We start from the raw sequence: 101,829 nt of genomic DNA on the forward strand, positions 1-101,829 counted from the left end.
GCTCGGCTCGACAAGGTCGCCGCCCTGGCCGTCGGGACCTGGCTGCAACAGATCTCAGAGCGCGGCGCGACGATGCACCAGGCGGCCACGCTGTTCAAGGAGGTGCAGGACTCGCTCGACGGGGTCGTGCCCTCCGCCGTCGGCAACCCGTACCTCGTCGCCGCCGTGGACGAACTGAAGACCAGGATCGTCGACGTCATGAACGACGACAGGAACCCCACGCACGCCGCCGTCAACACCGCGTTCGCGCGTCTGTTCGGGTCCACCTCGTCGGTGGCCAAGGCGCGTTTCGCGCAGACGGTCACGGCCCTGCAGGCAGTGCTCAAGCGCACCGACGGCCGACGGTCGGGATTCGTGTGCAACCTGTCGTTGCCCGACGGCATGGGCGCACTGGCCAGCGGTCAGGGTGACACCGCGATCATCAACGTGGGTCGCTCCGCGCTCGACGGGACGATGCACCTGTGGGAGCTCGCCGCCACGCTCGCTCACGAGGGCACGCACATCCTGGCGGACAATCCGACGGTCGACATCGTCTACCGCCACCGCAACGCCGCCTACCACCTGCAGGGCCAGATCGCCCTGCAGAACGCCGCCAACTTCGAGCAGACCGTCTGCGAGGCGTTGGGCCAGGGTGGCCCGTTCCCCACCGACGAGCAGGTGGCCGCCATGCGGGGACGCACCGCGCCGCGGATGGACTCGCTGCACACCGTGCTCGCCTCCCGCATCACCCGCGCGTGGGTGCGCACCTACGACTTCACCCGCCTCGACTTCACCAGGGCCGACCTGCCCAAGCCGGTCGCCCTCGTGCTCACCGACCTGCCGCAGGACCGGGCGTACGCGCCGTTGATCGGGGCGTACATGGAGGCGCTGCACGCGGCGATGTTTGCGCTGATGCGGGCGGAGGGGCGGCTGGTGGTGCGGGTCGAGCCGAAGATGCTGAACCACTCGACGGTCATCAACTCGGACGGCACCATCCGGTTCACCATCAACTCCGACCTCGCCGCCCGGACGCCCGTCGCCCAGCTCCTGCACTGGATGCTCGACGAACTCGTCGCCGAGGCGAAGTGCCAGATCCCCAAGGACACGGCGCAACTGCTCGCCCTGATCCTGGGCATCGAGAAGTTCGACCGGGACAACGTGCACGACGTGCTGAACGACTTCTACGACTCCTTCCACTGAGCGGCGGCTGCCGAGCGGTACGCCGACGCCGCCCCCGTGGCGCCGGGGGCGTACCCATCGACCACAATCGGGGGCCGTCATCATCCACAGTCGAAGGGACACGAGTGAAACGCCGCCTACTGCACGTCCTGACAGTCGCGACCGTCGTCTTCTCCGGTACGGCTGTGGTGGCCGCGCCGGCCTCGGCGAGCGACGCGTGGGGCATCGTCTGCAACCTCCGGGAGAACACCTGGCTGCGCGCCGCGCCGCACGGCCACGTGCTGCTCACCCTGACTGCCGGCCGCGGGTTCCGCTGGCACGGTCAGGTCTCGGCGGTCGACGACGACACCTGGATCTACGGCCACGGCGCTGAGCACCCGTCCGTGGACGGCTGGGTCCCGGCCCGCAACACCACCTGCTGAACCGGCAGTCCGCCGGGACGGCCGCCGACCGCTGCCGTCCCGGCGCATTGTGGCGGCCGAAAGCCGCTGACCGTGCCGATCCCCGGTCGTCCGTGCCAGCCGACCCGGCGCCGGCGCCGCCATCCCGCCGGGCGCTCTGCTCCTGCTCGCCCTCTCGGGGTGGCTACCGGGGCGTCAGCACGCAGAACTCGTTGCCGTCGGGGTCGGCCATGACCACCCAGCTGACCTCGCCCTGGCCGATGTCGATCCGGGTGGCCCCGAGGGAGAGCAGCCGGTCGACCTCCGTCTGCTGGTCGCCGTCCGCAGGCGGAGCGAGGTCGAAGTGCAGTCGTTGCTTGCCTGTCCTCGGATTCAGGGGTGGACCACCCCACGTGATCTTCGGGCCGCCGAGCGGTGAACGGATCGCGGTCTCCTGGTCCTGGTCCCAGACCAGCGGCCAGCCCAGCGCCTCGCTCCAGAAGTAGCCGACCTCCTGCGAGCCGTCGCAGGCCAGCGCCCCGACGAATCCGCAGTCGGCGAGGAAGTCGTTGCCCGGCGCGATGACGCAGAACTCGTTGCCGTCGGGATCGGCGAGCACGACGTGACCCTCTTCGGGACGTTGGCCGATGTCGATGTGCTCCGCGCCGAGTTCCAGCGCCCGGGCCACCGTCTGCCGCTGGTCTTCGAGGGACGTGCTCGTCAGGTCGAAGTGCATCGGGTTCGGGCCGACCTTCGGCCTCCCGGTCGGAAGGAAACGGATTCGGAAGCCGGTGTCGTCACTGGGCAGCAGCGCGACACCGTCGCGGGGGTCGTCGGCCAGGTCCCAGCCCAGGACCCCGGACCAGAACCGGGCGAGCCGCAGGGGTTGGTTCGCATCGAAGCTGAGCGCGAACAGTCGACTCGTCATCTCCTGCGCATCTCCGATCGGCGGTGTGACCGCTGTCGACAGCACGCCTTGCCGGCGCGTAGCTCGGGAGCCTAGGGGTGAGCCGCGTCGTGCGCAGCCGAGTATTCGACGGCCGCCGGGCCGCCGGTCACCTCGCCGCCGGCGGCGAGGTGACTCCGTTCGTCGCGGCTACGAGACGTGCTGCCAGAGCGGGGAGATCCGGGCCCGCGCGAAGCGCCAGCCGGTCGGCGTACGCGTGGCGGTGTAGCGGGCCCGGACGCCGGCGGCCCGGTGCGGCGCCTCGCCCCGGCGGAAGAAGTACACGAGCTGATGGGTGCCGACCTCGGCGTGGTCGCCGTCGAGATCCACCACCACGTCCGTGTTGAGGTGCTGGGTCGACTCCTCCTCAGGGCTGGTCCGCCGTACGACGTCGACGATGTCGTCGATGCCGTGCAGGGCCCCGCGCGGGCTGCTGGTCTCGGCGTCCGGGGTGTAGACGCCCCGCAGGTCCTCGAAGCGCCGCTCGTCCAGTGCCTGGGCGAGCCGGGCGACGAGTTCGGCGATCTCGGCGCGGTCGGTTGCGGGTGACATCTCGATCCTCCATATCGTTGGCGTCACCAACGATATGGCAGATCGTTGGCGCTGCCAACGGCCTGTTACCGTGGTCACCCGTGGAACCGACACCGGATCGTCTCGCGACGAAGGCGAGCTGGCTGATCACGCAGACCGCGGTGCACGCGCGGCGGCTCGTCTCCCAGGGTTTCGCCACCGTGGGCGCGCGTGGCTACCACTATCGGGTGCTCGCGGCGCTGCGGGAGTTCGGTCCGGCGAGTCAGGCGGAGCTGGGGCGGCGCTGCCGCATGGACCGCAGCGACGTCGTCGCGGCCGTGACCGAGCTGGAGGGGGCGGGCTTCGTCGCGCGCAGCGCCGACCCGGCGGACCGCCGACGCAACATCGTCACCAGCGCCGAGGCGGGCGCGCGGCAGCTGCGGCGGCTGGACCGCGCGCTCGACGACGTGCAGGACGAGCTGCTCGCCCCGCTGTCGGCCACCGAACGGCAGGCCCTCGTCGCGTTGCTCGGCAAGGTGCTCGACCACCACGGCGGCGCGCCGACACCGTGATCCGGCCTGAGCGCCGCCAGGCCGCACCCGCCGGCCGCCACCGGTCGCGCTCCCGATCCGGCCGACGTGTCGACGCGGAACACCAACCGCCGGCCGGCTGGTGTGACCTAGATCATCAACCTGTCTCCCGTGGGGGCCGTTACTGACCGGTCGCGGCGTGCCCGGACCGGCCGGACCTGCGGCTTCCGCGAATCGCGTCCGCTCGTCCCGCTGACCCCGCCTCGGCTGCTCGGCCGATGGGTCGCTGTCGTGTCGGTCACTACTGTTAGCGTGCCCTCGTTGTCGATCACGGCCGATTCCTCACGAAATCTGGCTGTTCTGCCACTGCGGAGGGTATTCCTGATGGCCTGGCTACCGGTGGGAGACTCGTACGAGATCTCCCTCGTGGACGGAAAGGTGGCGGCCCGGTCCACCGGCCCGCGTGCCGGTGGCCGTCCCCTGAAGACGCTGCCGAAGGCGCTGCGCGACGACCCCGAGGTGGACCGGCTGCGCCAGCTCGCCCAGTGGCTGGACCGGCATGCCGCCGAATGCCTGGCCCGGGTCGACGCCTGGGTGGTGTCCTCGCTGCCGGTGCCGACGGGGCTGCTGGCCCGGGTCTGGCCGGACCCGGCCTGGCAGGACGCGCTGCGCGACCTCGTGGTCCTCGGGGACGACCCGGCCGAGCCGGGCTTCCTGCGCGACGTCACCGACACCGGCGACCTCCGCGTGGTCAACCTCGACGGGGACACCGTCCGGCTCTCGCCGGCGACCGCCACGCTGCCGCACCCGGTGCGCCTGCCCGACCTGACCGACCTGCGCGAGTTCGCCGACGAACTGGACGTCACCCAGCGGATCGAGCAACTGCACCGGGGCACCTGGGGCAAGCCCGACGAGGTGAAGCAGCGCGACACGGCCATCACCGACTTCCGCGGCACCACGGTCCCCAACCGGCTCGCCGCCCGGGCCGCCACGCTCGGTTTCCGGGTCTCCGGCTCGCAGATCAGGTGCCGGGTCTGGGAGGCCGGCCGCGCGGTCGAGGCCGCCATGCGGTTCGACGAGGACTACTGGGACTCCGAGGCGACCCTGGGCAACCTCTCCTGGTCGGCGGTGGACGGCCCGACGTTGCGGTTGACCGAGGTCGGGCCGGTGGCCTGGTCGGAAGGAATGCGGATGGCGACGGCCCTGTCCGGTGCCGTGACCGGAACGGGGAAGAAGGCGTGACCGGGATGACGACGACCGCTGGCGACGACTCGGTCGAGAGCCTGCTGACCGCCGGCGCGGTGCTGCCGGCCGACACCGCCGGGGCCGGCGACCGGGCGGTGCCCCTCACCGCCCGCACCTACCGGCACCCGGCCCTCGACGACCGACCGGTGGTCCGCCTGGTCGACGCCGCCCTCGGCGAGGGCGAGGACATCGCCGTCGAGTTCCTCGGCCTGACGCCGGGCGCCGAGCCGGTCGTCGTCGGGCTGGGCCCCCGCCGGCCGCTGGCGTTCCCGGAGTGGGTGCTGGTGCACCACCCGGCGGACGGCCGGCACGCGTTGGCGGTGGTGCCGGAGTTGCAGAAGCTGGCCAAGCAGGTGCGCTCGCGGCCCAAGGCCGCCCTGGACGGGCACCAGAGCATCGCCGACCGGCTCGCCCGTACGCTGCCGCACTTCCTGCCGACGTTCTTCGAGCAGGCGGCGCGGGTGTTCCTGGCCGCCGGGCAGGACGCGTACGCGACGCAGCTGTTCAACAAGGCGCGCAAGGCGGAGGCGCAGCACGGTTTGCCGGTCGACCTGAACCGGCTGGACGAGGTCTACGTGGAGTTCGCCTCGGCCAAGGTCGTGTCCGCGACCGCGTTGGCGGGCTACGCCAAGGAGCTGTCCGCCCAGTTGCCGGCAGGCGAGGCGCTGGAGCGGTTCTGCCGGCTGGCGCTGCGGGCCGCGACCGCCGGCGTCGTTCCGTCCACCCAGTCGGCCGGGGTGGTGAACCGCCTGGTCCGGGCCGCCACCAAGGCCGCCGGTAAGGCCGGCGCGGCCGCCGTCGCCGAGCGCGAGGCCGCCTACCTGACCGAGCTGCTCCGGTTGCCGGTGGCCGCCGAGGCGCCGGCCGGCTGGTGGAAGGCACACCTGCCGGCGGTGACGGCGCTGGCCGGGCGCGACCCGGCGATCCGCGGCAGCCTGCTCGACCTGATGCCCGCCGACCGGGACGACCTGGTCACGTGGCTGGCCCTGCTGACCGACACCGGTGCGCTCGCCGGGCTGTCCGACCCGGACGTGCCGGAACCGGCCCGCCCGCAGGACGGCTCCGTCGGCTGGCTGCGCCGCTTCGTGGCCCGGGTCAACTCCGGCCACCGCCGCCGTCGGCTGCCGCAGCTGTACCCGCTCGTCGAGCGGATGGCCGACCGGCTGCGCGTCGAGCTGGCCGACAGCGGCGAGACCCTCGGCGCGGACGGGGACCTGGAACTGCTCGACCTGCTGCTCGCCCTCGACCTTCCGGTGCCCGCGCCGAAGGAGCACGAGGCCCTGGACCTGGCGAACTGGGTCACGCGCGGGGGAGAGCGCGACCTGCTCGCCGTGGCGGGCGACGCCCGGTTCACCGCTGCCCTGCGCCGGGGCCTCGACCAGCTCGACGACCAGCAGGCCGCCCTGCGCCGGATGGTCGAGACGCCGGGCGTCCGGCCGATGCTGATCGACTGGCTGCGGGCCCGGATCCGTGACCGGTTCGCCGCCGGGCTGCCGTACCTGCCGGCGTCCGTGGACTGGCTGGGCCGGCTCCCGGTCGAGGCGCTGCGCCTGGTCTCCGACGAGCTCGACGGACCGGGCGAGCCCGGCCATGGCGGCGACCTCGGGCAGGCCCTCGGCGTCGACCTCGCCGAGCGCGTCGCCCGCAGCCTGCGCGGCGGGCTCCTCGACGAGCTGGGCTGGCCGGACTGGGAGCTGGCCTGGCAGGAGGTGACCGGCGGCGACCGGCAGGTCGAGGTGATCCGGCAGGAGGCCTGGCCGTACGCGATCCTGGGCGGGCCGACCACGGTGCGCGTGATCGGCGCCGAGGGCATCGTGCTCCGCCACGACCTGCGCATCCCGGCCGGCGACATGTGGGGCCAGCCCGGCTACCACTTCGTCGACGGCCAACTGCTGGTCTACTGGCGTTCCAAGGCGCTCAACTACGACCTGCGCGGCTACTGGCACTCGTCGCCCGGCGAACCGCAGCTCATCCAGGGCCGCCACCACGGCAGCCAGCCGCGCGGGAAGCAGATCACCCTGCCGCTGCCCGGCGGCGGCCGGACCACCGGCGACGGCGTGCTGCACGCCGGTGACACCGCTGTCCCGTCCGAGCTGCCGGTCATCACCGACGGCACCTCGCACTGGGTGTACCGGCACGGCGAGGACGACGACACCCACGGCTGGCGCGAGTACGACCCCGTCGCCAACACCCACGGCCGGCGCGGCCTGCCCGGGTTCCTGGCCGACCTCCCGGCCGACGGGAGCCGCCTCCAGGAGCCGGCCAGCTGGCTGCGGCCGGCCCTGTCCGACCGGGCCACCCCGGCCGCCGTCCCCGTGGACGGGCTGCTCGGCTGGCGGGTGGTCACGCTGCCGGACGGCTCGGTACGCGGTACGGACCTGGCCGGTCGTACCGTCACCGTCGCCGCGGGCCAGGAGCCGATCGCGGCGCTGGTGCTGCCCGGCGACGACCGGCCCCGGGCCGTGCTCAAGGGTCTCGTCCTGGTCGACCCGGACGGGGTGGCGTCGGCCGCCGCCGGACCGCCGTCCAGCCGGGACTTCAGCCCCGGCGCGGTCCCGCTGCCGGCCCGGCAGTTCCTCGGCAACCTGCTGCCCCGCGACCCGGCCGGCTCCACCGCCCTGCGCCGGATGGACCGGGAGACCGCCGCCGCACTGCTGAAGGTCGCCCTCGACGAGCGCCGCGCCGTCCTGGCCGAAGAGGCGGCACGGGCCGCGGCCCGCGCGGCGGCGCGGTCCGGGTTGGCCGTGGCCAGCCAGGCCGTCACCGGCCTTCCCGTCGCCGTTCCCGCGTCCACGGCCGGCGCCGGCCACGCCCCCGCCACCACCGGCGCGACCGCCGACGAGGACGGCACGGACGCGCTGGTCGAGCTGGTCCGCTCGACGGTGCCGGCGCTCAGCCACGACGCCCTGCTGGCCGGGGTGGTCGGGGCGCTGCGGCTGGCCGCCCGGGTACGCACCGACCTGGACGCGGTGACCGAGCGGCTCACCAGGTCGCTGTCCGCCCCGGTCGCGGCGGTGCCGACGGCCACCGTGACCGGACCCACCGACCGGCAGCTCAGCGTGGCGCTGGACGGCCTGCGCGGCTCGGCCCACGGGGCGGGCACCGCGACCTGCGTCTTCACCCAGTTCCAGGCGTTCGCCATCCGGCGCTCCGCCACCGGCGGCAACAACTCCGCCGTGCGGCTGCACCTCGACGGGCCGTCGCTGCCGTCCACGCTGGACTGGTGGTCCCTGCTCGGGGGCGTTGCCGCCGTCGCCTACCGGGCCGTCGCGGCAGTCACCCCGGACGAGCACCGGGAGACGCTGCGGGCCCTGCTCACGGAGCTGGACGGGCTCGACCTGAGCACGGCGGCGGAGCCGGGGCGGTGGCGCCGGTGCAGGCTGCACCTGCGCGACGACGACCTGAAGAACCCGGACGGCTCACGCCGCTACCCCAGGCCCGGCATCCTGCCGTTGCCCGACGGGGCGTTCGTCGCCGTCCTCAACTCCAGCGGTACGGCCACCGGCTACTTCTTCGACGCGCTGCACCACGACCCGGCCGGTGTGTTCGCCGTGCCCGAGCCGTACACGGTGCACTCCTCGGAACCGGTCGGTGACGGCCGGCCGGCAGGCTGGCTGGCCGGTTTCCTCGCCGAGTCGGCCGCGCGCGGCCCGCTGCCCTGGCGGCCGGAGGCGGCCGAACAGTTCGCCGAGCTGACCGGCGTCACCCCCACCGCCGCGAAGCTGGTCCTGGCCGGCCTGCCGTACGCGGACTCGGCGAACACGATGCCGGCCGAGCTGCGCAAGGCGCTCGGGATCAGGCAGGTCGGGGAGGTCAAGCTGGCGTTCGGGGTGCTGCGGGAGGCCAGGGCGACGCTGCGGCGGGCCGTGGTCTCGGCGCTGCTGCCGGAGGAACCGGCCCGGCTGTGGACCGACGGCCCGGACGTGGCCGCCGCCGCGGCGGTGTGGAACGCCGCCCTGGGGCGCCGGGTGGTGGTGCCCGAACACCTGCTCGCCGAGGCGACGCGCGCGGTCCGCACCGGCTGGGCACCGGCAAAGGCGTTGCCGGCGCTGCTCGACCCGGCCCGTTCGGCCGAGCTGAGCACCGACCTGGCCTTCGAGTTCAGGGGCGACCGGGCCCGGCCGGTGGACGCAAAGGCAGCGGGCTTCACCGGTCACGTGCTGCGCTCCACGGTCGCCCTGGCGGCCTGGGTCGCCCACCACACGCCGGCCGGCGACGCATGCCGGGCCGCGCTGCCCGCCGCGCTGGCCGCGATCCGGGACCGGCTGGCCAACCCCGGCCTGCTGCTCGACCTCGACCAGTACGTCTCCCTGCCCGCGTTCCGGCAGGTGGCGGGCACCCCGTCGGAGACCGGCCCCGGCTGGGAACGCTACGGCGCCATCGTCCTGTCCACCTACGACAGCCAGCCGTCGCCCGCGCTGCGGCCGGACCTGCTCGACGCCGACGGGACGGACCCGTACCTGCCGGCGCTGCGCGGGGACGCCGCCAAGCCGTACCCGGTCGAGGTGGCGCTGCGCCTGGTCCGTGACCCCCGTTTCGTGGCGCTGCTCGGCGACCCGGGGGAACCGGCCGGCGGCGCGCGGGCGGCGGACGGCACCTGGTGGCCGCAGGACCCGACCCGGTCGGTGCCGGACCTGGTCGCCGAGGTGGCCGGGGCACACGGCCTGGGCGCCGACGCGGCGGCGGTGTACCTGATGCTGCTGGCCATGCCGGACCCGACCGACCGCAACACGGCGAAGTGGACCGGCTGGAAGCCGGCGCGGCTGAAGGCGGCCCGCGCCGAACTGGCCGGCACCGACCTGGTCGTCGAGGCCAGCCGGTCCCGGGCCGGCCGGTCGCTGTTCCTGCCCGGCCCGTGGCTGGAGCGCGGCAGCGGGCAGGCACCGATCGAGGGCTGGAAGGCCGCCCTGTTCGACCTCGCACCCGACGGCACGGCGGCGCTCGGCGTGACGGTGCCGTTCGCCCCGGCCGCCGAGCTCCACCGGCGCGCCTGGCAACGCCTGCGCGACGGTGACCGGCCCCGCTTCGACCACCTGCCCACCTCCCGCTGACCCACCCCTGACCACCCCCATCCGAACCGAAAGAGATCGAGGAACGCCCGTGACCGTGACGGAACACGTCCGCCCCACCGTGGTGCCGGAGACCGCCGCCCAGGTCCTCTCCGCCGAGCAGCGGTACGCCGACGAGCTGGCCTTCCTGGCCGCGTACGACGACGGGGCCCGGCCGCCGGGCTGGGCGCTGACCCCGCGCGCCGTGGTCACCTTCATCCAGGGCAGCGACGGCGAGGCGTTGAAGCTGCCCGCCGAGCGGCGCACCGGCCCGGACGGCACCGACCTGCCGGCCAGCATGACCATCCCGGCGAAGTTCGTCGGCGAGCGGAGCCTGGTCGAGCGGTGCGTGGTCACCCTGGCCGGCGAACGGGGCCTGCTGCTGGTCGGCGAGCCCGGCACCGCCAAGTCCATGCTGTCCGAGCTGCTGGCCGCCGCTGTCTGCGGCACCAGCGCGCTGACCGTGCAGGGCACCGCCGGCACCACCGAGGACGCCTTCCGGTACGGCTGGAACTACGCCCTGCTGCTCGCCCAGGGCCCGACCCCGCAGGCGCTTGTCGACTCGCCGGTGCTGACCGCGATGCGTACCGGCCGGGTGGTCCGGATCGAGGAGGTCACCCGCTGCCTGCCCGAGGTGCAGGACGCGCTGGTGTCCATCCTGTCCGACCGGCGGATGAACGTGCCGGAGCTGTCCGGCACCGAGGACGGGCTGATCCGCGCCACGCCCGGGTTCACCGTGATCGCCACCGCCAACCTGCGGGACCGGGGCGTGTCGGAGATGTCCTCGGCCCTCAAGCGCCGGTTCAACTTCGAGACCATCCACCCGATCTCGGACGCGGACGTCGAGACCGACCTGGTCCGCCAGCAGGCCACCGCCGCCGTGCAGCGCGCCGGTGCGGCGTACACGGTGGACGACGCGGTGCTGGACGCCCTGGTCACCGTGTTCCGCGACCTGCGTTCCGGCCGGTCGGGCGAGGGCTGGGACGTGGAACGGCCCGGCACGGTGATGTCCACCGCCGAGGCGGTGCAGGTGGCGGTGTCGCTCGGCCTGGCCGCCGCGTACCTGCCCGGCGGGGACGCGCTCGACCTGGTGCCCGGGCACCTGCTCGGCGTGGTCCGCAAGGACGACCAGAACGACCACGCCCGGCTGCTCGGCTACTGGGACGGCCCGGTCCGTCGCCGCGCCGAGGACGGCTCGGCGATGTGGCGCCGGCTCTGGGACCTGCGGGAGAGCCTGCGGTGACGACCCTCTCCAGCACGACGCCCGGTGCGGCCCCGCCGGCCGCCGACCCGGTGAGTGCCGACCCGGTGAGTGCCGACCCGGTGAGTGCCGATGCGACGTCGGCCGATCCGCGCGCCGTGGTCGACGCGCTCGCCGGTTCGGTGCGGCCGTACCTGATCGGGGTGCGGCACCACAGCCCGGCGCTCGCGGCGGTGGTGCCGGCCCTGCTGGACGCCGCCGGGGCCGAGGTGGTCTGCATCGAGCTGCCGGCCGACTTCCAGCGCTGGCTGCCGTACCTGTCCGATCCGGCCGCCCGGGCCCCGCTGGCCCTGGTCGGCAGCCACGGCGCGGACGGGCCGATGGGCTTCTACCCGTTCGCCGACTTCTCGCCGGAACTGGCCGCGATCCGCTGGGCCCGGCGGCACGGCGTGGAGGTGGTCTGCTGCGACCTGCCGCTGGCCGACCCCGGCTGGAGCGCCGCCGCCGCCGACCCCGACCCGACCGCCGGTGCCGAGCCGGCGGCCGGTGGCGAGCCCGCACCGGACGCGGGTGAGCCGGTGCCCGGCCTGCGCCGGTCCTACGCCGCCGCGCTCAGCGCCAGCGGCACCGGCCGCGACGGCGACGACCTGTGGGACCGGGTGGTCGAGGTGCGGGCCCCGGGCTGCCCGCCCGAGGCGGTCCGTCGGGCCGCGCTCGGCGTCGGCTGGGCGATGCGTACCGACAGCGCCCACCGCGCCGGCGTACCGGCCCGGGACCTGGCCCGCGAGCGGCACATGCGCCGGGTGCTGGCCGAGGCCGGCGTCGACGGCCGGCGGGTCGCCGCCGTCGTCGGCGCCTTCCACGCCCCGGCCCTGGTCGCCGCCCCGTCGACCGCCGACGCCGTCGCGTCCACCCGGCCCGGCGCCGTCCCGGCCGATCCGGTCCGGTCCGTGACGACCCCGCCCGGACCGGCCGCCACCGACGGCGGCGGCACGGCGGTCACCTCGCTGGTGCCGTACGCGTTCGACCTGCTCGACTCCCGCTCCGGCTACCCGGCCGGGATCCGCGACCCGCGCTGGCAGCAGTCCGTCCTCACCGCCGCCGGCGACCCGGAACGGATCCGGGCCGCCGCCGCCCGGGCGGTCACCGACGTGTGCCGGGACCTCCGCGCGGCCGGTCACACCGCCGGCACCGGCGAGGCCACCGAGACGGTACGGCTCGCCGACGACCTGGCCCGGCTGCGGAACCTGCCCGCCCCCGGCCGGGGCGAGGTGCTGGAGGCGGTGACCACCGTGCTCGGCCAGGGTGAACTGCTCGGCCGCGGCCGGGCGCTGGCCAAGGCCTTGGAGAACGTGCTGGTCGGCGCCGAACGGGGCCGCATCGCCCCCGGCACGCCGCGCTCCGGGCTCGGCCCGGCGGTCGAGGCGGAACTCGCCACACTTCGGCTGCCCGACCCGGGCAGCCCCAAGGCCCGCGAGGTGCGGCTGGACCCGCTGCGCACCGAGCTGGACGGGCGGCGGGAGATCCTGCTGCAACGCCTCCAGGTCTGCGGAGTCGGCTACGGCGAGCCCGTCGCGGTCTCCGGCACCGGCGACGGCGCCGCCCTGACCACCCGCTGGCAGTTGGCCTGGACGCCGTCCGTGGCGGCCCGGCTGGACCTGGTCGGCGTACGCGGGGTGACCGCCGCGCTGGCCGCGGCCGGCACCCTGCGGGAGCGGTTCCGCCGGGAGGCCGCCGACGGTGGCCCCACCGCCGCGCAGCTGCTCACCGGGCTGCGCGACGCCGCCCGGTGCGACCTGCCGGAGCTGGTCACCGACCGGCTCGACCTGGCCGCCACGGTGCTGCCGGGCACCGGCACGCTGCCCGAGCTGCTGGCCGCACTGGACCTGCTGGAGGCGCTACGCCGCGAGCACCTGCCCGGCACCACCGCCGACGGCCGGGCCCGGGCGGCCGAGCTGGCCGTCGTGCTGCTGGACGCGGCGGTGCGCGGGCTGCCCGGCCTGGCCGGCAGCGACACCCCGGCCGACGCCGCCGCGCTGGTCGACCTCGCGGTACGGGCCGGCGAGGACCGCATCGGGCTGCGCCTGGACGAGGCCCTCGACCACCTGGCCCGCGCCGGTTCGCCGCTGATCCAGGGCGCCGCCCTGGCCGCCCGGGTGCTGCTCGACCTGACCGACCTGGAGACCCTGGGCACCCGGGTGGCCGGCTGGATCGACGCGGCGACCGGACCGGACACCCGACGGCACCTGCACCGGCTGCTCGGCGGCCTGCTCACCGGGGCGCACCCGCTGTTGCAGTCCGCCCCGGCCGCGCTGGACCCGCTGCTGGAACGGATCGAGCGGCTCCCCGACGCCGACTTCCTGGACCGGCTGCCCGCGCTGCGCGGCGGATTCGACGTGCTCACCCCGGCGGCCCGGGACCGGCTGCTGCACACCGTCACCGAACGGCTGGGTGACCGGCTCGACCTGAGCCTGTCCGCCCCGCCGGAGCTGCTGGCCCGCTGGGCCGCCGCCGACGCGGCCGGGCGGGCCGTCCTGCTCGCCCGCCACCTCCCCGTCCCGGGCACGCCGCCCGGCCCCACCGAGGTCGACGCCGGTGCCGACGCCACGCCCGGGCCGGACACCCCGGACGCCCGGCTCACCGCCAGCGACCGGTGGCGGCTGCTGCTCGGCCGCCAGCCCGACCGGTTGCCGGCCGACGCCCGCCGCTACGCCCGCGCCCTCGACGAGCTGTACGGGGCGGGCCAGGGCGAGGGTGCCACCGACCTCGGTCAGGCGGCCGGCGGCGGCCAGGAGGCGTCCTTCCCGACCGCCCGCGAGTGGGCCGACGAACTCGAGGCGCTGTTCGGCACCGCCGTACGCGAGGAGGTCATCGCCCGGGCGGCCGAGAGCGGCCGTACCGACGTGCTCACCGAGCTCGACCCGGCCGCCGTACGCCCCTCGATGGAGCTGCTGACCTCGGTGCTGTCGCTGGCCGGTGGCCTGCCCGAGGGGCAGCTGGCCAAGCTGCGGCCACTGGTGCGGCGACTGGTCGAGGAGCTGACCAGGCAACTGGCCACCCAGGTGCGTCCGGCGCTGACCGGGCTGACCAACCCGCGTCCGACCAGCCGTCCCGGTGGCCGGATCAACCTGGCCCGTACGCTGCGGGCGAACCTGGCGCACACCCAGCGGCTCAGCGACGGCCGGACGGTGGCGGTGCCGCAACGCCCCGTCTTCAACAGCCGCACCCGCAAGGAGGCCGACTGGCGGCTGGTGCTGGTGGTCGACGTGTCCGGCTCGATGGAGGCGTCGGTGGTGTGGTCGGCGTTGACCGCCGCCGTACTGGCCGGGGTGCCCACCCTGTCCACCCACTTCCTCGCCTTCTCCACCGAGGTGGTCGACCTGACCGACCGGGTCGACGACCCGCTGTCGCTGCTGCTGGAGGTGCGCGTCGGCGGCGGTACGCACATCGCCGCCGGGCTGGCCGCCGCCCGCTCGCTGGTGACCGTGCCGAGCCGCACCATCGTCGCGGTGGTCAGCGACTTCGAGGAGGGTTATCCGCTCGCCGGGCTGCTCGGCGAGGTCCGCACGCTGGTCGGTTCCGGCGTGCACCTGCTCGGCTGCGCCGCGCTGAACGACAGGGGAGTGCCCTGCTACTCGGTGCCGGTCGCCGAGCAGATCGTCGCGGCCGGGATGCCGGTCGCCGCTCTCAGCCCGCTCGAACTCGCCCGCTGGGTGGGCGACCGCATCCGCGGAGGATCACGTTGACGGACCGCACAGCCACCGCCGTGGACACCGACCGGTTGCCGCCGGTGCTGCCAGCGGTCGCCGCCGCGGCGGTGGCGGCCCTGCCACCCCGCCTGCACAGGCGGCTGGACGCCGCCGTCGAACGGCTGGCCGGCGTACCGGTCGGCCCGGTCGACGGCGGCGTGTCGGTCGACTGCGGCCCGGAGTCGCTGGTCACCCTGACGCCAGGAGCGACGGGCGCGGTCACCGACCCGGACCAGGCGCGGTGCAGCTGCCTGCTGGCGCCCCGCTGCCTGCACCGCACCGCCGTCCTGCTCGCCTGCCCGGTCGCCGACCCGGCCGCCCACCCCGATCCGGCGTCCACCGCCGCGGCGTCGTCGACGCCGGACAGCGCCGGCACGGCGTCCGGCAAGACCGGCCGCACCGCGCGTACCAGGAAGTCGGCTGGCGCGGCGCCGACGAAGGCGCAGCGGGCCGCGGCCGGCGCGCTGTGGCGGGCGGCCGCCGCGGTGCTCGCGGCCGGCGTGCCGGCGGCCGGGGCGGTGCCCCAGGCCGAACTGCTGCGGGCCGCCCACGGGGCCCGGCTGGCCGGCCTGCCGCGGGCCGAGAGCGCCGCGCTGCGCACGGTGCGTGGGCTGCGCGCACACCGGGGACGGCAGAACGGCCACCGGTTGGCCGAGCTGGTCGAGGTGCTGCACGACCTGCTGTACGTCACCGGCCGGCTGGCCGCCGGCGACGCCGACCCGGCGCTGGTCGGCGTCCTGCGGCGGGCCTACCAGCCGGACGGCACCCTGGAGGTGCACGGCGTCTGCCGGGAGCCGGTGATCAGCGCGACCGGCTACGCCGGGGTGGTCACCCATCTGGTCGCCGCCGACGGGCGCCAGCTCTCCTTCGGCGACGTGAGACCGGGCGGTCCGGACCGGGCCCGGGACTGCGCCCGGGCGGTCACCGAGATGGGCGCGGTAGCGGTCAACCACGCGGTGCTGGCCCGTGGCGGCCTGCGGATCACCGGCACCACCGTCTCCCCGGACGGCCGGCTCGGCGCCGGTAAGGGGGTCCGGGCCACCCCGCTCACCGGGACCGACTGGTCCACCGGGCCGCTGGCGCGACTGTTCGCCCGCCCGCTCGCCGAGGTGGTGACCGCGCAACTCGCCACCGACGACCCGGAGGACCCGGCCCGGGCGGGGACTGCGCTGTTCGGCGGTGACCTGATGGTGGTGGGTGCCGTCGGTGACCAGGTGCTGGCCCGCGAGCTGGCCCCCGCCACCGACGCAGGAGGCGAGCGGGCGCCGGTGCCGGACGGGCCGCTGATCCGGCTGGTGCCGGTCGACTCCCACCCGATGCTGGCCCACGTGGCCAACCTGCGGCGGCTCGCCTCCCGGCCCGGCCTGCGGGTCCGGGTGGTCGGCCGGCTGGACCCGGACCGGGCCAGCACGCTGCGACCGCTCGCGGTCGGCCCGGTGCCCGGTGCCGCCGCCACATTGCGGCTGCCGCCGGACTGGCACGGCCGGGCGGACCTCGGCTACGACGAGCTCCAGGGCGGCCACCTGCCGCCGCGCGACCCGGCGGAGACGACCGGACCCGTCCTGGCCGTCGGCGCCGACGCGGTGGCGGAGTCCCCGCTGTGGCGGGTCCGCCGGCTGGTGGAGTTGGCCGTCTCGGGCGGTCGCCGCGCCGTCGCCGAGGCGGCCCGCGGCGACGGCACCGGCCTGGCCGGCCCGCTGCGCCGCGCCGGCTTCACCACCGCCGCCGCGCTCACCACCGCGTTGGCCGACGAGTCCGACAGGCGTGGCCGGGACGCGTTCGGCCGGCGTACCGATCCCGACCCGGACCGGTACGCGTGGGCCTGGCTCGCCGCGACCGCCCACCTCGCCGCCGCCGAGCGGGAGCTGATCCGGTCCTCCTGGACCGCCCCGCCGCTCGGCTGACCTGCGGGAACCCGGGCCGGTGGCGGATCGCCACCGACGCCCCACCGCCGAGGCCCCGGCACCCGTCCGAACCCGGGCGGGTGCCGGGCCCTCGTCTCCCGTCAGGTGACCGAGCCGGGCGGCGCGACCAGGGCCCGCCGGAGCGTGTGCTAATTCGTATTAGCATCTTGACGCCGCCGAGACGGCGCGCGCAGACTCATCGACCAACGAACCCGTTCCGCGCCGAGCGTCCACACCGTCCGGTCGCTCAGTGCGGGGTCGAGTGACGCCTGCCCGCACCCCTGCCCCCGTCGGCGCGCCCCACGAACGGAGGGAACGCGATGACGCGTACCCCGGAAGGCTCCTTCTCCCGACGCACGCTGCTGCGCGGCGCGGCGGCCGCCGGTGTCGCGACCGCGACCACCGGCGCCGGCCTTGCCGCGGCCTCCACGCCGGCGCTCGCCGCACCGGCCGGCTTCCCCAACTACCGGTACGTGCGCGACGCGTTCGACAGGCCGTTGCGTTACAACCCGACCGGCGAGTTCATCTTCCCGTGCGTGCGTGGGGTCTACGACAAGATCAGCGGCGCTCTGGGCCGCTACTACCTCTACTACGCGCCGCACGACGCGCCCGGCGGGATCTGCCTCGCCTACGCCAACCGGCTCGAGGGCCCCTACACCGAGTACGCCAACAATCCCGTCGTCGACCGGGTGCTGCCGTCCACGACGGTGAGCCACGTGTCGTCGCCGCACGTGGTGTGGGACGCGCCGACCCGGCAGTTCTACCTGTACTTCCACGGCGAGAACCACACGACCCGCGTCGCCCGCTCGAGCGACGGCGTCCGGTTCACCGACGAGACGCCGATCCTGTCGACGAACCTGGTGCCCAACACGACCGAGACCTCGTACGCGCGGGTCTTCGAGCACTCCGTGGCCGGCAAGGGAAACCGCTACGTGATGGTGTTCATGGGCGCACACACGATCCGGCCGGGCACCCGGAAGATCTTCTGGGGCTGGTCGCCGAACGGGTGGAGCGGCTGGCAGTTCTCGCCGAACCCGCTGGTGTCGCCGTCGGGCGACGGGCTCACCGACATCTCCGCTCCGCACCTGTTGAAGCGCAACGGCACCGCGTACGTCGCGTACCACGGCAGCAGCGGCAACATGTACCTGACCGAGGTCGGCAACAACTTCGACCGGGAGGTCCACCTCGGCGTGTTCCACCGGCCGATCGCGTCGGACAACGGCCGGGTGGCGTCGCCGACGTTCGGCACCGACGGCGGCGTGGAGTACATGCTCTACGAGGCCGGGCCCCGCCTCGACGCCAGGATCTGCGTGGCCCGCGCGGTCTAGGGCCACATCAGGCGGCGTCGCCCGGTCGGTCGGTGGTCGCGGCTCCGGCCACCGGCCGGGACGGCCCGGCCCGGCCGTCCCCATCCGGGCGGGGTGGGTCCGGCTGCGGTTCGGGCGCGGCGAAGGTGACCGGAGCGTCGAACGCGGCCCGCCGTGCGGCGCGGCGCAGCGCGGCGAGCACCGCGGGGCCGGCGAGGACGATCGCCACGGCGGTGGTGATCGCGCGTCCGGTGTCCCAGCCGAAGGTGGAGGTGACCGCCGTGAAGACGGCGAAGCGGTGCAGGTTCTCCAGCAGTGGCGCTCCGGCGACGTAGGAGAGCTGGGTGTCCGCGCCGATGCTGAACGGCCAGAACCACAGGTTCATCAGCAGTCCGTAGCCGTAGGCCGCGAGTACGCCGTAGCCGGCCAGGGCAGCGATCTCCGCCCGGCCCCGCAGCCTCGCCGGTAGCAGGCCGGCGCCGAGACCGATCCAGGACGCGGCCAGCATCTGGAACGGCAGCCACGGCCCGACCCCTGCGGTGAGCAGCGCGGAGGCGAACAGCGACGTCGAGCCGAGCAGGAAGCCGAATCCGGGCCCGAACACCCGGCCGGCGAGTACGAGAAGGAAGAACACCGTCTCGATGCCTGCGGTGCCGGCCCCGAGCGGGCGCAGCGCGGCGTTGACGGCCGCGAGCACCCCGAGCATCGCCAACGCCTTGCTGTCGATGCCGCCGGAGCTGAGTTCGGCCAGCACCAGCGCCACGAGCACCGGCAGCACCACGAGGAACACCAGCGGCGCCTCGCCCGTGCGGGCGGTGCTCTCCGGATGGGCGGGGACGAAGAACGGCCAGGTGAAGGTCGCCAGTGCGGCGGCCGAGGCCAGCACCAGCACGACGGCGGTACGCGGGGCGACCCGCAGCACGCTCACCCCGGCTCCCCGGTCGTGGCCAGTGCGGCCGCGACCTGCTCCACGGTCAGCCACGGCGCGGGGGCGAGGACCTTGGCCACCTGCGGGGCGAACGCCGGCGAGGCGAGCATGACCTCCGCCGTGGTGCCGGCGGCGACGATCTCCCCCTCGGCCATCACCACGACCTGGTCGGCGAGGGCCGCGACGAGCTCGACGTCGTGCGTCGCGATCAGCACCGCCCGGCCGTCGGCGGCCAGCCGTCGGACGACGGCGGTGAACTGCCGCTTGGCGCGGTAGTCCAGGCCGCGGGTCGGCTCGTCGAGCAGGACCACCGGCGGGGCGGCGGTGAGCTGGACGGCGAGCGCGAGCGCGAGCCGCTGCCCCTCGGAGAGGTCACGGGGGTGCCGGTCGGCGGGCAGCCCGGGGGTGAGCTGGTCGAGCATCGCCCGACAGGTGCCGGCCGGCGCTCCGGTCTCCCGGTCGGCCTGGTCGCACTCGGCCTCCACCGTCTCCAGGTACAGCAGGTCACCGGGAGTCTGCGGGACCAGACCGACATGCCGGCGGGCCCGGCCCGGCGGCAGGGCCTTCGGGTCGACGGTGCCCTGCGCGACGGCGACGGCGACGGTCCCGCCCTGGCGGGGGCCGCTGCCCTGCACCGCCCAGAGCAGGCTCGACTTGCCGGAGCCGTTGCGCCCCATCAACGCCACGATCCGCCCGGGAGACAGCTCCATGTCGACGCCGGCCACGGCGACCGTCCCCGGGTAGCGCACGACGACGTCGCGGGCCGTCAGGACGGGGGGCGTGTCCGGGACCGTCGTCGCGGCCGGCACGGCGGCGTCGGTGAGCCGGTGGCGCAGGGCGGCCGCCCGCCGGCGGGCATCGCGTACGGACAGCGGCAGCGGCGTCCAGCCGGCGAGACGGCCTAGCTCGACCAGCGGTGGTGCGATGTCGACGTCGGCGAGCACGGCGGCCGGTTCCCCGTCCACCACCCGACCGTCGCCGGGCAGGTAGAGCAGCCGGTCGGCGTACTGCACGACCCGTTCCAGCCGGTGCTCGGCCAGCACCACCGTCACGCCGAGGTCGTGCACCAGCCGGGTCACCACGGCGAGCACGTCCTCCGCCGCGGTGGGGTCCAGCGCGGAGGTGGGCTCGTCGAGCACCAGCACCCGCGGGTGGGCGGTGAGGACCGACCCGATGGCGACGCGCTGCTGCTGCCCGCCGGACAGCGTCCGCAGCGGCCGGTCGCGAAGCTCGGCGATGCCCAGCAGGTCGAGGGTCTCCTCGACCCGTTTGCGCATCACCGGCGCCGGCAGGGCGAGCTGCTCCATCCCGTAGGCGAGCTCCTCCTCGACGGTGTCGGTGACGAATCCGGACAGCGGATCCTGCCCGACCACGCCGACGACGTCGGCGAGGTCCCGCGGCGGATGACGGCGGGTGTCCCGGCCGTCGACCGTCACGCTGCCGTGCAGGGTGCCGCCGGTGAAGTGCGGCACCAGCCCGTTGATCGCCCGCAGCAGCGTGGACTTGCCCGTGCCGGTGCGACCGACGACCAGGCAGAGTTCGCCCTCGTCGATGCGCAGCGTCACGTCCCGCAGGGTCGGGCGGTCGCTCTCGGCGTAACGGACGGTCACCCGGTCGAAGCCGATCACGAAGGGCCTCCCTGCGTGGGGGACGACGACGCCAGCCGACCCGCTCCGTCCGCCGGCGTGGCGTCGACCGGACCGCGGGGTGCGGTCGCCGGGCCGGCGTCGCGCGCGGCGGACGTCCGTGCGAGCACGGGAGGCGGCGCCAGCCAGGCCGGTGCCGCCGCGACCACGACGGCGAGCAGCGTCAGCGGCGTCAGCTCGGGCCAGGTGAGGGGGCTCACCGGTGGATAGAGAAGCTCCGGATCGACCGAACCGGCCAGGACCGTCAGCGCGGCGGCGCCCACCCCGCAGCCGGCCACGAGCAGTTCCGCGCCCCGCCAGTGGTCCGGCCGGTAGCGGCTGCGCCGCACCCGCCGGCCGGCCAGCAGCATGCCGGCCACGGCGGTCGACAGGCCGACGAGGAGCATCGGCAGACCCAGGTAAGCGGGGCCGGTGGCGTCGAGCAGCCCGTACGTGCCGGCGCAGACGCCGACCAGCCCGCCGAGCACCAGCGCACCGGTGACGGCGCGTTGCCCGGCCGGCACCGCCGGGGTGCGGCCGTAACCCCGGGAGTCCATCGCCGCGGCCAGTGCCAGCGACCGGTCCAGCGCGTCGGCCAGCACCGGCAGCGCGATGCCCCGCAACGCCCGTACGCCCCGGCCGGAGGCACCCCGCAGCCGCCGCGCCCGCCGGACCCGCAGCACGCTCTCGACCAGTTGCGGGGCGACCGACAGGGCCACCACCACGGCCGTGCCCACCGCGTACAGGGCCCCGGGCACGGCTTTGAGCAGCCGCTTCGGGTTGGCCAGGGCGTTCGCCGCGCCGAGGCAGACCAGCATCGTGGCCAGCCGCAGCCCGTCGTAGAACCCGCCGAGGAGTTGCTCGGCGGCGACCGGCCCGAACAGGCGGATTCCCGCCGCCCACGCGGGTAGGGGGATTTCGGGGAGCCGGACGAGCACGTGGTCGCCCTGCCCGCCGCCGAACACGATCCGGAACAGCACCCGCATCGCCACGATCACCGCGCCGAGCACCAGGTACATCCGGAACGCCAGCGCCCACGGCGCGTCTCCCCGCCGCCGGACGACCACCAGCGCGGCGACGGCGACGAGCAGGCCCAGCGGCAACGGATTGGTGGTGTGGCTGGCCGCGGTGGCCAGGCCGAGCGCCCACAGCCACCACGCGCCGGGGTGCAGCGCCCGGGGCAGGCGTGTCGCCCCGCCCACCGGCCCTGCCCGGTCCGCTCCGACGGGCCTCTCCACCCGGCGGGTGCTCCGGTCAGTCATCCGGCTCGACGGTCCGCCGCCGCCGTGCGGCCAGCAGGCCGCCCACGCCGAGCGCGACCAGCAGCAGCACGCCGGCCGCCGTACCCAGCGGGATCCCGCGAGCGTCACGGGGCGCGGCGATCTCGGTCACCACCGGCTGGTCGGCGGAACTGCCCGCCGGTGGGCTGACGGCAGCGCTCGCAGGTGGCGCCGCGACGCCCGCGCCCGGTGTCGGGACCGGGCCGCCGGCCGTCGGCGTACCGGTGGGAAGCGGCGCGGGCCCGGCGGAGCCCGGCATCGGTCCTGCCGCACCAGGCCGGCCCGCGGTGGCAGGTGGTGGCGCGACCGGTCGACCGTCTCCTGCCGGCGGTGGGGCGACCGGGCCGCCCCGGGTGGGCGGTGCCGGGAGCGGAGGGCTCGGTGGTGGTGGCGGTGGCGCGGGACGCCTCGGCGTGGTGCTCGGCCGGGGCGCGTCGTTGGCGTTGCGGTTGAGGGAGAACGACCAGCCCTCGAAGCTGCCGGCCGGCGGCTTGCGGTTGAGCACACCCTTGTCGCTGTACGTCCAACTGCCACCGTTGGTCGCGTGCCAGTACGACCAGTAGGCGCTGGCGGGAGGCGTGTCGACGCACTTCTCGGACGCCGTCGACGGCCTGCCCTCGATCCGGCAGACGAACCCCTCGCCCCAGCGCAGCGTGCCGGTGATCTGGAACCCGGCGTTCTTGAGCGCCGCCAGCCCGGTGGACTGCTCGCCCCGGGCGCACCGCACCACGGTTCCGCCGCCGAGTTCGTTGAAGTCGACCACCACGGTCACCCCGGAGGCGTCCGGGCAGTAGCCGGCCGATCCGGCGGCCCTCGCGGGGGTGCCCGATCCGATCATCGTGCCGGCGGCGGTGAGGGCGACGACCAGACCGGCGCGGGCGACCCGGACGGTCACGCCGCCCGCCGACGGCCGATGACGACGAGCAGCACCCCGCCGCCGACCAGCAGGAACGCGATCAGCACGTAGCTGGTGATCGCCGCGCCGGTCGTCGGCAGCCCGCCCAGGCCCGGGGTGGTCGGGGTCGCGCCCGGGGCGACGGTCGTCGACGCCGTGGCGGACGGGGTCGACGGCACGGTGGTCGCGGACGGGCTCGGTGTCGGCACGGCCGTCCCGGTGGGCGTCGGTGACCCGGTGGGCGTGGGGGAGGTGGTGGCGCTGGGGGAGGCGGTGGGCGCGGCCGTGCCGGTCGGGGTCGGCCCGGGCGACGACGGCGGCGGGTCGAGGCCGATGCCTCCCAGCGGCACCTGGACGAGGCCGAGCATGGCCTGTGCGGTGCCTCGACGCCACTGGTCCCGGTCGGTGTCGGTGATCCCGGACGCGACGGCCGTCGTCAGGCTGTCGGTGTTGTAGGCGACGGCGCCCGCGTCGGCGGCGGCCGCGCCGCCGTTTGCCGCGGTGAGCTGTAGTGCGGCCAACGCGCCGGCGGCCCGCGCGGCCTCGGCGTCGTGGCCGCCGGCGGCGGCGAGGGCCTGCCCGGCCAGGCCGGTGCTGTTGGAGTTCGCGCCGGTCGTCGGGCCGGAGCCGCCGAACGAACCGTCGGCGCGCTGCTGATCCACCAGCCAGGCGGCGCCCTTGGCGGCCGCCGCGGTGGCGCCGGTGGCGCCGTCGGCAGCGGCGGCGAGCAGCGCCTGCACGGCCATCGCGGTCGAGTCGACGTCGAGGGTGGCGCCGGCCTGCTCGTCGCAGGACGGGGACGGGCCGTCGGCGGTGTCGGGGTAGAGCCGGAATCCACCGGCCGCGCACTGCTGGCGGATGAGGAAGTCGACGGTGTCCTGCGGTACGTCGCCGCTGCGAGCCAGGCCCAGCACGGCGAAGGACTGGTCGAAGGCGTTGCTGGCGTCCGGACCGGTGTCGGCGGTGGTGCGGCTGGTGATCCGCCCCCGCTGGTGTCCGGCATCCGCCCCGGCGACCAGCGACAGGGTCTCCGTCCGCAGGTCGAAGCCGCCGAAGTCGGTGGGATCGGCTCCGACGGCGGAGGCGGCGTACAGCAGCTTCGCGGTCGACCCGCCGTCGGTGAAGCCGGGGATGCCCCAGTCGTCGAGGCTGTTGTAGGACCGCACATGCGCCGCGACCTGCGCCGTCGCGGCCTGACGGATTGGCGCGTCCACCCCGGTGGCGGACAGGGCGAGGAGCCCGTCGATGGTCAGACCCCAGTCCGGACCGCCGAACGGGCCGGGCAGCGCCCCGTCGGCGAACTCGCCGGCCAGCCAGGAGGCGGCGTCGCGCGCGGCGGCGGCGTGGGTCGGGGCGGGCGCGGCCACGACGGTCAGGGGTACGGCGGTGAGCGCGGCGATCGTCGCCGCCGTGGCGGCGACGACGCCGGCGCCGAGACGCCTTGAACGGGACCGGGACATGAGGGGTGCCTTTCGCAGAGCGGTCGGTGGAAGCTCCGGAAAGCACCCGGGGACAGCGACACCCCGCTCGCGTGATGCGATGAGCGGGGTGGAACGGACCTCGGTGGCCCGGACTTCACCCTGTAAACCTCGACAGTGGAAGCCGCTCGTCCCGGGCGAGGCATTCCGGCTCGCGAGGCCGGGGCCTCGCTCACGGTTGCGGGTCAGCGCCGGCTTCGAACCGGCTTCCCCCCACTCGGGACGTATGCAGTTGTGGACCGGCGTGCACCGGGTGCCGACACCGTACCGCCCGCACGTCGCGCGACGCCAGGGGAGGTGGCCGGCACCCGGTGCACCACTACGGTGACACCCCGTGTGCGGCTACGGTCAGGGCGCGGCGATGCTCGGCGGGGCGCCCGCGCCGAACGACCAGCCCTCGACGGTGCCCGGGGCCGGGTTGTAGCTGCTCGCGCCGGACGTGCTGTAGGACCAGGCGCCGCCGCTGGGGGCATGCCAGTACGACCAGTACGCCGTGGCGGGCGGGGTGTTGACGCACGGATCGGCCGCGGCGGTCGGCTTGCCGTTGATCCGGCAGACGAACGCCAGCCCCCAGCGCTGGGTGCCGGTCACCGTGAAGCCGGCGCCCTGGAGGGCGGCCAGCCCGGAGGCCGGGTCGCCCGGAGCACAGGCGACCTGGACGCCACCGCCGAGCGCGGCGAAGTCGACCACGACGGTGACACCGGAGGTGCCGGTGCAGGCCGCGGCGTACCCGGCCCGGGGGGCGGGTTCGACGGCGGTGAGGGCGACGGCGGCGACGGCGGCTGCCAACAGGCCGGCGAGCCGGGTGCGGACGGTGGATCGGTGACGGAACACGGTTCCTCCTGGGATCGGTGGAGCGACGGGACTGGTCACGGGCAGGCGGGGACCGGTGCGCCCGGGGTGGCGCCGGACGCGGACAGCCGGGCGTACCCGGTGCCGGTCAGGCCGAGGACAGCCTGGCCGGTGGCCCGGGCGGCGGTGCCGGGGTCGAAGGCACCGCCGTCGAAGTCGACCGCGCCCCGGTCGGCCGGCGCCCCGGCGCAACCGACCTGTAGTCCGGCGAGGAACACCCGCGCGCGGGCCCAGGCCAGCGGCCGGTTGCCGTCGCGGAGCGCCTGCGCGGCGAGGCCGGTGCTGTTGGCGTTCGGGATGCCGGCGGCGTTGGCGAAACCGCCGTCGGCGCGCTGCACGGACAGCAGCCAGCGCAGCCCGGCGGCGGCGTCGGTCGGGCGGCCGGTGACCCGCAACGCCTGCACCGCGAGCGCGGTGGCGTCCACGTCGGAGGTGCAGACCGGTTGCGCGGGCAGCAGCGGGTAGCCGCCGTCCGGGCAGCGGGTGGCGGCCAGCCAGGCGGCGGCCGCCGGGGGCGCGCCCTGCGGGGTGCGGTCCAGCGCGAGGAGGGCGAAGGACTGGCTGAAGGTGTTGCTGTAGTCCCCGTACGCCGACCGGTCGGTGAACCGGCCGCCGGGGGCCTGTAGCGAGCGCAGCCGGGCGACCAGGTCCACGCCGCCGACGTCGGTGGGGTCGCCGCCGCGTACCTGGACGGCGAGGGCGAGCTTGGCGGTCGCGCCCGCGTACGCCTCGGTCGCGCCGTCGCCGAGGTAGGCGTCGCGGATGTCCGGCCGGGTGACCCAGGCCAGCGCCCGGGCCCCCGAGTCGTCGGCGACGCCGGCGGCGGCGAAGGCGAACACCGCGTCGAGGGTGAGGCCCTGGTCGGGGTAGGTGACGCCGTCGAAGACGACCTCGAGGCGTTCGCCGGCGACGAGCTGCCGGGCCAGCCAGCCGGCCGCGGCCTCCGACCGGCCGACCCCGGCAGGCGAGGTGGGGGAGGCGTGGGCGGATGCCGGTGCGGCGAGGGTGAGGGTGGCGAGGGTGAGGGCGGCGAGCACACCGCGGAACAGGGTGAGCAGGCGGTGCCGGCTCAGGCGGACGACCATCGGAAGCGCCTTTCCGGCCCGGCGGTCGTCAGAAGCCCGGCCACCCGCCGCAGCGCGGGGGTCGACCGGGACTCCGACCCGTGGGCCACGACGGGTGGGGAGCGGATTCTGCGCGTACGTCGGGTATTCGGGCTCGCCGTCGGAGATGCATCTCGACGGCCTACCGTTGCGGGCCAGCGCCGGACTTCGACCGGACTTCCCCCGCACGCACGCGCGTTGGTTGAGTTGTGGCGCCAGTCTGGAGTGGAGGGACGCCCGATGTCAATGTGTGATCGGCCGCGCGCGTCCGGTCGTCGCCCCGTGGCCGGTCAGGGCAGGATCTCGACGTACCCGTCGGTCGCGTGCACGCGGATCCGCTGTCCGTCCCGGATCAGCCGGGTCGCCCGCTCCACCCCGACGAGGGCGGGCAGGCCGTACTCCCGGGCGACCACCGCCCCGTGGGTCATGAGGCCGCCCACCTCCGTCACCAGTCCCGCGATCGCGACGAACAGGGGTGACCAGCTCGGGTCGGTGTAGGCGGTGACCAGGATGTCGCCCGGTTCGAGGTCGGCCTCGGCCAGGTCCAGGACGACGCGGGCCCGCCCCTCGACGGTCCCGCCGGAAACCGGGAGGCCGACCAGCGCGCCGGTCGGCACATCCTCGCGCCGGTACGCGCCGGCGATGCCCTCGCCCTCCGACGTGAGCACCCGGGGCGGGGTGAGCGTCCGGTACGACCTGAACGCGTCCTTGCGCCGCTGGATGAGCTGGTCGTCCACCTCGTGCGTACGCACGACGTCGTGGAGCTCCTGGAACGTCAGGTAGAAGATGTCCTCCGGCTCCGGGAGCACGTGGGCCCGCACGAGGCGCTCGGCCTCTGACAGCAGGGCCTGCTTGTAGCTGAGGTAGCGGCTGACGATGACGTACTTCGGATACTCCCGGTACCCGATGAAGGTCCGGACCTGGTCGATCATCCGCTTCGCCTCCGCCGCCTTGCGCTCCCCGTCCGGCAGGGCCCGCAGGCGCTCCAGAACCTCCTGTTCCTTCCGCGCCGCCCGCTGGCGCCCCTGCTCGAAGCGCCGCGTGCGGGCGCCCGGCTCGAGGTTCCTGACGTTGTCGAGGATGAGGGGCACGAGCGTGGTGGGGCGTTCGCTCCAGCGTGGCCTCGTGATGTCGATCTCGCCCGCGCAGCGCATGCCGTACCTGTCGAGGTAGGCCCGGATGGCGTCTCGCGCTTCCCGGCCGCCCGGGAGCCGGGGCAGTTCGTCCATGAAGTCCTCGTCCTCGACCTCCCGCAGGAAGGCCACCACCTCCGAATGCGGGCGGATGACGTCAGCCACGTCCAGCAGCGCCAGTCCCATCTCCGACGTGACGTTGTCGGGCGCGGACAGCGTGAGCGTGTCGGCGGCGTTCTTCTCGCCCAGCCACGCGTACAGCCTGTCGTTGAGCCACCACGTGGCCTCCATCCCGGCCATGATCGCCTGCATGCTCAGCGGATCGCCGAGGTCCCGCTTGTGCTCCTGGAAGGCCTCCAACAGGAAGTCGAACAGCGCCGGCCCGGACTTCGTCCGGATGTCGCGCCGCAGGGTGGCGAGGGCCGCCTGGCTGCGTTCGACCAGCTCGGTGACGATGGCCGGATCGGTCTCGACCGGGGCGGGCGCGCCGACGGCGGGCGGCCCTGCCGGACCCTGGTCGGGAAGCGACGGGATGAAGTCGCCGCGGCCGAGGACGGTCTCCAGCGCGTCCCTGATCAACGGATCGGACCGCCCCACCATCTCCAGGAGGCCGGCGCGGCTCGCGGGCGCGGCGAGGCGCCCGGTGACGTCGACGAACAGCCTCCCGCCGGCCTCGTGCATCGGCGCCATGGCCGTCAGCTGCCACATGGAGATCCCCAAGGGCTTCATGGGGTCCGTCATCATCTGCTGGTGACCGACGGAGACGTAGACGTGGTTCGCGCCGTCGCCGGCCTCGGGGATGGGGAACAGCGTGGTGATCGGCCGGCTCTGGACGATCTGGAAGTCGTCGTCGACCAGGCACCATTCGATGTCCTGGGGGTGGCCGAAGTGGGCTTCGATCCGTCGGCCGAGCCGCACCAGCCGCACGACCTGCGCATCCGTCAGGGCCGGCTGCTCCTGCAGCGCCAAGTCGATCGCCTGTTTCCTCGTCCCGCCGGCCGGCAGGGCGTGGATGGCAAGTCGTTTGGCGGCGATCGCCTTGGCGATGATCTGACCGTCCCGCACCCGGTAGGCGTCGGCGTTCACCAACCCCGAGACCAGAGCCTCGCCGAGGCCGAAGCTCGCCTCCACGACAGCGACCTTCCGGTTGTGCGTGACGGGGTCGGCCGTGAACAGGACGCCGGCCGCCTGCGGGAAGAGCATCTTCTGCACCATCACGGCCATCTGGACCGTGCGGTGGTCGATGCCGTTGCGTCGCCGGTAGGTCACGGCCCGCTCGGTGAAGAGCGAGGCCCAGCACCGGCTGACGTGCTGGAGGACCGCCTCCTGCCCCACCACGTTCAGGTACGTGTCCTGCTGGCCCGCGAAGGAGGCCGTCGGCAGGTCCTCCGCCGTCGCGCTGGACCGGACGGCACAGGCAGCACTCTCGCCGAGCCGGGCGAGGGCCCGGATGATCGCCGCTGCCACGTCGTCGGGGAGGACGACCGCTTCGATGGTCCGGCGGATCTCCGCACTGAGCGCGCCGATCGTCTCCCGGTCGTCCGGGTCCAGGCGCGACAGCCGGTCGAGCCGATCGTCGATCGACGGCGCTTCGGCCATGATCCGCCGGAAGGCGTCCGTCGTCACGCAGAAGCCAGCCGGCACGCGGATGCCGTCGATCCGCGACGAAGCCCCCAGGTGCGCGCCCTTGCCGCCGACGGTCGCGACCTGCGCGTCGCCGACCTCGTGGAGGTCGCACACGTACTGCTCGATCATCGCGACACCTCCGAGGCAGCCGGCATCTGTCGCGACAACGACACTCGCACGTCGTGCGCCGCTTCTTCGCCGGTTTCCGGTTCGGCGGACGATTCTGCGGCAGGACCCGGGTCTTGCGGCAAGCCCTCCAGCCCGATATACGTTGAAGCGGGACAGTTCTCTTCGTGGTTGTCCGCTACGACGAAGTGACGCCATCACCGACAGGCGCGAAGCGGCGCGATCACGAACAGGGGGTCGCCGCGATCGTCGCCGCGATGTCCTCAGGCCAGCAGTTGCTCGCGCATCCTCGCGCCCGGGTTGAACCCGCCCACCACCCGAGGGCTGGCCGGATCGTGCACGTCGAGGGTGTTGTTGCGGCGCATGAGCTCACGCACCGGAGGTGGCAGCCGGGGCGGGTCGTCCATGGCAGCGAGGATCTGTCCGGCGCCCGTGATCAGTCCGTCGGCGAGGGCGGCGGCGTCGGTGTCCACCCGCACCCGGCCGTACTCCCAGCCGGCGGTGGTGAGGTCGAGCACCTCGAACACGTGGGTCACGAGAGGATTCGGGTCGGTCACCCGGTCGAGCCGGTCCGCCTGGCCGCCGAGCACCGCGACGGCGGCGGCCACCTGCGCGTACGGGTGCAAGCCGCTCGGCAACGTGAACAGCGGCCAGCGCAGGGCTCGGCCCGCCTCCATCCACAGCGGCCGGTAGTTGCGGCGGTGCACCAGGAGCCGCCGGCCCGTTCGTCGGTGGACGTCCTGGGCCTGGGCCTGGAGGTCCACGTAGGCCTCGTCGGCGACCTGGCTCACGATCCGGGCCGCCACCACCACGCCGTCGTCGTCGCCGTTGAGCATCCCGGCGACGGCCTGGACCTGCTCGGGGAACCGGAGCTGCGCGTGGGCGCCGTACCGGTGCTGGACGTCGCGGAGCAGAGCCTGCTGCCGTTCCGGATCGAGTTGGACCCGCCCGCCGCCCAGCAGTCGCTGGAGCCAACGCATTTCGCCTCGTTTCAGCAGAGCCGTCCCGGACTGCGGCAATGCTAGTGCGTCGGACCTTCCCGCGCGCGGAAGGGGGTGGCCGAGCCGCCGCCGCGTTGCGCCCGACGGCCTGCGGCAACAAAGGACGTCGATATTGACGTGCGACGACGGCGCGGACAGAATCACGGCACCCACCATGATCCCCGCTGGGAGATGCCATGACCCGTCCCCGCCTGCCGTTCCTCCGGGCCGCCAGCCGGCTGGCCGCGTTCGCCGCGGCCACCGCCGGTGTGCTGCTCACCCTCGCCGCACCGGCCAACGCCGCCGCACCCACCGGGCGCTACGTCGCCCTGGGTGACTCGTACACCTCCGGCCCGCTGATCCCCACCCAGGTCGACCTGAACTGCCTGCGCTCCAACCGCAACTACCCGTCGCTGGTCGCCGCCTCCGTCGGCTCGTCGGCGCTCGCCGACGTGAGCTGCTCCGGCGCCACCACCGAGGACATCCTCGTCGGCGGCAGCGGCGCACTGGGCATCTCGTTGCCGCCGCAGCTCAGCGCGGTCACCCCGGACACGACGCTGGTCACCGTGCAGATCGGCGGCAACGACATCGGCTTCTCCGGCATCATCACCGACTGCGCCGAGGCGAGCCTGAGCAGCCCCCTCGGGTCTCCGTGCAAGAACCGGTACACCGCCGGTGGCGTCGACCAGTTGCAGGCCAGGATCGCCGCCACGGCGCCGAAGGTGACCGCCGTGCTGCAGGCCGTCCACCGCGCCGCGCCGGGCGCCCGGGTCGTGGTGCTCGGCTACCCGGCGATCGTGCCGGACAGCGGCTACGGCTGCTGGCCGGTGGTCCCGATCGCCTACCAGGACGTGCCGTACCTGCGCAGCGTCCACAAGTCCCTGAACGGGATGCTCGCCAGCACCGCCGCCGCGAACAACGCCACCTACGCCGACGTCTACACCCCGTCGGTCGGCCGCGACACGTGCAAGAGCAGCGGCACCCGCTGGGTCGAAGGGCTGGTTCCGCAGAACGCCGCCGCCCCCTTCCACCCCAACGCCAGGGGCGAGCAGGGCATGGCGAACGCGCTGCTGGCCAGGCTGAACAGCTGACCGACGGTTCCCACCACCGGCGCGACCTGACCTGACGAGCACCGGTCACCCGCCCCGCCGCCCATCCGGCGGCGGCACGGGGTGGCCGGTGCCGGGCGGATCAGCCGACGGCAGGGCCTCCGGCTCCCGCCGTCGGCACCACCAGGTCGGGCAGGTCGCCCAGGGCCCGGACCGCGGTGACGGCGGCGTAGCCCTCGGCGAGCCAGGCCAGGTCGGTGCCGGGAACGCGGCGGGCGCCGTTCTCTTCGAATGCGGTACGGACGTAGCCGTGGCCCCTCTCGGCGACGGCCACCTGCACCTGACCGAACGGGGCGAGGGCGGCCTGGCGCAGTCCGGCGACCCGGTCGGCCGGCAGGTCGGGCACGTTCAGGTTCAGCACCGTTCCGGCGTCCGCGTCGCGCAGCCAGGGCAGCAGGCGCCCGGCCAGGTCGGCGGCGGTGGACCAGTGCCGGGCCTCGTCGTCGACGGTGTCGAGCACGTCGATCGCCGCACCACCGCTGCCCGCGCTCGCCGCCGCCGGTGACAGCACGTCCAGCGAGACGGCCAACGCCCGGGCACCGCTGTTGCCGGCGGTCAGCGCCGCGCCGACCGTGCCCGAGTGCAGGATCGCGTGTCCCGCGTTCGCGCCCCGGTTGATGCCCGACAGCACCAGCTCCGGAGGCGGCCCGAACACACCGAGCCCGGCCAGGATGGCGATGTAGCCGGGCGTGGCCGCGACCCCGTACGCCGGCACCTCGGGCAGCCCGACCAGCTCCGTCTGCGTGAACATCACCCGCCCGTCGTCGGTGACCGCGGACAGGGCCGCGCTCATCCCGCTCGCCTCGGAGCGCGGCGCGGCGACCACCACGTCGAGGCCGCGTTCGTACGCGGCGCGGGCGAGCCAGCGGATGCCGGGCGCGAGCACGCCGTCGTCGTTGGTCACCAGCACACGCGCAGGCCGGTCACCGGTCATCGGAGTCTGCCCGCGTGTCCTCGAGCGGGGACAGCCGCACCCGGGCGGCGAGTTCCCGTACGGCCTCCGCCCGGCCGGTGCCCAGCCCGTGCCGGGTGACGTTGAGCGCTCCGGCCGCGGCGCCGATGCGGACGGCCTCCCGCATGTCGCCGCCCCTGGCGAGTACCGCGGCGACACCGGCGGTCATCGAGTCGCCGGCGCCCCGATGGTCGGCCAGCTCCAGCGGCGGGGCGTGCACCCGCAGCGCCGTACCGTCGTCGAGCAGGGCCAGGGCCGGCTCTCCGGCGCGGCTGATCAGCACCGATCCCGCGCCCCGCTGTTGCAGGCGCCGGCCGGCGTCGGACAGCGCCTCGACGCTGTCGTCGTCCGCGAGGCCGTCGTCCATCAGCTCCTCGTGGCTGACCTTGAGCACGGCGACCCCGCCCTCCAGCACCGCCGCCAGGTAGGCGCCGGACAGGTCCGCGACGACGGTGCCGCCGTTGGCGGTCAGGTCGGCGGCCAGGCGCCGGTAGATGTCCGGGTCCACCACGTCCGGGGCGGCGGGGCCGCTGAGGACGCTGACCGGTGCGCGCAGCCCCTCGGTCAGCGTCACCGTGTACAGCTCGTCGATGTCGTGGCGGACCATCGGCGCACCCGGGTCCTCGGCTATCTCCGCCCGCGAGCCGTCGCGCCGGTCGTGCACGTACCAGCCGGTCCCCGACTGCCGGTCGACCACCCGCACCGTCACGTCCTCCTCGACGAGAAGCTTGCGCAGCGCGTCACCGACCTCGCCGCCGAGGGCCACGCACAGGGTGACCGGCGTGCCGAGGGCCGCGATCATGCGGGTCTGCCACACCCCCTGGCCGCCGGGGTGCAGGTGCAGCTCGACCGCGTCGGCCTGCTGCTCGATGGTCACGGTCAACAGCGGTGCCGGGGCGAACACCATCACCTGTTCATCCATCGCCACCTACTGCCCCGCGACGGCCCCGCCAATCGGGCGAGGGGCCGCGATCTGGGGGCGGGTCGGCGGCGGTCAGTCGGCGACGACGAGCGCCTGGGGCGCGGCGGCCTTCATCCGGGTGCGCAGCCACTTGAGCTGGATGGCCGTCTCACCCTCGCACCGGCCACTCCTGCCCCGGCCCGTACGGGGTCCGTTCACCCCACGGGTCGGCGATCCGGTCCACCACGACGCGCTCCCTCCGAATCCCGGTCGTCACACCTGTCCCCGCCGTCACCGCGGGTCGTCGCCTCGACTCGACCCTCCCAGCATGTGGCGATACCCCGGACCGCCACGCCGAAGCGGACCGACAGCACCGGTTCGGGTGTCCGTACCGGCCGCCTCGGTCGGTCGTCCCCGCAGTCGGCGCTCATGGCCGCACGGTGAACCGACGCGAGGAGGGCACCAGCGCCGCGGCGGCGGGCGCGGCGAAGCACACCACGGCACACCCGGCGAGGACGCCGGCCGCGCCGAAACGATCGATCGCGGGAGCGACGAGCGCCAGACCGACAGGCGCGAGTCCGTAGGACAGGAGGAAGTCCAGCGAGGACACCCGGGCGAGCTTCGTCGGCTCGACCTCGCGCTGCGTGGCGGTGAACCACGGGACGTTGAACAGCTCGATGCCGAGTCCGGCGAGCACGTAGGCGGAGACGACCAGCACAGGATGCACCGGCAGGAGCAGGCTGAGCGGTACGAGCCCGTACAGGGCGAGCCCGGCCAGGGCGGTCCAGCCCTGTGCCGGCGGGCGCCACCGCCCGATCACCACGGCGCCGGCGAGCGCGCCGAGGGTGTACGCGGTCATGGCGGCGGCAAGCACGGCCTCGGTGCCGTAGCGGTCACGGCTGACCAGTGGAAGGACCACCCCGGTGGCCGAGTATCCGGTGGCGATGACCGCGGTCAGCGCGGCCAGGCCCGCGAGGAACCAGGGATGACGGCGTGCCTCGCGCACGCCGTCGGCGAACTCGGCCAGGATTCCGGGCCTGGCGCCGGGCCTGTCGGTTCGGCCGGTCCCGGCGGGTGGGATCAGGGCGGCCGCCAGCCACAGGCCACCGACGCCGAGCAGGAGCATCGGAACGGAGACGACCAGGGCCAGCAGCGCGGTCAGGCTCGGGGCGACGAGGGTCGTGACCCGCACGGCGAGGGTGATCGCGGCGTTGGCCTGCTGCCGTTGTGGCTCGGCGACCACCTCGGCGGTCAGCGCCTGGAAGGCGGGCCGGCACGCGCCCTGTCCCGCGCCCATGACGGTCGCCGCCACGGCCGTCAGGGCGAGCGACCGGCCCATGCCGAACGCCATCACCGGGGCGGCGAGGGCGCCCAGCAGGCCCGACCACAGCACCACCCGCCGACGCGAGTGCCGGTCGGCGAGCACTCCGCCGATCGGGACGGCGACGAGGAAACCCACGGTCCGTACGGCCAGCAGCACCCCCAGTTCGATGGCGGTCAGCGACCGGTCGAGCACCGCCAACCCGAGGATGAACGGCAGGGCCCACGTGGCCATGCCCGAGGCCGTCGTACCCGTCCACAGCCGGACGAAGGACGTGCTCCGCAGCATCGAGTTCGGCTCCGGGCGGGTCTGGACGGTGTCGTCAAGCATGCGCATCGATTCCTCGGCCTTGACCTGACAATGATTGTCATTATAGTAACGGTCGCGGTTCGTCTCGTCCCGGCGGTCGACAGCTGCCGCCGCCGACCGGCGTTCTCCAGCGCGCCGCACCGACCGCAGCCCGCCCGCTGACCCGAGGGAGGACCATGAACATCAGCCTGGCCGACCTGCCACCGGCACTGCCCGCCGACCACGTCGTCGCCATCAACCAGCCCGGAGCCGACCTGCACACCCACCGCGACTACGCCTGGCACGGCATGGCGTTCGACCTGCCGCCCGGCGTGTTCCACCCCGGCGAGACCAGCCGAATGCTGCACCAGCGGCTCCTCGACGGCGACATCGAGACCCGTGGCCGCGGCTACGCTGCGATGGGCGTCGGCGCCGGCGTAGAGGCCGTAGCGGCCGGGCTGCGGGGCGCGCACACCGCCTACGCGCTCGACGTGCACCCCGCCAGCGTGCGGGCCACCGCCCGGCACTACCGCACCCACGTCGGCGAACGATCCGACACCCGCTTCGTCCCGCTGGTGTCCGACCTGTTCGACGCGCTGCCCGACGGCACCCGGCTCGACGTCGTGACCTTCAACCCGCCCGCCGTCAGTCAGCCGGTCAGCGACGACCCCGACGTCGTACGCAACGTCTGCGTCGGCGCGCCCCTGGTCACCAGATTCCTCGACCAGCTCGTCGACCGCGATCTGCTGGCCGGACACGGCGAGGTGTTCCTGATCCTGTCCAACACCGCCGACCTGCACACCATCGTCGGCCATGCCATCCGGGGCGGCTTCGCCACGACGATCCACCACCGCCACGACTGGCACGACGGCGTCGTCACGTTCCTGTTCCGACTCACCCGCGACCAGCGATGACGGCCCTGACCGGCCTGGTGACGGCGGTCCTCGACGGCCAGCACGGCCCCGACCCCGCATCCCTCGTAGCCACCAGCGTCTTCTGGGTGCACCACGGCACCCGCCTCGACGGCGGGACCACCACCTACCGCAACCAGTACGTGCTCGCCCGCGTCGGCACCGCCCTCGGCGCGTGCGCCTTCGCCGCCGGCGACGTGGACCCGACCGTGTGTCTGGAGTACTCCGGCGCGCCCGTCGCCCACCTGCTCACCGACGCACCGCCCGCGGTGCGGGTGGCGGCTCTCGACGCGTACCTGGCCCACGTCCGTCCCCACCGGGACTCCGACGCCGAGCCCGTCGTGCTGCCCGCCGGCACCCCGGAGATGCGGGCGCGGGCGCGCGACGCCGCGGTCGCCGGACTCCTCGACGTCACGCCCGGCGCGAAGGTCGCGCTGATCGGCGTGGTCAACCCGCTCGTGGCCGCCATCCGTGAACGCGGCGCCGAGTGCCTGCCCTGCGACCTCACCCTGCGCACCACCCAGTGGGGTGACCCCGTCACCCCCGACATGCGCGACGTTCTCCACGTCGCCGACGCCGTCGTCGCCACCGGTATGACCATCGGCAACGGCACCTTCGACGAGATCCTGCGCACCTGTCACGACCGGGACGTCCCGCTGATCGTCTACGCCCAGACCGCCAGCGCGGTGGCCCGACACTTCCTCGGCGCAGGCGTCACCGCCCTGTCGGCGGAGCCGTTCCCGTTCTCACAGTTCAGCGCCGATCGGACCGTGCTGTACCGGTACCACGCCCAGTCCTGACCATTCCGAGGGGAAAGACGTGGACGAGCACATCAGCGAGACACTCAGCAGGCCGGCCCTGATCCGCCTGGACGACCGCACCACCTGCGTGCGCTTCGAAACCATGAAGATGGCGTCCGCCCTCGCCGCGGTACGCCATCTGCTGCACCGGGGAGTGATCACACCCGGGGACACCCTCGTCGACAGCTCCAGCGGCATCTACGCCCACGCGCTGGCGCTGGCCTGTCACCGCCACGGGCTGCGATGCCACATCGTCGCCTCCACCACCGTCGACATCACGCTGCGCACCCAGCTGGAGATCCTCGGCGCCACGGTGGAACCCATGCCACCGACCGCCAACCTGAAGCTGGACCAGGACCGCCGGGTCGCGCGGGTCCAGGAGATCCTGCGCGCGAAGCCGCGCCACCACTGGATGCGGCAGTACCACGACGACATCCACTACCTGGGCTACCGCCCGATCGCCACACTGATCCGACGGGAACTCGACGGGCAGCCCCTGACGATCGTCGGTGGCGTCGGCACCGGGGCCTCGACCGGTGCCCTGGCCACCTACCTGCGCGATGCCACCCTCGAGGTGTCCCTCGTCGGCGTCCAGCCGTTCGACAGCGTCACCTTCGGCAGCGACCACGTCCGCGACCCCGAGATCATCATCGCGGGCATCGGCAGTGCCATCCCCTTCGCCAACGTCCGCCACACCCTCTACGACACCCTGCACTGGATCGGCTTCGACGCCGCACTGGCCGGCAGTATCGCCCTGCTACGCGACCACGCCGTCTTCGCCGGCCTGTCGACGGGCGCCGCCTACCTGGCCGCACGCTTCGAGCGACGTGCGGACTCCCGGCGGCACGTCGTACTACTGGCCCCCGACACCGGCCACCGCTACGTCGACGCCGCCTACACCCGACACGCCCAGGCCCTCACCGCACACGACCTGCAACCCCACCAGATCACCGAACTGGCCGAGATGAAGCTGCCGTGGTCGCGCATGAACTGGAACGCCGCCCCGGCCCCCACGGCCGCAGCAACCGACGCGGCCCTGCAATCCGCATCCTGAGGGGCGCACGCCACGGGACCGGGCGGCGCCGTGGGGCCGGACGGCTCGTGGGTGCCGGCCCGCCTGGCCAGCGAGCAACGCTCGATCGGCCGGACGGCCGAGGAACTCACGTGCGGGCCGGCCGTGGCGGGGGAGACAGGTGCGCCTGACATCATCCAGCCGCGCGCCCGAGCACGAGAGCCTGGCCTGCGGAGACCAGGCCAAGCTCTCGCTCGGTCAGCCATCGTGGATTCGGCTGCTCGGCCCGGACGATGGCGGCGCCGGAGGGAGGCCCCCGCCGGTCGGCGAGGGCCTCCACCGCCTTTCGCCGGATCGCGAGCCGGTCCGCGTCACGTGCGCTGATCTGCGGGATCCACGGTCAGGACCGCAGGTCCCGCAGGTACGCGGCGAACTTCTCCAGCCCGTCCACGTTGCGGGGGCTGCTGATGCCCTCGTTGTAGTCGAGGATGAAGAAGCGGTCGTTGACCACCGCTGGCAGATTCTTAGTCTTAGGTGAGGTCTTGAGGAACTTGATCTTCTGCGTGGCCGGTTGATCCTGGTAGTCGAGAATGATGATCACCTCCGGTCGGGCCTGGACGACCGCTTCCCAGCCGACCTGCGTCCAACGGCCGTCGAGGTCGGCGAAGATGTTCCGGCCACCCGCGAAGGAGATGATGTCGTTCGGCGGCACCTGCCTGCCGGCCGTGAACGGCTGGTCGGTGCCCGAGTCGTAGAGGAACACCGGGGTCCGGGTGCTCGGCGCCTGAGCCCTGACCGCCTCGACCCGCCGCTTCATGTCGGCCACCACGGTGGCGGCCCGCTGTTGCACACCGAAAATCTGGCCGAGTCGCTCCAGGTCGGTGTAGAGGCCGTCGAACGGGGCGTGCCGCTCGGGGTGGTTCGGATAGTTGAAACAGGACTCGGCGTGCATGAAGCTCTGGACGCCCAGCCCGTCGAGGATCTCCGGAGAGGTGCCGCGCTTGTCGCTGAGCCCGGAGTTCCAGCCGGCGACGACGAAGTCGGCCTTGGCCTCCACCAGGAGTTCCCGGTTGAGCAGGTCATCGCTGAGGAACTTGACCTTGGCGTACTCGGCGGCCCACGGGGACTCGGTCACGGGCGGATTGGCCGGTGGCATCACGTATCCGTGGACGTGCTCGGTGAGGCCGAGGGCGAACATCTTGTCGGCGCTGCCGCCCTCGTAGACGACGGCGCGTCGCGGGGTGGTGTATTCCACCGGTTCGCCGCACCGGTTGACGGTGACCTTCCGCACCCCGCTCCCGCTCGGTTCGACCTCGGCACCACAACCGGCGAGCAGCGCCGTGGCGGTCAACGACGCCAACGCGGTACGGACTGCGGTTCGCCGTCGGGAGACGGTCTCGTTCATGTGCGGATTCCTTTCGAAGATCTTGCTGAGTCCAGGGAATGGAGCAGTTGTGGATCACCGGTCAGCGGGTGTGTCACGACGCTGACCACGACGCCGAAGACCTCGCGGATCAGCTCGGCGGTCAGGACCTCGGCGGGAGTTCCGGTGGCGACGAGCCGGCCTCCGGACAGCACGCCGAGCCGGTCGCAGGCCGCTGCGGCGAGGTTCAGGTCGTGCAGCACGACGAGGACGGTGAGCCCTGAGCCGCGCAGCAGGGACAGCAGCTCGATCTGGTGCCGGACGTCCAAGTGGTTGGTCGGCTCGTCGAGCACCAGGACCTGCGGCTCCTGCACGAGGGCGCGGGCGACGAACACCCGTTGCCGCTCACCGCCCGACAGCGCGAGCATCCCCCGGTCGGCCAGGTGCAGCACGTCGAGCTGTGCCATGGCCCATCGACACAGGCCCCGCTCCCGCTCGCTGAGGGGCTGGTTGCCGCGCAGGTGCGGGGCACGACCGAGTGCCACCGTCTCGGCGACGGTGAAGTCGAGGTCCGTGCCGCCGTCCTGGGTGAGCGCGGCGACCGACCGCGCGCTGCGGCGCAGCTTCAGGGTGGACAGGTCGTCGGAGCCGAGCCACACCACGCCGTGGCTCGGCCGCAGCGCCCGGTAGACGCAGCGCAACGCAGTCGACTTGCCGGATCCGTTCGGCCCGATCAGTCCGACGATCCGTCCGTCCGGCACGTCGAGCGACAAATCCTGGACGATGACCTTCCCGTCGATCTCCACTGTGACGCCGTCGAGTCGAAGCTCCATCACCGGCCGCCGAACAGGTAGCCACGGCGGCGCATCAGCGCGAGGAACACCGGTACGCCGATCAGAGCGGTGATCACGCCCAGTGGCAGCTCCCGGGGAGCCACCAGGGTGCGGGAGACCAGGTCGACCCAGACCATGAACACGGCACCGGCCAGCGGCGCGACGACCAGCACCCGGTGGTGCGAGGCGCCGACCACGATCCGGACCAGGTGCGGCAACACCAGGCCGACGAACGCGACCGCTCCGCTGACCGCCACCATCGCGCCGGTGACCAGTGAGGTGATGACGAACAGTCGCCGACGTACCCGGGTCGTGTCGACGCCCAGGCTGAGGGACGCCTCGTCGCCGAAGGTCAGCACGTCGAGGGTGCGGCTGTGCCGGTGCAGGACGACCCCTCCGACGAGGACGGTGGCCGCGGCCACCGGCAGGCCGCCCCAGGTCGCGGCGCCGAAGCTGCCCATGGACCAGAACAGCATGGTGGCGGTCGCCTCGCTGTCCGGTGTGAAATAGATGATCACCGCCATCAGTGCCTGGAAGCCGAACGACATGACCACGCCGGTCAGCACGAGGCGCAGGGGCGTGATGCCGGTGCGGCTGTACGCGGCCAGGTAGACCAGCGCCGCGGCGGCCATCGCGCCGAGGAAGGCGCCGGCGGAGACCGCGTAGATGCCGAGCGCGCCGAGTCCGCCGGCGACCGTGACCGAGACGGCGCCGACCGAGGCGCCGGAGGAGACCCCGAGCACGTACGGATCGGCCAGGGCGTTGCGCACCAGGGACTGGATCGCCACACCGACCGCGGACAGGCCCGCCCCGACGATCGCCGCGAGCAGCACCCGTGGCGTGCGGATCTGCCAGATGATCTGGTACGTGGTCACCTCGTCGGCGTGGATGCGGCCGCCGGTGAGCGCGGCCCAGAGGTACCGGGCCGTCTCGCCGGGCGGGATGGCGACCGGTCCGAGGCCGATCACCACCACGAGCGAGACGGCCAGCAGGACCAGCAGGGTGGCCACGGTGCCACCCGTTCGCAGTGACGGACGAGGGGCGCTCGCGGCAGGGGCGTCCGGGTCGACCACGAGGTCGACGGCCGTGGAGGGCGTCACGTCGAATCACTCTCCCGGTAACGAAATCCATTGTCAAATGCGTATCGTGGCACGTGACCCGGGCGATGAAGCCGTACCGCCCGGTCGTGTCTCGACGGCTCGGTACCGGGGGTGGATTCCGGGCTTCATGCGAGTCGTGCTCCTTCGGTGTCCGTGTCGGTCAGCTCCGCCACGCCGAGGGGGAAACAGCCGGCGAACGGGTCGTGGTAGGTCCGCCAGACCTCCTCGCCGTCGGCGAGTTCGGCGTCGGTCAGCAGGCAGTCGGCGAGGGTGCGGTGCAGCTCGACGGGATCGACGTCGAGGCCGATGAAGACCAGGTGCTGGTGCCGGTCGCCGTAGTAGGGGTCCCACTCCAGGGCGGCGGCGAGCCGGCGCTGATCGCAGACGTGCTCCCAGTCGGGTTCGGGCAGGCTCACCAGCCAGTGACCGAGGGATCCCATCGTCAGGCCGCCGCCGGCGAACTCCCAGGCCACGACGGTGTCGGGTTGGCTGGCCAGCCAGAGGTGGCCCCGGGAGCGGATCACGTCGGCGTTGACGTCCTCCAGGACGTCGTGCAGCCGCCGCGGGTGGAACGGGCGGCGGGCGCGGAAGACGGCGGAGACGACCCCGCAGTCGGCCTCCGGCTCGTGCGTGCCCAGCGCGAAGCCCTGTAGGCCCCGGGCGAGGACGCCGGGGGTCTCCGGCCGGTGCCGGTGGGTGTGGCGCAGGTGGCGGGTGAGCGCGTCGGCGTCGACGAGATCGCCGTCGACCCGGAAGTGCGCCGCCCATGGCGCCATCCGCTGGAGCAGGACCGCGATCCTGCCGGTGTCGAACTCTCCCTCCCGGGACCGTCCCCAGAGCACCAGGGTGTCGGCGTACTCGATCTGCCGGACCACGACGTCGGCGAGACCGCGGTGGTCGTCCTCGGCGGCCTGAATGCCGAGCGTGGCGAGGTCGTCGGTGCTGGCCACGCCGTCGAGCAGGTGCTCGGCGTCGAGGACGGTGACGTAGGAGTCGACGTGGATGAGGTCGGTGAGCGGTGTGCCGTCGACGAGGTGGTGGGCGCAGGCGGCGGCGACCGCCTCGGGTTCCACCACCTCGGGCAGCATCAGCACCAGGTCGTGGCCGGGGTTGTCCCGGGCGAGCCGGACGAGGGTGGGCAGCACGTCCTCCCGCAGCGTGCAGGAGGCGCAGCCGTGCGCCAGGGCGATCCGCTCGTCCTCGACGATGCCGGTGCCGGTGCGGACCACCCGGCGGACGACGCCGTCGCGGATGCCGGCGAGGTCGTGTCGCACCAGCAGCAGCGACGGGTCGGCGGCGAGCAGCGTACGGGCGACGGCGAAGGTCGCCGCCGGCCAGAACCCGGACAGCACGGTCAGCGACGGGCGGGTACCGGCGTCGGCTGTCTCGACGCGGATCGGGGCCTGCGGGGACGACGTCATCATGTTCCTCTCGGCTTACTGAAAACGATTGTCATTCTAAGCAGGTGGCGGCTGCTGGCGCGAGTCGCGCCCCCCGGTCCGGGTTGATCGTGCGGCTGCCGGGTGTCGGTGGCCTTTGCGCGGTGCCGGTCGCCGCGTCGGGCCTCGCCCTTGCGACCCGGCGTGGATCCGCCCGGGCGGATAATGTAGAAATGAAAACCGTTGTCATTGCTTTGTGCCACCTGAGCAAGGAGCGATCACTGTGTCCAGACGTTGTGACGTCACCGGCGCGCGGCCGAGTTTCGGCAACGCCGTGTCCCACTCCCACCGGCGCACCCGCCGCCGCTGGAACCCGAACCTGCAGAACCACCGCTACTGGCTGCCGTCGGAGCGACGGTGGGTCGGCCTGACCCTGACGGCCAAGGCACTGAAGACCGTCGACCGCAAGGGCATCGAGCGCGTGGTCGCCGAACTGCGCGGCAGGGGAGTGCGGCTCTGATGGCCCGACAGACCGACGTACGCCCGATCGTCCGGCTGCGCAGCACCGCCGGCACCGGCTACACGTACGTGACCCGCAAGAACCGTCGCAACGACCCGGACCGGCTGGTGCTGCGCAAGTACGACCCGGTCGTACGCCGGCACGTCGAGTTCCGCGAGGCGCGCTGATGGCCCGCAAGAGTCTCGGCCGTCGGCAGGCGCGCCGCGAGACCCTCGTCGCCCGGCACGCCGAGGCGCGGGACGAGCTGAAGCGGGCGGTCAGCCACCCGGACACCGACCTCGACGTACGAGCCGACGCGGCACGCCGGCTCAGCCGCCTGCCCCGGGACTCCAGCCCCGTACGACTGCGCTCCCGCGACCAGATCGACGGCCGCCCGCGCGGCGTGCTGTCCCGGTTCGGACTGTCCCGGGTACGGTTCCGCGAGCTGGCCCTGCGCGGTGAGCTGCCCGGGGTGCGCAAGGCGTCGTGGTGACGTCGCCGCGCCCCGCCCGCGACGCGGGAGGCCACCGCGCGGATCACCGCCACCTGCACCACCGCGCGCAGGGGCGCATCGTCCTGGTCGCCACCGCCGTCTTTCTCCCGGCCCGGCTGATCGCCCCACGCACGGCCTGCTGACCAGGCGGCGGCGCCGGTCTTCACTCCTCGCCGGTCCTGCGGGAAGCTTGACCGGCGCCGCCAGGATTGCGCCAGACACGAGGCGGAGGTGCGCGTGCGGTTCGAGGTACTGGGCCCGGTGCGGGTGTGCACGCCGGACGGCGAGGCGACCCTGGCGCCGACACCACGGGCACTGCTCGCCGTGCTGCTCGCCGCGCGTGGCCGGCCGGTCACGAGCGAGCGACTGCTGGCCGAGCTGTGGCCGGCGGGCGTCCCGTCGACGGCGATGGCGACGTTGCAGATGCACGCCTCGGCGCTTCGCAAGGTGGTGGGCGACCGGTTGCGCACCGCCTCCGGCGGCTACCGGCTCGACCTGACCGACGCCACCCTCGACGCCGCCGAGTTCGAGCGGACGGGGGCGCTCGGGCTGTGGCGTGGCGACGCGTACGACGGGGTGCGGGCCGGGCCCTCCGTGGCAGCGGCGGCCGCCCGGCTCGCTGAGCTGCGGCTCTCGGCCCGGCTCGACTGGGCGCGGCGGGCACTGGCGGAAGGTCGGCACGTCACGGCGGCCACCGAGCTGGCCGGTTGGGTCGCCGAACGGCCCACCGCCGAGGGGCTCGTCCGGCAGCTGATGCTCGCGCTGTACCGGTGCGGCCGGGCCGGCGACGCGCTGACCGCGTACGACGATGTCACCGCCGCCCTCGGCGAGCTGGGCGCCCGCCCCGGCCCGGAACTCGGTGCGCTGGCCGCCGCCGTACGCCGGCGGGACCGCACCCTCGACCGGCCGGCGCCCGGCGTGCCCGCGCGGCGCAACCGGTTCGTCGGCCGCCACTTCGAGCTGGACAGGGCGATCGACCTGCTCGGCGCCGCCCGGCTGCTCACCGTCGTCGGACCGGGCGGCGCCGGCAAGACCCGGCTCAGCCTGGAGCTGGCCCGCAGGTGGCCGAGGACCACGACGCGTGCGGGACGAGGACGGCCTGCACGATCGCGGTCGCCCGGCGTCCGGGCGGCCTCGTCCCGCAGCAGTGGTGGTCCGACTAGACGAGCGGTGGGCGCGTGCCGGCCGCGTCGCGGGCGGGCCCGGGGCCGGACCACGGCCGGCAGGTGGCGACCCGCTGTCACAATCGGACACACGTTCCGCTCGGCCATCGTCGATGCCCGGCTCGGTCGGGCACCTGGGCTGTGAGGTCATCGCATGGGGAGACTCGTACTGCCGGTCGTCGTGACACTGCTGGCGCTGTCCGCGGTGCGATGGGCCGATCCGGACGCCCTGCGGGTTGACGGGTTCTGGCCGCTGGCGGCGGTCGCGCTGGTCACCTCCGTCGGAGCGGCGGTGACCCTGCGGCTGCTCCGCCTCGTCCTGACGCACGTGCCGCCGTGGATCAGTGGCCTCCTCGCCACCGTCGTCGCCTTCGCCCTGCTGACGTCCTTCACTGACGGCCCCGGCCTGGCGGCGGTCGTCGGGGGGATCGTCATGGCGTTGGTGCTGCTCGTCTCCCTGCTGCGCGGCGGCGGACGCGCCCTGCGGGCGGAGCCGTTCCCGCCGGACGTCCTCGGCGTGGCGCGGCTCGCGGCCCGGTTCGCGGTGCCGCTGCTCTGGTACCTCGCCGCCGTCGAGCTGGTGCCGGGCGTGCAGTCGGCGCAGCGGTGGCCGGGCGCGCTGCTGGGCGGCCTGGTCGCGGGCGGCACGCTGGTCATGGGCACGGCTCTGGCGTGGACCAGGCCGTGGCACGCCAGCGTGACGCCGGTGCCCGTGGACGGCCACCTCCAGGTCGCGTACGGCGGGATCGGCCACCTCGTCGGGGTCGGCGACCCGCGCGCCGGCAGGGAGCTGCGGGTGATGGGCTCCGCCGGCGTGCTGGTCGAGCTGGCGGGTCTGTTGCCGAGCCCGATCCCGGACCGCATCCTGCCGTACCTCGACCGCCTCACGCCCGGCCTGGTGCGGGCGGTCTGCGTGGTCGAGACCCCGCAGCGCGTGCTGCTCGCCTCCGCCGGCTACGGCGAGGCCGTGCACCTGTGGGACCCCGCGACCGGTGAGGCGGTGCACGCCCTCGCCGGCCACCGGGGGCCGGTGAACGCCCTGTGCGCCGTGCCGGCCGGCGACACCGTCCTGCTCGCTTCCGGCGGGGACGACCGGGGGATACGGCTCTGGGAGCCCGAGACCGGCCGTCAGCTCCGGGCCGTCGGCCGTGAGGTGCGCGCGTCCGTCCGGGCGCTGTGCACCCTGTCGGTGGACGGTCAGCTCCTGCTCGCGGCCGGTTACGCGGACGGCGTCGTCCGGCTGTGGGACCCGGTGCGGCTGCGGCTCGTCGGTCAACTGGGCGTCCAGCGGGGCGGCGTCAACGCCCTCTGCGCGGTCACCGTCGACGGCGCGGTCCGGCTCGCCTCGGCCGCCGGCGACGGCACCGTGGTCCTGTGGGACCCGGCCACGGGTGAGGGCCTCGGCTCGTACGACGACGGGGCCCCCCGGTACGCGCTCTGCGCGGTGGAGATGGACGGCGAGGTGCTCCTGGCCGCCGCTGGGGACGGCGTCGGCGTCACGCTGTGGGACCCGGCGAGGATGGCGCGCCGGGGCTCGCTGGGCACCGGCTCGGTGATCAGCATGTTGCTCGACTCGACGGGTTGGATCCGGTCGATGTGCCAGCTCGGCACCGGCGACGACGCGTTCCTGATGCTCGCGGGGTACGACCGGGCGGTCCAGCAGATCCGGCTCCGGCCGGCGCTGCGGTCCCTCGCCGAGACCGAGAAGAACTCCTGATGGGGTTCGCTGGGCAGCGGCTCCGGTCGGGAGCCCCTGCTGCTTCGGGCGCGACGATCAGCGGGGGCGGGCATGGGTGACGCGGGCCGCACCGCCGACGCCGGAGACGCCCGGTCCGGTTCCCGCGGCGGTCACCCGGGCGGCCGGCCCGTCCGGCCGGTCGCCGCTGTGCTGACCGCGGTCCTCCTCGGGCTGGCCTCGACGGCCACCTGGTACATCGAGCGGCGGTCCGATTCGCTGGAGCAGCAGCAGCGTGAGGAGGAGCGGGCCCTGTTCGAACGGGCGTGCAACGACCCGGTCTCCGCCGCGGCCATGGTGATCAACATGCCGTCCTTCGCCAGCCGTTGCCCGGTGGGGCTGCGGCACCTGCTGTCGATACCGGCCGACGAGGTCCGCCCGGGTCCGGCGTTGGTCGACGCCTACCTGGACCGGCTGTTCGTCCTGCTCGGCGCCCAGGTCCCCGGCGGGGACGTCGGGCCGTACCTCAGCGCGCTGCACCGCGACGACGACCACGCCGCCGCCCTCCGCGTGGCGAACCGGGCCGTCCGGTCCTGCCGGGCGGTGCTGCCGACCGGCCCGCCCACGCCCACGCCTTCCCCGGACGCTTCCGGGTCACCGGCGGGCTTCTGGGACCACCCGCAGCGCATCGAGGTGCGCCCGCAGCGCTCGACGGTGCGGGTGAGCGCCGCGCCGGGCGGTGTCACGGTGATCGACGTCCGGGTGGTCGAGACGACCCCGTCCTGTCTGACCCGGCCACCGGAGGAGGTGCCGGTGCCGCGGTACATCGGCACCACCGCCCTGAGCCTGTCCTTCAGCACCGGCACCGGTCCGAGCGGGCAGCGGGTGTGGCTGCTCGACCGTATCGACGCCTGCCCCGTGCACCCGGACCCGCTGGCCTCGGCCCCGGTCCTCGACACCGACTCGATGTTTCGGCACAGATCGATCCGGGCGAGTGCGACCGACTCCCTCTTCGCCTACGCCGGGAGCACTTGCCCGTCGCCGCCCAGCCCGGGGTGAGCCGCCTCCGGGTTCGTGAAGGCGCCGGGCGCCGCCACGAGTGCGAGTGTCGGTCGCGGCTGAACCCGCCGGGGGCCGTCGCCGGGTGGGCGTTGGGTGCATGGTGACGTGGTGATCACGTCATGCAACGCCTTCTTCGCACGGCACGTCGCAAATAAGGCACGGGCCGCGGGCCACGGGACGTCGCAAGAAAGAGCCTGAACACATGATGATGGATGAAACGCCGAACGGCGGCCCGCTGAACCAGTCAGGCCGCCGTGGCAAAGCGTGGATCAGAGGGAGCGGATATCCGACGCCTGCGGGCCCTTCGGGCCCTGGGTGATGTCGAACTCCACCCGCTGGTTCTCCTCGAGGCTGCGGAAGCCGCTCGCCGAGATCGCCGAGAAATGGGCGAAAACGTCGGCACCGCCGCCGTCCTGGCTGATGAAGCCGAAACCCTTGTCGCCGTTGAACCATTTCACGGTACCAGTAGCCATGTCTGCTCCTTCGCAGGCTGTTGGAGACCGCACTGTGCGGACTCGCGCGCCACCGCGTTGATCACCCGCGCCGGGAATGACACGAAAACGAAAAAGCGCCTGGATGGGTTTTAGATAACCCATCAGGCGCCGAAGCGTCTACGGAAATCAAAACTGCAACTGGGCCAGGTTAGCACAGAATCCGTCGCCCGCCGCCAGCCCCATGCCTGCGCCCTCCGTCACAGCACCGCACCGCGGGGCGCAACTTCGATCGCTGCGACGCCTCGGCCGTAGAGTACGACGAGCCGATCACCGTGTTTGGTGCGCAGCACTCCCGAATCCTGCGCCAGTGTCGAGATCGCGTGGTCCACAAGCTCGTCCTCGTCGGAGACGTCCGGTTTGTCGTACGTGATGTCCATGCGGTCGCCGCCGATGAGCCGGACGCGTAGCACCGTAGTTGCCATGTCGTAGAGGCTAGTCGAGTGGGATGCCAGGTGCAGTGGCGCTGTCGCGGGCTCCTCAGGCGACTCGCGCAGCCATATGTGCCACCGTGCAACCGCTGCTGTAGGTCGCAGATCGCCGACACAGGCGGAGCTCGGACGATGGACCACACCCGGGCGAGCGTGACAATGGACCCGAGACGAGGTGGTGTCGATCCTCGCCGAGAGGGAGCCACATTCATCGCTGGAGTCAGTTCCCTGGGCTGGCAGCGGCACCGCTGCGTGTCGTGGGCGTAGAGTGGGTGGTGGATCAGTTCGTCAACATCGTTGGCGGGCCAGCGCCTACCGGGCGCGCTGCCCAGATCTCGGCAGTGTCCAGAGGGCAACCTCCAGAAACGTCTGCCCCAGGCACAACGACCCGCATCCCGACAGAGATCTTGCCCGGATCATCAGCCGCTACTTCGCTGGCAGTAACCCGTGACTTGCCCCCCAGCGCGGTGGTGCGACGAGGGCCGTCGCGGCACGGCTGCGGCAGGTGGGCCTCAATCAGACTGGCTCGAGCGAGCAAGACCACCGACACCCCAGGAGAAGGACATTGACTTTCGTGTTAGCCCCGCCCTCGGTCTCTCCGCCACCGCTGCGCGAGCCCGCCAAGACCCTCCGCGAAAGAGGGGCAAACAGTTTCCACGCCGCGCTCGCCGCAGTCTTGACCACCGGGTTGGAGGATGCGCTTGCAGCGGGTGACCACCCGAGAGCGATCAGCTTCATCAACCGCGGCTTCGCAGAAGGAAGCCCACAGTTGGGCTGCGACCTCCTCTGCCGGGCAATTGCGGCCGTCGGGACAGCCCGGACGTGGACCGTGCAGCTCGCGCCCCTGCGATCACCGTAACTCCTTGGAATGACGCAGCCGGCCGCGCTGGGAATCGCTTGAGAACCCCGTTCGTACTCGCCGAGCCCGATCGCGTCGAAGTCACGGCTCCGGTGATCAGCCCGGCGGACGGCTTCGGCACAGGTGCCGGAACGGTCCCGGCAGATCACCTCAACACCCGGGTGCTATCGAAGCCACCAGCGTTACGGTCGGGCGGCACGTCCACCCGCCGCCGTGTTTGAGCATCGATCAGCACGGTCGCGTAGCGGCTGCGTCGCCGCAGCGCGAAATCATCCACGCCCAGCATCCGTGGAACCACAGGTGCGGCATACGGTATCCGCAGCAGCGCCCGGCCGGGGGAATGCCGCGACAGCGGCCACCGCCAGCGCCGACAGCAACCGGGCCCCGCCATGCCCGGCGCCGTGGTGCTCGTGTGCACGAACACCGCGAGGAGTAGCGGGCCGCCTCAGGTCACCAGGCCCCGGCGGTACGCGTACACCACGGCCTGCACCCGGTCGCGCAGGTCGAGCTTGGTGAGGATGCGGGACACGTACGTCTTGACCGTCTCCTGGCTGATCACCAGGGCCGCGGCGATCTCGCTGTTGGATAGGCCCTCCGCGATGAGCCGGAGCACCTCCAGCTCGCGCGGGGTCAGCGCGCCGCGGTTCGGGTCGCCCTCGGCCGGGCGGATGCGGGCCGCGTACCTGCCCACCAGCTGCCGGGTCACCTCCGGGGCCAGCAGCGCGGCGCCCGTCGCCACCGTGCGGATGCCGTGGAGCAGCTGCGCCGGTGGTGCGTCCTTGAGCAGGAAGCCGCTGGCGCCCGCACGCAGTGCCTCGTAGACGTACTCGTCGAGGTTGAACGTCGTCACCACGAGAACCTTCACCGGCTCGGGGACCCCGGCACCGGCCAGCAGGCGGGTCGCCTCGATGCCGTCGAGCACCGGCATCCGGACGTCCATCACCACCACGTCCGGCCGGAGCCGAACGGCCAGGTCGACCGCCGCGCGCCCGTCGCCGCACTCGCCGACGATCTCCATGTCGGGCTGGGCGTCGATGATCGTCGCGAATCCAGCGCGGATCAGCTGCTGGTCGTCGCAGACCAGCACCCGGACCGGCGCGGTCACGACGGGTCTCCAGCCGGGATCCGGGCCCGCACGAGGAAGCCGCCACCGGTCTGCGCGCCCGCGCTGAAGTCGCCACCAAGGGCGGTGACCCGCTCGCGGAGCCCGGTGAGGCCGCGCCCGCTGCCGCCCGGTGACGCGCTGCCGGATCCGGAGCCGTCGGTGCTGATCTCCACGGTCGTCTCTCCCTCCCCGTGCTGGACGCGAACCCTGGTCCGGCTGCCGTGCGCGTACTTCAGCGCGTTCGTCAGCGCCTCCTGCACCACCCGGTACGCCGCCTCCTCGGCGCTGCGGGTGGCCGCCACCGACGTGCCCTCCCGGACGAACTCGACCGGCTGCCCGGCCTGCCGGGAATGGTCGACGAGGGCGTCCAGGTCGCCGACGGACGGCGTACGGGGATCGCCTGTGCGGTGATCCGGGTTGAGCAGGTCGAGCAGCTGCCGCAGGTCGCCGACGGCCCGGCGGCCGGTGCCGGTGATCGCGGTCAAGGCCTGGTCCAGCTTGTCCGGGGCGCCCGTCAGGTAGCGCGCCGCCTCGGCCTGCACGACCATCGCCGTCACGTGGTGGGTGACGACGTCGTGCAACTCCCGGGCGATGCGCGTGCGCTCCGCGGTACGGGTGGCCTCCTCGACATGGCGGCGGCGTTCCGCTTCGGCGGACCGGTTCTGGCGCAGCCACGCCCCGATGCCCCACGCGAGCGCCAGCAACAGGTAGAAGGTGGTGAACCCCGCGACGCCCTCATCCGATCCGAGCCGGTCGAGGGAGATCGCCAGGGGCACGTACGCCGCCGAGGCGAGACCCGCGACGACCCGGCGGCGCCGTTCCAGGTGGGCGCCGGCGCTGATGAGCGCGATGGCCAGTCCCGTACCCGCGACGGTGTGGTAACCGCGGAGCTGGTCGAGCGCGAAGCCGAGCGACACCAGCGCGAGGCAGACGGCCGGCCACCGACGGCGTACGGCCAGCGGCAGGCACTCCAGGGCGACGACACCAACGGTCAGCGCGTCGTACGGGCGGTCCGGGAGGTCGCCGAGCTGCGTACCCTGCCGCTCCAGGGCCGGGACCACCGCCGCGAGGGCGAGGGCTAGGGCGAACGGGAGGTCCCGGACCGTGACCGGCCACTGCTGCCACAGATCCGGGAGCCTCCGGAGCCTGATCACGGGGTGACTGTAGCGGTTGCCGGGGCCTGCGCTGTGCGGTGGCGGCGCGGGACGATGTGCCCGCGGCGCTTGGCCAGCCACAGGAACACCACCGTCAACACCGCACCGGCCAGCACCGCATACAGGCTGCCCTCCGGCCCGAAAGCGCCGCCGCTGAGCGCGACCGGCCCCGACGTCGAGGCCTCGAGCAGCCCCTTCGACTCGCCGTTGCCCGAGACCACGACGCTGAAGATGCCGCCGGCGGCGAAGTTCCAGCCGAAGTGCAGGCCGATCGGGACCCACAGGTTCCGGGTGGCGGCGTAACAGGCGGCCAGCATGAACCCGGCCTCGATGGCGATGGCGGTCGCCCCCCACAGGGTGGCGTCCGGGTTCACCAGGTGGAACGCGCCGAACACCACGCCGGTCAGGACGAGAGCGATCCAGGTGCCCGTACGCTCCTCGATGATGCGGAACAGCACCCCCCGGAACAGCAGCTCCTCCGTGATCGCTATGGCCGCCATGAGCCCGAGCAGACCCAGCGCTCGCGTCGGCGAACCCCAGCCCTCGACGTGGTAACCGCCGAGGAACGCGATGTTGGCGATGACGGCCGCGAACATGGCGAGGCCGATGAACGTCCCGCGGCCCAGCTTCCCGCCCCAACCGTCCTGGCCGAGCTCGGTCGGCTCACGGCGCTCGGTGCGCCGCACGACCCACCGGTAGACGACCACGCCCAGCACCGCCGTCACAGCGCCGATCACCAAGGTGAGGAGGAAGCTGCCCTCGACGGCGGCGACGCTCTGCCCGCCGACGAGGGCGACGGCGGCGACGGCGACGGCGAGAAGCTGTTTGACGAAGCGCATGGTGACTCCTTCGCAGACCGCGACCGGAGCGCCGCGGACACGAAGAAACCTATGGAGTTCCGTCGCCACAATCGTCCCCGTGCGGTGGACACTTGCGGGTAGCTCGCACGGGGGACAAGACCCCCTCCGGAGCCCGGCCACCCGGTCGGACATGGCAGATCCGCCGCTCGCCGCGCCCCGTTCGGCCGTGGGACCTAGGGCCTTTTCAGAAGTACGCAGGCGCCGCCGTTCCGCGACATCTTCGCCTCGCTGCTGCACTCGGTGGCGGTCCCCGAACCCGCCGGCTCCCGCATGGCGTGGTTCCAGCGCGTCCACGCCGACGTGCCCCGGCTCGACGGCGAGGAACCGGCCGAGGTGGGCGCGGCACGGCGGCAGGTGCTCCGCGTCCTCTGGGGCGACACGATCGGCTACCTGGCGGCGGTGCGCGCGGACCACGCGTTGGGCTACGACCGGATGTTCCCGGACCGGATCCGCCTGACGCGATCCGGCTGCGGCGCCGATGACGGGCACCCCGTCCCGACCACCGCCGACGGTGCCGAAGTCGATCCCAACCCGGTCAGGTCGGCGCGCCCCGGGACCGGGCTACGAGGATGGCTAGCATCTGCGCATGACGTTCTGGGTGCACTACGTGGTCCCACCCGGGGTGGCCGCCGGGGGCATGCTCGTGCCCCCGGGCGACGACGTCCTCGTCTTCGCCCAAACGGTCGAGGTGGGCGGGCGGGACCGGACCGTCGAGTTCTCCGTCCTCGCCGCCGGCGACGGGATCCAGGTCGCCACGGACATCGACTGCACCGCGTTGCTGCGGGGACGGGCCGAGGAGGTGGCCGTCGTCCGCGCCGTGGACGGCCTGGTGCTCGAACACGCCGCACAGGCTGTCCGGATCCACGAGCTGCTGCTGCACAGGTGGTACGAGGTCAGTTCGGCGTCCCACCGGGCGTCGCTGGAAGCGCTCCGGCGATGGCTCACGGCTCACGACCGAGCGGGCGACTACTGGCAACTGCTCGTACGGCCAGGTGACCGGGCAGCGGGTGACCCCGCCTGAGTGCCGGCGACGCCCGCTCGGGTGACGATCAGCGGGAGCCGCCCGGAGGCTGGACCGGATCCGTGGCCGGTGCGGCGGTGCCGGGGGCGCTCGGCCCGTCGTCGGGCGGGACCGGTCGGCAGCCGAGATAGGCGTCCAGGGCGGCGGCGCCGGTCAGCATGGCGCGGCTCCTGGCGGCGAGGCGGGCGCGCCAGTCGCGCAGCATCGACCCGAGCGGCGCGACGCCTCCGGCGGAGCGGACCTGGGCGATCAGCGGGGCGATCTGCGCCAGCAGGTAGCCGCCCCGTCTGAGCTGGTGGGCCAGCCGGGCGTCGCGCACGTCGGCGGCGCTGTAGACCCGGTAGCCCGTCTGCGGGTCGCGGCGCGGCTGGAGCACGCCCGCGCGTTCCCACTTCCGCAGGGTGGCCGGGCGGACGCCGAGCCTTCTCGACAGGGGGCCGACGAACGTGGTGCTCCGTCCCTGCGGCACCGGATCGAGGTCACCGACAGCGGCTTCGGCGGCCTGGAGGGTGCGGCGGTCGTCGAGGAGCTGCGCGTGACTCTCGTCGACGAGCCGGAGGGCGTCCTCGGTCGCGCCCCGGTTGACCGCCTGCATGATCGCCGTGGCCGTCGCATGCCCGTGTGCGGGCACGAGGGCGAGGAACGCGCGCAGTGCCTGCGCGTGCAGCGCCGTGTAGGTGCGGTAGCCGTGCGGGGTGCGGTCCGCAGCCGGAAGGATGCCGGCCGCCTCGTAGTTCCTGACCGCCTGCGTCGACAGCCCGTGCGCGCGCGCCAGGTCGACCGGCCTGAGCCTGCCACTGCTTTGAGGGTTTGGCGTCATCACTCTGCTGACATCGAGGAGAAGTTTGCACGGTCGGTTCAACGATACCGTTGAGGGCATGACTGCTGGTATCGCAGACGCCACCCGTGCCGTCGACCCCGCTGCCGTCATGGGATTGCTCCCGGGCAGGCCGCGACTGCTCGCCCTGGGCGAGCCCACCCACGGCGAGGACGCCCTGCTCGACCTGCGCAACGAGCTCTTCCGGCAACTCGTCGAGCGGGAGCGTTACCGGACGATCGCGATCGAGAGCGACTGCGTGACGGGGCTGGTCGTGGACGACCACGTCACCTCGGGCACCGGCAACCTCGACGACGTCATGGAGCGCGGGTTCAGCCACGGGTGGGGCGCCTTCGCCGCCAACCGCGAGCTGGTGCGCTGGATGCGCGCGTACAACGACGGGCGGCCCCCGGCGGAGCAGGTGCGGTTCGCCGGGTTCGACGGCCCGCTGGAGATCACCGGTGCCGCGAGCCCCCGGCAGGCCCTCGCCGCGCTCCACGCCTACCTCGCCGCCCGGGTCGACGCCGACCTGCTTCCCTGCGCGGCGGAGACGCTCGACCGCCTGCTCGGCGCCGACGACCGGTGGACCGATCCCGCCGCGATGACGGACCCGTCCCGGTCCGTGGGGCGGACGCCCGACGCCGGCCGGCTGCGGCTGCTCGCCGACGAGCTGGTGGCCCTGCTCGACGCGCAGACGCCACACCTGATCGCGGCGTCCACCCGGGAGGACTGGCACCGGGCACGCCTGTACGGGCGTACCGCCGTCGGCCTGCTGCGCTACCACCACGCGATGGCCGACCCGTCACCGAGCCGCATGGCGCGGCTGCTCGGCGTACGGGACTCGATGATGGCCGCCAACCTGCTCGCCATCGCCGCACGAGGGCCGGCACTGGTGAACGCCCACAACGGCCACCTCCAGCGCAACAGGAGCAGCATGCGGATGGGCGGCGTGCCGGTGGAGTGGTGGAGCGCCGGCGCGATCGTCGACGCGCACCTGGGCGAGGAGTACGCCTTCCTCGCCACCGCCATCGGCACGATCCGCCACCAGGGGGTCGACACCCCGCCGCCGGACACCGTCGAAGGGCTGCTGTACGCGCTGCCCGGGGAGCGTCACCTCGTCGACGCCCGCCGACTGGCCACCGCCCTCGCCGACAGGACGCCCGTCGCCCGGGTGTCGTCCTGGTTCGGATACTCCCCGCTCGACCCGGCCCACGTGGCCGGCACCGACGGGATCCTGTTCGTCAGGGACGCCCGGCGGGGCCAGGCTCCTCGCAACGGTGCGCTGGACGGGTGACGACGGCCATCGGCCTCACCCGGACATCGCCAGCATGTCGAGAGCGGCGAAGAAGGCCATCGGCCGGCCGGGGCGGACGACCTGTTCGAGGAGCACGACCCCGATCCGGTCCGCGACGTCGCACTCCGCTTCGAGGGTGGTGCGGACGGGGCCGTACCGGCGGGAGGAGGAACGCGCTGAGGCGAGGAGCACCCCGTCCCGGCGGAGCTGCGCCCGGCGTGAGCTCGTGTGGACGACCTCGTACCGGCGTCCCCGGAGCGTCCACGTGGTGCCGGCATTGCGTCGGCGGCAGGGCGCGCTCCTGCCGTTGACGAACTCGAACCGTTCACCGGTGGTGAGCGTGACCGCGACGGTGTCGGCCTGGAAGGCCGACATTCGTGACCGGGGCGGCCACGCCGCCTTCTCCGCGCCGCGGCGAGGCTCCACGATCGTGAGCTCGGCACCGCGCTCATCGAGCAACCGCAGCCGGCGCGCGTCCCCCACGTCGAACGAGTATCCAAAGCTCAGGGGCTGCACCACGTGCGAGTCAGTCACGCACTCATTCAAGCAGCCCGGGTGGGAGGTCACGTCCGCGCTGGTGCGCGCACGGCCGATCCCCTTCGCGCTGGGGCCGCCCGGAGCCGGCACTTGTCAGCGGTACGGGAGGCCGCAGGCCAGCAGTGCGCAGCCGAGCCAGCCGGTGAACGCCGCCAGGGTGCCCGTGACCGTCGCCGACCTGATCCGGCCGACGAGGAACCGGTGCGCCAGCAGCGAGATCGCCAGGCTGCCCATGAGCGGCAGTGCGCCGAGCCGCAACAGGTCCCACACGTCGGGACCGGGCCCATAGCAGGCCAGCGTCTTCTCCGTGCACAGCTTCACCGGGCCGGTCCGTTCCGGATCCGACCCCACGAACTCCGGGCCGAGAACCCAGGTCGCCGCCGCCACGGGTGCGAGCACGGCGAACGCGTACCAGCCGGCCAGCACGGCAAGGCTCCGTCGGGCCACCGTCCATCGCATCGCGGGAGGATGACAACGGGGGCCCCGCAATCGCCGTACGTCACGCGCCGGCTCCTGCGGTCCGGGGCGGCGCCGGCGCCGGCGCCGCCCCGGGCCGGTTCAGGCGATCGTGCAGGTGGCGCCGTTGAGGGTGAACGAGGCGGGCCGTCCCGTGTCGCCGGTGTGGGTGGCCTGGAAGCCGACGCTGACCGACGTGCCGGGCGCGATGGTGGCGTTGTAGGAGACGTTGCGGGCGGTCACCGCGCCGCTGGTCGGGGCGTACGTCGCGTTCCAGCCGCCGCTGATGCTCTGGCCGGCGGGCAGCGTGAAGGCCAGCGACCAGCCGTTCACCGTCGTGGTGCCGGTGTTGGTGACGGTGACCGAGGCGGTCAGGCCGGCGTTCCAGGCGTTGACGGTGTAGCCCACCCGGCAGGCGCCCGGCGAGGGCGGGGGAGTGGACGGTGGCGGGGTCGTCGGCGGCGCCGTCGTGGGAGGCGGGGTGGTAGGAGGCGCGGTGGTCGGAGGCGGGGTGGTGGGCGGCGCGGTGGTGTCGAGCCCGAAGAAGCGGATCGCCTGCGCGGCGTCGACCGGCAGGTTGTGCGACACCCCCTGCATGCTGATCGCCTCGACCGGCGCCCGGTCGCCGCTGCCGCCGTAGCGGGTGCGGGTGTAGCCGGCCTGCGGGCTGTCGGTGTACGTCGGCGTCTGGCTCAGCCCGTGCACGTCGGTCCACTGCTTGATCTGCTCGCCGAAGTTCGGGTAGCGCAGCACCTCGTCGTTGGTCCCGTGCCACGTCTGCATCCGGGGCCGGCGCCCGGTGTAGCCCGGATAGGCGTTGCGGACCAGGTTTCCCCACTCCTGCGCGGTCCTGGTGACCTGGCCGTTGGCGCACTCGCTGTTCCACTCGGAGCCGTTGGTGGTGGCGAAGCAGCCGAAGGGGACCCCGGAGAACGCCGCCCCGGCGCTGAACACGTCGGGATAGAGCCCGAGCAGGACGTTGGTCATCATGGCGCCGGACGAGATGCCGGTGGCGAAGATCCGGTCGGGGTCGACGGCGTAGCGCTGCCGGACGTGGTCGACCATCGACCTGATGCCCACCGGGTCGCTGCCGCCGTCGCGGCGCAGCGCCTGCGGGGAGGAGACGTCGAAGCACTGGCTGCTGCGGGTCACCGACGGGTAGACGACGATGTAGCCGTACCGGTCGGCGAGCGCCGCGTACTGGGTGTTGGAATACATCGCGGGGCCGGTGCCGGTGCAGTAGTGCACCGCGACCAGCAGCCCCGGCCGGGGCGCGACGGAGTCCGGCACGTACAGGTACATGCGCAGGTTGCTCGGGTTGGGGCCGAAGCTCGTCACCTCGGTCAGGGTCGCGGCGGACGCCGGCGGGGCGACCGCCACCGCCGCCAGCGCGGTCAGCGCGGCGGCGGCCAGGGCGGCGCCCAGCACTCGGAGTCTGGTCCTCATGGATGGTTCCTCTTCCACAGACGGTGGACAGGGCGGGGTTCCGATCGAGGGCTGCCCGGCTGCCCGATCACGTCCGGCTCAGGAACATCGACAAGTATCTATTAATGCGGAGGGTCCGGCAAGTGCCGGCCGCGCGGGACCGACCGCTCCGCCGCTCGCGCCGTCACCGGGTCAGGCGCTTCTCGAACCAGTGGTGGGCGTACGGCTCGGCGTTGTACGCCTCGATCTCGCGGTAGCCGGCCGCCCGGTACATCGCGATCGCCTCGGTGAGGTTGCGGTTCGTGTCCAGCCGGACGGCGCTCCACCCCCGCTCGGCGGCGTGGCGTTCCAGCTCGCTCAGCATCCGCCGCCCGAGCCCGAGCCCGCGTACGGAGTCCGCCACCCAGACCCGCTTGATCTCGGCGGGCGCGCCCTGGTGGAGCTTCACCGCGCCGCAGCCGACCGGCTCGGTGTTGAGGCTGGCGAGCAGGAACACGCCGGCCGGGGGGACGAGTTCCTCGTCGTGGACCGGGTTGCTGCGGGCCGGGTCGAACCCGCCGTCGAAGCGCCGCGCCACCTCCCGGGCGTAGGCCCGTACGCAGGCGCGGGCCCGCGGGTCGCCGGGCGGGCAGGGCTCGATCAGCACCATCGACGCGACGAGCAGCCGTTCCACCTCGGCCATCGCCGCGACGAGCCGCTCGCGGCGTCGCCCGGTCAGCGGGGCGAGGATCGACCGGGCGAAGTCGTCGGAGCGCTCGTCGAGCTCGGTCCACTCGGCGCGGCCGGCGGCGGTGAGCGTGGCGACCCGGACCCGCCCGTCCCCGCCCACCTGGTCGGACGGCCCGACGGTGACGAGCCCGTCGCCCTCCAGGGCGCGCAGGAGGCGGCTGAGGTGCCCCGAGTCCAGCCCGAGCCGGGACCGGAGCGCCGCGACCTCGGCGCCGCCGGGACCGATCTCCCACAGCAGGCGGGCCTGGGCGAGGGGACGGGCGCGCGCCATGTACTCGTCGTCGAGCGCCCCCACCCGCTGGGTCACCGTCCGGTTGAACCGCCGCACGGCGGCGATGAGCTCCGTCTCCATGAAACCTGACCTTAGTCAGCTATGCCCGGTCCGCGCCAGCGCCGCCCCCGGCGGCGGGGTGCGGTCGCGTCCCGCGTACCGCCGGCGACCCGGCGCGGGCCGTCACCCGGCGGCCCCGGGGCGGCGCGGTGGGCGCCGTCCCCGGGGCCGTCCGGTCGCCCGACGGTCAGGAGGCGGTGCAGGAGCGCACCTGTGGGCGCGTCCAGTTGCCGTTGGCCATCGTGGTGAACCCGAAGACGTTGCCGCTGCCGTTGGAGCGCATCGTCATGACGTTTCCGCTGCCGTCCCAGCTCGGGGTGCCGTTCCAGGTGGCGGAGACCTTCTGCGGCGGCGTCACCGCGACGACGACGGTCCAGTTGGTGGCGCCGCTGACCGTGACGTCGCTGTTGAACCGGTCGCCCCACCGGGTGCCGTCGCGCAGGGTGGCGGTGCAGCTGCCGCCCGGCGGCGGGGTGGTCGGGCCGGTCGTCGGCGGCGGCGAGGTCGGCGGGGGTGTGCCGTTGTTGAGGGCGGCGAGGACCGCGTCGTACGCGGGCTTGCGGTTCCCGCCGTTGTCGAACAGCAGCGGGGTGTCGGAGGCCCGCCAGGAGTCGCTGTCCCGGATGCCCCAGACGGTGATGCCCGTGCACCGGGCCACCGCGAGGCAGTCGTTGACCACGTTGCGGTACGTGGTGGCCGAGGCCCCCGCGATGTCCAGTTCGGTGATCTGCACGTCGACGCCGAGCGCGGCGAAGCTGGACAGGGTCGTGCGGTAGTTGCCCGGGTAGGGCGAGCCGCTGTTGAAGTGCGACTGGAGGCCCACGCAGTCGATCGGCACGCCGCGCTGCTTGAAGTCGCGGACCATCGCGTAGACGGCCTGGGTCTTCGCGTGGCTCCAGTCGTCGGTGTTGTAGTCGTTGTAGCAGAGCTTGGCGCCGGGGTCGGCGGCCCGGGCGGCCCGGAACGCCGCCTCGATCCAGTCGTTGCCGGTGCGCTGGAGGTTCGAGTCGCGCCGGGCCCCGCTGCCGCCGTCGGCGAACGCCTCGTTGACCACGTCCCACGCCACGACCTGACCACGGAAGTGGGTGGCCACCTGGGTGACGTGGTTGAGCATCGCCTGGCGCAGCGCGCTGCCGCTCATGTTCTGCATCCAGCCGGGCTGCTGCGAGTGCCAGGCCAGGGTGTGGCCCCGCACGCTCATGCCCCGGCTGCGGGCGTGGCTGACGATCCGGTCCGCGTTGCCGAAGGTGAACTGCCCCTGCTGCGGCTCGGTGGCGTCGATCTTCATCTCGTTCTCGGGCGTCACCGAGTTGAACTCGCGGTTAAGGATCGTGACGTAGGTGTTGTCGCTGAGCTTGTTGGCGGCGACGGCGGCGCCGAAGTACCGACCGCGCTCCGCCGCCGACGCGCCCAGCGTGGTCCCGGCGCTCGCCGCGCCGGGCAGGACCGTGGCGCCGGTCGCCGCGAGCAGTCCCACGGCGGCGACGACGATGGCCGCGCGCGCCCGCGAACGCGATCTCGACCGGGTGTCCCGGGGGTGCCTCTCGGTCATTCCTGCTCCTTCCGGGGCCGGTCCGCACCGTCGGAGGGCGGACCGGTGTGGTGGGGGTGTGCCGGATCAGGGCCGCCCGGCGGGCTGCGGCGCACGGGCCGCGGACCCGCCGTCATCGACCCTGATGGATGTGGAGTATGGCAGCGCGGCGCGCGGCCGAGCAAGAATTTCCGGAAAAGTTTCGGTAGCCGATGGGTCCGCCGAATCGGCTCGATCGCACCAGAAGGCAGGTCAGCGAGCGACCAAAGAGGACGGCGGGCGCCCGTGCTGATCTTCGTACGATCAGGATGAGTGCCCGCCGGCCGGATTTTCCGGGATGCTTCCGTAACGCGTCAGGGGTCGCGCCTGGCCAGGCCGCCCATTTTGACCGCCGTGAACACCGCCGCGGCCAGCGCGACGTCGGAGAGCAGCATCAGACCGATCGCGTACGACCCCTGCACGCCGTACACCCAGCCCATCACCAGCGGCGGGACGAAGCCGCCGAGCCCGCCGGCGGCGCCGACCAGCCCGGTGACCGCGCCCACCTGGTCGGCGGGGGCGACCCTGCCCACGAGGGCGAACACGGCCCCGCTGGACGCGCCGAGCAGCACCGCCATCCCGAGCAGCGCGACGGTCGCCACGGGCAGCAGGGCGGGCTCGAAGGCCTGCACGACCGCGAAGGCGGCCACCCCGGCGAAGCACCACACCAGCACCGGCACCGGGTGCAGCCGGTCGGAGAGCCAGCCGCCCAGCGGGCGGGCCAGGACGGCGAGGACCACGAACCCGGCGGTACGCAACGCGCCGTCGGCGGCGTCCAGGCCGTAGGCGGTGCCCAGGTACGCGGGCAGGTACACGCTGAAGGCCACGAACCCGCCGAAGCCGACCGCGTACAGGAAACACAACTGCCACGTCACGGTCAGCCGGCCCACCGTGGCCAGACGCGCCCACGCCGACCCGGTCGGCCGGACGCGCTCCGGTGCGTCGCGCAGCAGCAGGAACGCCAGCACCGCGTAGCCGGCGAGGATCGCGGCCACCAGCAGGAACGGCGCCCGGTCGCCGTAGGCGTCGGCGAGCCGGACGGTGGTGAAGTTGGCGATCGCCGTGCCGCCCATGCCGATGCCGAACACGCCGATCGCGAAGCCGCGCCGCGCGGGCGGATACCAGCCGGAGACCAGCGGCACGCCGACGGCGAAGGCGGTGCCGCCGATGCCGAGGAAGAAGCCCGTCACGATCAGCGCCGGGTAGGAGGAGACCACGCTCAGGGTCAGCACCGGCACGATCGTGGCGAGCGTGACCAGCGGGAAGACCACCCGGGCGCCGTAGCGGTCGGTGAGGGCGCCGACCGGGATGCGGCCCAGCGACCCGACCACCACCGGTACGGCCACCAGCAGCGACTGCGCGGTGAAGCTGAGGTCGAGGCGCTCCTTGATGCCCGGTCCCAGCGGCCCCAGCAGCGCCCAGCCCCAGAAGTTCACCAGGAAGCCGAGGGTGGCCAGGACGAGCTGGGTCGTGGCGCCGGACCTGCCCGGCGTCGACGCCCCCGGCGCGGCCGTACCCGGGGTCGGGGCGGTGCCGGTCGGCCGTTCGTCACGGGCGGTGCTCATCGCTGCCCTCCTCGAATCGTCCTGCTGTCGGCGCGTTCATCGGCCCGAGCGGTCGCGGCGCCCGCCCGGGGTGGGCAGCTTCGGCGGGCCCTCCCAGCCGGGGCGGACCGGCCGCAACCCGGGCCGGTCGTCCCGACTGCGGTAGACGACGTACGGGCGGGTGGCGTAGCCGACCGGCGCGCTGAACGCGTGCACCAGCCGGGTGAACGGCCAGAACGCGAAGAGGGCGAACGCCGCCAGGATGTGGATCTGGAAGGCCACCGGCACGCCGGCCATGATCTCCGGGTCCGGGCTGAGGTAGAACAGCGACCGGAACCACGGGGAGATCGTCTCGCGGTAGTTGTAGCCGGGCCCCGACACGTTCGCCCGCACGGTGGCCCACAGGCCGAGCACGATCACGCCGGCGAGCACCACGTACATCGCCTTGTCGTTGCGGGTGGTGGCGGCGAAGACCGGGCCGGTGAGCCGCCGGCGGGCGATGAGGATGCCCAGGCCGATCAGGGTGCAGAAGCCGGCCACCGTGCCGATGAACACGGCCGTCAGGTGGTAGCCGTGCTCGGTGATCCCGACCGCCTCGGTCCACGACTCGGGGATCAGCAGGCCGCCCACGTGTCCGATCAGGACCATGAGCACCCCGAAGTGGAACAGCGGGCTGCCCCACCGCAGGATCGTGCTCTCGTAGAGCTGCGAGGAGCGCGTGGTCCAGCCGAACTTGTCGTACCGGTGGCGCCAGATCAGCCCACCGACCAGGACCACCAGGGACAGGTACGGGTACACGACCCACAGCAGCGTGTTCATCGGTCTCGCCCTCCGTTCGCGACTGCGGTGCTCCGCCGCGCTGCGTTCCTCGCGCTCACCGGCGGCCGCCCAGGCTGGTCGTGGTGTCGACGAGCCCGAACGGCTCCAGGCCGACCTGCTCCACCGGCGGGCCGCTGCGGGCCAGCCGGGCGGCGGCGGCGAGGTCCGCCGGGCCGGCGGGCGGCAGCATCTCCCGTACGGCCGCGACCGCCTGCCGGTACACCGACGTCTCCCGTCCCAGCGCCTCCACCAGCAGGTCGAGGCCGACCCGGTTGTCGCGCAGCAGCCGCCACCCGCCGTCGTCGGCGGCGGACAGGTCGAGCACCGCGGGCAGGAAGTCGGGCAGCTCGCCGTCGACCACCTCCAGGCCGGCGCTCTTGTACGCGGCGGTGAAGCCGACGAGGGCCTCGCCGCGCTTGCGGGTGTCCCCGCAGGTGTAGTACGTCAGGTGCAGGCAGCAGCGGCGGCGGAAGTCGAACAGCTCGACGTACGTCGACCGGAGCTGGCCGGGATCGGTGCCCTCGCGGTACGCGACCACCTCGCGCAGCGGGTCGGCGACCGCCGCCGGCAGCTCGTCGAGGGCGGCGCGCAGCACCGGCAGCGCCGCCATGACCTCGCCGTCGGGGTAGCGCAGCAGCAGCGAGGCGGCCCGCGCCGCGACCGCCCGCCAGGTGGGTGCGCTCATCGTCCCTCCCCCTCCTGCCCGGCGTCGTCACGGCGGGGCGGGAAGAGCCCTCTCGGGGTGCCCTTGCCGTCCCAGTTGAGCAGGTTCACCCGGCGCGGCTCGTCGCCGGGATCGGTGAACCCGTCCGCGGTCTGCCGGTCACGCAGCATGTGGAAGGTCTCCACCTGCACGGGCACCGGCGTGCCCGACGACTCCCCGAAGGGCCCCTGCCCGTACGGGCCGCCGCCGCCCATGCCCGGACCGCCCTCGTAGTCGAGGCTGCACTCGGTGGCGATCTTCTCCAGCCGGTGCGCGTCCTCGGCGTGCGCCGCCGGGATGACGTAGCGCTGCTCGTACTTGGCGATGGCCAGCAGCCGGTACATCTCGTCGACCTGCTCGCCGGTCATGCCCACGGCGACGGCGATCGACTCGTCGGGCTCCTCGCCGAGGTTGATCCGGCGCTGGTACGACCGCATGGCCGCCAGCCGGTTGAGTACCTTGCGCACCGGGGCGGGGTCGCCGGCGCTGAAGAGTTCGGCCAGGTACTCCACCGGGATGCGCAGCGCGTCGATCGCGCCGAAGAGGTTGCCCGCGTCCTCCGCGTCGTGGCCGGTCTCGCGCAGCACGTCGGCCACCGGCGACAGCGGCGGGATGTACCAGACCATCGGCATGGTCCGGTACTCCGGGTGCAGCGGCAACGCCACCTCGTACTTCATGATCAGGTCCCAGATCGGGGAGCGCCGGGCGGCGTCGATCCAGTCGTCGGGGATGCCGGCGGCCCGCGCGGCCTCGACCACGGCCGGGTCGTGCGGGTCGAGGAACACCGAGCGCTGGGCGGCGTACAGGTCCTCCTCGTCCTTGACGGCCGCGGCCTCGGCGACCCGGTCGACGTCGTAGAGCATCAGCCCCAGGTAGCGCAGCCGGCCCACGCACGTCTCGGAGCAGATGGTCGGCTGGCCGATCTCGATGCGCGGGAAGCAGAACGTGCACTTCTCGGCCTTGCCGGTGCGGTGGTTGAAGTAGACCTTCTTGTACGGGCAGCCGGTCACGCACATCCGCCAGCCGCGGCAGCGGTCCTGGTCGACCAGCACGATGCCGTCCTCGGCCCGCTTGTAGATCGCCCCCGACGGGCAGGACGCCGCGCAGGACGGGTTGAGGCAGTGCTCGCAGATGCGCGGCAGGAAGAACATGAACGTCTTCTCGAACTCCTGCTTCACCTGGCCGGAGACCTTCGCCAGCACCGGGTCGCCGGCGGCGATCTCATTGCCGCCGGCGAGCGAGTCGTCCCAGTTGGCGCTCCAGGTGATCTTCGTGTCCTGGCCGGTGAGCAGGGACTTCGGCCGGGCCACGGGCGTGTCGTCACCCGCCGGCGCGGTCAGCAGGTGCTCGTAGTCGTACGTCCACGGCTCGTAGTAGTCCTGCATCGACGGCAGCTTCGGGTTGGCGAAGATGCCGAACATCTTCTTCACCCGCCCGCCGGAGCGCGGCTTCAGCTTCCCCGAGCGGGTCCGCACCCAGCCGCCCTGCCACCGCTGCTGGTCCTCGTACGTGCGCGGGTAGCCCTGGCCGGGCCGGGTCTCGACGTTGTTGAACCAGACGTACTCGACCCCGGACCGGTTGGTCCACGCCTGCTTGCACGTCACTGAGCAGGTGTGGCAGCCGATGCACTTGTCGAGGTTCATCACCATCGCCATCTGGGCCATCACGCGCATCAGTACTGCACCTCCTGCGAACGGCGGCGGATCACGGTGACCTCGTCGCGCTGGTTGCCGGTGGGCCCGAGATAGTTGAACGCGAACGACAACTGGGCGTACCCGCCGATGAGGTGCGTGGGCTTGACCAGCAGCCGGGTCAGCGAGTTGTGGATGCCGCCGCGCCGGCCGTTGACCTCGGCCTTCGGCACGTCGATCACCCGTTCCTGGGCGTGGTACATGTAGACCGTCCCCTCGGGCATCTTGTGGCTGACCACGGCCCGGCAGACCACGACGCCGTTGCGGTTGACCGCCTCGATCCACTCGTTGTCCCGTACGCCGATCTTCGCGGCGTCGGCCTCGCTCATCCACATCGTCGGCCCGCCTCGCGACAGCGTCAGCATCAGCAGGTTGTCCTGGTACTCGGAGTGGATCGACCACTTCGAGTGCGGCGTGAGGTACCGGACGGTGATCTCCAGCTCCCCGTTGCGGCCGAGCCTCGGCTCGCCGAAGAGACGGTGCATGTCCAGCGGCGGGCGGAAGATCGGCAGCGCCTCGCCCGCCTCGTGCATCCAGTCGTGGTCGAGGAAGAAGTGCTGCCGCCCGGTGAGCGTGTGCCACGGCTTGAGCCGCTCGGTGTTGATGGTGAACGGCGAGTAGCGCCGGCCGCCGTGCTCGCTGCCCGACCACTCCGGGCTCGTGATCACCGACACCGGGCGGGACTGGGTGTCGGCGAAGGTGATCTGCTTGCCCTCGTGCTCGGCGGCCAGGTCCGCCAGGCGTACGCCCGTGCGCTTCTCCACGTCCCGGAAGCCGGCGGTGGCGACGCGGCCGTTGGTGGTGCCGGAGAGGGCGAGGATCGCCTCGCAGGCGTGCACGTCCGTCGCCAGCGACGGCCGCCCGTCCGCCGCGCCGCCGCGCACCTCGCCGTTCTTGCGGCGCAGGTACGCCACCTCCGGCCGCACGTCCACGGAGACGCCCTTGCCGGACGTGCCGAGGGTGTCCATCAGCGGGCCGAGCGCGGCCAGCTGGTCGGCGACCGCGCCGTAGTCGCGCTCGACCACCAGCAGCTTCGGCATCGTGCGGCCGGGCACCGGCGTCTCGCCCTCGGCCGCCCAGTCGCGCACCCGGCCGTGCGGGGTCGCCATCGCGTCCGGGGTGTCGTGCAGCAGCGGCGCCGCGACGAGATCCTTGCGTACGCCGAGGTGCTCCGCCGCCAGCGTCGAGAACGCGCGGGCGATGCCGTGGAAGGCGTCGAAGTCGGTGCGGGTCTGCCACGGCGGGTTGATCGCCGGGGTGAACGCGTGCACGAAGGGGTGCATGTCGGTGCTGCTCAGGTCGTGCTTCTCGTACCAGGTGGCGGCCGGCAGCACGATGTCGGAGAAGAGCGTCGTGGAGGTCATCCGGAAGTCCAGCGACAGCAGCAGGTCGAGCTTGCCCTCCGGCGCCTCCCTGCGCCAGGTCACGTCCGTCGGCCGCAGCTCCGGCGGCGCCTCGTCGGCGCGCAGGTTGGCGTCGGTGCCGAGCAGGTGCCGCAGGAAGTACTCGTTGCCCTTCGCCGACGAGCCGAGCAGGTTGGCCCGCCACACGGTCAGCACCCGCGGCCAGTTCTCCGGCGCGTCCGGGTCGGTGCAGGCGAAGCGCAACCGTCCCGCGCCGAGCTGCTCGGCCACCCAGCCGCCCGGGTCGTCGGGGCGGGCGGCCAGGGCCTCGTCGGCCAGGTCGAGGGGGCTGCGGTCGAACGTCGGCATCGACGGCATCCAGCCCAGGCGCGCCGACTGGGCCAGCAGGTCCATGGTGTGCTTGCCGGCGAAGGCGCCCGTGCCGGTGGGGGAGGAGACCACGTCGGCCGAGTAGGTGTCGTAGCGCCACTGGTCGGTGTGCACGTACCAGAAGGCGGTGCCGATCATCTGCCGTGGCGGGCGGACCCAGTCCAGGCCGAACGCGAGCTGCGCCCAGCCGGTCGCCGGGCGGCACTTCTCCTGCCCGACGTAGTGCGCCCAGCCGCCGCCGTTGACGCCCTGGCAGCCGGTGAGGGTGACCAGCGCCAGGATCGCCCGGTAGGTGGCGTCGGAGTGGAACCAGTGGTTCGTGCCCGCGCCCAGCAGGATCATCGACCGGCCGCCGGAGCGTTCCGCGTTGTCGGCGAACTCGCGCGCCACCCGGGCCACCTGTGCCGCCGGCACCCCGGTGATCGGCTCCTGCCACGCCGGCGTGTACGGCGACGCGGCGTCGTCGTAGCCCGCCGGCCACTGCCCCGGCAGCCCGTCGCGGGCCACCCCGTACTGGGCCAGCAGCAGGTCGAACACGCTGGTCACGAGATGACCGTGCACGGTCCGGGTCGGCACGCCGCGGCGCAGCACCTGCGGGGTGTCGGTGTCGAAGCGGGGCAGCTCCACCTCGACCGCGTCGCTGGCGCCGAGGCAGGTCAGGGCCGGTTCGAGGTCGCCCAGGTCGAGGTTCCACTGGCCGTCCTGCTCGCCCCAGCGGTGCCCGAGGCTGCCGCGCGGCACGGCGGGCGCGTCGGTCGCCGAGTCCCAGAGCACCGTCCGGAAGGCCGCCTCCTTCCCGGCCTCGCCCAGGTCCTCGGCGGTGAGGAACCTGCCCGGCCGGTACGCGCCGTCGGCGCCCGGCTCCAGCGTCACCAGGAACGGCAGGTCGGTGAAGCGGCGCACGTAGTCGACGAAGCGCGGGGTGCGCCGGTCGACGAAGAACTCCTTGAGGATCACGTGCCCCATCGCCATCGCCAGGGCGCCGTCGGTGCCCGGCTGGGCGGGCATCCACTCGTCGGCGAACTTGACGTTGTCGGCGAAGTCGGGGCTGACCACCACGACCTTCTGGCCCCGGTAGCGCGCCTCCGCCATCCAGTGCGCGTCCGGGGTGCGGGTCACCGGCACGTTGGAGCCCCACATGACGAAGTAGGAGGCGTCCCACCAGTCGCCGGACTCGGGCACGTCGGTCTGGTCGCCGAACACCTGCGGGGAGGCCACCGGCAGGTCGGCGTACCAGTCGTAGAAGGAGAGCATCGACCCGCCGAGCAGCGACACGAAGCGGGCGCCGACAGCGTGCGACACCATCGACATCGCCGGGATCGGGGAGAAGCCGGCGACGCGGTCCGGGCCGTACTCGGCGATCGTGTGCACGTGGGCGGCGGCGATCATCTCCTGCGCCTCGTCCCAGCCGATCCGCACCAGGCCGCCCTTGCCGCGCGCCTTCTGGTAGCGGCGGCGGCGCTCCGGGTCGGCCTGGATGTCCGCCCACGCGGCCACCGGGTCGCCGAGGCGGCCCTTGGCCTCCCGGTACATCTCGACCAGCACACCCCGGGCGTACGGGTACCGCACCCGGGTGGGGGAGTAGGTGTACCAGGAGAAGGCGGCGCCCCGGGGGCAGCCGCGCGGCTCGTACTCCGGCCGGTCGGGACCGACGCTGGGGTAGTCGGTCTGCTGCTGCTCCCAGGTGATGATGCCGTCCTTGACGTACACCTTCCATGAGCACGAGCCGGTGCAGTTGACCCCGTGCGTGGACCGCACCACCTTGTCGTAGGACGAGCGGTCCCGGTAGAAGGCGTCCGCCTCCCGCCCGCCGATCTGGTGCAGCGTCCGGCCGTCGGCGGACACCTCCGCCCGGCGCACCAGACCGCCCACGGCCAGCAGCGCCCGTCCGGCTCCCTCGGTAGCTCGTGACATAAGGCCCATCCCTCCGGTAGATCACCGTGAGCCCCACATTCGCGGCGAATGCGCCGGAGCGCAACCGAAGGCGGGGCCCGGAGCCATCGTCGCGATCCCCCGCCCCGGGCGACCGGGCCGAAGGTCCCGAGATCATCGGGCCATCCGGCGGCGCCCGGTCCCGCGCGCCGGACCGGCCGGCGTCCCCGTCGCGCGCAGCGGCGGTGACGGCCCCGGTGCGTCCTACCGCGCGGCACCGGCCGCCGGGGTGATCCGGTCCCAGGCCGGGATGGGCAGCGCGATCACCGCGGCCGGGAAGAGACCGTGCTCCTCGTTGTCGATGTGCCGGTGGAGCCGGTCCAGGGCGGCCAGCACCGCCGGCCAGTCGGGCGCCGTGCGGTCGACGGCGCCGAGCACGCCGTGGATGTCCTCGTGCTCGGCGCAGAGCTTCGCCACCGCGTCGGCCAGGCTGCCCTCCGCCCGCAACTCGACGAAGAGCCCCTCCTCCTCGGTGGCGGTGTGCGGGATCAGCAGGGCCAGCAGCGCGTCGAGCGCCGCCGGCGCCTCCGCGCCGTCGGCCCGCACCGCGTCCCGCAGCCGGCCCGCCGCGTTGGCGATGGCCTCATGCTCGGCGGAGAGCCGACCGATCAGGGGGAAGTCCCGGCAGCCGCAGTAGTTGCACATGCTGATCATCTCCAGGATCACGACGAGGTCGACCTCATCCTCGGCGCGGCGCCGGCCCGGCCGGCAGGGCCGATCGGCCCGCCGCGCCGGGCCATCGGGGCCCCGACCGCCCGCACCCGGGCGGAGACCCCCACCAGGTCCGTACGGCGCCCGGCTATGGTTAGGACATGCAGGATCGGCACGGCCTCCGCCGCGCCGGCAAGCGGGTCTCGCTGCCGGCGCTGCTGATGCTGACCGTGCTGCTCATGGTGCTCTCCGCGGCCCGGTCCGTCGGGCTGTGCATCGTCTTCCGGAGCACGCGGCGGGCCATTCCCGGCTGCGTGCCCGCCTGGTCGGCCGACCGCGCTCCGCCCGGGCTGACGTTCGCCGTCTGAAGCCCGTCCGCCTGCCCGCGTCCCGCGACGCGGGCCCGTGGCTTGGAGCACCATGCCGACCCTGCATCACGATCGATCCACCCTGCCCCGGTCCGTCGGCGACGGACCCCGGGTCACGCCCGCCCCACGACGGGGGTGGTGAGCATGCTGGCCCCCGGCGCGTACGCCCGCCTCGGCCTGCGGCATCCCGTCGCCCTGGACCTGGGCACCTCCACGGTACGGCTGTGGACGCCGGTCTCCGGCACGGTGGTCACCGAGCCCGCCGTCGTCGCGTGCACGTCGTCCGGCGCCCAGGCCGTCGGACGTGCCGCCATCGCCCTGCGGGACACCGGTGACGCGAAGCTGCTGTGGCCGGTACGCCACGGCGTGGTGGCCGACTTCTTCGGCTGCGTACACCTGTTGCGGGTGCTGGCCGCGGCGAGCGGGCGGCCGGGTGACGACGTCTCCCCGGTCGTGGTCGGCGTGCCGGCCACCGCCACCCTGCGGCAGAAGGACCTCCTGGTCGCGGCGGTCCGCCACGCGTTCGGCGGACGGGTCGCCACGGTGGAGGAGCCGCTGGCCGCCGCCCTGGCCTGCCGGGCCGACCTCGACCGCGACGACGTGGTCGCCGTCGACATCGGACACGGCCGGACCGAGATCGCGCACATCGCCGATCGCGCGGTCGAGGCGGTCGAGCGCGTCGACGCGCCCGACCCCCTCGACCGGGTGCCGCTGATCGCCGCCGCGGTCCGACGCCTGGGCGCCCGGCCGGCGTTCCCGGGGCGACGTCGGCTGCTGATCACCGGCGGCGGAGCGGTGCACCCCGAACTCGGGGCCCGGCTGGCCGCGCTGACCGGCCGGGTCGTCACGATGCCCGTCGATCCGCACCTGGCCACCCTCGCCGGCCTGCGCCTGCTGCTCACCGGCTGACCCACATGCGGTGCCGCACGGCGTCGTCACGACGCCGTGCGGCCGTCCGCCGCCACCCACCGGCCGCCCGTCGGGCCGGGACCGACCTTCCCGCACACCTGGAGCCTTCGATGGACGTCGAGCTGACCCCCCTGCCCGGTATCGGGCTGCGCCGCATGTTCACCACCGACGCGGGAGTGCGCGTCGGGGTGGTCACCCACCACGTCGGCGGCCGGCGCGAGCTGGTCTACCCCGACGGCGACGACCCCGACGCCACCCGCAGCATCACCCTCACCCACGATGAGGCCGTCGTGCTCGCCGGACTGCTGGGCCTGCTCGACGTCCTCGACGTCACCGGGCCCGGCGCGCTCACGACTACCCCACCCGGCGGCGGGTAAGCCGCCTGAGCGGACGCGGGGGGAGGGGACGTGGGACGAGAGTTCGTGAACTGGTCCGGCAGCCTGTCGTTCACCCCCGCCGAGTACGCCGAGCCCGCCGACGAGGACGAGGTGCGGGCGCTGGTGCGGCGGGCCCGCGAAACCGGCACGACGCTGCGGCCGGTGGGCTCCGGGCACTCGTCCAGCCCGCTGGTGCGTACCGACGGGATCCTCGCCAGCCTCGACCGGCTCGCCGGGGTGATCGCCGACGACGACGGGCTCGCCACCGTCCGCGCCGGCACCAAACTCAAGGCCCTCGGGGAGGGCCTGTACGACGCGGGGCTGGCGATGGACAACCTCGGGGACGTGGACTACCAGTCGATCGCCGGCGCGACCGCCACCGGCACCCACGGCACCGGCCTGGGCTTCGGCAACCTCTCCACCCAGGTCGCCGGCGTCCGGCTGGTCACCGGAACCGGCGACACGGTGGACGTCAGCGCGGACCACCACCCGGAGCTCCTGCCAGCGGCCCGGCTCTCCCTGGGCGCCCTCGGCGTGCTCACCCGGGTCACGCTGGCCGTGCAACCCCGCTACCAGTTGCACCGCCGGTCCTGGTGCGCGCCCGTCGCCTGGACCCTGGACCACCTGGCCGAGTTGCAGCACACCAACCGCAACATGGACTTCTACTGGTATCCCCGCAACGACCTGACCCAGGTCCGGGTCATGAACCGGGTCGACCAGACGCCGGACGAGCGGGTGTGGCACGCGCCGCGGGTACCGGGCTCGGCGGCCGTGGACGAGCCCCGCGAGGTCCACGTGGCCCCCACCCACCGGGCCATCCCCCGCCACCGGGAGCTGCGGTTCGAGGAGATCGAGTACATGCTGCCGGTGGAGGCGTTGCCGGCCTGCTTCGCGGAGGTGCGGCGGCGCATCAGGCAGCGGCACCGCCGGGTCGCCGGCTGGCGGGTGCTGGTGCGCAGCATCGCCGCCGACGACATCTGGCTCAGCAACGCCTACGGCCGGCCGACCGCGACCATCGCCTGCCTGCAGAACACCACCCTGCCGTACGAGGAGTACTTCCGGGACATGGAGGCGGTCTTCCGGCAGTACGGCGGCCGGCCGCACTGGGGCAAGAAGCACTGGCTGACCGCCCGCGAGCTGCGTCCGCTCTATCCCCGCTGGGAGGACTTCCAGGCGTTGCGGCGCCGACTGGACCCGGACGGGGTGTTCCTCACCCCGGACCTGGCCCGGCTGCTGGAGGAGGCGTGACGGCACAGCTCGGTGCCCGCACGTGGGTCGTTCCCGGCGGGCACGTGCCGTTCCCCGGCCACGGTCCCGAACCGCAGTTCACCAGCTTCGACCAGCTCTGCGTGCTCAACGCCACCGACCAGGACACCGAGGTCAGCCTGGACGTCTACTACGAGGACGCCGAGCCCGTCGGGCCGTACCGGATCCTGGTCGGGGCGCGACGGATCCGGCACGTGCGGGTCAACGACCTGATCGATCCGGAGGCGGTCCGCCTCGACCGTCCCTACGGCTGCCTGCTGCGCTCGCGGGTGCCGGTGGTGGTGCAGTTCCTGCGCCAGGACACCCGGCTGCCCGGGGTCGTCGCGCTGACCGGCGTCATGGCCCACCCCGCCTGACGTTCGGGGCCGGGCGGGCAGGGTAACCCCGGCCATGCGCATCGTGGGGGACGCGGCGGCGGCGGAGTCGGACTCCCGGCTGCGCCGCACCGGCCGGGAGACCTACCGGCGGTTGCAGACGTACCTCCTCCTCGCGGTGCAGGCCGGCCTGGCTGCGGCCCTGGCGTGGGTGGTGGCCCGCGAGGTGCTGGGCAACCAGGACCCGACCTTCGCCCCGGCCGCCGCGGTCGGTGTGATCGCCGCGGCCATCGGCAACCGCACCCGCCGCACCGTCGAGCTGATCGCCGGGGTGGTGCTCGGCATCGCCGTCGGCGACGTGCTGATCGGCCTGCTGGGCACCGGGCCGTGGCAGACCGGCGTCATCGTCTTCCTGGCGATCGCCGTGGCGGTGCTGGTCCGCGGCGGCGGAGCCCTCATGACCCAGGCCGGCGGTACGGGCGTGCTGGTGGCGACCCTGACCCCGAACAACCCCGACCTGGAACTGCCCCGGACCATCAACGCGCTGGTCGGGGGACTGGTGGGCCTGCTCGTCGTGCTCGTCATCGTGCCGCTGAACCCGTTGCGGACCGTGCGGCGGGTGGCCGACTCCGCGCTGGACCTCTTCGCCCGCCACCTGACCGCGTCGGCGGAGGCGCTGGCCCGCGGCGACGCCCGCGCGGCCGAGCAGGTGCTCGACCGGATGCGCGCCGCCGAGCCGGAACTCGACCGGCTCAGCGAGGCCGTCGAGGCCGCCAACGAGGTGGCCCGGTTCTCGCCGCTGCGCTGGCGGCGCCAGCGGGCGCTGCGGGCCTATCGGCACGGCGTGGAGCACATGGAGCGGGCCTTCCGCAACAGCCGCACCCTCGTACGCCGGATCGGCACCGCCCTGCGCGACGACGAGCCGGTGCCGCCCGGCCTGCCCGCCGCCGTCGAGCGCTACGGCGAGGCGGTCCGGATGCTGCACCGCGAGTTCCTGGCCGCCCGGGAGCCCGTCGGCGCGCGGGAACGGGTGCTGGTGGCGGTCCGGGAGGCCGGCGAGGCGTGCCGTCAGGACATGGGGTTCTCCGGCACCATCGTCGTGTCCCAGCTACGGACCATCGCCAACGACCTGCTGCGCGCCACGGGCGTGCCCCGCGACGAGGCGCGCCGGCTGGTGCGCCGGGCCGCCGCCGGATACCGGTGACGTTCAGTCCTGCTGTCGCAGGTAGGGGCCCAGGAGCTCCCGGGTGAGGGCGAGCACGGCGGCTTCCGAGGTGCCGTTCTCGATCATCTGTGAGGACGCGTAGACCACCGCCTGGATCAGCTCCGCCGCGGCGGCCGGGTCGCTCGCGCCGTGCTCGGCCAGGGCCGCCACCAGCGGCGTACGCAACTGGTCGTGCAGGACGCGGCTCTCCTCGGCGAGGACGGCGCCCGGCACGCTGGCGGCGAGCCCACGCATGACCGCGTGCTCCCCCTGGGCGACGAGGCGCAGGTTGGCCTCGACGTAGGCCAGCACCCGCCCGCCGGGGTCGGTGGCCCGGTCCATCTGCTGCGTGACGTATGCCGACCACTCCGGGAACATGTCGGCGATGACGGCGTTGAGCAGGTCCTCCCGCGACTTGAAGTACTGGTAGACGCTGGGGCGCGCCAGGCCTGTCCGCTTGCCCACCTCGGCCAGGCTCGGCGTCTGCGCCCCGCTCTCCGCGAGGATCTCCCGGGCCGCCGCCAGGATCGCCCGCCGCTGCCGGGCCCGGTGCTCGGCCACCGTGGGCGCCTGGATCTTCGGCACGGGAACCCCCATCGTCACGGCACGGGCATCAGTCGCCCGTCGATCATCTCGTACACCGTCGTGCAGTGGCGCAGCACGTCGTGGTCGTGGGTGACCATGACGGTGGCGACGTCGTTCTCCCTGGTCTCGCGGGCGAGCAGCTCCACCACCTCGTGACTGCGGGCACGGTCGAGGGCGGCGGTCGGCTCGTCCACCAAGAGTAGTCGCGGCCGGTTGACCAGGGCACGGGCGATGCCGACACGTTGCCGTTCGCCGCCCGAGAGCTGGTGCGGTCGGCGGTTCGCCTTGTGGGCCATCCCGACCTCGTCGAGCAGGGCCGTCGCCTCGCGCGCCCGGGAGCCGTGACCGCCGAAGCGGGCCGGCAACCGCAGCTGGTCCACGGCGGTCAACGCGGGAATGAGGTTGCCGGACTGGAACACGAAGCCGACGAACTCCCGGCGCAGTGCGGCCCGCGCCCGTGCGCTCGGCACGGTCATGTCCCGCCCGCCGAGGGTGACCGAACCCGACGTCGGGACGGTCAGCCCGCCGGCCACCGCGAGCAGGCTGGACTTGCCGGCGCCCGAGGGGCCGACGACCGCGACGAACTGCCCGGGGGCAACGGTCAGGTCGACGCCGTCCAAGGCCGGTACGGTGTCGTCGCCATCGCCGAAGCGCAGGCTCACACCGCGCATGACCAGGCCGGTGTCGGTCATCGGTTCGCTCCCAGTGCGGTCAGCGGATCCACTGCGGCGATCCGGACGATGGCCACGGCCGCTCCGAGCAGGCCGAGGACGAGCAGGAGGAGGGCGGCCACCGCGATCGCCGGCGCGCTGAGCGCGAACGGGATGCCGCTGCCGACCAGGCTGCCGGCCGCCGTGCCGACCGCGACGCCCGCGCCGACGGCGAGCAGCAACAACGCGAGGGCCTGGGCCAGCCCGTCGCGCAGCAGGTACGCCGTCGGAGCGCCCATGGCCCGCAGCACGGCGATCTCCGCACGGCGCTGGATGGTCCACACCGTGAAGAAGGCGCCGACCACCAGCGCCGAGATGGCGTAGAGGAACCACTCGATCAGCCGCAGGGTCGACGTCTCGGCGGTGTAGCCGGGCGAGGCGCCGTACGACCGGGTGCGGGACAGGCTCTCGGTGCCGGCGGCCCGGTCACCAGCCGCCAGGTCGACCTCGGCACCGTCGGCGGCCCGTACCGCCACGGCGGTGATCTCCTCGTAGGTGCCGCCCGGTACGGGTTCGCCGGGGCGGACGCCGGCCTTGATCTCCTGCCAGATCCGCAGCGGCAGGTAGGCCACGTCGACGTGACCGAACGTGTGCTGCTCGGCCATGGCGCCCACCACCGTGAGCCGGGTGCCGATCCGGTCGACGGTGACCGTGTCGCCCACCCGCAGCCCGGCCTCGATGGCGGTCCGGCTCACCACGATGCCGTTCGCGGCGTCCAGCCGGGCGCCCTCGGCCACGGGCGGGGCGAGGAACGAGTCGGTGGGCACGCCGAACAACGCGAGGTCGATCTCCACGCCCGAGTCGCTGCGGGCGTTGACCAGCGCGTTGCCGAAGGGCGCCGCGTCGGCGACGCGTGGCTGCGCCCGCCACGTGTCGACCGCGGAGACGTCGATGACGCTGCGGGAGAACGCCGAATCGTGCTGCACCCCGTCGGCGAAGGCGAAGGAGGTCGCCGGGATGCGCTGGAGCCCCGACACGCCGTCGTTCACCAGGCCCGTGGAGAGCCCGGACAGCAGCACCACCAGCACCGCGATGAGTGCGACGACCGCCCCCATCAGGCCGAACCGGGCCTTGGCGAACCGCAGTTCGCGTACCGCTAGGAACATGCCCACCACCGGGGGCGCAATTTTACCGACTGCATGTTGGCATCGTACCAACACGCTGTCGGCATCCTTCCCGGCGCCGTCGGTCGGTCGGGGCGGCGTCTGGCTACGCCGAGCCGACGAACTGGCTGACGTGGTAGGCGGTGCTGCGGTTGTCGGGCGTCCTGGTCCATTTCGAGACCATCAGGTGCAGGTCGTTGGCCCGCCGGCTGGACCACGGGTGGATGAAGCCGCCGTAGAGGCCCGGTTCCTGCCAGGAGGTGACCTGGATCCGTTCGGCCGTCCAGACCCGGTCCGGCCCGTCCGCCGTGCGTGTGACGATGCACCCGGTGGCGCAGTTCAGGTACGACATCACCCAGGTGCCGTCGGCCAGCCGCCGCACCGAGGGCTCGCCGAAGCGGCCGGTCAGGATGGGCGTGCACGGGCGGCCCCAGCCCCAGTTGCTGCCGTTCCAACCCCAGCCCTCGTACGACCCGGGGGAGAACAGCCGGTCCCAGCGGACCCGGCGCAGCATCATCGGCCCGTGCTGGCGCCCGGCGCGCACCGAGAAGACGTACACCCAGTCCCCGTCGCGCTGCATCGTCCACATCTGGAACGGGTCGGTGTTGGTGCCGTCGTTCCACCACTTCAGCGGCGTACGGATGAAGTCGTTGCCGTTGTCGCTGTAGGCCAGCCCGGCGTAGCGCGAGCGCCAGTGCGGCCCGGCCGGGCCGGCGGAGTTCCAGTTCTCGATGCTCATGTACGACACGAGCTGCCGGCCGGTCTCCGGGAAGGCGATGCCGTCGTTCGGGATGACGGTCACCTCCCACAGCCCGTCGATGCCGATGCCGTGGTGACCGTTGTGCATCAGCTCCGGGGCCCGGCCGTTGCCCGCCACCCGGGCGGCGCTGTCGAAGACGATCCCGCCGGCGGCGCCCGGGTGCACGGCGGAGCGCAGCATCACCGGCGAGCGCCAGTCGTTCGGCACCGGCGGACCCTCGGGCCACGGGGTGTCGAACGTGTCGCCGAACAGGTAGCCGATCGAGCCGTTCTCCAGCACGTACGGTATGCCCAGGTCCGTGCCCGCGACCCGCCACCGGTGGTTGGTGTCCAGGTCGGCGCCGGTCAGGCGCTTCTTCCAGGCGGCGGCCCGGGCCGTGCCGGGGGCGAGGACCGGCGCGACGGTCGTGGCCAGGCCGGCCGCGGCGAGCGTACCGAGCAGCGAGCGGCGGGTGATCGTCATGACCGTCCTTGTGGCGAAAGGGCCCGGAGTGTTGCGGACGCGGGGGAGCGGACCGGGCGCGCCGGCCACATCGAACTACCGATGTCGATGTAGGGCTGGAACCTACGGCCAACCGGCCGGCGTGGTCAAGGATCGCCGGTGCGCGCCCCGGGGTCACCTCGCGGGCCGGCGGCGGGGCCCGGTGCCCGGCTCGCCGACGCGCTCACCGCGGCGGGCCGCCCCCGGATCCTCGACGGCGGAAACGCACGTGACGGATTGGACGGGCGGGCGCGGGCATGACAGGGTGCTGCTGGTGGGCACGGGTGAAGGTGGGCGTCGGTGACCGCTCCGCATGCACGCTGGTCCTCCGGCGATCCGCAGGCGGTGCTCGACGGGTTCGAGCAGCTGCCCGGATTCGTGTGGATCTTCGAGGGTCCCGAGCTGCGGGTGGTGGCCGCGAACCCGGCCGTACGCGCCGCCGTCGGCAACCGCAGCGGCCTGCTCGGTGAGCCCTTCCGGTCGGCGGTGCCGGAACTCGCCGGCCAGCACATCTTCGAGCTGCTCGACCAGGCCCTGCACGGCGTTCGTTCGCACGGCTACGAGCAGCGCGTCCTGACCGACCGCAGCGGCGACGGCAGGCTGACGGAGGCCTTCTACACGTTCGACATGGCGCCCTGGCGCAACCCCGACGGCTCGGTACGCGGGGTGATCGTGCAGGCCGTCGACGCGACCCCCGTAGTGGTCGCCCGGCAGGCCGCCGAGGCTGCCGCCGCCACCGCCGAGCGCCGCTACCGGCAGGCTGTCGGCCTGGTCCTGGAGCTGCAACGCAGCCTCCTGCCCGACATGCTGCCCGTCCTGCCGCACGTCCAGGTCGCCGCGCACTACCTCGTCGCGAGCAGCGACCTCGTCGCCGGCGGGGACTGGTTCGACGCCGTTCCCCTGCCCGACGGGCGGCTCGCGCTGACCGTCGGCGACGTCGTCGGGCACGGCGCCACGGCCGCGGCCGCCATGGGCCAGCTCCGTACGGTCGCCCGGCAGGCGTTGCAGTCGGGTGCCGGCCTGCCGCAGGTGCTGGCGGTCCTGGACGACTTCGCGGCCCGCGCCCTCGCGACCCGGGCGGCCACCACCTGCCTCGTGGTGCTCGACCCCCGCGACGGGGCGCTCGAAGCGGCCAGCCACGGGCACCCGGCGCCGCTGGTGGTCGGCGCCACCGGCGACAGCCGGTACCTGCCGCTGACGCCGGCGGGGCCACTGGGCACCGGAGCGGACCCCGCCCCGGTGCACACCTGCCGGCTGCGGGCCGACGACGTCCTGCTGCTCTACACCGACGGCCTGATCGAGCGACCCCGGCAGAGCCTGCACGACGGCGCCCGCGCCCTGGCCGACGCCGCCGCGGCAGCCCGGCGGGCGATACTGGACGCGGCCACGACCGTCCCGCAGCGGCTGCCCGACCGGATCTGCACCCTGGTCACGGAACGCCTCGCCCTGGCCGGCGGTGGCTTCGGCGACGACACCACGCTCCTCGCCGCCCACCTCCTGCCGGAGCCCGTCGCACCCCTGCACCTGACGCTGTCCGCCGACACGACGGCGCTGCGGCCGATGCGCCAGGTGATGGGCGACTGGCTCGCCCGGATCGGGGCCAGCGGCCCGGACGCGAGCGACCTCGTCCACGCCGCGGGGGAGGCCGCCACCAATGCCATCGACCACGCCTACCCGGACGGCACGTCAGGGACGTTCACCGTGCACGGTGCCCTGGACGACCAGGGCGTGGTGCACGTCACCTGCACCGACCAGGGACGGTGGCGACCACCGGCGCGCGACCCGGGCGGTCGCGGCCGTGGGCTGACGATGATCCGTGGCCTCGTCGACCGGGCGGAGGTCAGCCACACCGACGCCGGCACCACCGTCAGCATGCACCACCACATCGGCCAGGCCACCAACGTCACCACCGTGGCCGCCGCCCAGGCGGCCGGCCCCCACAAGCAGGCCGCCGTCGACGAGGAGTTCACGGCCGCCGTCATCGAGGCGCCGGCGGGCCGGGTGCTGCGGGTGCAGGGGCCGGTGGACCTGGTCACCGGCCCCCGGCTGCGCGCCGCGATCATGCAGGCCAGCCGCGGCGGCAGCCTGCCGCTGACCATCGACCTCACCCCGGTCACCCACCTGAGCAGCACCGGCGTACGGGTCCTGCACGAGGTCGCCCGGATCGTCGCGCACCTGCGGGTCACCGCCACCCCGCAGAGCCCCGCCCACGCCGTGCTGGAACTGACCGGGCTGGGTCACCTCCTGCCGGAGGCCCCCGCGAACGGCAGGAACGCCGGGTTCCACCGGTAGCCGGAACCGCGTCGGGAAAGAATCTTCGGGCGGGCTGTCCAATCGGCCGCCCCCCGTCCGTAGTGATGTCGTACGGCGTCGCCCGGTACGGCAGCGGCGGCGCGACACTGAGGGGAGTCGGATCATGAAGTACATGTTGCTCATCAACGCGGGTGCGGTCGACGAGGACGGCGGGGCCGCCGGCTGCGACGTCAGCGACTGGATGGCGTACGACAAGCAGGTGCGCGAGGCGGGGATCCTGGTCTCCGGCGAGTCGCTGGCGGACCTGGTCACCGCCACCACCGTGCGGGTCGGCGAGGACGGCCGGCGGACCGTCACGGACGGGCCGTTCGCCGAGACCCGCGAGATCCTCGGCGGCTTCTACGTGATCGACGTGCCGGACCTCGACGTCGCGCTCGACTGGGCGGCGCGCTGCCCCGGCGCGCGCGGGAACGGCGCCGTCGTGGTCCGGCCGGTCGCCGAGTTCGGGGGCTGAGCGCGGTGGGCGGAGCGCCCGCCGACACCGGGGGGACGGACGAGGCGCCGGCGGCGGTCGTGGAGGCCGTGTTCCGTGAGGAACGCGGCCGGCTGCTGGCGGCCCTCGTCCGCCGCTTCGGCGACCTGGACCTGGCCGAGGAGGTCACCTCCGAGGCCGTCGAGGCGGCGCTGACCCGGTGGCCGGTCGACGGCGTTCCGCCCAGGCCCGGCGCCTGGCTGATGACCACCGCGCGCCGCCGGGCGGTCGACCGGCTGCGCCGGGACCAGGCCCTCGCCGCGCGGCTGGCCATCCTCCAGGCGGAGGCGGACCGGGCGGAGCCCGCCCCCGCCCCGATGCCGGGTGGTGAGCTGCCGGACGAGCGGCTGCAGCTCTTCTTCACCTGCGCGCACCCGGCGCTCGCGGCCGAGGACCACGGGGCGCTGACCCTGCGCTACCTGGCGGGCCTGACCACGCCCGAGGTGGCCCGCGCCTTCCTGGTGCCGACGGCGACGATGGCCAAGCGGATCACCCGGGCGAAGAAGAAGATCCACGAGGCCCGGATCCCGTTCCGCGTGCCCGGGGCGCAGGAGTTGCCGCAGCGGTTGCCGGGGGTGCTCCAGGCGGTGTATTCGATCTTCACGGAGGGGTACGCGGCCAGCGAGGGCCCGCGCCTGCAGCGGCTCGACCTCGCCGAGGAGGCCATCCGGCTGGCCCGGATCCTGCGCCGGCTGCTGCCCGCCGGCCGGGAGGTCGCCGGGCTGCTCGCGCTCATGCTGCTGATCCACGCCCGCCGCGACGCCCGCACGGGCCCGGACGACGAGCTGGTGCTGCTCGACGAGCAGGACCGTGGTCGCTGGGACCGCCGCATGATCGCCGAGGGCCTCGACCTGGTGCCCGTCGCGCTGGCCGGCGGCCCGCCCGGCCCGTACGGCGTGCAGGCCGCGATCGCCGCCCTGCACGTCGAGGCGGCGGACCTCGCCACCACCGACTGGCCGCAGATCGTCGCGCTCTACGACGTGCTGCTCGCCCTCGCGCCGTCCCCGGTCGTCGCGCTGAACCGGGCGGCGGCGGTGGCGATGCGCGACGGCCCGGAGGCGGGCCTGGCGCTGCTGGACGAGCTGGCCGACGAGCCGCTGCTGCGGGGCCACCACCCCTACCCGGCGGCCCGGGCCGACCTGCTGCACCGCCTGGGCCGGCACGCCGACGCCGCCGGGGCGTACCGGGAGGCGCTCGGTCTGGCCGGCACCGAACCCGAACGGGCCCTGCTGCGCCGCAGGCTGGACGCGGTCGAGCGGCTCCGCGCGCCGGGCCCGTGACGGAGTGACCGTCGACCGCGGCCGGGCGGTCCCGTGGTACCCGCCGCGCTACCGGAGGGCGGACAGGCGGGTGGTCACCGGGCGGAGACCGCCAGCACGCCCCGGTCCAGGACGACCCGTCCGGTCCCGTCGGTGGCGCGGAAGACCACGCCGTACGGGCGCCGCCAGGCGTGCACCGTCAGGGTGTCGCCCGGGTGCAGCGGGGCGGCGAAGCGGACGCGGACGTGCCGGACGCGGGTCGGGTCGTCGCCGACGAGGGGTAGCAGGAGCCGCCCGGCGAAGCCGAAGGTGCACAGGCCGTGCAGGATCGGGCGGGGCAGCCCGGCCCGGCCGGCGACGGCCGGATCGGAGTGCAGCGGATTGCGGTCCCCGCTGAGCCGGTAGAGCAGCGCCTGGTCCGGGCGGACGGTGGTGACGAGCCGGTGCTCGGGCGGGTCGGCCGGCGGCTGCCAGCGGGCGGGCCGGGCGCGACGCCCGCCGAATCCGCCGGCGCCGATGACGAACATGGCCCGGCGTACGGTGCCCACGAGCGTGCCCGCCGGGTCGTGGAGCCGGGAGACGTGCTCGACCAGGGCGCCGCTGCCCTGGTCGTGCAGGGCGGTGACGGCGGCGGTGGTGTGCACCTGCCCGCCCGGTGACAGCGGGCGGAACAGGGTCAGCGCCTCCTCCGCGTGCCGGATCGCGGTGAGTTCGCCGAGGGGCGGCGGGTCGGCGGCGAGCACGCTGGCGAAGGTCGGCAGCACCCGCTGCGGGTGGCCGGTGGAGTTCTCGGTGGTGAAGCGGAGTTCCGCCGCCGGGTCGCGTTGTCCCGCGCCGACCCCGAGGGCGTAGAGGATCGTCTCGGTCGGGGTCCACGCCCGCTCCCGCGAGGTGCGCAGTCCGACGAGCGCCGGCGCGACAACCCGACCGCCTCCGGCGGATCCTTGACTACGCAGAGTGGTCGACTCGGTCGCTTCGGCGGTGGGCGGCTGCTGCGTCCGGGCGGCATGGGCCCGTTTGTCCTGCGTGTTCATCGGGCTCCCGGTTTGTGGTCGCGGATTCGACCCGTCAACTGGCGATGATCGACGGCTACTGTCTGTTGCAGGAAGGTGAGGTCGAATCTCTTGACTGCGCCCACCGTCCGGCAGTAGCGTCCCATATTAAGCAACGGTAACCATAATATGAGCCGCTAGGTATCTGGGGTAGCCATGAGAATGCGAGCATTGCGAGCTGCGGTAGCAGCCCTGCTGGTGACCGCCGCCGTTGCGGCATGCGCGGAGAACCAGACCCCGACCGAGTCCGGTGGCGGCGAGGCGGCCCCGTCGGCGGCGGTCAACTTCGGCGTCGGCGTCGACCCGGCGTACTCCCCGATCTACCTCGCCGACCAGGAGAAGCTGTTCCAGGCCAACGGCCTGAACGTCACCGTCACCCAGTTCCAGGAGGGCACCGGTGGCCTCGACGCGATCCTGGCCAAGCAGGGCCAGTTCACGGCCAGCACCGAGTCGAGCCTGCTGAACCGGGCCACCCGGGGCGACATCAAGGGCCTGGCCGTCTTCTCGCAGTCGCCCAGCTTCATCAAGCTCGTGGCGCGCTCCGGCGTCGCCGACGTGTCGGGCATCAAGAAGTACGGCGTCGTCCCCGGCACCGTCAACGAGTACGCCACCAACAAGGTCCTCGCGGCGCGCGGCATCAGCCGGGAGTCCGTCGAGTTCGTCAACGCCTCGCCCGCAGAGATGCCGGCCCTGCTGCAACGCGGCGACGTGGACGGCTACATCATGTGGGAGCCGTGGCCGTCGCGCGGCGTCGCCAACGGCGGCAAGGTCCTGCTGACCAGCGGCGACATCGGCTACGTCTACAACCTGGTGATCGGGGTCGACGGCGCCTGGTACGAGGCCAACAAGGAGACCGCCAAGAAGGTCGTCCAGACCATCGGCCAGGCGTGCGAGCAGCTCACCAAGGACCCGGCCAAGGCGGGCACGGTCACCGAGAAGGCCATCAAGGTGCCGGCGAAGGAGGCCCAGACGCTGCTGGAGGGCGTCCAGTGCCAGGTCCGCGACTTCACCGACGACGACCTCAAGCGCTACGGCGAGATCGCCCAGTTCCAGCAGGACAGCAAGATCGTCAAGCAGAAGGCGGACCCGGCGACCGTCATGGTCAAGGGGGTGGCGTGACAGTCGACGGCACCGCACCCACCACGACCTTCGCCGGCCGACCCGCCAGCCGCGCCGGCTCCCCGATCCGCATCAGCGACGTCGACATCCGCTTCGGCGAGTTCGTCGCCGTCCGCGGCGCGAGTCTCGACATCGCCGCCGGTGAACTCGTCTGCCTGCTCGGCCCGAGTGGCTGCGGCAAGTCCACGCTGCTCAACGCGGTCGCCGGCTTCGTCCGGCCGGCGGCCGGCGAGGTGACCTGCGGCGGCGAGCCGGTGACCGGGCCCGACGTGTCGCGGGGCGTGGTCTTCCAGAGCGCCGAGGCGCTGTTCCCCTGGCTGACCGTACGCCAGAACGTCGCCTTCGGGCCGCAGATGCGCGGCGTGCCGAAGGCCCAGCGCGACGCGGTCGTCGAGCGGTACCTGGCGATGGTCGGCCTCGCGCACAGCGCCGAGCGGTTCCCCGAGCAGCTCTCCGGCGGCATGCGCCAGCGGGCCCAGCTCGCCCGGGTCCTGGCCAACGACCCCTCGGTCGTGCTGATGGACGAGCCGTTCGGGGCGCTGGACGCCCAGACCCGGCTCGTGATGCAGGTCGAACTCGACCGGATCTGGCGCGAGACCGGCGCCACGATCGTCTTCGTCACCCACGACATCGGCGAGGCGATCCTGCTCGGCGACCGGATCGTCACGATGACCGCGGGACCGTCGGCGGCCATCAAGAAGGACTACCGCTGCGACCTGCCCCGCCCCCGCGACCTGACCGACCCGGCCTGCGCGGCGCTCTTCCGGGAGCTGCGCGAGGACATCGGCGCCGAGGTGGCCCGGACGCTGCGCGCCCAGGGGCTCGACGACGGCCACGACGGGCGGCCCGGCGCGGGCGACGACCGGACGGAGGGGCGATGACAGTCGAGGCACCCACCGTCCCCGACCGCACCAGGGCGTCGGCGACGACCGGCCCCCGCCGCAACCGCTGGCCCCGGCTGACCCGCATCGGGCTGTCGGTCCTGTCGGTGCTGCTCGGCGTGCTGATCTGGGACCTGGTCAGCCGCAACTACACGGCCTTCTTCCTGCCCTCGCCGCGGCTCACCCTCGACGGCGCGGTCGAACTCGTCCGCGACGGGACCCTGTGGGACTCGGTCAGCGCGTCCTCGACCCGCATCCTCACCGGCTGGCTGCTCGGCGTGCTCGTGGGCGTGCCGATGGGTCTGCTGATGGGCTGCATCCCCTGGCTGCGGCTGATGCTCGACCCGTACATCCAGTTCTTCCGCTTCGTGCCGCCGATCGCCTTCGTCACCCTGGCCATCATCTGGCTCGGGCCGGGGGAGGCGTCGAAGGTGGCGCTGATCTTCTACACCACCGTCTTCATCGTCGCCCTCAACACCCTGGCCGGGGTGCTGTCGGTCAACGAGATCCGGATGCGGGCGGCCCGGGCGCTCGGCGCCGGCCCCGTACGCAGCCTCGTCTCGGTCGTGCTGCCGTCGACGGTGCCGCACGTGGTCACCGGGGCCCGGCTGGCGATGGGCAACTCGTTCCTGACGATCGTCTCCGCCGAGATCGTCGCCGCCCAGAGCGGCCTGGGATCGCTGATCTGGACGGCGCGGAACTACGCCAAGACGGAGTGGGTCTTCGTGGGCATCATCGCCCTGGGCCTGCTCGGCTACCTCTTCGACTGGATCCTGCGTCTGGTCACGGGACGGACCCTGCGCCGCTACGGCGTGAACTTCTAGCGGCCCGACCCGTCGCCGACGCCATCCACCCCTATCCGAAAGGCTCGCCATGCTCTGCATCGGCGTCGACATCGGTGGCACCTTCACCGACGTCATCGTCTACGAGCCGGCCACCGCCCGGCTCGCCGAGGCCAAGACCCTCTCCACCCCGCACGATCCGGCGGCGGCGATCTTCGAGGGCCTCGCCAAGCTCGGTGTCAGCCTGGACACGGTCGACCGCTTCGTGCACGGCACCACCCGGGTGACCAACGCGTTGCTCGAAGGCTCCGGCGAGCCGGTGTCGGTCCTGGCCACCGAGGGCTTCCGGGACGTGCTGGAGATGGGCCTCGGGCACCGGCCCCGCCTCTACAGCGTCAAGGAGAGCGGCCGGCCGCCGCTCGTCGCGCGCCGTCATCGGCACGTGCTGCGCGAACGCATCGGCGCCGACGGCAGCGTCGTCCGGCCGCTGGACACCGACGAACTGGACGAGGCCCTCGACCGGGTGGCCGCCGCCGGTCCCCGGGCGGTGGCGGTCTGCCTGCTGCACTCGTACCGCAATCCCGCCCACGAGCGGGCGGCGGCGCGGCGGCTGGCGGAGCGGTACCCCGACCTGGTCTGCACCGTCTCCTCCGACGTGGTGCCGGAGCAGGGCGAGTACGAGCGCTTCGCCACCACCGTGCTCAACGCCAGCGTGCGGGCGACCGTCGCCGACTACCTGCGCGGACTCGGCGGCGCCCTCGCCGACGGCGGCTACGCCCACCCGCTGTCGATCATGACGAGCAGCGGCGGGGTCGTCTCCACCGAGGAGGCCGGGCGGCTGCCGATCAACCTCGCCCTCTCGGGGCCCGCCGGCGGGGTCGCCGCCACCGTGCACCTCGCCTCGCTCGCCGGCTACCCGAACGTCATCACCTGCGACATCGGCGGCACCAGCACGGACGTCTGCCTGATCAAGAACGGCGCCCCGTTGATGACCAACGACGGGAAGATCGCCGGCTACCCGAACCGCACCTTCCAGGTCGAGATCAACACGATCGGCGCCGGCGGCGGCTCGATCGCCTGGCGCGACCGGGGCGGGGAACTGCGCGTCGGCCCGCGCAGCGCCGGCTCGACCCCTGGCCCGGCGGCGTACGGCCGGGGCGGCACCGAGCCGACCACCACCGACGCACACCTGCTCGTCGGCCACCTCGACCCGCAGGAGAGCCTGGGCGGGGAGGTGCCGCTCGACCCCGACGCGGCGCGCACCGCCCTGGCCGGGCTGGCCGGCCCGTTCGGCCTCGACGAGCTGGACCTGGCGCACGGCATCCTCACCCTCGCCACGGTCAAGATGACCAGCGCGATCAAGGAGATCTCCGTCGCCTGCGGGCACGACCCGCGCGACTTCGTGCTGATGCCCTTCGGCGGCGCCGGCCCGATGCACGCCACCGACCTCGCCGACGAACTCGGCATCCGTCGGGTCCTGGTTCCGCCGGTGCCGGGCAACTTCTCCGCGCTCGGCTTCGTCACCGCCCAGGCCCGCCACGACTACGTCCGTACCGTGCTGGTGCCGGCCGACGACGACGGCCTGGCGGCCGTCCGGGCGGCCCTGGCCGACCTGCGCGACGCCGCCCTGGCCCAGCTGAAGGCCGAGGACGACGTGGAGCCCGACCAGGTCAGCTTCGGCCTGTCGGTCGGCATGCGGTTCCGGGGCCAGAGCTTCGACCTCGCCGTCGCCCTGCCCGAACTGCCGGCCACCGCCGACGAGCTGGTGGCGGCCTTCCACGCCGCCTACGCCGAGCGGTACGCCTACACCCGCTCCGACCACCCCGCCGAGATCGTCAACTGCCGGCTCACCGCGTTCGGGCCCCGCCCGGCCGTCCGCTTCACCGCCCCGACCGGCGGCCCGGCGCAGCCCGGCAGGACCCGTCTCTACCGCCCGGGCGGCTGGGTCGAGGCGACCGTGTGGCGCCGCGTCGACCTGGGGCCGGGCTGTGCCGTCGTCGGTCCCGCCGTCGTACGCGAGAACGGCAGCACCACCGTCGTCGGCGGCGGATGGGCCGCCACGGTCGACGACCACGGAAACCTGCTGCTGACCAAGGAGTGATCCGTGATCCCGCCAGCCCTCGACCTCACCGTGCTGGAGCGCGCCGCGCGGCAGCCGGACCGCGCCCTGTACGTCTTCGACGATCCGGCCCGGCCGGTGACCACGGGGGAGTTCGCCGACCTCGCCGGCCGGGCCGCCGCCGTCCTGGCGGCCCAGGGCGTCGGCCGCGGCGACCGGATCGCGGTCTGGGCCGAGAACGGGCTGGCCTGGCTGGTGCTGCTGGCCGCCGCGGCCTGGCGGGGCGCCGCCCTGACCACCCTGCACCCCGGCCTCACCGGGCCCGAGCTGACCTCGGCGCTGGCCCGCAGCCGCCCCCGGCGCCTCTACGCCGCCGAGCGGGTCCGCAACCGGCACGGCCCGTCCACCGTCACGCGGGTCCTGGCGGCGCTGCCGCCCGGCGAGCGCCCGGACGGCTGGCACGTCCTCGACGCGGACCTGGGATCCGGAGCTCTGGCGGGGCTGCCCGGCTGGGACGGCCCGGTTCCCGCACCCGTGGGTGATCCCGACGCCCCCTGCAACATCCAGTTCACCTCGGGCTCCACCGGACCGGCCAAGATGGTGTCGCTGAGCGCCGGCAACCTGCTGGCCAACGCGGCCTGGACGGCCGAGGCGGCGGGGCTGCGCGCCGACGACCGGATCGCCTCGCCGCTGCCCCTGGCCCACGCGGCGGGGCTCGGCAGCGGGGCGATGCTGGCGCTCGTGACCGGCGCGCTGTGGGTCTCCACCCGCCGGTTCCGCACAGAGCCGGTCCTCGACCAGATCCAGCACCACGCGTGCACGGTGGTGCAGGCCGTGCCCACCATGGCGTCGATGCTCACCGACCGCGTCGAGCGGGACCCCGGCCGCTGGGACCTGTCGTCGCTGCGGGTCGGCTTCCTCGGCGGCGCCACGTGCACCCCGGCGCTGCTCACCCGCACCCGACGGGTGCTCGGCCTGGACCGGGTGGCGGTCGTCTACGGGCAGACCGAGGCCGGCCCGACGATCAGCCTGGACCCCGGCGACGGGACCTGCGGCGCGCCCGGTGACACCGTCGGCCGCGTCCTACCGGCCCTTCAGGCCACCGTGGTCGACCCCGCCACCCGCGCCCCGGTGCCCGCCGGGCAGGTCGGGGAGCTGCTGGTACGCGGCAGCTCGGTCACCCGCGGCTACGCCGACGACCCGTTCACCACCGCCGCCACGATCACCAGCGACGGCTGGCTGCGCACCGGCGACCTGGGCGCGCTGACCGACGAACGGGTCCTCACCCTGGCCGGACGGATCAAGGAGCTGATCATCCGCGGTGGCGAGAACGTCCACCCCGCCGAGGTCGAGGCGGTGCTCGCCGACGACCCGGCCGTGGCCCGGGTGTGTGTCCTCGGCGTGCCGTCGGCCCGCTGGGGGGAGGAGATCGCGGCCCTGGTCGTGACCGTCCCCGGTGGGCACTGCGACGTCGACCGGCTCACCCGCACCGCCACCGAACGGCTGGCACGGCACAAGGTGCCGACCCTGATCCGTACCGTCGCCGACCTGCCGTTGCTGCCGTCCGGGAAGGTCGACCGGCGGGCCGCCCGGGAACTGCTCGTCGCGGAGGGGGAACGCTGATGCAGCTCGGATCGTGCTTCCTGGACTCGCTGACCGTCACCAGCTTCTTCGGCAACGCCGAGATGCGCGGGGTCTTCAACGACCGGCAGCTCATGCAGTCCTGGCTCGACGTGGAGGCCGCCCTCGCCCGGGGCCAGGCGAAGCTGGGCATCATCCCGTCCGCCGCCGCGCAGGCGATCACCGAGGCGGCCCGCGTCGAGCGGCTCGACACGGCGGTGCTCGCCGCCGACGCCGCCGACACCGTGCATCCCCTGGTGCCGCTGGTGCGGGCGCTCACCGCCGCCTGCCCCGGCGACGCCGGTCGCTACGTCCACCTCGGCGCCACCACCCAGGACGTGATGGACACCGGCTTCGTCCTGCGGGCCCGCGACGGCCTGGACATCGTGCAGCGGCAGGTCGACGAGCTGGTCCGCGCGCTGCGCCGGCTCGCGCTGCGTCATCGCGCCACCCCGATGGCCGCCCGCACCCACGGGCAGCAGGCGCTGCCGACGACGTTCGGCCTGCGCTGCGCGGTGTGGCAGGACGAGCTGCAACGTCACCGCGTCCGGCTGCGGCAACTGCGCCAGCGGCTGCTGGTGACCAGCATGGGCGGCGCGGCCGGCACGATGGCCGGCTACGGCGCGCAGGCGTTCGCGCTGGAGCAGGCGGTCGCCGCCGACCTGGGGCTCGGCGTCGCCGACACCCCCTGGCACGCCACCCAGGACCGCTTCGCCGAGTGCCTGATGGTCTTCGGCCTCGTCGCGGCCAGCGCCGAGAAGCTGGCTCGGGAGGTCTACTTCCTCGGCCGCACCGAGGTCGGCGAGGCGTACGAGTCGCAGCGCGCCACCCAGGTCGGCAGCAGCACGATGCCCCACAAGCGCAACCCGATCCGCTGCGAGGCGGTGATCGCCGCCGCCGGCACCCTGCGGGCCCAGGTGCCCCTGGCGTTGCAGACCATGGTCGCCCAGGACGACCGGGACATGGGCGTCGGGATGACGCTGTGGAAGCTGCTGCCGGAGTGCTTCATCCTGCTCGGCGGCGCGATGCAGCGACTGGTCGACGTCTTCGGTGACCTCGGCGTCAACCCCGACCGGATGCGCGCCAACCTCGACCTCACCGGCGGGCTCGTGCTCTCCGAGGCGGTGATGCTGCGCCTGGCCGGCCCGCTCGGCCGGGAGCAGGCCCACCACCTGGTCATGCGGATCGTCCGCGACAGCCTCGATGCGGGCCGCCCGTTCGCGGAGACGCTGCGCGCCGACCCGCAGGTGACCGCCGCCCTGCCCGCGGCGGAACTCGCCGGCCTGCTGGACCCGCTGTCGTACGTCGGCCACGCCGCCGCGCTGGTCGACCGCGCCCTACTGAACTCGGAGTCACCATGACCGCCGCACACCATGCCGACGAGTCCGTGCTGCTGCACCGCGACGGCCGGCTGGCCCGGGTGACGCTGAACCGGCCCGCCCGGCGCAACAGCTTCGACCTGGCGATGCTCGCCCGCTTCGAGGACGTGCTGCACGATCTGTCCCGCGACGAGGGGACCGAGGTGGTCGTGCTCACCGGCGCCGGCACCGCGTTCTGCGCCGGCACCGACCTGCACGAGCTGGCCACCCTCGACGCCCGGGCCACGATGTCGGTGCAGCGCCGCACCGCCGAGCTGGTCGAACGCTGGTACCGGCTGGAACAGACCACCGTCGCGGCGTTCAACGGCCCGGCCATCGGCTCCGGCGCGGTGCTCGGCCTCGCCAGCGACCTGCGGGTGGCCGCCGACACCTGCTTCGCGACCTTCCCGGAGGTGGGCTTCGGCATCCCGCTGACCTGGAGCGGGATGGCGATCCTCGCCGACCTCGTCGGCGCCGACCTGGCCAAGCGCTGGCTGCTGCTCGGCGACCGGATCCCCGCCGACGAGCTGCGCGACCTGCGGCTGGTGATTGAGGTGGTGCCGCCGGAGCGGCTCGCCGACGCCGCGACCGGGATCGCCGAGCGGCTGCTGGCCACCTCCGCGGTCGGCCGGTCGATGACCAAGCGGGCCGCCCGCCTGGCCGGGCCCCGGTTCGAGGCCGCCGCCAACGACTCCTACCTCGGCGCGCTGAGCGTGGCGCTGCGCCCCGCCGGCGACTACCTCGCCCGGGACCCCCGGTGAGGGCCGGCGAGGCGATCGCCGACGCCATCGTGGCGCACGGGGTGGACACGATCTTCGGGCTGCTCGGCGACGCCAACATGTTCCTGGTCGCGGACCTGGTGCAGCGCCACGGCGTCCGGTTCGTGGCCGCCCGCAACGAGAACGCCGCGGTGATGATGGCCGACGGCTGGGCCCGCGCCACCGGCCGGTGCGGGGTCGTCACCGTGACCCAGGGCCCCGGCCTGGCGGTCGCCGGCGCCGCGCTGACCATCGCCCGGCAGGCCGGCACGCCGCTGGTCCTGATCGCCGGCGACACCCCGCCCGGCGACCCGCTGCACGTGCAGAGCTTCCCGCAGCAGCCGTTCGCGCTGGCCACCGCCGGGGCGTTCGTGCCCGTGACGGCGCCGGCCACCGCCGCCCGCGACGTCGGCCTGGCGTTCCGGGCCGCCGCCGAACGGCCCGGCCCCGTCGTCCTCGACGTTCCCATCGACCTCCAGGACGAGGCGGTGCCGGCCGGTGCCGCGCCCGCGCCGGCGGTCGTCGCGTACCGGCCCGCGTCGCCGGCGCCCACCGACGCGGCGGTCGCCGAGCTGGTCGGCCGGCTGGTCGCCGCCCGCCGCCCGGTGCTGCTCGCCGGGCGGGGCGCCGAGGCGGCGGCGGACGACGTACGCCGGCTCGCCGACTGGTGCGGCGCGGTGCTCGCCACCACCGTGCTGGCCGCCGGGCTCTTCGCCGGCCACCCGTACCACCTGGGGGTGGCCGGGGGACTGGCCCGCCCGCTGACCCGGCGGGTGCTGGCCGACGCGGACCTGGTGGTCACCTTCGGCGCCGGACTCAACCGGTGGACGGCCGACCACGGCGCGCTCTTCCCCGCGGCGCGGGTGGTCGCCGTCGACGCCGACGCGCGGGCGCTGGGGGCGCGCTGGCCCGTCGACCTGGGGATCGTCGGGGACGCGGCGGCCACCGCGCGGGCCGTGACGGCCCGGCTCGACCCGCGCGAGCGCCCGGACTGGCGCAGCCCCGCCCTGGCCGCGCGGATCGCCGAGGCCGACCCGTTCGACGGCATCGAGTTCGTCGAGGGGGCGGCGGGGATCGACCCCCGGGCGTTCATCCGGATCTGCGCCCGCCGGCTCCCGGCCCGGCGCACCACCGTGGTCGGGGTGGGACAGTTCGGCGGCTGGCCCAACCTGCTGCTCGACTCGTCCGCCGTGGACCGCGCGTTCATCGCGCCCTGGGAGTTCGGCAGCATCGGCGTCGGCCTGCCGTACGCCGTCGGGGCCGGGGTGGGCCGCCCGGACCGGCCGGTGGTCGCCTTCGAGGGCGACGGCAGCCTGCTCACCGGCCTCGGGGAGCTGGACACGCTGGCCCGGGTCGGTGCGCCCGTGCTGCTGGTGGTGCTCGACGACGGCGGCTACGGCGCGGAGGTGCGCAAGTTCGCCCCGCGCGGGGTCGACCCGGCGCTGGCCCGGTTCCCGGCCCGGGACCTGGCCGCCGTGGCGCGGTCCCTGGGCGTACCGGCCTGGACGGTCACCGACCAGGCCGGCGCGGAGGCGGCGTTCGACGAGGCGCTGCCGGTGACCGGGCCGGGGGTGCTGCACGTGCGGGTCCTGCCCGAGGTCACCCAGGAGCGGTTCTGACGGTGCGGTCAGTCGCCCCACCGGTCGCCGAAGCCGTGGCCGAGCTGCCGGGACAGCTCGGCGGCGGTACGGCAGGCGGCGTCGGCCAGCTCCCGGGTGCGGGTGTCGTCCAGGCGGAAGATCGGCCCGGAGATGCTGATCGCGGCGGTGACCCGGTCGTGCCGGTCGCGTACGGGGGCGGCCACCACCCGCAGCCCGTGCTCGCTCTCCTGGTCGTTCAGCGCCCAGCCCTGCCGCCGCACGGTGGCCATGTGCGCCACGAAGGTGTCCAGGTCGGTGATGGTGTTGCTGGTCAGCGCCCTGAGCGGCACGGTGGCGAGCAGGGCGCGCAGGGCGTCGTCGTCGTGGTCGACGAGCAGCGCCTTGCCGGCCGCGCTGCACCACAGCGGGATGCGCCGGCCGAGGCGGCTGACGAGCTGCACGTTGCGGGTGCCCTGCACGACGTAGAGCGAGAGGGCGTCGGAGCCCTCCAGGACGGCGAGGTTGACGCTCTCGCCCTCGTGCTCGGCGAGCTGGTGCAGCAGCGGACGGGCCAGCGCGTGCAGGTCGATGCCGGCGAGGAAGCGGGCGCCCAGCTCGAAGACGGCGACGCCGAGGCGGTAGGTGCCGTTCTCCTCGTTGCGTTGCAGGAAGCCGGCGTCGGCCAGCGCGCGGAACAGCCGGCTGGCCGTGGACTTGTGCAGGCCCAGTTCGCGGCTGACGTCGCTGACCTTGCGCTCGACGGCGTCACCCCGGAAGGCCAGCAGGACGCCCAGGGCGCGGTCCAGCGCCTGGGTGCCCGACTCGCGTGGGGGGACGCCCTCGTCGGGCGTCGGGTCAGTGGCGTACGACATCTTGCTTCCCTGCCTTTCCGGCTGCTAGGTTTCATAATATAACTCTAGGACCACATGATGGTCCACTCTACGGTGGTTCAACCCACGGTGGTCCACTCGCCCTGACCAGTCCAGGTCCACTCCGGCGGCAGATACGGACCGACACCGGAAATCAGTGAGGCATCCGCATGACTGTGAATCCGATCGACCTGGAAGTCGTCACCGAAAGTCTCATCTCGATCGTCCGCGAGATGCGACAGACGATCTTCCGTACCGCGCACTCGCCGGTGATCGCCGACGCCCAGGATTTCTCCTGCGCCCTCTTCGACCCCTCGGGGCAGATGGTCGCCCAGGGCCGGGACATGCCGGGACACGTCATCGCCATGCCCGCCTCGGTGGCCGAGATCTTCGCCGACTTCGCCGCCGAGATGTGCCCCGGAGACCTCTACATCGTCAACGACCCGTACCGGGGCGGCAGCCACCTCAACGACGTCACCCTGATCAGCCCGGTCTTCGTCGACGGGCAGCTGTTCCTCTTCCCCTGCGTCCGGATGCACTGGGCCGACATCGGCGGCATGACCCCCGGCAGCGTCTCCGGCCAGGCCACCGAGATCCTCCAGGAGGGGCTGCGGATCCCGCCGATCAAGCTGATCGAGGCCGGCCGCCCCAACCGGGCCGCCTTCGACATCGTCTTCGCCAACGTCCGGATGGCCGAGGAACGCCGCGGCGACCTCGAATCCAGTATCGCCGCCTGCCACACCGCGCAGCGCCGGCTGAAGGAACTCGTCGACCGCTGGGGCACCGGGCTGATCCTCGACTGCGTCGCGGCCAACATGGACCGCACCGAGCAGCGGCTGCGCGACATGATCCGGTCGCTGCCCGACGGCACCTACCGCTACGAGGACTACCTCGACCTCTACACCGACGGCGACTACGACGCCGCGATCGTCCGCTGCCGGCTGACCGTCGACGGCGACGAGATCGAAGCCGACTTCCGGGGCTCCTCCACCCAGGTCGCCGCCGTGGTCAACTCGTCGCGGGCGATGACCGTCGCCGGGGTGTTCATCGCCGTCAAGTCCGCCCTCGACCCCGGCGGGCTGGTCAACCACGGCGCGTTCCGGCCCCTGCGGGTGCGCACCGAGCCCGGCACGGTCGTGCACGTCAGCTACCCCGCCCCGGCCAACGCCCACAGCGAGGTCCGCAAGCGGGTCATCTCCGCGGTGATGGCCGCGTTGAGCCAGGTGGCACCCGACCTCATCGCCGCCGACCAGTTCGGCACCACCTTCCAGAACCTCATCGGCGGCGTGGACGAGCACACCGGCCAGCCCTACCTCTACTACGACTACCCGGCCGGCGGCAACGGCGGATTCCTCGAATCGGACGGCCCCAGCGCGATGAACCCGGTCGACCTCGGCGACATCTCCACCATCCAGTCCGTCGAGCGGCTGGAGACCGAGATCCCGATCCTGGTCGAGGCCTGCGAGCTGCGCGCCGGCTCCTGCGGAGACGGTACGCACCGGGGCGGCCTGGGCAGCCGGCGGGAGACCCGGCTGCTGGCCAGCGGCGGGGCGTACTCGGTGCAGACCGACCGCACCACCGTCCCCCCGTACGGGCTGCGCCACGGCGGCCCGGGCGCCCCGACGGTCACCCACCTGCGCCGCGCCGACGGCCGACGCGTCGACTTCGACACCCCCGGCAAGATCGCCGGCTTCCCCATGCGGGCCGGGGACGTGCTGGTCATGGAGTCCGCCGGTGGCGGCGGCTGGGGCGACCCGCTGGACCGCGCGCCCGACGCCGTCGCCGAGGACGTCCGGCAGGACTACCTGACCGGCGAGGAGGCCCGCCAGCGCTACGGCGTCGTCCTCGACGGCGACGGCGAGGCCGACCGCGCCGCCACCGCCGACCTGCGGCAGCGGCTGCGGGACGAGCGGAGCTGGCTGCGCCTCACCACCACCGACCGGCCCGCCTACACCGGCCGGCGCGGCCAGCGTCGGCTGGCGTACGTCGCGCCCGGCAGCGGCCTGGCCGAGGAGAGCCTCGTCGAACTGCACGGCGTGCACCCGGCACCACTGCGGGCCTGGCTGCGGCACGACACCGCGCTCGCCGCCGACGAGATAGCCCTCGACGACGACGGGATGCAGATCCTCGGCGGCACCGCCGAGCATCGCGCGTACGTGCGCGTCCTCACCGGGGAGGGGCGGTCATGAGCAGGGTCTTCCGGGTGCCGGTGGCGACCACCAGGCCCCGCACCGGTGGCGGCGCCGGCAACGCCCCGGCCCCGCAGGCCGCGCCGGCCCGCGCCGGCATCGTCGCCGGCTGCCTCAGCCCACATCCGCCCCACCTGATCTACGCGGAGAACCCGCCGCAGAACGAGCCCCGCTCCACCGGCGGCTGGGAGACGCTGCGCTGGGCCTACGAGCGGCTGCGCAAGCGCATCCATGAGGTGCACCGGCCCGACGTGCTGATCGTGCACGCCCCGCACTGGATCACGATGGTCGGCCACCACGTCAACTGCGCGCCCAACCCGCGCGGCATCTCCGTGGAGCCGATCTTCCCGCACCTCTTCCGCTACCGGTACGACTTCCGCACCGACGTCGAACTCGGCGAGGCCATCGTCGAGGAGGCCAGCGGCCTCGGCCTGGTCACCCGCGCGATGCGCGACCCCCGGGTACGCGTCGACTACGCCACCATCGGCGCCCTGCACCTGGCCAACCCCGCCTGGGACATCCCCGTGGTGTCCCTGTCGGCGAACAACAACCCGTACTTCTACTCCGACGCGGCGCTGGAGGAGATGGAGGTGCTCGGCGAGGCCACCCGCCGCGCCGTCGAGGCCACCGGCCGCCGCGCCGTGCTGCTCGCCTCCAACTCCCTGTCGCACCTGCACTGGCACGAGGAGCCGGCGCTGCCGGAGGACATGGAACGCGAACACCCGTACAACAACCACCAGTACCGGTGGGACATGAAGCTGCTCGAAGCGATCCGCCGGGGACCGACCGCCCCGCTGCGGGAACTCATCACCGAACACATCGAGGCGACCGCGTCGGAGACGAAGGCCGGCAGCCTCACCTGGCTGCTCGCCGCGATGGGCTGGCCCAAGGTCGCCGGAGACGTGCTCGGCTACGGCACGATCATCGGCACCGGAAACGCCGTCGTCGAGTGGCTGCCCGAGGGGAGCCCCCATGGCTGACCGGACCGGAATCGTCGCCGGCGCACTCCTGCCCGGCATGCCCCACCTGCTCGCGAAGGAACCCGCACCGAGCTGGGCGGCACTGGCCTCGGCCGCCCGCGACGTGGGCGAGCGCCTGCGCCGGCTCGAGCCCGACGTCGTCCTGCTGCTGTCCACCCAGTGGTTCACCGTCCTCGGCCACCAGTTCCAGTGCGACCCCAACCCGCGCGGCGAACACGTCGACGAGAACTGGTACGCCTACGACTACGGCCTGCTCCGCTACGACCTGCGCTTCGACGTGGAGTTCAGCGAGCGGTGGGCCGACCGGGTGCAGGCCGACGGCAAGCAGGCGCGCCGCACCCGCTACGAGGGCTTCCCGATCGACGCCGGGACCATCGTCACCTCCGCGCTGCTCGACCCGGAGCGCAAGCTGCGCTGGGCGCAGGTCTCCTGCAACCTGTACGCCGACGCCGACACCCTCGCCGACGTCGGCCGGGCCGGTGCCGCCGCCGCCCGCGAGGCCGGCGTACGCGCCGCCGTCGTGGTGGTGAGCGGACTGTCCTCCGGACTGATCCAGCAGTGGATCGAACCCGGCCAGGACCACATCGGCGCACCCGCGCACGAGCAGTGGAACACCCGCGTACTCGACCTGCTCACCGCCGGCAAGGTCGACGAGGCGCTCGCGATCCGCGAGGACTACGCCCGGCAGGCCCAGGCGGACAGCCAGTTCCGGGCCCTCGCGTTCGCCGCCGGGACCGGCGCCGCCAGCGGCCCGGCACAGCTGCACTCGTACGGCCCGATCTGGGGCACCGGCGCCGCCGTCCTGTCCTGGAACCTGCCCGAGCGTCCCTGACCGAAGCCGACCCGCAACCAGAGCAAGGAGCAGACATGCGAAACGTGGCCGTGGGCTTCGTCGAAGCCGAGGGTTTCACCCCCATCTTCGACGCCGTCGACGCGATGGTGAAGGCCACCGAGGTCGAGGTGACGAAGGTCGTACGCCTCGGCGGCGGCATCGTCGCGGTCGCCGTGCGCGGCGACCTCGCCACCGTCGAGGAGGCGGTGGACATCGGCGAGGAGACCGCCCGGGTGCGCAGCCGCTCGGTGCGTTCGATCGTCTTCGCCAGCCCCTGCGACGCGGTGAGCGCGCTGGCGGCCGAGCCTGACCTCGTCGGCAACTGACAACCGGGTAAGGAGAATCAGACATGTCCTCCGACATCGCGATCGGAATCGTCGAGACACGCGGCCTGGTGGCGCTCTCGGCGGGGATCGAAGCCATGATCAAGACCGCCGACGTCCGGTGCGTGGCCGTGGAACGGGTCACCAGCGGCTACCTCGCGGTCGCCGTCCGGGGCACCCTCGCCGCCGTACGCCAGGCAGTCTCCGCCGGGGAGGCCGCCGTCCGCGCCCACGGCGAGCTGCGCAGCTCCCAGGTCTACCCGAAGCCCCACCCGACCACGGCGGCCCTGCTGGACGGGCCCGAACCGGCCCGCATCCGCGAGGTCATCGCCGGCCTGCGGGGAGAAACCGATGGTGCTCGGTGACGTCGTCGGCAAGGTGTGGGCCGACCGCATCCTGCCGGCGTTGCAGGGCAGGCGGCTCGTCCTGGTCCGCCCGCACGGCGACGGGCCCGACCTCGTCGCCGTCGATCCCCTGAACGTCGGCGTCGGCACCACCGTCCTGGTCGTCACCGACGAGGCCGCGGCGGCCGTGACCGGCCAACCCACCGTGGACGCTGCCGTGGTCGCGCTCGTCGCCGACCTCGGCAGCGAGCGGACCGAACCCAGCACCTGAACCGGAAGGGACACCTGACGATGGCCGAGTCATCCTGGCCGGTGAGTCTGCGCGACGGCCACCCGGGCGCCGACCCGCCGACCCTGCGCAACTTCGTGGGCGGTGAGTTCGTCGAGGGTGGGCGGCGGTTCGTCAAGCGCAGTCCGGTCACCGGTGAGCCGGTGTTCGAGGTGGCCGAGGCGGATCGGGCGTGTGTGGACGATGCGGTGGCGGCGGCGCGGGCGGCGTTGCGGGGGCCGTGGGGGCGGATGGGGGAGCGCGAGCGCGCCGAGGTGTTGCGTCGGGTCGCCGACGAGTTGGAGCGCCGCTTCGACGACCTGGTGACGGCTGAGGTGGCGGACACGGGTAAGTCGATTTCGCAGGCGCGCACTCTGGACATTCCGCGTGGTGCGGCGAATTTCCGTGCGTTCGCGGAGATCGTGGCGACGGCGCCGACGGAGTCGTTCACGACGGTGACGCCGTCGGGTGGGCGGGCGCTGAACTATGCGGTGCGTAAGCCGGTGGGTGTGGTGGCGGTGATCGTGCCGTGGAACCTGCCGCTGTTGCTGCTCACCTGGAAGGTGGCTCCCGCCCTTGCCTGCGGTAATGCGGTGATCGTGAAGCCCAGTGAGGAGACGCCCGCGTCGGCGACCCTGTTGGCGGAGGTGATGGCCGCCGCGGGGGTGCCCGACGGCGTGTTCAACCTGGTGCACGGCTTCGGGCCGGATTCGGCGGGGGAGTTCCTGACCCGTCATCCGGACGTCGACGCGATCACGTTCACCGGCGAGTCGTCGACTGGCAGCGCCATCATGCGAGCCGCTGCCGATGGGGTGCGGCCGGTGTCGTTCGAATTGGGTGGCAAGAACGCGGGTCTGGTCTTCGCGGACGCGGATCTGGACGCGGCGGTGGCGGGTTCGGTGCGGTCGAGTTTCACCAATGGTGGTCAGGTGTGTCTGTGCACGGAGCGGGTCTATGTGCAGCGGCCGGTGTTCGAGGAGTTCACGGCGCGGTTGGCTGAGCGGGCTGCCGCGCTGTCGTTCGGGTGGCCGGCGGATGAGGCGACGGTGAACATGCCGTTGATCTCGCGTCAGCATCGCGACAAGGTGTTGGGCTATTACGACCTGGCGCGCACCGAGGGTGCGCAGGTGTTGGCCGGGGGTGGGGTGCCGGCCTTCGGTGATGCGCGTGATGGTGGTGCGTATGTGCAGCCGACGGTGTTGACGGGGTTGGCTGCGGGGGCGCGGACCAATACCGAGGAGATCTTCGGGCCGGTGGTGCATGTGGCGCCGTTCGATGATGAGGATGAGGCGTTCGCGTTGGCGAACGGCACGGAGTACGGGTTGGCGGCGGCGGTGTGGACGCGGGACGTGGGTCGGGCGCATCGGGCCGGTATGCGGTTGGACGCGGGGATCGTGTGGGTGAACACGTGGTTCCTGCGTGATCTGCGGACGCCGTTCGGTGGGGTGAAGGCGTCCGGAATCGGGCGTGAGGGTGGCGTGCACTCGCTGGATTTCTATTCCGAGTTGACCAACGTCTGCGTGGACCTGACATGAGCGCCATCGAGTTGGCGGCCGACGAGCTGCTCCAAGCACGGGAGTCCGGCACGCCCTGCCCGCCGCTGCGCGGGCGGTTGCTGCCGGAGGGTGACGTCACGTCGGCGTACCTGGTGCAGCAGCTTCAGGTGCGGCAGTGGTTGCAGCGCGGCCAGCGGCGGGTGGGCGCGAAGGTCGGGCTGACGTCGCGGGCGGTGCAGGAGAGCTTCGGTGTCTTCCAGCCCGATTTCGGGGTGCTGCTCGATGACATGGCGGTGCCCGACGGCGCTGAGGTGCCGATGGGCCGGCTGCTCCAGCCCCGGGTCGAGGCGGAGGTCGCCTTCGTGCTGGGTGCGGATCTGCCGGACGAGCGGATCACGAGCGCGGACGTGATCCGGGCGGTCGACCACCTGTTGCCGGCGATCGAGATCGTCGACTCGCGGGTGGCGGGGTGGGACATCTCGATCGTGGACACGGTGGCGGACAACGCCTCCAGCGGCCTGTTCGTGCTCGGCACGACGCCGCGTCGGCTGGCCGATGTGGACCTGCGGCTGTGCGGCATGGTCATCGAGCAGGCCGGGGAGCCGGTGTCGGTCGGCGCAGGGGCGGGCTGCCTGGGCAATCCCTTGCACGCGGTGCAGTGGTTGGCGCAGACGATGGCCCGCTCAGGTGATCCGCTGCGCGCGGGCGACGTGGTGCTGTCCGGGGCGCTCGGCCCGATGGTGCCGGTGACGGCGGGCGCGGCGTACGAGGCGCGGATCTCGGGGCTGGGTTCGGTGCGTACCTGTTTCTCGGGGGAGGCGTCGTGAGCGCGATGGCGGTCTTCGCGGTGGTGCATGCGTGGAATGGCCTGGCGACCGTCGCGGTCTTCGGTGAAGGGGAGGCGTCGTGAGCGTTGGTGTGGCGGTGATCGGGTCGGGCAACATCGGCACCGACTTGATGATCAAGGTGTTGCGGTTGTCGGAGTCGCTGCGGATGGTGGCGATGGTCGGCATCGACCCCGACTCCGACGGTCTGGCGCGGGCCCGGCGGTTGGGTGTGGCGACGACCGCTGAGGGTGTGGATGGTCTGGTGGCGATGCCGGAGTTCGCGGATGTGGAGTTGGTGTTCGATGCCACGTCGGCGGGGGCGCATCGGCGCAACGACGCGGTGTTGGCGGGGCATGGTCGGCTGGTGGTGGATCTGACGCCGGCGGCGATCGGTCCGTATGTGGTGCCGCCGGTGAACCTGGACGAGCACCTGGGTGAGCGCAACGTGAACATGGTGACGTGTGGTGGGCAGGCGACGGTGCCGATCGTCGCGGCGGTGGGTCGGGTGACGCCGGTGGCTTACGGCGAGATCGTCGCCTCCATCGCTTCCAAGTCGGCGGGGCCGGGGACGCGGGCGAACATCGACGAGTTCACGGAGACGACGGCGCGGGCGATCGAGGTGGTCGGTGGTGCTGGTCGTGGTAAGGCGATCATCGTGTTGAATCCGGCTGATCCGCCGTTGTTGATGCGCGACACGGTGTACTGCCTGTGCGAGGACGCCGACGCCGATCGGGCGGCGATCGCCGCGTCGGTGGAGCGGATGGTGGCGGCGGTGCAGGAGTACGTGCCGGGGTACCGGTTGAAGCAGGACGTGCAGTTCGACCGGGTGGATGCGTACGTGCCGTCGTTGGGTCGGCGTCTGCGCGGGTTGCAGGTGTCGGTGTTTTTGGAGGTGTCCGGCGCGGGGCACTATCTGCCGGCGTACGCGGGGAATCTGGACATCATGACGTCGGCGGCGCTGCGCACGGCGGAGCGGCTGGTCGGGCTGCGTTCGGCAGCGACCGGCCATGACAGCGCGGGCCGCGACGGCGCTGATGGCGATGGCCTTGGTCGGGACGTCGTGGAGGTGACCCGGTGACTGATCTGTACATCCAGGACGTGACGCTGCGCGATGGCATGCACGCCGTGGCCCATCGCTACACCGTCGAGCAGGTCCGCACCATCGCGGCGGCGTTGGACGCGGCCGGGGTGGCGGCGATCGAGGTCGCGCACGGTGACGGTCTCGCGGGTTCGAGTGTGAACTATGGCCATGGTGCGGCCAGTGACGCCGACTGGATTGCGGCGGCGGCCGAAGTCATGACGAATGCGAAGCTGACCACGCTGCTGCTGCCCGGGATCGGCACCATCGCCGACT

Annotated in this window: 88 protein-coding genes, 3 pseudogenes and 2 riboswitches (1 of these 93 cut by a window edge); of the genes and pseudogenes, 48 read left to right on the top strand and 43 right to left on the bottom strand. The window is 73.6% G+C overall.

Annotated elements, in window-relative coordinates; translation table 11 throughout:
• Together RM555_RS14815 and RM555_RS14820 are read left to right on the top strand one after the other, a co-directional pair.
• Positions 1-1,179 carry the 3' portion of a hypothetical protein gene (locus RM555_RS14815; protein WP_311412274.1) on the top strand. The gene continues 156 nt to the left of window position 1, outside the view, so the window shows 1,179 of its 1,335 coding nt (coding positions 157-1,335); its start codon lies beyond the left edge, outside the window; the stop codon is at positions 1,177-1,179.
• 104 nt (positions 1,180-1,283) lie between these two features.
• A complete protein-coding gene (locus RM555_RS14820) occupies positions 1,284-1,580 on the top strand; it encodes a hypothetical protein (protein ID WP_311412275.1) in 297 nt (98 codons plus the stop codon).
• A 163-nt stretch (positions 1,581-1,743) separates the two neighbouring features.
• Here the strand turns inward: RM555_RS14820 and RM555_RS14825 are convergent, their stop codons facing one another.
• Both RM555_RS14825 and RM555_RS14830 read right to left on the bottom strand, forming a co-directional pair.
• The gene (locus RM555_RS14825) at positions 1,744-2,466 is read right to left on the bottom strand and encodes a VOC family protein (protein WP_311412276.1); all 723 of its coding nucleotides are present in this window, start codon (positions 2,464-2,466) and stop codon (positions 1,744-1,746) included.
• 168 nt (positions 2,467-2,634) lie between these two features.
• Positions 2,635-3,036 (bottom strand): nuclear transport factor 2 family protein, encoded by a 402-nt coding sequence (locus tag RM555_RS14830; protein WP_311412277.1) that lies wholly within the window; start codon positions 3,034-3,036, stop codon positions 2,635-2,637.
• 80 nt (positions 3,037-3,116) lie between these two features.
• Between RM555_RS14830 and RM555_RS14835 the strand changes: the two genes are divergently transcribed.
• The 7 genes from RM555_RS14835 (at position 3,117) to RM555_RS14865 (ending at position 17,999) form a co-directional block, all read left to right on the top strand.
• The gene (locus RM555_RS14835; RefSeq protein WP_311412278.1) at positions 3,117-3,566 is read left to right on the top strand and encodes a MarR family winged helix-turn-helix transcriptional regulator; all 450 of its coding nucleotides are present in this window, start codon (positions 3,117-3,119) and stop codon (positions 3,564-3,566) included.
• Positions 3,567-3,908: 342 nt separating this feature from the next.
• Positions 3,909-4,766, top strand: a complete 858-nt coding sequence (locus RM555_RS14840; protein WP_311412279.1) for a DUF4132 domain-containing protein — start codon at positions 3,909-3,911, stop codon at positions 4,764-4,766.
• A gap of 5 nt (positions 4,767-4,771) precedes the next feature.
• Positions 4,772-9,820: a hypothetical protein gene (locus RM555_RS14845; RefSeq protein ID WP_311412280.1), complete on the top strand. Its 5,049-nt coding sequence runs from the start codon at positions 4,772-4,774 to the stop codon at positions 9,818-9,820.
• A gap of 49 nt (positions 9,821-9,869) precedes the next feature.
• Complete coding sequence (locus RM555_RS14850) at positions 9,870-11,060, top strand: ATP-binding protein (protein ID WP_311412281.1); 1,191 nt, start codon at positions 9,870-9,872, stop codon at positions 11,058-11,060.
• Positions 11,057-14,764, top strand: coding sequence for a DUF5682 family protein (locus RM555_RS14855; protein ID WP_311412282.1), 3,708 nt, complete (start codon positions 11,057-11,059; stop codon positions 14,762-14,764). Before RM555_RS14850 ends, RM555_RS14855 begins: the two co-directional genes overlap by 4 nt.
• A complete protein-coding gene (locus RM555_RS14860) occupies positions 14,761-16,671 on the top strand; it encodes an SWIM zinc finger family protein (protein WP_311412283.1) in 1,911 nt (636 codons plus the stop codon). Before RM555_RS14855 ends, RM555_RS14860 begins: the two co-directional genes overlap by 4 nt.
• A gap of 320 nt (positions 16,672-16,991) precedes the next feature.
• Entirely contained in the window at positions 16,992-17,999 is a 1,008-nt protein-coding gene (locus RM555_RS14865; RefSeq protein WP_311412284.1) for a glycoside hydrolase family protein, read from the top strand.
• 7 nt (positions 18,000-18,006) lie between these two features.
• On the opposite strand, the gene RM555_RS14870 is transcribed toward RM555_RS14865, so the two are convergent.
• The 9 genes from RM555_RS14870 to RM555_RS14910 form a co-directional block, all read right to left on the bottom strand.
• Positions 18,007-18,906: an ECF transporter S component gene (locus RM555_RS14870; RefSeq protein WP_311412285.1), complete on the bottom strand. Its 900-nt coding sequence runs from the start codon at positions 18,904-18,906 to the stop codon at positions 18,007-18,009.
• Positions 18,903-20,534 (bottom strand): ABC transporter ATP-binding protein, encoded by a 1,632-nt coding sequence (locus RM555_RS14875; protein WP_311412286.1) that lies wholly within the window; start codon positions 20,532-20,534, stop codon positions 18,903-18,905. The genes RM555_RS14870 and RM555_RS14875 overlap by 4 nt, the downstream gene beginning before the upstream one ends.
• The gene (locus RM555_RS14880; RefSeq protein ID WP_311412287.1) at positions 20,531-21,793 is read right to left on the bottom strand and encodes a CbiQ family ECF transporter T component; all 1,263 of its coding nucleotides are present in this window, start codon (positions 21,791-21,793) and stop codon (positions 20,531-20,533) included. The genes RM555_RS14875 and RM555_RS14880 overlap by 4 nt, the downstream gene beginning before the upstream one ends.
• On the bottom strand, positions 21,786-22,706 hold the full coding sequence (locus tag RM555_RS14885; RefSeq protein WP_396888779.1) for a hypothetical protein: 921 nt from the start codon (positions 22,704-22,706) through the stop codon (positions 21,786-21,788). The genes RM555_RS14880 and RM555_RS14885 overlap by 8 nt, the downstream gene beginning before the upstream one ends.
• The gene (locus tag RM555_RS14890) at positions 22,703-24,166 is read right to left on the bottom strand and encodes a prenyltransferase/squalene oxidase repeat-containing protein (RefSeq protein ID WP_311412288.1); all 1,464 of its coding nucleotides are present in this window, start codon (positions 24,164-24,166) and stop codon (positions 22,703-22,705) included. Before RM555_RS14890 ends, RM555_RS14885 begins: the two co-directional genes overlap by 4 nt.
• A gap of 137 nt (positions 24,167-24,303) precedes the next feature.
• A riboswitch (cobalamin riboswitch) is annotated at positions 24,304-24,420 on the bottom strand.
• Between the two features lie 112 nt (positions 24,421-24,532).
• Complete coding sequence (locus RM555_RS14895; protein ID WP_151455235.1) at positions 24,533-25,018, bottom strand: hypothetical protein; 486 nt, start codon at positions 25,016-25,018, stop codon at positions 24,533-24,535.
• A gap of 35 nt (positions 25,019-25,053) precedes the next feature.
• Positions 25,054-26,121 (bottom strand): prenyltransferase/squalene oxidase repeat-containing protein, encoded by a 1,068-nt coding sequence (locus RM555_RS14900; RefSeq protein WP_311412289.1) that lies wholly within the window; start codon positions 26,119-26,121, stop codon positions 25,054-25,056.
• Between the two features lie 101 nt (positions 26,122-26,222).
• Positions 26,223-26,346: riboswitch (cobalamin riboswitch) on the bottom strand.
• A gap of 83 nt (positions 26,347-26,429) precedes the next feature.
• Positions 26,430-29,027, bottom strand: a complete 2,598-nt coding sequence (gene rph / locus RM555_RS14905; RefSeq protein ID WP_311412290.1) for a rifamycin-inactivating phosphotransferase — start codon at positions 29,025-29,027, stop codon at positions 26,430-26,432.
• A 260-nt stretch (positions 29,028-29,287) separates the two neighbouring features.
• On the bottom strand, positions 29,288-30,004 hold the full coding sequence (locus RM555_RS14910; RefSeq protein ID WP_311412291.1) for a hypothetical protein: 717 nt from the start codon (positions 30,002-30,004) through the stop codon (positions 29,288-29,290).
• A 197-nt stretch (positions 30,005-30,201) separates the two neighbouring features.
• Here RM555_RS14910 and RM555_RS14915 point away from each other — a divergent pair, with 197 nt between their 5' ends.
• Entirely contained in the window at positions 30,202-31,095 is an 894-nt protein-coding gene (locus tag RM555_RS14915; RefSeq protein WP_311412292.1) for an SGNH/GDSL hydrolase family protein, read from the top strand.
• Positions 31,096-31,195: 100 nt separating this feature from the next.
• Here the strand turns inward: RM555_RS14915 and surE are convergent, their stop codons facing one another.
• The 4 genes from surE to RM555_RS14935 form a co-directional block, all read right to left on the bottom strand.
• Positions 31,196-32,047, bottom strand: a complete 852-nt coding sequence (surE, locus tag RM555_RS14920) for a 5'/3'-nucleotidase SurE (RefSeq protein ID WP_396888780.1) — start codon at positions 32,045-32,047, stop codon at positions 31,196-31,198.
• The gene (locus RM555_RS14925; RefSeq protein WP_311412294.1) at positions 32,037-32,987 is read right to left on the bottom strand and encodes a 1-phosphofructokinase family hexose kinase; all 951 of its coding nucleotides are present in this window, start codon (positions 32,985-32,987) and stop codon (positions 32,037-32,039) included. The genes surE and RM555_RS14925 overlap by 11 nt, the downstream gene beginning before the upstream one ends.
• 72 nt (positions 32,988-33,059) lie before the next feature.
• A complete protein-coding gene (locus tag RM555_RS14930; protein ID WP_311412295.1) occupies positions 33,060-33,185 on the bottom strand; it encodes a hypothetical protein in 126 nt (41 codons plus the stop codon).
• Between the two features lie 208 nt (positions 33,186-33,393).
• Positions 33,394-34,617: an MFS transporter gene (locus tag RM555_RS14935; protein ID WP_311412296.1), complete on the bottom strand. Its 1,224-nt coding sequence runs from the start codon at positions 34,615-34,617 to the stop codon at positions 33,394-33,396.
• Between the two features lie 155 nt (positions 34,618-34,772).
• On the opposite strand from RM555_RS14935, the gene RM555_RS14940 reads away from it, so the two are divergent.
• Genes RM555_RS14940 through RM555_RS14950 form a run of 3 tightly spaced genes read left to right on the top strand, consistent with a single transcriptional unit; the run spans position 34,773 to position 37,340 of the window.
• Positions 34,773-35,489, top strand: coding sequence for a class I SAM-dependent methyltransferase (locus tag RM555_RS14940; RefSeq protein WP_311412297.1), 717 nt, complete (start codon positions 34,773-34,775; stop codon positions 35,487-35,489).
• Positions 35,486-36,286 (top strand): Rossmann-like domain-containing protein, encoded by an 801-nt coding sequence (locus RM555_RS14945; RefSeq protein ID WP_311412298.1) that lies wholly within the window; start codon positions 35,486-35,488, stop codon positions 36,284-36,286. Before RM555_RS14940 ends, RM555_RS14945 begins: the two co-directional genes overlap by 4 nt.
• 19 nt (positions 36,287-36,305) lie before the next feature.
• Positions 36,306-37,340: a pyridoxal-phosphate dependent enzyme gene (locus RM555_RS14950; protein WP_311412299.1), complete on the top strand. Its 1,035-nt coding sequence runs from the start codon at positions 36,306-36,308 to the stop codon at positions 37,338-37,340.
• Positions 37,341-37,698: 358 nt separating this feature from the next.
• Here the strand turns inward: RM555_RS14950 and RM555_RS14955 are convergent, their stop codons facing one another.
• The 4 genes from RM555_RS14955 to RM555_RS14970 all read right to left on the bottom strand — a co-directional run bounded on the left by RM555_RS14955 (position 37,699) and on the right by RM555_RS14970 (position 42,015).
• Positions 37,699-38,703 (bottom strand): ABC transporter substrate-binding protein, encoded by a 1,005-nt coding sequence (locus RM555_RS14955; protein ID WP_311412300.1) that lies wholly within the window; start codon positions 38,701-38,703, stop codon positions 37,699-37,701.
• Positions 38,700-39,494: an ABC transporter ATP-binding protein gene (locus RM555_RS14960; protein WP_311412301.1), complete on the bottom strand. Its 795-nt coding sequence runs from the start codon at positions 39,492-39,494 to the stop codon at positions 38,700-38,702. The genes RM555_RS14955 and RM555_RS14960 overlap by 4 nt, the downstream gene beginning before the upstream one ends.
• Complete coding sequence (locus tag RM555_RS14965) at positions 39,494-40,594, bottom strand: FecCD family ABC transporter permease (protein ID WP_311412302.1); 1,101 nt, start codon at positions 40,592-40,594, stop codon at positions 39,494-39,496. The genes RM555_RS14960 and RM555_RS14965 overlap by 1 nt, the downstream gene beginning before the upstream one ends.
• Before the next feature lie 125 nt (positions 40,595-40,719).
• Positions 40,720-42,015 (bottom strand): CobW family GTP-binding protein, encoded by a 1,296-nt coding sequence (locus RM555_RS14970; RefSeq protein ID WP_311412303.1) that lies wholly within the window; start codon positions 42,013-42,015, stop codon positions 40,720-40,722.
• A 241-nt stretch (positions 42,016-42,256) separates the two neighbouring features.
• Here RM555_RS14970 and rpmB point away from each other — a divergent pair, with 241 nt between their 5' ends.
• The 6 genes from rpmB to RM555_RS15000 all read left to right on the top strand — a co-directional run bounded on the left by rpmB (position 42,257) and on the right by RM555_RS15000 (position 46,862).
• Positions 42,257-42,493: a 50S ribosomal protein L28 gene (gene rpmB / locus RM555_RS14975; protein ID WP_311412304.1), complete on the top strand. Its 237-nt coding sequence runs from the start codon at positions 42,257-42,259 to the stop codon at positions 42,491-42,493.
• The gene (gene rpmG, locus RM555_RS14980; protein ID WP_013287204.1) at positions 42,493-42,660 is read left to right on the top strand and encodes a 50S ribosomal protein L33; all 168 of its coding nucleotides are present in this window, start codon (positions 42,493-42,495) and stop codon (positions 42,658-42,660) included. Before rpmB ends, rpmG begins: the two co-directional genes overlap by 1 nt.
• Positions 42,660-42,965 (top strand): 30S ribosomal protein S14, encoded by a 306-nt coding sequence (rpsN, locus tag RM555_RS14985; RefSeq protein WP_311412305.1) that lies wholly within the window; start codon positions 42,660-42,662, stop codon positions 42,963-42,965. Before rpmG ends, rpsN begins: the two co-directional genes overlap by 1 nt.
• 237 nt (positions 42,966-43,202) lie before the next feature.
• Positions 43,203-44,273: an AfsR/SARP family transcriptional regulator gene (locus RM555_RS14990; protein WP_311412306.1), complete on the top strand. Its 1,071-nt coding sequence runs from the start codon at positions 43,203-43,205 to the stop codon at positions 44,271-44,273.
• A gap of 9 nt (positions 44,274-44,282) precedes the next feature.
• On the top strand, positions 44,283-45,845 hold the full coding sequence (locus tag RM555_RS14995) for a WD40 repeat domain-containing protein (RefSeq protein ID WP_311412307.1): 1,563 nt from the start codon (positions 44,283-44,285) through the stop codon (positions 45,843-45,845).
• A 72-nt stretch (positions 45,846-45,917) separates the two neighbouring features.
• Positions 45,918-46,862, top strand: coding sequence for a hypothetical protein (locus RM555_RS15000; protein WP_311412308.1), 945 nt, complete (start codon positions 45,918-45,920; stop codon positions 46,860-46,862).
• Between the two features lie 272 nt (positions 46,863-47,134).
• On the opposite strand, the gene RM555_RS15005 is transcribed toward RM555_RS15000, so the two are convergent.
• The 6 genes and pseudogenes from RM555_RS15005 to RM555_RS15030 form a co-directional block, all read right to left on the bottom strand.
• Positions 47,135-47,338, bottom strand: a complete 204-nt coding sequence (locus RM555_RS15005) for a cold-shock protein (protein ID WP_121398059.1) — start codon at positions 47,336-47,338, stop codon at positions 47,135-47,137.
• A gap of 218 nt (positions 47,339-47,556) precedes the next feature.
• A complete protein-coding gene (locus tag RM555_RS15010; protein WP_311412309.1) occupies positions 47,557-47,781 on the bottom strand; it encodes a hypothetical protein in 225 nt (74 codons plus the stop codon).
• 963 nt (positions 47,782-48,744) lie between these two features.
• A pseudogene (locus RM555_RS31165) lies at positions 48,745-49,068 on the bottom strand (ISL3 family transposase); the annotation flags it as partial.
• 23 nt (positions 49,069-49,091) lie between these two features.
• The gene (locus RM555_RS15020) at positions 49,092-49,751 is read right to left on the bottom strand and encodes a response regulator transcription factor (protein WP_311412310.1); all 660 of its coding nucleotides are present in this window, start codon (positions 49,749-49,751) and stop codon (positions 49,092-49,094) included.
• Positions 49,748-50,905, bottom strand: coding sequence for a sensor histidine kinase (locus RM555_RS15025; protein ID WP_311412311.1), 1,158 nt, complete (start codon positions 50,903-50,905; stop codon positions 49,748-49,750). The genes RM555_RS15020 and RM555_RS15025 overlap by 4 nt, the downstream gene beginning before the upstream one ends.
• Positions 50,902-51,744, bottom strand: coding sequence for a CPBP family intramembrane glutamic endopeptidase (locus RM555_RS15030; RefSeq protein WP_311412312.1), 843 nt, complete (start codon positions 51,742-51,744; stop codon positions 50,902-50,904). The genes RM555_RS15025 and RM555_RS15030 overlap by 4 nt, the downstream gene beginning before the upstream one ends.
• Before the next feature lie 607 nt (positions 51,745-52,351).
• Between RM555_RS15030 and RM555_RS15035 the strand changes: the two genes are divergently transcribed.
• Positions 52,352-52,786 carry a hypothetical protein gene (locus tag RM555_RS15035; RefSeq protein ID WP_311412313.1) on the top strand — a complete coding sequence of 145 codons (435 nt, stop codon included), beginning with the start codon at positions 52,352-52,354 and terminating at the stop codon, positions 52,784-52,786.
• A 28-nt stretch (positions 52,787-52,814) separates the two neighbouring features.
• Here RM555_RS15035 and RM555_RS15040 read toward each other — a convergent pair whose 3' ends face one another.
• Positions 52,815-53,606 carry a TioE family transcriptional regulator gene (locus RM555_RS15040; RefSeq protein ID WP_311412314.1) on the bottom strand — a complete coding sequence of 264 codons (792 nt, stop codon included), beginning with the start codon at positions 53,604-53,606 and terminating at the stop codon, positions 52,815-52,817.
• A 58-nt stretch (positions 53,607-53,664) separates the two neighbouring features.
• On the opposite strand from RM555_RS15040, the gene RM555_RS15045 reads away from it, so the two are divergent.
• Positions 53,665-54,897: an erythromycin esterase family protein gene (locus RM555_RS15045; RefSeq protein WP_311412315.1), complete on the top strand. Its 1,233-nt coding sequence runs from the start codon at positions 53,665-53,667 to the stop codon at positions 54,895-54,897.
• Between the two features lie 15 nt (positions 54,898-54,912).
• Here RM555_RS15045 and RM555_RS15050 read toward each other — a convergent pair whose 3' ends face one another.
• From RM555_RS15050 to RM555_RS15100, 11 genes are all read right to left on the bottom strand, one after another.
• Positions 54,913-55,431, bottom strand: coding sequence for a hypothetical protein (locus RM555_RS15050; RefSeq protein WP_311412316.1), 519 nt, complete (start codon positions 55,429-55,431; stop codon positions 54,913-54,915).
• Between the two features lie 96 nt (positions 55,432-55,527).
• Positions 55,528-55,893, bottom strand: coding sequence for a hypothetical protein (locus RM555_RS15055; RefSeq protein ID WP_311412317.1), 366 nt, complete (start codon positions 55,891-55,893; stop codon positions 55,528-55,530).
• 99 nt (positions 55,894-55,992) lie between these two features.
• On the bottom strand, positions 55,993-57,336 hold the full coding sequence (locus RM555_RS15060) for an extracellular catalytic domain type 1 short-chain-length polyhydroxyalkanoate depolymerase (protein ID WP_311412318.1): 1,344 nt from the start codon (positions 57,334-57,336) through the stop codon (positions 55,993-55,995).
• A gap of 163 nt (positions 57,337-57,499) precedes the next feature.
• Complete coding sequence (locus tag RM555_RS15065) at positions 57,500-58,396, bottom strand: helix-turn-helix domain-containing GNAT family N-acetyltransferase (protein ID WP_311412319.1); 897 nt, start codon at positions 58,394-58,396, stop codon at positions 57,500-57,502.
• Positions 58,397-58,562: 166 nt separating this feature from the next.
• Positions 58,563-59,927: an endo-1,4-beta-xylanase gene (locus RM555_RS15070; RefSeq protein ID WP_311412320.1), complete on the bottom strand. Its 1,365-nt coding sequence runs from the start codon at positions 59,925-59,927 to the stop codon at positions 58,563-58,565.
• Positions 59,928-60,259: 332 nt separating this feature from the next.
• Positions 60,260-61,510, bottom strand: coding sequence for an MFS transporter (locus RM555_RS15075; protein ID WP_311412321.1), 1,251 nt, complete (start codon positions 61,508-61,510; stop codon positions 60,260-60,262).
• Between the two features lie 36 nt (positions 61,511-61,546).
• Positions 61,547-62,308, bottom strand: coding sequence for a respiratory nitrate reductase subunit gamma (gene narI, locus RM555_RS15080; protein ID WP_311412322.1), 762 nt, complete (start codon positions 62,306-62,308; stop codon positions 61,547-61,549).
• Positions 62,309-62,363: 55 nt separating this feature from the next.
• A complete protein-coding gene (gene narJ / locus RM555_RS15085; RefSeq protein ID WP_311412323.1) occupies positions 62,364-62,993 on the bottom strand; it encodes a nitrate reductase molybdenum cofactor assembly chaperone in 630 nt (209 codons plus the stop codon).
• A complete protein-coding gene (gene narH, locus RM555_RS15090; RefSeq protein WP_311412324.1) occupies positions 62,990-64,684 on the bottom strand; it encodes a nitrate reductase subunit beta in 1,695 nt (564 codons plus the stop codon). The genes narJ and narH overlap by 4 nt, the downstream gene beginning before the upstream one ends.
• A complete protein-coding gene (locus RM555_RS15095) occupies positions 64,684-68,349 on the bottom strand; it encodes a nitrate reductase subunit alpha (RefSeq protein WP_311412325.1) in 3,666 nt (1,221 codons plus the stop codon). Before RM555_RS15095 ends, narH begins: the two co-directional genes overlap by 1 nt.
• A gap of 222 nt (positions 68,350-68,571) precedes the next feature.
• Entirely contained in the window at positions 68,572-69,012 is a 441-nt protein-coding gene (locus RM555_RS15100) for a hemerythrin domain-containing protein (RefSeq protein ID WP_311412359.1), read from the bottom strand.
• 167 nt (positions 69,013-69,179) lie between these two features.
• Here RM555_RS15100 and RM555_RS15105 point away from each other — a divergent pair, with 167 nt between their 5' ends.
• The 6 genes from RM555_RS15105 to RM555_RS15130 all read left to right on the top strand — a co-directional run bounded on the left by RM555_RS15105 (position 69,180) and on the right by RM555_RS15130 (position 73,456).
• Positions 69,180-69,386, top strand: a complete 207-nt coding sequence (locus RM555_RS15105; protein WP_132239043.1) for a hypothetical protein — start codon at positions 69,180-69,182, stop codon at positions 69,384-69,386.
• Positions 69,387-69,530: 144 nt separating this feature from the next.
• Entirely contained in the window at positions 69,531-70,295 is a 765-nt protein-coding gene (locus RM555_RS15110) for a rod shape-determining protein (RefSeq protein WP_311412326.1), read from the top strand.
• A gap of 110 nt (positions 70,296-70,405) precedes the next feature.
• Positions 70,406-70,672: an MBT domain-containing protein gene (locus tag RM555_RS15115; RefSeq protein WP_151454595.1), complete on the top strand. Its 267-nt coding sequence runs from the start codon at positions 70,406-70,408 to the stop codon at positions 70,670-70,672.
• Positions 70,673-70,702: 30 nt separating this feature from the next.
• A complete protein-coding gene (locus RM555_RS15120) occupies positions 70,703-71,920 on the top strand; it encodes a D-arabinono-1,4-lactone oxidase (protein ID WP_311412327.1) in 1,218 nt (405 codons plus the stop codon).
• Complete coding sequence (locus RM555_RS15125; protein ID WP_311412328.1) at positions 71,917-72,294, top strand: sensory rhodopsin transducer; 378 nt, start codon at positions 71,917-71,919, stop codon at positions 72,292-72,294. The genes RM555_RS15120 and RM555_RS15125 overlap by 4 nt, the downstream gene beginning before the upstream one ends.
• Positions 72,295-72,328: 34 nt before the next feature.
• Complete coding sequence (locus RM555_RS15130; RefSeq protein WP_311412329.1) at positions 72,329-73,456, top strand: FUSC family protein; 1,128 nt, start codon at positions 72,329-72,331, stop codon at positions 73,454-73,456.
• A gap of 3 nt (positions 73,457-73,459) precedes the next feature.
• Here the strand turns inward: RM555_RS15130 and RM555_RS15135 are convergent, their stop codons facing one another.
• From RM555_RS15135 to RM555_RS15150, 4 genes are all read right to left on the bottom strand, one after another.
• On the bottom strand, positions 73,460-74,041 hold the full coding sequence (locus RM555_RS15135) for a TetR/AcrR family transcriptional regulator (protein WP_311412330.1): 582 nt from the start codon (positions 74,039-74,041) through the stop codon (positions 73,460-73,462).
• Positions 74,042-74,055: 14 nt separating this feature from the next.
• Positions 74,056-74,733, bottom strand: a complete 678-nt coding sequence (locus RM555_RS15140; protein WP_311412331.1) for an ABC transporter ATP-binding protein — start codon at positions 74,731-74,733, stop codon at positions 74,056-74,058.
• The gene (locus RM555_RS15145; protein ID WP_311412360.1) at positions 74,730-75,857 is read right to left on the bottom strand and encodes an ABC transporter permease; all 1,128 of its coding nucleotides are present in this window, start codon (positions 75,855-75,857) and stop codon (positions 74,730-74,732) included. The genes RM555_RS15140 and RM555_RS15145 overlap by 4 nt, the downstream gene beginning before the upstream one ends.
• Before the next feature lie 103 nt (positions 75,858-75,960).
• The gene (locus RM555_RS15150) at positions 75,961-77,076 is read right to left on the bottom strand and encodes a DUF4185 domain-containing protein (RefSeq protein WP_311412332.1); all 1,116 of its coding nucleotides are present in this window, start codon (positions 77,074-77,076) and stop codon (positions 75,961-75,963) included.
• Between the two features lie 318 nt (positions 77,077-77,394).
• Here RM555_RS15150 and RM555_RS15155 point away from each other — a divergent pair, with 318 nt between their 5' ends.
• The 3 genes from RM555_RS15155 to RM555_RS15165 all read left to right on the top strand — a co-directional run bounded on the left by RM555_RS15155 (position 77,395) and on the right by RM555_RS15165 (position 81,159).
• Positions 77,395-79,386 (top strand): SpoIIE family protein phosphatase, encoded by a 1,992-nt coding sequence (locus tag RM555_RS15155; RefSeq protein ID WP_311412333.1) that lies wholly within the window; start codon positions 77,395-77,397, stop codon positions 79,384-79,386.
• A 124-nt stretch (positions 79,387-79,510) separates the two neighbouring features.
• Entirely contained in the window at positions 79,511-79,861 is a 351-nt protein-coding gene (locus RM555_RS15160) for a YciI family protein (protein WP_311412334.1), read from the top strand.
• A 5-nt stretch (positions 79,862-79,866) separates the two neighbouring features.
• Positions 79,867-81,159: an RNA polymerase sigma factor gene (locus RM555_RS15165; protein ID WP_311412335.1), complete on the top strand. Its 1,293-nt coding sequence runs from the start codon at positions 79,867-79,869 to the stop codon at positions 81,157-81,159.
• Positions 81,160-81,233: 74 nt separating this feature from the next.
• On the opposite strand, the gene RM555_RS15170 is transcribed toward RM555_RS15165, so the two are convergent.
• The gene (locus tag RM555_RS15170; protein ID WP_311412336.1) at positions 81,234-82,172 is read right to left on the bottom strand and encodes a MaoC/PaaZ C-terminal domain-containing protein; all 939 of its coding nucleotides are present in this window, start codon (positions 82,170-82,172) and stop codon (positions 81,234-81,236) included.
• A gap of 216 nt (positions 82,173-82,388) precedes the next feature.
• Here RM555_RS15170 and RM555_RS15175 point away from each other — a divergent pair, with 216 nt between their 5' ends.
• From RM555_RS15175 to RM555_RS15210, 8 genes are read left to right on the top strand one after another with little or no spacing between them, the layout of a single operon-like run.
• Positions 82,389-83,309, top strand: coding sequence for an ABC transporter substrate-binding protein (locus tag RM555_RS15175; protein WP_311412337.1), 921 nt, complete (start codon positions 82,389-82,391; stop codon positions 83,307-83,309).
• Positions 83,306-84,190: an ABC transporter ATP-binding protein gene (locus tag RM555_RS15180; protein ID WP_311412338.1), complete on the top strand. Its 885-nt coding sequence runs from the start codon at positions 83,306-83,308 to the stop codon at positions 84,188-84,190. The genes RM555_RS15175 and RM555_RS15180 overlap by 4 nt, the downstream gene beginning before the upstream one ends.
• Positions 84,187-85,014: an ABC transporter permease gene (locus tag RM555_RS15185; protein WP_311412339.1), complete on the top strand. Its 828-nt coding sequence runs from the start codon at positions 84,187-84,189 to the stop codon at positions 85,012-85,014. The genes RM555_RS15180 and RM555_RS15185 overlap by 4 nt, the downstream gene beginning before the upstream one ends.
• Before the next feature lie 49 nt (positions 85,015-85,063).
• Positions 85,064-87,073: a hydantoinase/oxoprolinase family protein gene (locus RM555_RS15190; protein WP_311412340.1), complete on the top strand. Its 2,010-nt coding sequence runs from the start codon at positions 85,064-85,066 to the stop codon at positions 87,071-87,073.
• A 3-nt stretch (positions 87,074-87,076) separates the two neighbouring features.
• Entirely contained in the window at positions 87,077-88,654 is a 1,578-nt protein-coding gene (locus RM555_RS15195) for a class I adenylate-forming enzyme family protein (protein WP_311412341.1), read from the top strand.
• A complete protein-coding gene (purB, locus tag RM555_RS15200; protein WP_311412342.1) occupies positions 88,654-90,012 on the top strand; it encodes an adenylosuccinate lyase in 1,359 nt (452 codons plus the stop codon). The genes RM555_RS15195 and purB overlap by 1 nt, the downstream gene beginning before the upstream one ends.
• Positions 90,009-90,770 carry an enoyl-CoA hydratase/isomerase family protein gene (locus RM555_RS15205; protein WP_311412343.1) on the top strand — a complete coding sequence of 254 codons (762 nt, stop codon included), beginning with the start codon at positions 90,009-90,011 and terminating at the stop codon, positions 90,768-90,770. Before purB ends, RM555_RS15205 begins: the two co-directional genes overlap by 4 nt.
• Positions 90,767-92,386 carry a thiamine pyrophosphate-binding protein gene (locus tag RM555_RS15210; RefSeq protein ID WP_311412344.1) on the top strand — a complete coding sequence of 540 codons (1,620 nt, stop codon included), beginning with the start codon at positions 90,767-90,769 and terminating at the stop codon, positions 92,384-92,386. Before RM555_RS15205 ends, RM555_RS15210 begins: the two co-directional genes overlap by 4 nt.
• 8 nt (positions 92,387-92,394) lie before the next feature.
• Here RM555_RS15210 and RM555_RS15215 read toward each other — a convergent pair whose 3' ends face one another.
• Entirely contained in the window at positions 92,395-93,219 is an 825-nt protein-coding gene (locus RM555_RS15215) for an IclR family transcriptional regulator (protein ID WP_311412345.1), read from the bottom strand.
• Between the two features lie 167 nt (positions 93,220-93,386).
• Between RM555_RS15215 and RM555_RS15220 the strand changes: the two genes are divergently transcribed.
• The 10 genes and pseudogenes from RM555_RS15220 to RM555_RS15265 all read left to right on the top strand — a co-directional run.
• Positions 93,387-95,405, top strand: a complete 2,019-nt coding sequence (locus tag RM555_RS15220) for a hydantoinase B/oxoprolinase family protein (RefSeq protein WP_311412346.1) — start codon at positions 93,387-93,389, stop codon at positions 95,403-95,405.
• Positions 95,402-96,385, top strand: a complete 984-nt coding sequence (locus RM555_RS15225) for a DODA-type extradiol aromatic ring-opening family dioxygenase (protein ID WP_311412347.1) — start codon at positions 95,402-95,404, stop codon at positions 96,383-96,385. The genes RM555_RS15220 and RM555_RS15225 overlap by 4 nt, the downstream gene beginning before the upstream one ends.
• Positions 96,378-97,217: a DODA-type extradiol aromatic ring-opening family dioxygenase gene (locus RM555_RS15230; RefSeq protein ID WP_311412348.1), complete on the top strand. Its 840-nt coding sequence runs from the start codon at positions 96,378-96,380 to the stop codon at positions 97,215-97,217. Before RM555_RS15225 ends, RM555_RS15230 begins: the two co-directional genes overlap by 8 nt.
• A 35-nt stretch (positions 97,218-97,252) precedes the next feature.
• Positions 97,253-97,543, top strand: coding sequence for a BMC domain-containing protein (locus tag RM555_RS15235; RefSeq protein WP_311412349.1), 291 nt, complete (start codon positions 97,253-97,255; stop codon positions 97,541-97,543).
• A gap of 23 nt (positions 97,544-97,566) precedes the next feature.
• A complete protein-coding gene (locus tag RM555_RS15240; RefSeq protein ID WP_311412350.1) occupies positions 97,567-97,905 on the top strand; it encodes a BMC domain-containing protein in 339 nt (112 codons plus the stop codon).
• Positions 97,892-98,155 (top strand): EutN/CcmL family microcompartment protein, encoded by a 264-nt coding sequence (locus tag RM555_RS15245; protein ID WP_151454616.1) that lies wholly within the window; start codon positions 97,892-97,894, stop codon positions 98,153-98,155. The genes RM555_RS15240 and RM555_RS15245 overlap by 14 nt, the downstream gene beginning before the upstream one ends.
• A gap of 20 nt (positions 98,156-98,175) precedes the next feature.
• Positions 98,176-99,687 (top strand): 2-hydroxymuconic semialdehyde dehydrogenase, encoded by a 1,512-nt coding sequence (locus RM555_RS15250; protein ID WP_311412351.1) that lies wholly within the window; start codon positions 98,176-98,178, stop codon positions 99,685-99,687.
• A complete protein-coding gene (locus RM555_RS15255) occupies positions 99,684-100,475 on the top strand; it encodes a 2-keto-4-pentenoate hydratase (protein WP_311412352.1) in 792 nt (263 codons plus the stop codon). Before RM555_RS15250 ends, RM555_RS15255 begins: the two co-directional genes overlap by 4 nt.
• 79 nt (positions 100,476-100,554) lie before the next feature.
• Positions 100,555-101,469 (top strand): annotated as a pseudogene (locus tag RM555_RS15260) (acetaldehyde dehydrogenase (acetylating)); the annotation flags it as partial.
• Between the two features lie 80 nt (positions 101,470-101,549).
• Positions 101,550-101,829: pseudogene (locus RM555_RS15265) on the top strand (4-hydroxy-2-oxovalerate aldolase); the annotation flags it as partial.

The sequence above is a fragment of the Micromonospora reichwaldensis genome (assembly GCF_031845925.1).
Lineage (GTDB): Bacteria > Actinomycetota > Actinomycetes > Mycobacteriales > Micromonosporaceae > Micromonospora > Micromonospora reichwaldensis.

Coding starts and splice junctions, on each gene's coding strand:
- RM555_RS14825 (WP_311412276.1), bottom strand. CDS start 2,466: ATGACGAGTCGACTGTTCGCGCTCAGCTTCGATGCGAACCAACCCCTG.
- RM555_RS14830 (WP_311412277.1), bottom strand. CDS start 3,036: ATGTCACCCGCAACCGACCGCGCCGAGATCGCCGAACTCGTCGCCCGG.
- RM555_RS14840 (WP_311412279.1), top strand. CDS start 3,909: ATGGCCTGGCTACCGGTGGGAGACTCGTACGAGATCTCCCTCGTGGAC.
- RM555_RS14845 (WP_311412280.1), top strand. CDS start 4,772: ATGACGACGACCGCTGGCGACGACTCGGTCGAGAGCCTGCTGACCGCC.
- RM555_RS14865 (WP_311412284.1), top strand. CDS start 16,992: ATGACGCGTACCCCGGAAGGCTCCTTCTCCCGACGCACGCTGCTGCGC.
- RM555_RS14880 (WP_311412287.1), bottom strand. CDS start 21,793: ATGACTGACCGGAGCACCCGCCGGGTGGAGAGGCCCGTCGGAGCGGAC.
- RM555_RS14890 (WP_311412288.1), bottom strand. CDS start 24,166: ATGTCCCGGTCCCGTTCAAGGCGTCTCGGCGCCGGCGTCGTCGCCGCC.
- RM555_RS14900 (WP_311412289.1), bottom strand. CDS start 26,121: ATGGTCGTCCGCCTGAGCCGGCACCGCCTGCTCACCCTGTTCCGCGGT.
- rph (WP_311412290.1), bottom strand. CDS start 29,027: ATGATCGAGCAGTACGTGTGCGACCTCCACGAGGTCGGCGACGCGCAG.
- RM555_RS14910 (WP_311412291.1), bottom strand. CDS start 30,004: ATGCGTTGGCTCCAGCGACTGCTGGGCGGCGGGCGGGTCCAACTCGAT.
- RM555_RS14915 (WP_311412292.1), top strand. CDS start 30,202: ATGACCCGTCCCCGCCTGCCGTTCCTCCGGGCCGCCAGCCGGCTGGCC.
- surE (WP_396888780.1), bottom strand. CDS start 32,047: ATGACCGGTGACCGGCCTGCGCGTGTGCTGGTGACCAACGACGACGGC.
- RM555_RS14925 (WP_311412294.1), bottom strand. CDS start 32,987: ATGGATGAACAGGTGATGGTGTTCGCCCCGGCACCGCTGTTGACCGTG.
- RM555_RS14935 (WP_311412296.1), bottom strand. CDS start 34,617: ATGCTTGACGACACCGTCCAGACCCGCCCGGAGCCGAACTCGATGCTG.
- RM555_RS14940 (WP_311412297.1), top strand. CDS start 34,773: ATGAACATCAGCCTGGCCGACCTGCCACCGGCACTGCCCGCCGACCAC.
- RM555_RS14945 (WP_311412298.1), top strand. CDS start 35,486: ATGACGGCCCTGACCGGCCTGGTGACGGCGGTCCTCGACGGCCAGCAC.
- RM555_RS14955 (WP_311412300.1), bottom strand. CDS start 38,703: ATGAACGAGACCGTCTCCCGACGGCGAACCGCAGTCCGTACCGCGTTG.
- RM555_RS14960 (WP_311412301.1), bottom strand. CDS start 39,494: ATGGAGCTTCGACTCGACGGCGTCACAGTGGAGATCGACGGGAAGGTC.
- RM555_RS14970 (WP_311412303.1), bottom strand. CDS start 42,015: ATGACGTCGTCCCCGCAGGCCCCGATCCGCGTCGAGACAGCCGACGCC.
- rpmG (WP_013287204.1), top strand. CDS start 42,493: ATGGCCCGACAGACCGACGTACGCCCGATCGTCCGGCTGCGCAGCACC.
- rpsN (WP_311412305.1), top strand. CDS start 42,660: ATGGCCCGCAAGAGTCTCGGCCGTCGGCAGGCGCGCCGCGAGACCCTC.
- RM555_RS14995 (WP_311412307.1), top strand. CDS start 44,283: ATGGGGAGACTCGTACTGCCGGTCGTCGTGACACTGCTGGCGCTGTCC.
- RM555_RS15000 (WP_311412308.1), top strand. CDS start 45,918: ATGGGTGACGCGGGCCGCACCGCCGACGCCGGAGACGCCCGGTCCGGT.
- RM555_RS15005 (WP_121398059.1), bottom strand. CDS start 47,338: ATGGCTACTGGTACCGTGAAATGGTTCAACGGCGACAAGGGTTTCGGC.
- RM555_RS15010 (WP_311412309.1), bottom strand. CDS start 47,781: ATGGCAACTACGGTGCTACGCGTCCGGCTCATCGGCGGCGACCGCATG.
- RM555_RS15030 (WP_311412312.1), bottom strand. CDS start 51,744: ATGCGCTTCGTCAAACAGCTTCTCGCCGTCGCCGTCGCCGCCGTCGCC.
- RM555_RS15035 (WP_311412313.1), top strand. CDS start 52,352: ATGACGTTCTGGGTGCACTACGTGGTCCCACCCGGGGTGGCCGCCGGG.
- RM555_RS15040 (WP_311412314.1), bottom strand. CDS start 53,606: ATGACGCCAAACCCTCAAAGCAGTGGCAGGCTCAGGCCGGTCGACCTG.
- RM555_RS15045 (WP_311412315.1), top strand. CDS start 53,665: ATGACTGCTGGTATCGCAGACGCCACCCGTGCCGTCGACCCCGCTGCC.
- RM555_RS15055 (WP_311412317.1), bottom strand. CDS start 55,893: ATGCGATGGACGGTGGCCCGACGGAGCCTTGCCGTGCTGGCCGGCTGG.
- RM555_RS15060 (WP_311412318.1), bottom strand. CDS start 57,336: ATGAGGACCAGACTCCGAGTGCTGGGCGCCGCCCTGGCCGCCGCCGCG.
- RM555_RS15065 (WP_311412319.1), bottom strand. CDS start 58,396: ATGGAGACGGAGCTCATCGCCGCCGTGCGGCGGTTCAACCGGACGGTG.
- RM555_RS15070 (WP_311412320.1), bottom strand. CDS start 59,927: ATGACCGAGAGGCACCCCCGGGACACCCGGTCGAGATCGCGTTCGCGG.
- RM555_RS15075 (WP_311412321.1), bottom strand. CDS start 61,510: ATGAGCACCGCCCGTGACGAACGGCCGACCGGCACCGCCCCGACCCCG.
- narI (WP_311412322.1), bottom strand. CDS start 62,308: ATGAACACGCTGCTGTGGGTCGTGTACCCGTACCTGTCCCTGGTGGTC.
- narJ (WP_311412323.1), bottom strand. CDS start 62,993: ATGAGCGCACCCACCTGGCGGGCGGTCGCGGCGCGGGCCGCCTCGCTG.
- narH (WP_311412324.1), bottom strand. CDS start 64,684: ATGCGCGTGATGGCCCAGATGGCGATGGTGATGAACCTCGACAAGTGC.
- RM555_RS15095 (WP_311412325.1), bottom strand. CDS start 68,349: ATGTCACGAGCTACCGAGGGAGCCGGACGGGCGCTGCTGGCCGTGGGC.
- RM555_RS15100 (WP_311412359.1), bottom strand. CDS start 69,012: ATGTGCAACTACTGCGGCTGCCGGGACTTCCCCCTGATCGGTCGGCTC.
- RM555_RS15105 (WP_132239043.1), top strand. CDS start 69,180: ATGCAGGATCGGCACGGCCTCCGCCGCGCCGGCAAGCGGGTCTCGCTG.
- RM555_RS15110 (WP_311412326.1), top strand. CDS start 69,531: ATGCTGGCCCCCGGCGCGTACGCCCGCCTCGGCCTGCGGCATCCCGTC.
- RM555_RS15115 (WP_151454595.1), top strand. CDS start 70,406: ATGGACGTCGAGCTGACCCCCCTGCCCGGTATCGGGCTGCGCCGCATG.
- RM555_RS15130 (WP_311412329.1), top strand. CDS start 72,329: ATGCGCATCGTGGGGGACGCGGCGGCGGCGGAGTCGGACTCCCGGCTG.
- RM555_RS15140 (WP_311412331.1), bottom strand. CDS start 74,733: ATGACCGACACCGGCCTGGTCATGCGCGGTGTGAGCCTGCGCTTCGGC.
- RM555_RS15145 (WP_311412360.1), bottom strand. CDS start 75,857: ATGTTCCTAGCGGTACGCGAACTGCGGTTCGCCAAGGCCCGGTTCGGC.
- RM555_RS15150 (WP_311412332.1), bottom strand. CDS start 77,076: ATGACGATCACCCGCCGCTCGCTGCTCGGTACGCTCGCCGCGGCCGGC.
- RM555_RS15160 (WP_311412334.1), top strand. CDS start 79,511: ATGAAGTACATGTTGCTCATCAACGCGGGTGCGGTCGACGAGGACGGC.
- RM555_RS15170 (WP_311412336.1), bottom strand. CDS start 82,172: ATGAACACGCAGGACAAACGGGCCCATGCCGCCCGGACGCAGCAGCCG.
- RM555_RS15185 (WP_311412339.1), top strand. CDS start 84,187: ATGACAGTCGAGGCACCCACCGTCCCCGACCGCACCAGGGCGTCGGCG.
- RM555_RS15190 (WP_311412340.1), top strand. CDS start 85,064: ATGCTCTGCATCGGCGTCGACATCGGTGGCACCTTCACCGACGTCATC.
- purB (WP_311412342.1), top strand. CDS start 88,654: ATGCAGCTCGGATCGTGCTTCCTGGACTCGCTGACCGTCACCAGCTTC.
- RM555_RS15205 (WP_311412343.1), top strand. CDS start 90,009: ATGACCGCCGCACACCATGCCGACGAGTCCGTGCTGCTGCACCGCGAC.
- RM555_RS15215 (WP_311412345.1), bottom strand. CDS start 93,219: ATGTCGTACGCCACTGACCCGACGCCCGACGAGGGCGTCCCCCCACGC.
- RM555_RS15220 (WP_311412346.1), top strand. CDS start 93,387: ATGACTGTGAATCCGATCGACCTGGAAGTCGTCACCGAAAGTCTCATC.
- RM555_RS15225 (WP_311412347.1), top strand. CDS start 95,402: ATGAGCAGGGTCTTCCGGGTGCCGGTGGCGACCACCAGGCCCCGCACC.
- RM555_RS15230 (WP_311412348.1), top strand. CDS start 96,378: ATGGCTGACCGGACCGGAATCGTCGCCGGCGCACTCCTGCCCGGCATG.
- RM555_RS15235 (WP_311412349.1), top strand. CDS start 97,253: ATGCGAAACGTGGCCGTGGGCTTCGTCGAAGCCGAGGGTTTCACCCCC.
- RM555_RS15240 (WP_311412350.1), top strand. CDS start 97,567: ATGTCCTCCGACATCGCGATCGGAATCGTCGAGACACGCGGCCTGGTG.
- RM555_RS15245 (WP_151454616.1), top strand. CDS start 97,892: ATGGTGCTCGGTGACGTCGTCGGCAAGGTGTGGGCCGACCGCATCCTG.
- RM555_RS15250 (WP_311412351.1), top strand. CDS start 98,176: ATGGCCGAGTCATCCTGGCCGGTGAGTCTGCGCGACGGCCACCCGGGC.
- RM555_RS15255 (WP_311412352.1), top strand. CDS start 99,684: ATGAGCGCCATCGAGTTGGCGGCCGACGAGCTGCTCCAAGCACGGGAG.